The sequence below is a fragment of the Shumkonia mesophila genome (assembly GCF_026163695.1).
Classification (GTDB): domain Bacteria; phylum Pseudomonadota; class Alphaproteobacteria; order Rhodospirillales; family Shumkoniaceae; genus Shumkonia; species Shumkonia mesophila.
Genome location: NZ_JAOTID010000006.1, coordinates 167,171 through 278,819, shown reverse-complemented (window position 1 = coordinate 278,819; position 111,649 = coordinate 167,171). Strand labels below are relative to the sequence as shown.

Sequence of the window (111,649 nt, the reverse complement as noted above, 5' to 3'; positions counted from 1 at the left end):
CCGGCGCCTCGCCGAACGCCCTGGCGACGGCCGCTGCCTGCTGGGTGTCCAGGTGGATGGAGATGCCGTCGCTCACCGGAACCTCCCCCGATGAACGATGCGGTCGTTGCCGCGCGAATCCCCCATGTCGAGGTTGACGACGGCGCCGGCGGGCACCTGGCGCTTGTCGTCGATCCCCAGCTGGTTGAGGTAGGACTGGCGCAGCGTCTTGGCCCGCGCCGCGTAGTCGCGGCTTTTCGACTGCCAGTCGACGGTGTCGGCGGCGATCGTCGGCTGGCGGTTGCCGGCGTAGAGGCTGGACAGCTGTTCCAGCAGGAGCGCCGCCGCCCAGCCGGCCACCGCCTCGCGGTCGGCGACGGGCACGGTGTCGCCGCCGGCGTCGACGGCGTGCTTGACGGTGTACTTGACGATGACGGGGGTGGCGGCCGCCAGGCCCAGCTCCATGCGGATCCGCTCGCCGGCCAGGCCCTGCTCGACGACGCCCGCGAACGGCTGCGGATCCTCGCCGTCGGAAAGGGCCAGCCCGGTCAGGCGGCTGAAGCGTGCCTCCCAGCCGGCGGGAAGGGGAAGGAAAACGCCGCCCGCGGCCGCGACTTCCTCGATGGCGGGCACCGGCCGGTCCGTCGAGTAGCGGACCACCGCCAGCTCGATCGCCGCGTCGCGATCGGCCGTGGCGATTTCGCCGCTGTCGTCGCGGACCAGGTTGTCGACCAGGGTTTGGAAGTCGGCGAGTGCCACGGGCAGCTATCCTTCTCGAAGCTCGGCTTGGCAGCTAGCGTCGGATCAGCGTGATGACGACGTCGATGTCGTCCCACGTCGGGTTGGTACCGGTGATCACCAGGTTGACGGTGATGACGCTTTCATCGGCAATCGTCGGCGCGGCAAGGGTTCCTTCGGCCACCGCTGCGGCCGTCACCGCGATGGGCGCGGCAAGGATCGTGGTGCCGTCGTCCAGAACGTCGACGGTCAACGTTGGCGTGGTGCCGCCGGACGCGCGGGCCGAGGCCGAAACGCCCAGCACCTTCGCCGGGAAGGGAAGCTTGAGGCGAACCACCGCGGTGACGTCGGCGGTGAACTGGCCCTGCAGATGGATGGGCACGATCTGGACGCCGGGCGTGGCGACGGCGATGTTTGGCGTCGCGGCCCGGGCGTCGTCGACCGGCGCCAGCTGGTTGAAAAGAAGGGCGGCGGCGATCGCCACCGCCAGGGAGCACAAGGTAAGCAGCTTCTTCATGGCTGGTCTCCGAAACTCTGCCCGCCGGCGGCGGGATCGGCATCCGCCGGCGGGCTGCATACGAGGGGCCGGGCTCCCGTCCGAGCTGATCCGGCCCCCGCTCGCTGGTGAAATGCCGTTAGCCGGCGACCACCGCCTTGTAGGCGCCGCGGAAGTCGACGACGTTGCCGCCGTAGATGTGGCGGATCTTCCAGGTCAGCTTGTCGTGGCTGAACATGGAGCCGCCGGTCGGGCTGTCCTGGACGAAGATCTCGGGCTCCTCGTTGCCGTCGAGGAAGCCGATTTCGACGATCGGGATGTCGTTCGGATCGCAGGTGACGGCCCAGTCGGTGGCGTCGGTCCAGTACCACACCGGGATCACCCGGATGAGCTGGCTTTGGACGAAGGTCTTGTCCTGCTCGGTGTTGCGCCGGAAGAGGTCGACGCCCGTCTCTTCCAGGGGGTCTCCCACCCAAAGGAAGGCCGGCGGGATGCCGATCTTGTCGCCCGAGTCCTTCTCCGTCTGGTTCAGCATGGCCAGGCGGGCGGCGGCGAAGCTGGTCTTGTCGAGCGCGGCCGAGCCCAGGTTGCCGTGGTCGGCGTGGAAGAAGGCGACGCCGTCGTAGATCGCCGGGTTGAGGCGGATGAAATCGAGCACGAACTTTCCGAGCGTCCGCTTGGCCGCGCGGCTGAGCTTCGTCGGGATCTGGCGGATGACGCCGACGTCGTCGTTCTTGATCATTTCGAGCGTCACGTCCTCGGTGCCGCCCTTCTTGGCGACCGCGTAGGTGGCCTTCTCGTCGGTCGGCGAGGCCAGGGCCACGTAGGGATCGCCCTGGGCGACCGTCGGCAGGTCGCCATAGCCGCCGAAGCGCGTCCGCTCCTGGGTGCGGAAGTCGTTGATCGGCACCGGGGTGCCGGCGAACTGGCGCCATACGTCGTAACGGGTCGGGACGCGATAGTCGGCGACCATCCGCCGGGCGATGGAGCTTCCCAGCACGTCGTCGAAGGAGGCCGAGTCCAGGGACTCGCGCAGTACCGCCTGGTCGCAGTTCTGGCGCAGGCCGGTGACCAGCTTGTCGCCGGTCGCCGAGACGTAGCACTCCTTGAACGACCGGGCGTGGCGATGATCCTTGTGGGCGGGGTCGAAGAAGGCGTCGAACATCGCCGCCACCTTTTCCGGCCGGGTCACTCCGGACTCGATGCGCGACACGTCGCCGAGGTCATGGACCCGTCCGCTTTCGGAGAACGGCGCCAGGTACTCGACCTCGTCCTTGATGGCCTGGTCAACCTCGGCCTCGGTGAAGGTCTCCATCGTCTCGAACTTCTTGGTCAGCCGGGTCTTGGCCTGGGCCGGCAGGGTCGAGCGCTCGATGCGGATGCGCATCTGGGAGCGGGCCTCGACCATGCGGACCGCCTCGCGGAGGTCGCCGCCGGCGGGATCGCCGGTTCCCGGGTCGGCGGCGGCCGGATCGGCCACGGCCTCGCGCAGGATCTGCTTGAGATCGTCGTCGGTAAGCTTGTCGATGGTCTTGCCCTTCAGCAGGCCCTTGGCCTCCAGGAGAGCGATGAGTTCCTGCCGGTCCATGACCGTTTCCTTTCTGCTTTCAACGAGGGAAATGACGGCGCCGCCGGCGCCGGGCTCGACGATCAGGTCCACGGACTTGACCTTGACGATCTTGGTGGCCTCGCGGACCGCCTGGCCGCCGCGCGTCGCCTTCCTGGCGGTGCCGACGGCGTCGATCGAGAAGCCGAAGAGGCCGGTGAGGCCGCGATCCCAGGCCTCGCGCAGCTTGGTGGCGACGTCGCCTTCCGGCTCGATCAAGGTCAGCGTCGCCTGGATCTCGCCGCTGTCGGGCGTGGCGCCCTCGACGAAGGCGGCGCCGCTCAGCTGGCCGATCAGGTTGCGCACGTCCTTGCCGCGGCCGGCCAGGTGCTCCTCGTCGGACTTGACGAAGACGCGCACCCCCTCGACCAGCGGGACGGCCTGGCGCAGCGTCGCGTCGCTGTAGAAGTTGTTGTTGCCCGAAAGCCCGGCGTGCACCACGCGGATCTTCCAGACGCCGCCCGCCTTGCCCGCCTCGACGAAGGCGCCCGAGGCCTCGGCCATGCGGGTGCCCGCCGGCTCGACCGGAACGTAGGTCTTCTTGACCTCGACCGGCGTGCCCAGCGCGACCTTGGTGCCGTCCACCGTGTAGCCGTACTTCAGCAGCCGGCCATCCTTGGCCTCGACCACGAAGTTGTCGTCGAAGACGGCCTGGATGTAGGGATACCAGTCCTCGGTGCCGGCCAGCGCCAGCGCCTGGCGCACGGCGCCCTGCAGCAGGTCGCGCAGCTGCGTGAAGTCGCCCTCGAAAGCCTCGCGGATGGCGTCGGCGCCGATGAGGCCGAGGGCGGGAACGCCCCGCGCCTCGCGGAAGTTGACCAGACGGTCCCGGCGCCTCATCAACCGATCTCCGCCTCGCGCTTCTTGCCGTCGGCGGTGACGGCGACCAGCTTGTTGCCGGCGACGGCGAAGGACAGCACGTCCTCGGCACGCAGCTTGCGCTCGACCGGCTTCATCGTGTCCCGTTCGCCTTCCTTGCCCTTGACCTTCTGCAGCACGACGATCGTGCCGCCGAGAAGCTTGGCGACGTCCGCCTTGCTGGGTGCGGAGGCCTTGGTGGTGGTGTCGGACTTCGTTTCCATGGCGGGATCCTCTCGATGGGAAAAACGAATCGGCCTTGATCGCCGAACCGGTGGGTGCCACCATACCGGCGTCGTTTCCATGGGGCGTCTCCGGAACAGTTCCGGGAGAGACGCCCATCCCCTCCAGATCCGGTCTCCCAAAACGACTTTTCCGGCGCCGGTGAATATCGCGTGTGGGGCGATTAAGAGGCCGTGAGAGGCATTAAGAGGAACGCGGCCCCACAACCCCCCGCATTGCGGCCGCCGCGCGCCCACGCCCCGCTGCCGGGACGAGGTCTCTCAATCCTCGAAGAAGGGCCTGAGGATCCGCTTCGCGGGGTTCCTGGCGATCTCCTCCTTCGACAGCGGCTGGCGGCCCGGCTGCCTCACGTCCCACTCCTCCATGTAGGGGAGAGACGTGCAGCCGCAGTTGATGGTCTCGGACGGCGGCGCCGCCGGGTCGCGCGGGAACATCAGCCGGTGGCCGCCGACGATGAACGGTTGATCCACGTCGACGATCTGGCCGTCGGCCAGGTCGTGGGCGATCCGGCTGTGCACCTTGCCGGAGCGGCGCCATTGCTTCTTCAGGCCCGGCAGGTAGATGGCTGCCTGCTCCTGGCGCTCCTGGGCGGCGACCGAGAAGGCCCGGCCCATCTCGGTCCTGACGATGGTGATGGCCCGTCCCCGCCCGCCCTCGATCATGCCGGCCACCGCCGACACCGCGTCGCCGGGCGTCTGGGCGCCGACCATGGAAAGCCCGATCTGCGAGCGCACCCGGCCCGCCACCTCGGCGGTGACGTTGCGCAGGCGGTCGGTCATGAAGGTGCGAATCGCCATCAGCTGGCGGACGTCGACCTCGGGCAGCACGGCCGACAGGCGGATGCCGCCGGCCCTGACCGATTCGTCGATGAGGTCGACGCCGATGGCGTGCCCCCTGGTGGTACCGGCGCCGCCGGCCTTGGCCAGATCCTCGCCGATCCCGGCCAGCGCCTTGTCGATGTTGCCCTGGATGTTGGGCAGCTGCCAGGCCTGGAACTCGCTGGCCGTGGCCGCCAGCTCGGCGCGCACCAGGTCGCCGGCCGATTGCAGGATCTTCGTCACCTCGCCGGCGGTCGCCCTGAAGGCCTCGTTGTAGCGCTTGACCTGGGCGGCGCGCGCGGCCAGGAAGCGGCGCGTCCTTTCGGCGTCGGTCATGGCGCGGCCGTTTCGTCCCCACCGTCGCCAAGCCCGGGGAACGTGTCGGCCTCGGCCCGGCGGGCGGCATCGGCCCCAGCCGCCTCCAGCTCGGCGGCCGGGTCGATCTCCAGGCCGAGCTGGCCGGCCACCAGGGCGATGAGCGCGATGGCCGTCGCCTCGGAAAGCAGATGGCGATCGACCGCCGCGGCGGCCGCCACCACCACCTGCTGGAGCGCGGTCGCGAACTTGGTGGTGTCCCGCGCGGTCAGCTCGGGGAAGTTGGCGCTGACCTGGTAGACGTCGTCATCCGTCAGGCTCTCGATGTCGCGGCCGATCGCCCTCAACCGCTGGCGGATCTGATAGGCGCCCAGCATCTGCAGGACGTGGCCGAGGAAGGTCTGGCGCATGGTGAAGACCTTGACGGTGGGTTCCCCCATCTCGCCGGCCGTCGCCCGGTTGACGTCGCCGCCGCCGCCGAACCAGTGCTCGGGGACCGTCAGCCCTCCCAGGATGTGGTTGCGGAAGAGACGGGCGTTGTTGCCGCTTTCGTAGCTGCCGAGTTCGGGGGCCACAGCGTCCCATTCCTCGCTGTCGTTGTGGACGCGCACGCTGCCGGGCTTCGGCGGGACGATCTCCTTTGCCCGCTTGGCCACCTCGTCCGGCGTCGCGCCCTTGAGCTTCACGTCGTAGATGAAGGCGCGCAGGAAGTCCCAGCGCTCCAGTTCCCCGAACATCGCCTTGTCGTAGGCGTCGAGCCAGTCCATCTCGGGCAGCAGGTCGGAGTTGCCGCGAGAGGTGTTCGAGAGGTCGTTGACGGCGAAGTAGAAGGCCTCGCCGTCCGTGAAGGTGTCGCGGATCCCGCGCGTGCGGGCGCTGAACACGTCCTCCGGCCCGTTGATGATGACCCGGTAGCGCCGCTGCTGGCCCTTCTTGTTTCGCCGCACCACGACGCCGATCGGCTGCTCGATGTTGTCGGGATCGGTGACCACCGTCTCGATCAGGCCGGGGTCGAGATAGCCCAGCCGGACGTGGCCGTTGACCTCGTTGACGAAGGTCGGCCAGCACTGCTCGCCGTAGAGGGCCAGCTCGCGGACCTTCTTCGGCAGCTTGATCGCCATGGTGTTGATGGGATCGCGCCAGAAGGCGTCGATCCACTTCTGGGCTTCCTCGTCGGGAACGGTCAGCGTCACCCCGTCGGCCAGCAGGTAGGCGACCGGCAGTTCGACCAGGCGGTTGGCCAGCGGGTTGGTGCGCCACAGATAGACGGCCAGTTCCTGCATGCGCTCGCGCGTCATCGGCGACAGCTCGCGGCGCGAATCGCCGCTCAGGCGGCGCCAGCCCTCGTCCTCGTCGTCGATGGTGGTGCCGGCCGCCTCGACGAAACGTCTCTTCGTCTCCCCGGCCGCCGGCTGCGGCTCCGCACCGGCCGGCGCCCCAACGGCAAACGACAGCCAGTTTCCGAGCTTTAGCATCAAACCCATCGCCGCCTCCCTCCGTTCCATTCGGTGCCGCTCGGCCGCGCCAGCATCGGCCCCCTCTCGGCGCCCGGCCGCGCTTCGGGGCGGAAGGTGTCGGCGGTCTTTTCGACGGTGGATCCCGCCGGCGGCTGGGTGCCGTCGCCGATCGCCGCCGCCCACGCCAGGACGCCGGCGACGGCGGAATCCCCGTGCCGGTCCTTGCCGTCCGATCCCTTCACCTTTGCCGCCGACATCGCCGGCTTGCCGTCGCGCAGCACGACCAGGCGGTGGTCCTGGATGGTGTCTTCGGACTTGTTGACGCGGATCTGCTTGTTCTCGAATGCCCGGCGGTATCTGGGGAACCACTCTGCGTACCAGCCGGCCGACAGCATCACGAGTTCGACGAACGAAGGCCCGAGAAGCTGTAGCGCTTTCTCGGCGTGCTCCTGGCCATTGCCGCGGCTGTCGAACTTGGCGTTCTGGAGCAGCGGCAGGTTGGTCAGCAGGAACTCCGTGATCTGCCACTGGACGTCGAAGGGGATGTTGCGCAGCTCAAGCTGAAAGGCCTGGCGCCAAACGCCGGCACCCTCTTCCTGCAGGACGAAGTCCACGGACAGGTCGCCGGATCGGCCGAAGTCGCGCCCGAGCGCCGTGCGCCGGGCGGTGGGCATGGCGCGCACGATGGGCGCCAGGACTTCCTCGATCCAATCCTGTGTCTTGCGCTTTCGGTCCGCATCGAGAACGAACTCGGCCGGACGGGAATGACGGACGATCGGGATCGTATCGTCCTGGCAGGGCTCGATGATCAGGCGCGTGAAGTAGGCGCCGGAGCCGCGCTTCGGCACGCAGTCCAGTTCCTCGGCGGCGTCCTCGGCGTCCGGGTAGTCGGCCCGCACGCCTTCGCGGTATTCGCCCTCGGCCTCCTGGCTCCAGATCCAGTTCTTGATCAGGCAGACCCGGCGGTAGAAGCCCTCGCGCAGGGCGTCGTCGAAGGTGACGCGATGATGCGACCAGGGCAGCTTGCCGGCCAGAACGTCGCGCAGGAACTCGGCGAAGTCGTTGTCCTCGCCGTTGTGGGTCGAGACGATATCGACCCGGCCGCCCCACATGCGGAAGGCCAGCGCGCCCTTGATGACCTCGCGCAGGTTCTCGTGAAAGGCCGCCTCGTCGATCCTGGCGTGGCCCTGCTTGCCGCGCCAGTTGTAGGGGTTGGAGCTGTGCGCCTCGATGCGGAACCCGCTGGACAGCTTGACGACATAGCGCAGGATGTCGCGCCGCTCATCCTCGACGAGGACCGTGTCCCTCCAGACATCGATGGCGCCCATCGCCTGGCCGAAGGCCCGGGCGAAGAAGGCGCAGTCGCCGACATACTCGGCGGCCATCGCCTGGTTGTAGCCCATGTAGTGCTGGTTCATGCCGCCGGCATCCCTGGCCAGCGCGGCCTCGATCACCGACTCGGCCGCCAGGCATCCCCACGAGAAGCCGATGCGCCGCGATTTCTCTCCGATCCGAACGGGCGACGTGTCGGCGTGCCAGCGGGCCTGATAGGTCAACAGGACGTTGGGAACTTCGGAAGGCTTCAGGCGGTGTGAGGCCCGGTCTTCCTGCATCTCCTCGACCAGGTCGAGCGCGCGGGTCTTCTCGTCGCCTTCCAGCGGTGCCGACGAAAGAAGTACAGGCTCCTTTTCCCGGGCGGCGGCCTCATCCATCCTGGCCCTCCACGGGCACGCCGAGAATGCTGCCGCGGATGAAGGCCGCCTGCTCGGCGGTCAGCCCCTGGGACTTGGCCACCTTGTCCACCGTCTCCGCCGCCTTCTGCCGCTCCTCCTTCGCCACCTGCTCGCGGACCTTGGTCTCGAAGTCCTGGTCGAAGCGCAGCGCGCGGCCCAGCTCGGCCAGGCCCTTGCCGAGGAAGGCGACGTCCATCGCGCTCAAGCCCGCTTTGACATCCTGCATCTTCATCATCATGTCGAAGACCAGCGTCCGCGCCATCTCGACCAAAAGCCGGCCCTGCTTGCCCTGGGCCGCGGCGTCTCCCAGTTCCTTCGTCAGCGCCGTGGTGATCTCGCGGCTTTCGCGGAGACGCCGGGCGACCTTGTCGAGGTCCTGCTTGTAGCGGCCGACCGCCGAGCGCGACCGGGGGACTCCCTGCTCGTCGAGCCAGGCCACCACCTGGTCGATGGTCAGCGCGTCCTCGGCCAGCATGAAGTTGAGGCGGGCCAGGACGGCCTCGGGCAGGGTCTTGATCGTGGATTTGACGGGCATCGGACCCCCCTCAATCGTGGGGGCTGGGGCGTTTGACTCCCGGCACCGTGGCGCGGCCGGCCTCGACCTCGGCGCCGCGCTCGGTCAGGCGGGCGACGTGGATGATGGCGTTGACGACGTCGACCCGCACCAGGCCCTGCTCGGCCAGCCACGCGAAGTCCCCGCGGATCACGTCGCGGCTGGCGGTGTGGCCGATGGTCTCGAGCGCCGTCTGCATCACCGAATCGTTGACGGAATACCCGGGGTCGCCCGCCAGGATGTGCAGGATGGCGATGCGGCGGTTCTCGGTGACGACTTGGCGGTAGTCCATCTCACTTCCCTCCGCCGGTCAGGAGGTAGGTCTCCTGCCGGTCCGTGACGGTTTCCAGTCGCTCGACGATCTTCCCCAGCCCGTCGAGGCGGGCCGTCACGGCCTTCAGATCGCCGCCGAATCCGGAGATCGACAGGGCCAACTCGTGCAGGGCCTTGGAGGTCGGCGTCTCTTCGAGCCGCGCCTCGGCCCTCATGATGCGGTCGCGCAGTTCCTTGACCTCATCCTTGTCGGCCTGGCGCTGCTTGACCCGGTAGGCGAACCACGCCGACCCGATGGAGACGATCAGCATCAGGGCGCTGATCAGAAGCCGCGTGGTTTCGAAGTCCATGGTCCGGCCGCCTCAGTCGTCGCTCAGCAGCTGCTCGCCGAAAGCCGCCGTCATGGCGTTGAGCGCGTCCCATTCCGCCGGCGTCGGGTCTCGGTTCTCGGCCGCCATGCCCTTCACCAGGCCGGCGCCCCAGGTCATCGCCTGGCTGGCGCCCTTGACGCCGCTGATGACCGCCGGCAGCAGCTGCAGGACTTGGGAAGCGAAAGCGAGGGCGTTGATCATGGGGGTCACTCCAGCCCGTGGTTGTTGACGACGGCGACGAAGACATCGACGGCGGCCCGTGCCGCCGCCACCGCCAGCGCCACCTTCGATTCGGCGATGCCCGGCGTGCGCACCGCCGTCTGGGCGGCGGCCAGCGCCGCCGCGGCGTCCCGATAGGCGCTGCGCAGGATGTCGACAACGGCGGGGTCGGAGCAGCCGGCCAGTTGGCTCTGCCCTTCCAGGCAGCGCGGCTGGCTCTCGTAGGCGACGGCGACGGCCAGCGGCGCGTTGAAGTCGGCCTGGGCGGCGAACACCCGTTGCGCCGGCGTCTCGGCCTGCATCGAGGCGCAGGCGCCGAGCAGCAGGCCGACAGCGAGTAGGGCCACCATCGCCGCCGTGCCGCCGCCCGGCTTGGCGGTCAGCGCCGTCTTGGCGGTGATGCGGCCCCAAATGACGAGGGCGAGGCCGACCGCTTCGGCCCCCACATCGATGAGGGTTTGCAGGCTGGCGCCCAGCGCCTCGATCTCCGCCTCGGGCGGCGCCTCGACGCCGGCGATGCGCATGATCAGCGGGACGGTGGTCAGCAACCCGCCGATGATGGTCTTGGACCTAAGGACGAACTTCCCGTTCATGTCAGCTCTCCTGCTCGTGGATCTCTGTGGTGACCAGGTCGTCGCCCACCGCCTCGGCGACGGCCTCCATGTCGCGGTCGTGAAGGCGCAGGCACCCGTAGGTGGCCATCAGGTTGTCGTTGCCCCGGCCGCCGTGGGCGGCGAGATCGGTGCGCCCGTTGACCTTGGCCGCCAGCGCCTGTCCGGAGACGCCTTCGAGCAGGATGGCGTAGCGCCCGAAGGTACGGTGCGGCGGGTCGAAGCGGGTGACCAGGGCCGGCGCGTAGGTGCCGGTGGGGGTGTCGCCCCACGGCCGCGCCGGGTCGCGGGTCGGATTGAGGGCCTCGGCGGCCCGCTTGTTGTCGGCCTTGCCGCGACAGGGCATGTTGTCGAGCACCGGCTTGCCGTCGGGGCCGAACAGGTGGGCGGTCCCCGGCATCCAGCGGTTCCGAGGCAGGTTGACGAACAGCGTGAACATCACGTCCTCTCCCCCGGCGCCGGCGGATCGAGCCTTTCCCAGGACTCGCCGGCCGCCACCAGGCAGCTCGTGCCCTGGGCGTCGGTGACGATGAGGGTCCAGGTGTCGCCGCCCGGCGACGTCAGGACCTCGACCAGGCCGCCGGCGTTGGTGAGCCCGATGGCCACCGGCGCCTCGGCGAATTTCCCCTGGAGGTCGCCCAGCAGCTCGGCCCGCGCGGCGCACATCGTTTGCGATGCGGCCGGCATGGCCGCCGCGACCAGGATCAGGATGAGTGCGACGATGGGCATGGCTCGCTCCGTCTCGATGGAGCGAGCATGACGATGCCGGGGGCCCGCCGGCATCCCGGAAGTCTTCCGGTAGTCACGATTTGGGGAGGGACATCGGGAGGATGAGAGCGCGCGTGCGCGCTGTCAATCGTCCTTCGGGGGCGGGTCGAAGAGGCCTGGCTGGCCATCGTCGGTCAGGCTGTTTCGCACCAGGCGGACGTAGCGTTGGGTGGCGCCGACGCCGCGGGCGATCTCGCGGCTGGTGCCGGTCGCCTGGAGGATGCGGGCCTTCTTGAGATCGCGGAAGACGCCGCGCGGGATCTCGATGGTGGTGCCACCCATGGCGGCCGACAGGGCCTCCATGCGGTCGAGCCCGATGACGGCGACGAAGGGATGGTCGACGGCGGCCGTCTTCGGGATGTACCAATCCTCCTCGCCGCCGAAGGCCTCGGCCAGGGCCACGGCCGCAGCCGCCCCGATAATCTCGGCCAGGCGCCGCAACCCGACCGGCCAGGAGCGGACGTCGGTCATGGCTCGCTCCGCTTCATGGGCTCCCACCGCGAACAGGCCGGGTCCTTGGCGCGGATGTCGGTGGCGGCGCCCGACGTCCATTGGATCAGGCCGCACTTGAGGTACGTTTTCGCCAGCCGCCGGCGGACCAGGTGGTCGCACGTGCCGCAGGTTTCCCCCTCCGGCCCGGTGCCGGGAATGGCGGCGTGGCCCTTTCGCGGCGGCCTGGCCGGTCCCGGCGCCCAGCCCGGGAAGAGCCCGTGGGGGAGACGGTCAGACAAGGGGCGTCATTTCCAGCGCGGCGACGGCGACCAGCATGCCGACGGCGACTCCCAGGAAGAAGCTCAACCAACGATCCATGGCATCCTCGTTTTCAGGACACGGCCTTGCGGCCAATGTCAGTGAGATGGATACCGTCGTCGCTGACGCTGATCGCACCTTCGGTGACAAGATGGGCGCGAAGGCCAGGCCCAATCGGCTCCCAGTCATCGTCGAAAAACTCGGTGGGCAACGGGTCGCGTCCCGTGTTGATGATGTATCGGATATATTGTTTCAGACGCTCTTGCATGGTCTTCTCCTTGCCCCGCAGGGCTCCTCAGATCCACACGCTGCGGAAGCGGGCGTAGACCTCGCGCCCGCGGTCGGTGGCGACAAAGCTGTTGAAGGAGATGCCATTCTTGATCAGGCCCTTGCAGAGAAGGGCGCCGACGGTATCCCTGGCAAAGGCCGCCTCGTCCTGCGGGTTGCGCCCCCCCCCCCGAATCCGCCGGCCCGGTAGACCCGTTCGCCCAGCACGGCGCGGGCCAGGCAGCGCTTCTGGGCGGGGGTGATATGGATTTTCCTCATGGTGCTCACCTGTCCGGTTTGGGTGGGGGCGGCGGTCCAACGGGACGGCGTGTGTCGGGCGTCCTGTCGGCGCACGGCGGAAAGTCGCCGGCGTCCTGCAGGATGAAGTCGCGCCGCACCTCCTCGATGCACCGTTGGCGTCCCTTCGGCGCCAGCCACCTCAGCCACCAGGGGGCCTTGTGGATGCGGCACAGGCCCAGGCCGTCGAGGTGGATGCAATCGATCTGCCGATTAATCCTCATGGCTCCTCTCCTCCCGAAGCGGTGCCAAACCGACACCATGCAGCGCAGCTCGACGTCGTAGACCACGCGCATCCGCCGGCCGGCGGCCGACTTGACCGTCAGCAGATAGCGGGCGGCGCCGGGCCGTTCGTAGGCCGGCCTGGCCCGTTCCATCAGGGCCTCGTAGCGGACGATGTCGTCGGCGGTGATGACGATGCCGCGCTGGCTGGCGCGCTTCATCACGTGCATGTGGCAGGCCATGCGCAGGGACGCGGGGTTCATGGCTTTCTCCCGTAGGCGACGGCGCCGGTGGCCAGGAATCCCAGCACCCACAGCAGCGGCAGGACGACGACGACGGGGCCGCCGGCGTAAACGCTGATCGCGGCGACGGCGGCCCACACGGCGGCGATGGCGAGGGCGCGAGGATAGGTCACGGCGCCACCTCGGCGTCCGCCTTGGCCCGGCGCACCATCGCGCCCAGCGCCTCGATGGCGCGGTCCTTCTCGTCGTCCGACAGGTTGGCCGCCGAGATCGGGCCGGTCCGGAAAAACCGGGACAGCCAGTTCGACAGCGCGCCCGGGTCGGCGATCCGCACGGCCCCCAGCGCGGCCAGGCGCCGCCACTGCGCCTCCATCACCCGGGACCGTGGATCCCAGCCATCGACGATCAAGCCATCGGTGCGCACCTTGTAGGGGCTCCAATCGACGCCGGCGCGCACCGCCATCGCCTTCAGCGCCTCGATCGCCTTGAAGGCCGCTTTCCCGTCCAGCCATTGCAGCGCGTCGATGCCCTCGGCGCGGCCGCCGGTGACGCGCTTCACAAAGGCGACGAGAGCCCTCTCGGAGACGTCTGAGACCGCTCCGAGATGGTAGAGCGAGATCCACAGGGCGCGGATCTTGCGCTGGGTATCGCCGTCGGCCATCGGCCGGCCGCCGGCTCGCGCCGGCGCCTTGCGGATCGGCTTGAAGCCCAGCGTCTTGAAGTGCTCGACGAGGTCGACCAGCTGGGGGTTGCGCAGCCCGGTGCGGGAGCGCTTGCCGTAGCGGGCCTCCAGGATGTCGCGATAGGTTTCGTCGTCGAGGCCGAGGGCCTTCTTGGCGATCTCGATCTTGCCGTAGAGCGAGCGGCGGAAGGGGTCGATCTTGCGGGCGGTGGCGGGCATGGCTCAGAACATCCTTCCATCGGCGATAAGCAGACGGCCCTCCCCGGTGATCTCCCACCGGTTTCGTTTCCACCGGATGAGCCCCTTGCGTTCCATGAAGTCGCGTTCGCGGTAGTGCTCCTCCAAGGCTTCGCTGGAACAATCGGGCGGCGGCTGACCAGGCCCTAGATCCGCCAGGTCCATCAACCAACGACGTTCGACGGGACCGAGAACGATCTTGCGGGTGGCGGCGGTCATAACCGTCTCCCTGGCAACAGATAGCCCTTGACGATTTCCATGAGGCCGAGAGCGACGACACGGTCGGGCACGGCGGCGCGGTAACATGCGTCGCCGGCTTCTCCCTTCCGCCTAAACGCGATGACCATCGCGTCGATCTCCAACCCGCCGTCGATTTCCCGCAACAGGCTGATCAGGACATCGCGCGGCGACCACAATGCGGCGTCCCGGGCTTTTCCAGCGCGGACTTCGGCTATCGATTCCGGATGATCCTTGAAGCTTTCCGCCATCGGCATGACCTCCCCTAGTTCCTCGGCCGGTTGGCGGCATCCGCCTGGTCGGCGGCCGACAGCAGGGCGCTGATGAAAGACGGCTCGGCATCGGTGCCGCACAGCTGGCCGGCGATCCGGCGCGCCTCGTCGGCACTGAGATGTTGGCAGGCCCCGTCTACGGCCTCGTAGACGCCCCACCGGCTGGTGTCGGGGTCGAACTCCATGCCGATCTCGACGTGCACCAGGTCCTCGCTCATGGCGTGCCTCGTCCCTTCATGGTGTCCAGCTTTTCCCACAGGCGATCGGCGCGGCGTTGCAACCGGTCGGCCCTGGAATCCAGCTTCCGGCGGGTGGCGTCGGCAGCCTGATAGGCATCACGGGCACGCGACCATTTCCGCATTGCCTTGTCCGCGGCATTCAGGTTCCCGCCAGCCACCGCCTTCTTCCAAGCCCCCCAGGCCGCGTCCATGGCTTCCACCAAGGGTCTGCTATCGTCGTAGGTTGCCGTTTCCTTCCGCCGCGCCGCGATAGCGCGGCTGGACGCCACCTGCCACTGGGCCAACGTCACGACGTGCGACAGCCGTCGGCCGGCTGGAACAAGCTCGTTGTGCACGAGCTGCAGCAGCTCGTCGCGGTCGAGCGTGTCCAACTCGTCGCTCATGACATCCCCATCTCTTCGAGGAAGGTTTCGCGGCAGGAGGGGTTGATGCAGGGGATGCGATCGGCCATGGCCGTCACTCGCTTCCCTTTGCCCGCCGGGCGAATGACTTCTGTCCAGACGTCTCGAATGGCGTCGGTATGCCCCTAACGGCGTGCAGCAGGTCGACCGGATCGTCAACTAGGGCCGTGCCGAGCAGATACATAAGCTCGGGTTCGAACTTGTCGGGATGCAGGTAGAAGATCACCCGCTTGCCCTGGCCGCAGGCGTAGCCCGCTTCGAGGTGGGCCGAGCGTCCGCATGGCAGCACCATGACGCAGGTGTCGCACCAGTCGAGCGCATCCTTGTCGAGCGAGAAGCCGGCGGCGGCGACCGGATGGGAGGTCAGCAACTCGGCGAACCGGAGCGGCTTCCAGCCCAGCCAGTCGGGATCGATCTGAGACCAGGCAAACCCGGTGTTCCCGGGGGCCGGATTACGGAAGTCGTAGACTTGGTGGCCGGCGTGGCGCAGCAACTTCACGACGTCGGGCTGGATGGGATTGCGCCACGAGGACGCGACATAGATCTTGCTCACCTCTCACCTCCTCCGTTTTTCGGCCGGGCGGACACCTGGCGCGCCCGGTGTTCCAACTCCGCCACCGCCATGATCGACGGCTTGACCTCGGCCGGCGCGGCGTCGTAGCCGCGGCCGTATCGCCCGCCCAGCCGCGGCAGCATGGCGCGCGGGATCGGCTTCCAGTTGGACGGATCGGTGTTCTGCCTGTTGCCGTCGAGGCACTTGAGCGCCATGCCGACGGGCACCGGGCCGTTCTTCTTTTCCCACAGCCACCGATGCTTCAGGACGTAGCGCCGCTCGAAGCCGGTGTGGGGGTTCGTCTCCTCGATGGAGATCTCGACGTAGCCGTCCTTCGACACCCGCTCGTGGCCGGCATACCTGGTGTTGCGGGGGAGCTGCCCCTTCTTGAAGCGGGTGCGGGCGGAATTGGGGTTGTAGGGCATCGGCTGGCCCTTGTTGGCCGGCACGTGGCCTTTGGGGAACTGACCCGTCCTGCCGGTCGACCAGCCCTTGCGCGAACAGAGGGCCTTGAAGTTCTGCGGTGAGACGTCGGTCCGCCCGAACGTCTCTACGAAAAGCGCATGCAGCTCGCGGCGAATCATGGCCCGCCTCGCCTCGATGAAATCGAGTTCCGCCGTGCTGTAGGGGATAGGCCGGCCCCGGCCCTTCACTATCCGGGCCTCCTCGGCATAGAAGTCGTCCCAGGTCCAGGCAAAGCGCGTCATTTCTCGGGCTCCTTCGGCCCCCCGAGCATCGGCAGATGCTGGAAGAAGCGGTCGCCGTGATCGGCCACCAGCTTGCAGGCCGAGAGCTGCAGGTGGGCACCGCCGATGATCTGGTCGGCCACCTTCACCAAAGCGTCGGTGCGCTTGACCTCCTGTTCGATCTGCTCGCCCGACAGTTCCTCGTTGGAAAGGCGTTCGAGCTGCATGAACAGGTGGTCGTTGAGGTCGGTCAGTCGGTTTTTCATCGATCATTCTCCATGTCACGTTGATTGGGCGTCGTCTCGGCTACCCACCAGACGATGGCCTTGCGGCCGCTGGTGTTCGCTCGCCGGAAGCCGCTGTCTGAAATCAGTTGCATCCGCGCCAGCTCCGAGAACCGGGGGCGCGTGGTGAAGGGGGTCAGCTCCAGCTGGGCCGCCGCCTCGTCGGGCGTCAGCCCCAGGGCGCCGGCCTCGCGGATCGCCGCCAGCACCCGCTCGCGCAGGCGGGTGGCGCCGTCGGCGATGCTCTCGGCCGCCGCGATCGAGGTGTCCGCCGGCCGCGCGCCCGGGACGTCGGGATAGACGTCGAACAGATCGGGCTGGCGGGCGGCGGCGGGCATCATCTCACCTCGGGGACCGGGTCGGGCTTGGGCGGCGCCGCCGCGGCGAGGACATCGCCGGCCAGCTTCCCGGCCTTGTCCGGGCTGAGCGCCATGACGTTCTCGCCGTTGACGGCCAGCCACCACCAGCCGTCGGCGTCGCGCAGCCAGGTCACCTCGGCAGGCTCCAGGCGCCGCCGGACGATCGGCACCTGGACAGTGACCTCGGTGAACTCCTTCGGCGTGTAGGGGGCGGTGACCATGGCCTCACACCCGCCCGTTGTCGTATTGCGCGAGCGCCAGGAAGGCCTGGCCGGACGTCGTCATCTCGACCGGGCCTTCCGGCGGCAGCACGACGTCGGCCGCCGGAATCAGGGCATGCTTGGCGTTGGGCCGGCGCGGCCGGAGCCACCCCTTGTCGGTGAGGATGGCGACCAGACGGGCGATGCTATCCAACGACCTGTAGTCAAGTTCGTCGCGGAGTTCCCGGAACGTGGGCGCGCGGCGGAGGTCGGCCCAATACTCGGCGATGACGCCCAGGCAGGCGCTCTGGATAGGGGACAGGGGAACGAGCTTCCTCATTCCTCGCACTCCTCTTCCCCGGCGCCCAGCAGCGCGTCGACCAGCTTGTCGATCTCGCTGTCGGTCGGCTGGGCGATGGCGACGTCGCCGGCGTCTGTCACGGTGACGCCGATGCGCTTGAGGTCGGCGGCCGGCAGGTGGTTGAGGGCCGCCTTGATGGGCCTCTCACTCACCTTCACGAGCTGCCTGAAGCGGTCCGGGAAATGCTTGCGGATGAGGGCGACGACGGCGCCGGCGTCGGCGATCGTGATCCTGCCCTTGGCCTTGGCGTAGCCGCAGCGGATGCCATGGAAGATGTGCGTCTTCGGCTTCGCGAACAGGGAGCGGCTCTCCTCGATGGCGACCACCAGGGCCGCCTTGCGGGCGGCGGCCTGGTTGATCAGTTCGCGGATGGCGGGCAGGCGCCGGCGCTTGGCGGCGGCGATCTCCTCCTCCAGCCCCCGCACGTTCTCCTCCAGCTCGCGGCGCGCCTCGCTGAAGCCGCGCGCCAGGCTTTCGATTTCCGAAAGGGTTTTCATCGGTTCCTCCAGGTGTTGGGATTGACGGCCCGGACGACGGCGAAGATGGCCTCGACGGCCAGGCCGATGGCGTAGAACAGGCGGTTGCGGGCGCGGATCGCGCGGTGGCGTCTCATGCCACGATCCCCTCGGCCAGCGGCGAGACGTGCCGGTTCTCGTGGCGGCAGCGGTCGCAGAGGGCGGGATACCGGCTGACGATCGGCTGGCGGCACTTGAGGCAGGCGCGGGCGCGCGGCGACGTTTTCGCCCCCGCCCGCAGCGCCGCGATCTCGGCGTCCTGGGCCGCGATCCTCGCGGTCAGGCGGGAGATGCAGGCGGCGAGCTTGGTGATCTCTGCGTCGCGCTCCGCCAGCGGACCGTCGAGCCGGGGCACCTCAAAATCCTTGAGGCTGGCCGCCTCCCCGGTCGACAAGCCCAACACCTGCTCGCGCGCCCGGGCGACATTGGCCGCCAGATCCGGATCGCTGGACACGAGATCGCCGATCCGCGCGATCGCGTGCATCACCGTGGTGTGGTCGCGGCCGCCGAAGGCGCGGCCGATCTCCGGCAGCGAGCGGGGGGTCAACTCGCGGGCCAGGAACATCGCGACCTGGCGCGGCCGGGTGACCGCCAGGGCACGCCGGGCGGTGGTCATTTCCATGACCGGCACGCCGAAGACGTGCGCGGTCGACTGCTGGATGGCGACGATGGTGATATGGCTCATGATCCACCTCCCGCGGGCAGGCCGAGGGTGACGCCGGCGCGGTCCAGCTTGCGGGCCAGGCGGACGACGTTGGCCGGCGTGTTGGCGTCGTTGAGCTGGGCGGGCAGCGGCAGGGCGAGATCCTCCATAGCCTCGACGCGGTCGGCGTCGAGGTCGAAGTCATCGAGCGCGGTCACCAGCATGGCCAGGGTCAGATGCCCGGTTTCGAGGGCACGGCGCAGGGTGGCGGCGCGGTTGCGGATGTCCTGGCTCAGCATCGTACGGCCCTCCTGTAGGCTTGGTTCTGGGAGCGCATCGAGGAGGAGACGATCCTGTGCGCCTCCTCCTCGCTGACCCCGAACGTGTGCTTGTTGAACGCCCTGGCGATGGCCTCGGCGTCGGCGATCGACAGCGTGACCCGCTCCGGCGGCCGGTCGCGCGGCGGCCATTCGTACGTCGGCACCGGCCAGTATTTCGGCTCTCCGCGCGTCACGAAGCAGAGGTTCTGTTCGTCGGCATGGAGGCACACGTCGCCACGGCGCATCCACCATTCGTCCGGGATGTAGAAGGCCACCTCGCGGCCGTCCGTCCTGGTTCCGATCATCGGCATGGCCGCCTCCTATTCCGTCACCGTCGAGGAGGTGCCGAGGCGCTCGAACGCGGCCTTGATGTGCTTGATGGCGCGCGTCTCGCCGGCGCCGGCCGCCAACATCGAGGCCAGCTTCATCACCTTGGTCATGACGCGCAGCGCCCCGGGCTTGCGGGCGACCGATTTCAGGAACCGGATCTCCTCGGCGTCCTCGACGCCCCACGCCTTGATCAGCGCGCACATGTCCGCCGCCTTCGGGCGCGGCTGCGTCTTCCTCATGTCGATCCGCGAGAACAGCTGGGCGAAGCCGGCGCTGCGGCCCTCGCCCTCCAGCCGGTTGTAGACGGTCTCGTTGCCGACCAGCGCGATGCCGACGCCGTAGAGGTCGTAGAGCGAGCGCAGCTGGTCGAGCGCCTTGGAGTCGAGGTGCTGGGCCTCGTCGACGATCAGCAGCCCCTGGGCGCCGTCCATCTTGCGGCCGATGGCGCGCGACAGCCTGGTCATCACCCGTTCGGTCAGGCCCAGCTTCTCGGCGATCGCCGACAGCATGGGATAGACCGTGCTCGAGCACGGCTCCATGGTGACGATCCAGACGTTGGGATTGGTGGCGGCGTACTGCCGGCAGGTCTCGGTTTTGCCGACGCCGGCACCGCAGGCGACCACGACGATTCCCGGCAGCGTCTGGGCGTACCCCAGCATGTCGAGGATCTCAGCCGAGGTCGGCGTCATCTGGAAGCCGGGCGCCTCGGGGATGCGGGCGGCCTGGCGCTTCTTCTCGACGCGCGCGCCGAGCCAGATCTGCACCTCGCCGGCGACCTTGTCGTTGTTGCCCTGGTATGTGCCGGCCAGCCAGCCGGTGAAGGTGCCGTAGGCGACGCCCGATTCGCGGGCGATGTCGGTCTGCTTCAGCCCCTCGGCCTCCATGATGGCCCGCACCTTGGCGCGGATCTCGGCCATCTCCTCGGCGGTGAAGGTGGTTTCTTCCTTGATCTTCAGCATGTATGATGACTCCTTGCTTTCGGGGTTAAGAGGGCGCGTCCGCTGGCAGGCGGCGCGCCCTCAGTCTTCCCGGCCGCCCTTCACGACCTGGAGGCCGGCGTGGAAAGTGTCGGCAAACCACTTCTCGTTCTGCTGGATGGCGGCCGGGTCCGGCGCCGCTACGGCGACGGCGGCGTTGCCCGCGAACATCCGCACCGTCTTGGTCTCGGGGGCCGGGGTCTCGTCGATCTCGGGCATCAGGGCCGCCACCATGTCGGGGGTCCACTTGCGCTCGATGGCGGCCATCGCCTTGGTGGCCTTGAGCCACGCCTTGCGGTCGCGGTTGTGTTCGCGGCCCTGGTCGACCGAGAGATACCCCACCGCCTCCCAGCACTCGGCGAAGCCCAGGTAGGCGCCGTCGAGCCGATAGGCGTGGACGCCGGCGTGCAGATCGTCGGGGTCGAAGCGGGCCACCACCTTCTGGCCGATCCGCTCGTGCAGGAACTCGCCCCAAAAGCGGTTGCCCAGCAGGTGGATGGAGCCGTCGGGTGTGCGGGCGGTCACCGGCTCGGCCGCCAGCATGGCCATGCGCAGCTGCTCGTCGGTGGCCTTGGTGATGACGGACTGGGCGTAGGAGCGGGCGAAGGCGTCGTCGAAACTCATGGTGCCGCCGCAGACCCGGGTGCGCCGGCCGGGCCGCGCGTTGTACTGGCGCACGCCCTCGGCGAAGACGGCCATGAACTCGTCGAACCCGACGGCGCGGCTGCCGTAGTTCGCCGGCTTCGTGGTCGGGCTCGACCCGGTGTAGGCGCCGGCGAAGGCGGGATGCGTCGAGATGGCCTGGCAGAACTCCTTGAAGGCCCGTTCGATCGGCTTGCTCTGCCCCGAATAGGGCCGGCACCAATGGACCTCGACGCCGAGGCTGGTCAGCACGCCGTCCATCTCGCCGGCCGTGACCTTGAAGCGGTAGCGGGTCGGCTGGCCGCCGGTGATCAACTTGGCGGCGAACTCCCGGCCGTTGTCGAGGAAGGCGAGGCTCATGACGCCGTAGGCGCGGAAAACGTCGTAGAAGGCCAGCCGCGTGCCGGTGGCGGTGGGGTTGAGGTCGACGCGCCAGGCCAGGATCTTGTTCGAATAGAGGTCCTGGACGGCGATGATCGAGGGCCTGTCCACCGTGCCGTCGGGGAACCTGACCATGACGTCGATGGTGTGGTTGTCGGCGTTGACGGCTTCCAGCGCGTGGAAGCAGGTGCGGTCGCGCTCCTGCCAGGGGAACATGCGGCGGGCCGCCTCCTCGCCGTCGCGCAGCAGCGTGACGATCGCCGCCGGGATCTCGCGCTCGATGCGCCGGCGCAGCGTGCGCGCCGCCGGGATCTGCCAGCCGTTCGCGGCGGCGGCCTGGCGCAGGTCCTCGTAGCAGTTCTCGAAGGGGCGCTTCTCGGGGCGCAGGTAGTCGGCCTTGATGAACTCCCAGGCCTCGGGCGAGAGGCCGGCAACGGACGTCCGCCCCTGGTGGCGCGGACACAGGTGGGGCAGCCAGTCGGCCTCCTCGATCCCGGCCACCAGGTTGAACCACGCGTAGAGCGTGCTGGCGCCGATGGCCCGCTGGTGGGCCACCGTGGCCACCGCCAGGTTCACCTGCACGCCGCCCTTCTGCAGGATCTTGACGGCGCGGATCGCCGCCGCCCGCTCGCCGGCCACGGCCTTCCTCTTCTCCGGCTGCCGGGCAAACCAGTCCCACAGCTCGGAGCGGCCGGCCGGCGCGGCGGGCGCGCTCTCCGCCCCCAGCTCCCTGACCAGGGCCATCTGCGCGCGGGTCGGCAGCAGCGTGGAGTGGTATTCCCAGCCGCCGCCGCGTCCCTCGCGCCTGCGGGCCAGCGGCTCGCCGGCCATGTTGAGGCGGGCGCGCCAGCCATCCCTCTCGGCCATCAGGCGGATTCCCCGCTCGGTGTCGGGCATGCCCGGCAGCTTCATCGCCGCCAGATGGGCCGGCGCGAACCATTGGTCGTTCAAGGTTTTCCCCCCTTGCGTGCGATGCGATGGGCCGCGTCCAGCTCCCTCGCGATCTCTTCCTTCTTGATGGCCAGTTGCCCGACCTCGACCCACGGCAGGAAGCGGTCCTCGATGACGGAATGGCCGAACGGCTCGGCGGCCAGCTGCAGGGCGCGGACGTCGCCGGTGACATGGACCAGGGCCAGCAGCCGCAGGAACGGGATCGTGTGTTCCCGGCGGGCTTCCGAGGCGTAGGCGTCGAGCATGTTGCGGGTGACGTTCTCGCCGAGCCAGGCGCCCATCTCGGCCGCCACCTCGTCGCGGTCCCGGCCGCTGTCCCTCAGGGTGGCGGAGACGGCGTGGGCGACGCGGGCGCGCAGCGTCGAGGCCCTGACCGTCTGTTCCTCGTACCGCTTGACCAGCGTCGGCGGCTGCCAGTCCAGCAGGTCCATCGTCTGCCGGTCGTCGCGCGACTTGACCATCACGCGGTCTCCCCGCCGCCGTGCTGGCGGGCGCGCTCGGCGAGCAGGGCCGCGATCTCCTCGGCCTGCGGATCGGGCAGCGCCAGCACCCAGCTGCGGCGCATGCCCTTCGGCATCCTCATCCAGCGGTCGAGCAGGCCGTTGAGCTTCTTGACCTCGGCGTCGAGCCGCGTGCGCCCCTCGATCCGATCGATGGCCTCGGCCACCGAGCGGGCGGGCTGGTCGGGATCGAGGACGAGGGCGAGGATCTTCGCCTGCCGGCTGGGGGACTGGTGGGACAGAAGGTCGAGGTCGGCCCGGCTGTCCTCGATCGGGCTGCCGGGGATGCCCTCCCGCGACGCCGGCGTGAGCCGGCCATACATCGAGGTCAGGCGGGTGACGGTGTCCTTGTGCAGCCCGACCTTCTGGCCGGTCTCCTCGCTGAAGGGCAGGAAATTAAACGACACGATGTCGTTTAATTCCGCCTTGCCCCTGCGGCCGCCCTTGCCGCCCCGCTTGGTCTCGGGGTGGATCTCGATGTAGATGGCCTTGCGCTCGGCCAGGAAGGCGGCGCGCGAGAAGGTGCTGAGGTTGTGGTGCAGCAGCTGGGCGTCGATCTCCAGGAGGCGCCGCTCGCGGGGCTCCATCTCCTTCACCACGGCCCACACGCTCTTCGATCCCGCGCGGGTGAGGGCGGCCAGCCGGTGGCGGCCATCGATCAGATCATGCAGCCCTTCCCCGTCGGCCGTACCGACGTCGATCGGTTTCTCCTGGCCGTGGACCGGCTCCCTGTCCTTCGCCCGTTCCAGGATCGACGCCTCAAGGACGTCGACCCAGGCTTCGTTGACCGGCCGCAGGCGGTTGCCGATGCGGATCTTCGCGATGGAGATGAGGACGGTCTTCATGATCTGGCGCTCGAAAGAAAAAGGGCGGCCGGCTCATGGGGGGGAAGAGCGCCGGCCGCCAGGTGAAGGGGGGCTTCGGGGGATGATGGGGAAATCGCGGGCCGGGTGTTCATGCCGCCACCCGCTTTTGACAGTGACCGGCCTGGGCCGGTCGGATATTCTTGGTGCCGGTTTTTGAGGGAATGCGGTCGCCGCGTTCGTCGAACCACAGGGGCCAAAGCTCGTTGAGGGATTTGCCCAGGTAGTTCGCGATGACGCGGTTCCCCGAAGGCTGGGGACGGTAAAGCGCGGCGCGTGTCGTCGAGTCCGAAAGATCGTGCCGGCGGGCCAGTTCGGCCAGCGTGACGCCGGTCTTGCGGACCATGGCTTTGACGTCCTCGGCGTGGGTGTTCTGGACCTTCATTCTCTCTGACCTGGTACCCGGCCCTGCAGGCCGGCTTTATTCGGACGCGCGGTATCACGTACGTGATGGATTATGGACCATAAAATTGGTCCGAGACAAGCCAGAAAGTTGTTCCGAGTTCAGTTTGTTGGTTCTGCCGTCGGATTTTTTATTTTTTCTTTCTGGATCAAATAGTTATGCCTAAGTCGGAAGCCACGTTCGAAGTCGGAAGCCGAGTTCCGAGTTTCAGGTCGGAAGTCGGAAGCCGACTCAGGGAGGTAGAAAAGTCGTTCAAAAACCGAGCGACGGTGGCGGCCGTTTGCGGCGTCTCAAAGTCGACCTTTCAGAATTGGGTCGAGGGGAGGGCCGATCCGTCCTTCGAGGGCCTGTCCAGGCTATCGGCCGAGACCGGCATTTCCCTGGACTGGCTGGCCACCGGCAGGGGCGAGATGCGCGCCGCGGCCAGGCGCGAGGCGGTGTTGCTGGGCGGCCTGGCGGACGGCGACCAGGCGGCGTTTGAATCGGATGCCGGATTCGTGCTGGTGCCGCGCTACAACGTCGAGGCCTCGGCCGGGCCGGGCGCCCTCAACGGCCACGAGCATGTGGTGGATCACATGGCTTTCCGCGCGGATTTCGTGCGCCGCGTGCTCCGGGCCGATCCCGATCACCTGGCCCTCATCATGGCGGTCGGCGATTCGATGGAGCCGTCGATCCGCGCCGGCGACCTCTTGTTGATCGACCGTTCCGTCGACCGCATCATGGACGACGCGATCTACATCCTCGGCATGGGCGACGAGCTGGTGGTCAAGCGCGTGCAGCGATTCTTCGATGGCGGCCTCGTCGTCAAGAGCGACAACATCGCCTACCGCGAGCAGACTATTACGCCGGAGGCCGCCCCGAACCTGCGCGTCGCCGGGCGCGTCAGGTGGATCGGCAGACTGATTTGAGAGCCCTCTCAGAGACCTTTGAGGCGCCGCCCCGTGACTCCAGATTCAAGTGTCAAAAAGGTCGGGTACGATGCCCACTCCAGAAACGAAGGCGCGAGGCGCGATTTTTTTGGAGCGCCCACGGAGGCCGCGGATTCACTGGCGATCCCACCATATCCCGCCCCGTCCCGCCCAATCCCGCCTGACTCCAGCATCAAGTGTCAACGCACACTTCCCTCCCCCCTTTGTGGGGGAGGGTTGGGAGGGGGGCCTTCAGGCCCATCTCACGTCGAGGTGTGGTCGTCGGCCGGGGGCGTGCGCGTCGGCTCGTCGGGCTTGGGCGCGTCGGGGTTCTTGCGCCGCAGGATGATGTCGCCGTTGTCCAGCACCTTGGGCGGCTCGAACTGGGGGATCGATTGGATCAGGCCGTTGAGCGCCTTGAGCATCTTTTCGGCCCCGTCGCGCAACGCCTTCTCGGCCTGCTCGGCGCGATTGGAGAGCGGCGTGTCCTCGGCGGCACGCGCGGGCGACAGGCCGAGTCCGGCGCAGAGGGCGGCGACGCAGAGAAGGGAAATGATCTTGATCATGATGGCATTTCCTAGCCGATAATTATGGCCTTTCGGTGGCGGAACCTGTAGCAAAGGAAGGCCGTTCCATCAACTGCCGCCGAACCCCCGGAGCCCTTCCATGCAGCGCATCGCCGTCGAACCCCGCGCCGACTGGCAAAGCCAGGCCGAGGCCCAGGGCTTCGTCTTCCACACCATGTACGGGGCCCCCTATTGGGACGAAACGCGGGCCTATTCCTTCACCATGGCCGAGATCGAGGCCGAGATCGAAGATCCCACGGCGGCGCTGGAAGGGATGTCCTACGCCGTGGTCGAGCGCGCGGTCAACGAGCCCGGCCTGCTGGATCGCCTGCGCATCCCGGCCGAGTTCCACGATTTGGTGAGGGCGAGCTGGCGGCGCGGCGACAAGAACCTTTACGGCCGCTTCGATTTCGCCTATGGGGCCGGCGGCCCGGCCAAGCTTCTGGAATACAACGCCGACACCCCCACCGCGCTGTTCGAAAGCGCCGTCTTCCAGTGGATCTGGCTGGAACAGATGATGGAACGGGGCGCCCTGCCCAAGGGGGCCGACCAGTTCAATTCCCTGCACGAGCGCCTCATCGAGGCCTTCAAGCGCTTCGGGATTGCGCCCAACGTGCTGCATCTGGCCGCCATCACGTCGAGCGCCGAGGACCGCGGCACGGTGGAATATCTTGCCGACTGCGCGATCCAGGCCGGGCTCAAGACGGTGCTCATCGACATGGCCGCCATCGGGGTGGACGCCTCCGGCCACTTCACCGACCTCGACGACGCCGTCATCACGCACCTGTTCAAGCTCTATCCGTGGGAGTTCATGGTGACGGAACCCTTCGGCCGCCACCTGCTGGCCGACCGCACCGCCGTCATCGAGCCGGCCTGGAAGATGGTGCTTTCGAACAAGGGGCTGCTTCCCTTGCTGTGGGAGATGTTCCCCGGCCACCCCAACCTGCTGCCGGCCTGGTTCGCCGATCAGCCGGGCGAGCCGTGGCAGGACCTGGAGGCCGTGGTGCGAAAGCCGCTGTTCTCGCGGGAAGGCGCCAACGTCGAAATCCGCAAGGGGGCCGCCATCGTCGCCGCCACCGACGGCGAGTACGGGGCGGAAGGCTTTGTCGTGCAGGCCCATACCCCGCTGCTGAAGGTGGGCGACGACTACGCGGTCCTCGGCGCGTGGGTGGTGGCCGGCCAGCCGGCCGGCCTCGGCATCCGCGAGGACGCCTCGCCGATCACCAAGGATTTGTCGCGTTTCGTTCCCCATTTCATTGCGCCGTAGCGCCGTCCATGGCACTCTCCGGCAGAAGCCAAAGGAAATCCCCGCATGAGAAGATCGCGTTTCGTCAAGCTGCTCTCCATGGGCACCGCCGCCATTGCGCTCACCGCCTGCGAAGATCCGGCCAACACCGCGGTCTTTGAGACGGTGCAGCAGTGCATCGACAGCGGCATGTACGATTCCAATACCTGTCGCTCCCAGTTCGACCAGGCCCAGAAGACCCACGTCGCCGCCGCGCCGGTCTTCACCAGCGCCGAGGAATGCCAGGCCCAGTTCGGCCCCGGCAAGTGCGAGGCGGCGCCGGCCGGGACGCAGCAATCCCAGGCCACAGGCTCGGGTTCGGGTTCGCTCTTCATGCCGCTCATGATGGGCTACATGATGGGCAGCATGTCGCGCGGCGGCGTCGGCGTGCCGCCGCAGCCGCTCTATCGCGGCTGGGAAAACGGCCGCTCGGGGGCCTTCCGGGCCGCCGATTCGACGGTGGTTTCCAACACCACCGGGCGCACCTCCGTCAACGCCGCCGCCTTGCGTAGCCCGACAATGGCGCGCGGCGGCTTTGGCGCCCGGGCCGTCGCCGGCAGCTGATCCAGGGCGGGATCGACCGTGCCGACCCGGCCCGATGACGCCAAGCGGCGGGTCCTCAAGGAGGTTTTCGGTTTCGACGCCTTCCGGCCCGGCCAGGAGGCCGTGGTCGATTCCCTGCTGGCGGGCCGCGACGTGCTGGCCGTCATGCCGACCGGCTCGGGCAAGTCGCTGTGCTTCCAGGTCCCGGCCCTCGTCGCGGGCGGGCTTGCGGTCGTGGTCTCGCCGCTCGTCGCCCTCATGCACGACCAGGTCTCGGCGCTGAAGCTGGCCGGCGTCACCGCCGACACCATCAATTCCTCGAAGGACCGGGCGGCCAACGTCGAGGCCTGGCGGCGCGCCGCCGCCGGCGAGACGCGGCTCTTGTACATGGCGCCCGAGCGGCTGATGACGGAGCGCATGCTGGCGGCGCTCGCCCGCCTGCCGGTCTCCCTCATCGCCGTCGACGAGGCCCATTGCATCTCGCAGTGGGGCCCCGCCTTCCGCCCGGAGTACGAGGCGCTCTCGCGCCTGCGCGGCCTGTTCCCCGGCGTCCCCATGGTGGCCTTGACCGCCACCGCCGACGAGGTGACGCGCGAAGACATCGCGGCGAAGCTGTTCTCCGGCAAGGTCGAGTCCGTGGTGCTCGGCTTCGATCGCCCCAACATCCGCCTGGCCGTCGAGATGAAGCGCGAAGGCAAGCGCCAGCTCCTCGATTTCATGGCCCGCCACGCCGGGGAAAGCGGCATCGTCTATTGCCTGTCGCGCAAGAAGACCGAGGAAACGGCGGCCTTCCTGTGCGAATCCGGCATTCCGGCGCTGCCCTATCACGCCGGCATGGACAAGGGCGCCAGGGACGCCAACCAGAACCGCTTCATGACGGAACCCGGCCTCGTCATGGTGGCGACCATCGCTTTCGGCATGGGCATCGACAAGGCCGACGTGCGCTTCGTCTTCCACGCCGACCTGCCGGGCAGCGTCGAGGCCTATTACCAGGAAATCGGCCGCGCCGGCCGCGACGGCCGGCCCGCCGAGGCGCACATGCTCTATGGGCTGGACGACATCCGCATGCGGCGCACCTTCATCGAGGAGGAGAACGCAGGCGACGATCGCCGCCGGCGCGAGCACAAGCGGCTCGACGCGCTGATCGGCTATTGCGAAAGCCCGGCCTGCCGGCGCCAGGTGCTGCTCGCCTATTTCGGGGAAACCGCCCCGCCCTGCGGCCATTGCGACGTCTGCCAGGACCCCATCGAGCGCGTCGACGGCACGGCCGAGGGCCAGTTGGTGCTGGCGGCGGTGGCCGCCACCGGCCAGCGTTACGGCGCGGCGCACATCGTCGACGTGCTGCGCGGCACCGCCACCGAGAAGGCGACGATGGCCGGCCACCACAATCTTTCCCTGTTCGGGGCCGGCGCCGAGCGGGCGCGGGCCGACTGGCAGTCGTTGATCCGCCAGCTGGTGGCGGCCGGGTTTCTGGGCCTCGACATCGCCGGCTACGGGGGCTTGAGGGTGGCCGAGCGCGGCCGGGCGCTGATGGCCGGCGACGAGGCCTTCCAATACCGCCCCGACACCCTGCGCCGCGCGACCAAGGCCGAGCGCAAGAAGCCTTCCAAGCGCGAAAGCGCCGCCGGCCTGACGGCGTCCCAGTCGGCCCTGTTCGCCGCCCTGAAGGACCTTCGCCTGCGCCTGGCCCGCGAGCGCGGGGTGCCCGCCTATGCCATCTTCCCCGACCGCTCGCTGATCGAGATGGCGCAACTCACCCCCCGCACGCCCGATCAGTTCGCCGCCATCGCCGGCGTCGGCGCCGCCAAGCTCCGCGACTTCGCCGAGGTGTTCCTGGAAGCGGTCGCCGCCCATGGGACGGCGGAGTAGGGGAAGCCGCCCGCCGATGCCGTGCGGCGCCTCCGCGGACCCGAAATGACGATTTTCCGGTTTTGGCCGTTTGCGGCAAGCCCTTGAAACCAAAAGGAAAACGTCGCGCGCACCGAAAAAAACATCGTCATTTCTCGTCATTTTCCCCTTTTGTGGTTTCGTTTCAGGGCCTTAGGGGGTTTCGACGGACCCCGAAAGCGGTCCCTTGAGTCGCGACGAGGCGAACGCGGCCCAAAGGGCGAAGCGCGGCGCCGCCGGTTCGGGGGCCGGGGCTGAAAATTGAAACGATGACTATATACCTATTTAGGGAAATTGTCAATATGCGACCGGCCAGGATCGCCGGCACCGTCAGTGGGAGGCGGCTTCCGCCGGCAGGAAACGGGCCACGATGTCGCGGGCCAGCCGGACCGGTTTGCGGGTCACCGCATCCAGGCAGCACCAGCAACTGTTGACTTCGGCCAGCACGTCGTCGCCGTGGCGGATCATCGTCTTGTAGAAGGCGCGCGCGCCCTGCAGCTTTTCCAGCACGACCTTGACGATGACATGGTCGTTGAGAAACGCCGGGTGCCGATAGCGGATCTCGTGCTTCAGGGCCACCCACAGATGCCCGGCCACCGCCTCCTTGGGCGCGATGCGGTTCCAATGGCGAAGAACCGCCACCTGCACCCACGTCAGATAGACGGCATTGTTGACGTGGCCCATTTCGTCGATGTCGGCGGCGGCGACATCGAGATTGTATTCGTAGGTCTGCGGGGCGTGCTGGGACATGGCTTGTACCTCGACCGGCGTGCCGGTATTATTGTCACCTATGACAATAAGCATTCCCGAGGGGTTTGTTAAGCCCACCCGTCAACGCCGCGCCCCGCAAGAGATGCGGGCCCAGGCCATCCGGGCGGCCCGCCACCTTCTGCGCGACTCGGGGCCGCAGGCGATCACGCTGAAGGCGGTGGCGGTCAGGGCCGGCGTGACGCACGGCAACGTCACCTACCATTTCGGAACGGTCGATGCGCTCCATATGGCGTTGATCGCCACCATCACCGAGGATCTGGCGGCCGCCACGGCCACCGCGGTGGCCCACCTGAGGCGCGGCGAGATCGGCGCGCGCGACGTGGTCGACGTCGTCTTCGATGCGTTTGCCGCCGACGGCGCCGGCCGGCTCGTCGCCTGGCTGGCGGCGACCGGCGCCGGCCATCGCCTGGCACCCCTTTATGCCGCCGTCGCCGATCTGGTCGGCGGCCTGGCCGAAGGCGATGCGGGTTTAAGGGCGGGCGGCGCCACAGCCATCGGCCGGATGGTGTCGGCCGTCGTCGTCCCGGCGCTGGGCGACGCGCTGATCGGCGGCGGTCTTCAGGCGGCGCTGGGTCACGAGCCGAACGCCATGCGCCAAGTCACCGCGGATGCCCTGGAAAACCTGAGAAGGAAATGATTGCGCGAGGCAAGTGGCGCCGTCGCCCAATAACCCTCCTCAGGCCTCGCCACAGTCCGCGGCTGTCATTCCGCCAATAGCGAATTTTTCAACAGCGCGGCCAGCGGAAGACGATAGACACGAGGACAATAGGGCCTTAGTTTGATTAAACGTTTAATCAGATTTGCCTCCCGGGGAGCAATTGGCTCATCCACGTCCTGGACCGAACCTCAACGAGATCGCGGCCGAACTCGGCGTTTCGGCGGCGACGGTGTCGAACGCGCTGTCCGGCAAAGGGCGCGTCTCGGCGGAACTGATCGAGCGTATCCGCGCGAAGGCCAGCGAAGTCGGCTATGTACCGAGCCAGGCGGGCCGCGCGCTTCGGACGGGGCGAACGGGCGTGCTGGGTCTTGTGCTCCCCGACATTTCCAATCCCCTTTTTCCGCAAATCGCCCAGGCCATCGAATACGCGGCGAGCACGCTTGGCTATGGCGTGCTGATCGCCGATTCGCGGGGCGAGACCGCGATGCAGACCGAAGCGGTCAATCGGCTGATCGAACAGGATGTCGACGGCATCGTGATCGTGCCCCGGCGCGGCACGCGCATTGCCGATATCGGTTGTCCGGTCGCCGTGATCGACAGCCCATCGACGCCCGGCAACACCGTCGCCGCCGATCACTGGCAGGGCGGGCAGGCCATCGTCGAGCATCTGGCGGGGCTGGGACACAAGAACCTGCTGCTGATCGGCAACAATCCCGCCTCCAATGTGCAGAATGACCGTATCGGCGGAATGAAGTCTCGAATACCATCGGACGGAAAGGCCGAGGTTCTGTGGATCGAGCGGCGGGAGCGGGAATGGGGCAAGGGGTGTCCTCTGGGTTTGGCGGGTAAGGTCGCGGAAGGCTTTACCGCCTTTGCCGCGGTCTCCGACCTGCATGCCTTGCGGGCGCTCACCGAATTGCATCGAGCCGGCATCGGCGTGCCCGAAGAGGCAAGCGTTACCGGCTTCGACGATCTGCTGTGGGCGTCGGTGGTGACGCCCGGACTGACGACGGTCCGCATGGACATGCCGCGCATCGCCGAGATCGCCATCGGCGCGCTGGCGTGCGCGATCGAAGCCGACGGCCCTGGAATTTCCCGCCCCGCGACCGGCACCGTGGCGGCGGCGGAGACGACAAAAGTGCCCATGCAATTGGTGGTTCGGCAAACAACCGCTCCGGCGGCCGGCCCGACCCCCGAAACGCCAACCCAAATTCCAGGAGGAAAATGCCTATGCTGACCAAGACCCTGCTGGCGTCGGCCGGCGCCCTGATGCTGACGATGGGCATCGCCCATGCCGAGGACAAGACGCTCACCATTTCCGTCTATGCCTTCGCGCAGGACGAATTCAAGGAGATCGTCTACGATCCGTTCGAAGCCAAGTGCGGCTGCAAGCTGGTGGTCGAAACCGGCAACAGCGTCGAGCGCCTGGCCAAGATGGAGGCTAACAAGGCCAATCCGGTCATCGACATGGCGGTGGTATCGATGGCCGATGCGCTTGCGGCCGCGCGTGCCGGCCTGATCGACAAGATCGACACCGCCAAGCTCTCCAACTTCGGCAAGCTCTACGACGTCGCCAAGGACCCGAACGGCGACGGCATGAGCGTCGGCTATACCTTCTACTCGACCTCGATCGTCTATCGCACCGACAAGATGAAGATCGAGTCCTGGGCCGACCTTCTCAAGGATGACATCGTCTCCCATATCGCCTTCCCGAACGTCACCACCAACCAGGGCCCGCCGGTGCTCTATATGCTGGGCCAGGCGCTCGGTACCAACACGCCGGACCTCAAGGGCGCGATCCGGGCGGTGGGCGCCAAGGCGGACAAGATCGTCACTTTCTACGTCAAGTCCTCGCAGCTGGTTCAGCTGATGAAGCAGGAAGAGATCTGGGCGGCGCCGATCGGCCGGTTCTCGTGGTCGCCGTTCACCAAGCTCGGCCTGCCGCTCGCCTGGGCGACGCCCAAGGAAGGCCAGACCGGCGGAATGAACGTGATGGTCCTCGCCAAGGGGGCGAAGCAGCGGGACCTGGCGCTGGAATTCATGAACTTCTGGCTGTCGACCGAAATCCAGACCAAGCTTGCCGAAAAGCTGGTCGACAGTCCGGTCAATGCCGAGGTCAAGGTTTCCGACGACGTCGCCAACAACATCACCTATGGCGAGGAAATGGCCAAGGGTCTGAAGCTCATTCCGTCCGACGTCGCGCTCGACAACCGCGAAGCGTGGCTTTCGGAATGGAACGCCAAGGTGGCGCAGTAGAAAAGGCAGCGGCGCCGCGCCCCTGATAAGCCCGTCATGGCCGGGCGTGTGCCGTCGGGAAAGAAGAAAGACGTGGATGCCCGGGTCAAGCCCGGGCATGACGAGAATGAAGAGCCGTCATGGCCGGACTAGTTCCGGCCATCCACGACTTCAAGAAGCGTAGGTTCATGCAAGAACCGTCCGAGGACTGAGGGCGAAGACAGATGTTCCACAACCGGGCCGAGGCGCTGGCGCTGGCCCTGCCGGCCGCGATTTTCGCCGCGGTGGTCTTTCTCGTGCCGGTCGGCATATTGCTGTCCGAAGGCTTCCGGTCGGCCGACGGCTGGACGCTTTCGGCCTTTTCGGATTTCTTCAGCCTGCCGATCAACCGCACGGTTTTCCTGCGCACGCTCAAGCTCGGCGCCGTCGTGACCATCATCGCGGCGGTGATCGGCTATGCCGCCGCCTATGCGATCGTCAGCCTGCCCGCGGCAAGCAAGGGGCGGATGATCGGGCTGGTGGCGCTGCCGCTGATGATCTCGCCGGTGGCGCGCACCTATGCCTGGATCGTCATCCTGGGGCGCACCGGCATCGTCAACCAGGCGTTGACGGCGGTGGGCTTAAGCGACGCGCCGGTCCGTATTCTCTTCACCGAGACCGCCGTCTTCATCGGCCTGTTGCAGCTCTTCCTGCCGCTGATGATCATCTCGCTGGTGAGCGCGCTGGAAAACCTGCCGCGCGACATGGTCCCGGCCGCCCGCGTGCTGGGCGCCAACTGGTTCCAGGTATTCTGGAAAATCATCCTGCCGCTGACCAAGGAGGGCCTGGTGATCGGCGGCACGCTGGTCTTCACCGGCTCGATGACCGCCTATATCACGCCGGCCATTCTCGGCGGTTCCAAGGTGCTGATGCTGGAAACGCTGCTTTACCAGCGCGTCACCGTCGCCAGCGATTTCGTCTCGGCGAGCGTCATCGCCTTCATCCTGATCGTCATGAGCTTTTCCACCAACCTGCTGTTGAAGCGCCTGGCGACGGCAAGGAGCCGCAAATGACCCAGCGTCTCTTCGCGCCGCTGACCCTCGGCCTCGTGCTGTTCTTCCTGATCGGCCCGTTCGTGATCATCGTGGCGGCCTCGTTCTCGGCCGGCGACACGCTGGCCTTTCCTCCGCAGGGTTTTTCGCTGAAATGGATCGCCAAGGTCTTCACCGTCCAGAGCTTTCGCGAAGGCTTCGCGATGTCGATGTTCCTGGCGATCGGCGGCACGCTGGCGGCGCTCGTGCTTGGGGTTCCGGCATCGTACGCCATGTCGCGCTACAAGCTGCCGTTCGCCGAGACCGTCCGCATGATGGTCTCGGCGCCGATCATCGTGCCCGGCATCATCGTCGGTCTCGCCCTGCTTCGCTATTTCGTCGTGCCGTTCCAGATGAAGATCACACTGGCGTTGTTTCTCGCCCACACGGCGCTGGTGCTGCCCTATGCGGTGCGCGTGGTCTCGGCCAGCCTCAACAACCTGCGCTCCGAGATCGAGGAGGCTGCGGTGCTGCTGGGCTCGTCGCGCCTTGGGGCCTTCTTCCGGGTGGTGCTGCCGAACATCCGCGGCGGCATTCTGTCGGCCTTCATCCTCGGCTTCGTCACCAGCTTCAACCAGGTTCCGGTCTCGCTGTTCCTGTCCGGCCCAGGGGTCAGAACCCTGCCGATCGACATGCTCGGTTACATGGAGATCGTGTTCGATCCGTCCATCGCGGCGCTTTCCTCGCTGCTTGCCTTTCTGTCCGTCGGCATCGTCTTCGCCGCCGAGCGTTTTCTGGGGTTCTCCCGCTATGTCTGATCAAGCCTTTCTGACCCTCGACAAGCTGACGTTGACCTATGGCAAGACGGTCGCGGTCAAGGACCTCGATCTTAACATCCGCAAGGGCGAGCTGCTGGCCCTGCTGGGGCCGTCCGGTTGCGGCAAGACCACGACCATGCGGGCGATCGCCGGCCTGCTGAGGCCGGCCGGCGGCCGCATCCGTCTCGACGGGGTCGATATAACCCGCGTTGCGGCCAACAAGCGCGCCGTCGGGATGGTTTTCCAGTCCTACGCCCTGTTCCCGCATCTGTCGGTGTTCGAGAACGTCGCCTTCGGCCTCAAGCTCAAGGGCATGGGCGGTGCGGAGCTTGTGGCCAAGGTCGAGGCCGGGCTGAAATCGGTCGACCTTTCGAGCTTCGCCAGCCGCAAGCCGCCGGAACTTTCCGGCGGCCAGCAGCAGCGCGTGGCGCTGGTCCGCTCCATGGTGATGGAACCCAAACTGCTGCTGCTCGACGAACCGCTGTCCAACCTCGACGCACGGCTGCGGCTCGAAATGCGCACCGAGCTGCAGCGGGTTCAGAAGCAAAGCGGCGTGACGATGATCTTCGTCACCCACGATCAGGTCGAGGCGCTGGCGCTGGCCGACCGGATCGTGGTGATGAAGGACGGCGCGATCGAGCAGATCGGCACGCCGGAGGAGATCTATAACCATCCGGTCTCGCGCTTCGTCGCCGATTTCGTCGGCTTCGAGAACATTTTCGAGATCCGCGACGGCAAGTTCGTCAGCGATCACGGCGAGATCCCGGTACCATCCCAGTTGCCGGCAACGGCGGGACTGGCCTGGCGACCCCGCATGCTGCGCTTGGGCTCGGGCCCCTTCCGAGGCACCGTGCGCGGCGTTTCATTCGCCGGCGGCACGCGCGAATACGTCCTCGATACGCCGTTCGGCAGCCTGAAGGCCGAGGTCGACGCGACCCTGCCCAGCCATCCGCTCGGCGCCGAGGTCGCCTTCGACCTTCCGGTCGGCAACGCCGCGCACCTCAAGCGCTTCGGGTGACCCATGGGGATCTGGATCGACACCGACATGGGCTTCGACGACATCGCCGCGATCCTGACGGTCGGGCATGCCGGCGTTGCCATCGACGGCGTGTCGCTGGTCTTCGGCAATGTTCCGCTGGAGCAGGTGCGCCGCAACGCGGCGGCGGCAAGGCGGGCGTTCGGCTGGCGCTTTCCCATTTCCATCGGCCGCGAGACGTCGGTGCTGGGGCAAATCGAGACGGCTGAGAGGATCCTCGGTCCCACCGGCATTCCGACCCTTGGCCGCGGCCTTCCCGCCGGCGATCCGGAACCGGGCGGGGACGCCTTCCACGCGCTCGTCCACTGGCTCGAATCGGCCGCCGGGCCGCGCCGCATCCTGGCGCTGGGGCCGCTGACGAATATCGCGGCGCTCGTGCTGGCGCGTCCCGACCTCGCCCGCCGGATCGACGATCTGACCTGGATGGGCGGCGGCGCCGGCGCCGGCAACCATACCGCGTCGGCCGAGTTCAACGCCTATGCCGACCCCGAGGCGGTCGCCATCGTTCTCGCCCACGGCCTGCCGTTGCGCATGGTCGATCTCGATTTTGCCCGCAAGATCCTTTGCCGGCCGGAAGACGCCGAACGCCTGCGGACGCTCGGCGGGGGCAACGCCGACCTGCTGGCCGACCTGTTCGGCGGCTTCATCGCCATCGCCATCAGCCGCGGCCGCCCCGCCATGGCCTTCTACGATCCCGCGGCGGCGGCGGCCTTCGTCCGCCCCGACCTGGTGACCTTCCGGCCGGTCGCCATCGCGATGGAGCTTGCCGGTACGCTGACCCGCGGCCGCACCGTGGTCGAGACGCGGTCGAGCCATGCCGCCTTCAACGCGGACCTTGCCGTCGAGGCCGAGCAGGACCGGCTGAAAGCCGTCATCCTGGATGCGCTTGCGGCGGCGGCGGCGCGATGAAGACGGCGACCGGGAAGCCGCCGGAACACCCCATGCCCGAGATCTTCTAGCCGGCGGCCAGTTCCCGCTCGACGAGGGCCGACCAGAAGGCCACCCCGTAGGGGATCGCGGCATCGTTGAAGTCGTAGGCGGTATTGTGATGGAGCGCACCTTCGACGGCCGGACCATTGCCGAGCCAGACGTAACAGCCCGGCGCCTGCTGCCCGAAAAACGCGAAATCGTCGCCGGCCGTGGAGGGCGGGAAGGCGCTCAGGACCTTGTCTCCGAAGACGCTTGCGGCGGCGTCGCGCGCCCGGCGCGTGGCGGCGGCGTCGTTGATCGTCGGCGGGATGCGGCGTTCGAACCGGTAGTCGGCGCCGATCCCGAACATTTCCGCCGTTCCCCGCGCCAGGCGGCCGATCTCTTCTTCCAGCTGGTCGCGCACGGCGGCCGAATAGGCGCGCGCCGTGCCGCCGATGGCGGCGAAATCGGGAATGACGTTGAGCGCCTCCGGATTGCCCGCCGCCACCGAACAGGCGCTGACGACGGCCGGCTGCAAAGGATCGACCACCCTGCCGACGATCGTCTGCAGGGCGGCAAGGAACGTGGCCATGGCGGTGATCGGATCGCGCCCGAGATGCGGCTTGGCGCCATGCGTGCCCGTGCCGCGAAAGGTGACGCGCCAGCTGTCGGACGAGGCGAGCTGGGGGCCCTCGACGACCGCCATCTCGTCGATGGCGAGCCCCGGCATGTTGTGGAGTCCGTAAACCGCATCGCAGGGGAAAAGGCCGAACAGGCCGTCTTCCATCATCCTGCGCGCCCCGCCGCGCCCCTCCTCGGCCGGCTGGAAGATGAAATGCACGGTGCCGGAAAACGTCCGCGTCCGGGCAAGATGGCGCGCCGCCCCCAGCAGCATCACCGTATGCCCGTCGTGGCCGCAGGCATGCATCCTGCCCGGCACGGTGGACGTGTAGGGCCGCTCTGCCGTTTCCGGCATGGCCAGCGCATCCATATCGGCGCGCAGGCCGATGGAACGCGTGCCGTTGCCGACCCGAAGGGTGCCGACGACGCCGGTCCCGGCAAGGCCGCGATGCACGCTTATCCCCACCTCCTCGAGATGCCGGGCGACGAGTTCGCTGGTCCTGACCTCCTCGAATCCGAGTTCCGGATGGGCGTGCAGATCGCGGCGCAGCGCCGTGAGAAAGGGCAAATCGTCGGAAACCCGGTCGGGGACGTTCATCGGTTTGGCCGCACCTTTCATGACACTCGAGGACGCCGGGGGCGCGTTTATCGCAACAGACCCCGACATACCCGAAAAATCCTATAAAATGAACTGCCTTGGCCGACAACCCGAGAAAAGGACCGGACCCGAATGCAACCCCATGACTTCTGGCAGGAAATCCATTCGCCCGAGACCTTCGGGCCCGTCGACAGCCATACCGGCTTTTTCCCTGTCGAACTCGATGACGGCCGCCAGATCAAGCTTCCCATCCGGCCGCTCCCGGATGGCGAACACGCGCTGGCCTCGCTGATCATCAATCAGGCCAGCTTTGCCGTGCAGGACGCCCTTGCCAAGGTGCTCGCGGCAAAGCTCAAGGCCTTCCGGCCCGAGATCGTCGTCGGTCTGCCGACGCTCGGCCTGACGCTGGCCAGCGCGGTGGCCCGCGAGCTCGGCCACAGCCGGTTCGTCCCCCTCGGGACATCGCGGAAATTCTGGTACCAGGAGGAGATTTCGGTCTCCCTTTCCTCGATCACCACCCCCGATCAGCGCAAGCGGCTTTATGTCGATCCCCGCATGCTGCCGCTTCTCGACGGCCGGCGGGTGGTGCTGGTCGACGACGTGATCTCCAGCGGCTCATCGATGCTTGCCGGCCTCCAACTGCTGTCGACCTGCGGGATCGATCCGGTCGTTCTCGGCGTCGCGATGGTCCAGACGCAACGCTGGCGCAGCCATCTCGAGAACGTGGTTCCCGCCAGTTCCGCCAAGGTCGTCGGCGTTTTCAATACGCCCATGCTGACAAGGACCCCCGAGGGCGACTGGATCGAAATGGATTAGCCGGCCCTCGCCTATCGTTCCTCCGGCGGTTTCAGATGCCGGAACTGCACGAGCAGCAGCAGGTCGTAGAGGATCTTCAGCCCGCCGCACAGGAACAGCGGCCAGGCCTGCAACGACGCCGCGAACAGCGCGGCGGCCAGCGCCGGGCTGGCGGCGGCGGCGAGGCTGCGCGGCACCGCCGTGAAGCTGGCGGCGGCCGGGCGCTCGGCCTCGGTGACGACGGCCATCACGTAGGACGAGCGCGTCGGCACGTCCATCTGCGACAGCGCGGCGCGGGCCAGCAGCAGGGCCAGCGCGACCGCAAGGCTGGGCGCGACGGCGGCCCCGATCAGGCACAGGCTGGACGGGATGTGCGTGAACACCATGGTGTTGATGAGCCCGATGCGCCGGGAGAGCCACGCCGCCACCGGAAACGAGAAGGCCGAGAGAACGCCGGCCCAGAAGAAAAACAGTCCGGCCGCCGTGAGCGACAGATCGAAGCGCTGAAACAGCCACAGCGCCAGCAGCGACTGCACGACGAAGCCGCCGGCGAAGGCGTCGAGGCTGAACAGCGCGGCCAGCTTCACGACGATGGCGCGCGACGGCCCCAGCGGCGCCGGGCGGGGCCCGTGGGGCGCCGGCGGCCGGGGCGGGATGCGGGCGTAGAGCAGACTGCCGGCCAGCCCCAGGGCCGCGTACAGCACGAACATCGCCTTGATGGCGGCGAGCCGGCCGATGCCCAACGTGGCGGCATGGTCGGGGGCGGCGGCGGCGAGCGCGCCCAACGCGGCGGCCAGGGCGCCGATCAGGCTGTAGCGGGCGAAGGTCTTGGTGCGGTCCCGCTCGGCGACGTCGCGGGCCAGCACCGCGTGCTCGAGGGGCACGAAGACGCTGACGCTGCCCGCCGAGGGATTGACGGTGCCGGCGAAGGCCACCACCAGCAGCAGGGCGAAATCGTCGATGACGGCGAAGGCGACGCCGCTGGCGATCATCAGGCCCGCCGCCGCCAGCAGCAGGCGGCGATGGTCGTGGCGGCCGCCGACGAGCCCGATGGCCAGCGTCAGCAGCGCCGAGCCGAGCAGGGCCGTCGTGGCGATGACGCCGACCTCGAAGGCCGACAGCCCGAGGGCCAACAGATAGACCGGCAACAGGACGGCCACGAAGCCGTCGCCGAAATCGCGCAGCGCCCGCCCCCACAACAGCAGGGCGGTGGTCGAACCGGGCCCGATCGGGCTGAACGCACCCATGCTACCTCCGCGCCGGCTCTCGGCAGGGAATTGGTAGCAGAGCTTGGACGCGCGCATCTTGGAAAAGCGGGGAGTCTGCCGCTGTCCCCACCCCGATAATCTACCCGATGCCGCTTCCCCACCGCAACTCTGGCGCGGCCAAAGCCGCTCTACCGGCCCGGGGCCCCGCCCTCCAGAAACCGCGCCGGCATGTCGTCCTTGAAGGGGAACATCGCGAAGTAGGGCCGGGCCTCGGTGAGCACGCGGGCGAAGGAGGGGCGCGCCAGCAGCCGCTCGAAATAGGCGGCAAGAAGGGCGTGGCCGGCGGGGAAGGGGGCGACGATGCCGGCGTAGAAGAGCGCCGGTGCCGCCGCGCAGTCGGCGAGGCTGAAATCCTCGCCCACCGCCCAGGTTCTTTCCGCCATGCGCTTCTCGATCATCCCGTAGGCGGTGGCGAGCGTCGCCCGGGCGGCGGCGATGCCCGTCGGGTCGCGCGCCTCTTCCGGCCGCAGGCGGTCGCCGACGACGGCCTGCATGGGAGCGTGGACGTAGGCATCGAAAAAGCGGTCCCACAGCCGGGTTTCCAGTCGCGCGTCTTCGTCCGCCGGCAGCAGGGGGCGCGGGCCGGGGTAGTGGCGATCCAGGTACTCGATGATGATGGTGGTCTCGGGCACCGTCGCGTCCCGGGCCTCGTCGCGCAGCACCGGGATCTTGCCGACCGGCCACAGGTCGAGGAAGTGGGCCCTGGCGCCTCCGTCCATGAGGTCGACGACATGGGCGGTGAAGGGCGTTTGCGCCTCATAGAGCGCGATCAGCACCTTGTGGCAGAAGGACGCCAGCGGATGATAGTGGAGCGTGAGCGACATGAAACCCATCCTCGCTTGTCGGCGCGATGGCGCGCCCAAAGGCAATACCTGATGCGCGCGGGGCGGCGGGACAAGGGATCCCCTACTCGGCGGCCTTGCCTGCCAACTCGCGAGGGGGTTCGCCCGCCCGCCGGCTCCGCCACCATTTCTCCAGGCCGATGATGGGCAGGATGGCGGCGCCGACCGCGACGCTGGCCAGGATCTCGTCGAGGCCGAGGGGAGCCGAGGAGAAGATGGCGTTCATGAACGGCGCGTAGATGAACACCGCCTGCAGGGCGAGGACGGCGGCGATGCCGACGAACACGAACGTGTTGCTGAAGACGCCGATCCTGAAGACCGAGCCGCCGAGCGAGCGGCAGTTGATCAGGTAGAAGATCTGGAACATGACGACGGTGGTGACGGCCAGCGTCTGCGCCTTGGCCAGCGCTTCTGTGCCGCCTTCCGCCGCGGCGCCGAAGTGATAGAGGAAGAGCCCGACCGCGCCGGCGCTCATCAGCACCGCGACGATGGCGGTGCGCATGAGGACGAAGCGGCTCAGCACCGGCGCCTTCGGGTCGCGGGGCGGCCGGTTCATGACGTTGGGTTCCTTGGCCTCGAAGGCCAGTGGCAGGGCCAACGCCACCGCCGCCACCAAGTTGACCCACAGGAGCTGTGCCGGCCCCATGGGCAGAAGCAGCTCGCGCGCCGCCTGGCCGGCGCCGGGGGCGACGACGTCGAAGGGAAAGAACGCCACCGCCCATATCAGGATCAGCGCGAGGCCCAGGTTGGTCGGCAGCACGAAGGCCAGGGACTTGATGAGGTTGTCATAGAAGCGCCGCCCTTCCTCGACCGCCGCGGCGATGGAGGCGAAGTTGTCGTCGGCAAGCACGATGGCGGCCGATTCCTTCGACACGCTGGTCCCGGTGATGCCCATGGCGACCCCGATGTTGGCCTGCTTCAGGGCCGGGGCGTCGTTGACGCCGTCCCCCGTCATGGCGACGATCTGACCCCGCTTCTGGAGGGCGGAAACCAGCTTCAGCTTGTGCTCGGGCGCCACCCGCGCGAAGACGTTGCAGGCCACCGCCGCGTCCTCGATCTGGCGGTCGGACATTTCGGCGAGCTCCACCCCGGCGATGGCCGCCGGCACGCCTGGGTCATGGCCGAGGATGCCAAGCTCGCCGGCGATGGCCTGCGCCGTCGCCTTGTGATCGCCGGTGATCATCTTGACCGTGATGCCGGCCCGATGGCAGCGGCCGATGGCCTCGATGGCCTCGGGGCGCGGCGGGTCGATCATGCCTTGCAGGCCGAGGAAGGCAAAGCCGTTCTCGAGATCGGCCATGGCGATGGCGCCGAGCCCGGGGGCCGGGCGGGCGGCGAAGGCGAGAACCCGCATCCCCCTGGCCGCCATGGCGTCGACTTGGCGGGCGACGGCGGCGGCATCGAGGGGGCCGCCATCCGCGGCGGCGGCGCAACGCCCGAGGATCGCTTCCGGCGCGCCCTTGAGGAAGATGCGCCCGCCGTCTCCGGCGTTGAGCGTCGCCATGAACTGGTTCTCGGACTCGAAGGGAAGGGCGTCCAGGCGCGCCGAGCTGGCGCGCAGGGCGTCGATGTCGTGGCCCAGCTTGGCGGCCGCGGTCAGCAGCGCCCCCTCGGTCGGGTCGCCGGAAATCCGCCACTGCCCGTCTGCCCGGGCCAGCGAGGAGTCGTTGCAGAGCGCGCCGGCCCGCAGCAGGTCCGCGATGCCCTCCGGCGGTTCGGCGACCGGCGCTCCGTCGCGCGCGAGCCCGCCCGTCGGCTCGTAGCCGACGCCGGTTACCGCGAAGGCGCCCAGCGCCGGCGTCCAGAGCGCCTGCACCGTCATCTCGTTGCGGGTCAGCGTGCCGGTCTTGTCCGAGCAGATGACGGTGGTGGAGCCCAGCGTCTCGACGGCCGGCAGCTTGCGCACGATGGCCCGGCGGGCGGCCATGCGCTGCACGCCGATGGCCAGCGCGATGGTGACGATCGCCGGCAGCCCTTCGGGAATGGCGCCCACCGCCAGCGCCACGGCGAAGATGACGGTTTCGCGCAGCGCGGTCAGCCAGTCGACCCCGGTTTCGATGACCGCCCGCCAGGTCCCGATCGCCAGCATCGCCAGGGCGATGGCGACGATGGCCAGCGTGATGATCCTGCCGATGCCGGCCAGCGCCCGGGTCAGCGGCGTCTCGAGGTCGGTGGTTTCCTTGAGCAGGGTGGAGATGCGGCCAAGCTCGGTCCTGGCTCCCGTTTCGACCACCACGGCGGTTCCGGTGCCATAGGTAACCAGCGTGCCGCCGAAAACCATGCAGGTGCGATCGCCGATGCCGGCCGCGGCCGGCGCCGGCGCCAGCTGCTTTTGCGTCGGTACCGATTCCCCGGTGAGCGCCGCCTCCTCGACCTGCAGGCTGCGCAGTTGCGTCAGGCGCATGTCCGCCGGCACTTTGTCGCCGCTGGCCAGCATGACGACGTCGCCCGGCACCAGGTCGGCGGCCGGGATGGTGCTCTTGCGCCCCTCCCGCAGCACGGTGGCGGTTTCCGGCACCATCTGCGACAGCGCCTCGATGGCCTTGCCGGCCTTGAATTCCTGGATGAAGCCGATCAGCGTGTTGAGCACGACGACGGCCAGGATGACCAAGCCGTTCTTGGTGCCGTCGGTGGGATCGACGGCCATGGCCACCGCCGCCGAGGCGATCAGCACCCAGATCAGCGGGTTGTTGATCTGCCGCCACAGCAGGTCCAGCGCGCTGTCGCCCTTGCCGCGGGGGATGAGGTTGGGGCCGTGGGTCGTAAGGCGCTGCCGGGCCTCCTCCTCGGAAAGCCCCTCGGGCCTGCTTGCCGTTCGCGCCATCGCGTCTTCGGCGGTTGCGGCGTGCCACGGGCGGGAAGCGGAGGGGTCTGCGGTCGGCGAATCGGTGTTCATGCAATAACCATATAAGGGCACCAACCATATAAGGGCACCGGGACGGTCTGTCGAATGACCGACCATCCCGGTGGTTAGGCGAGGCCTAGGGGGATCTCCCAGGAAATCGCAGGTATCTCTTTTTGTTTCACCGCAATGAGGGTCGTTGGGGGGATGCGGCGGGGATCACTCTGCGCTTGCCCGGAAACCGAAAAAAGCAGATTATTTGGCCGCATAAGTTCGAAAAAACCTGCGAATGGCGATGGCCGGCCGTTTGAACTACAAGCAGCTCAACTACTTCTGGCGCGTCGCCAAATCCGGCAGCGTGGCGCGGGCGGCCGAACACCTGCGCCTGGCGCCGCAGACGATCAGCGGCCAGATCGCCACCCTCGAGGAAGCCTTAGGCACCGAGCTTTTCCGCCGCAGCGGCCGGAGGCTGGAACTGACCTCGGCCGGGGAACTGGCGCTCACCTACGCCGAGGATATCTTCCAGATCGGCGGTGAGTTGGAGGAAGTGCTGCGCAACCGGCCGGGCAAGGGCGACGTGCTGTTCCGCGTCGGGGTGGCCGACGTCGTGCCCAAGTCGATCGCCTACCGCCTGCTGGCCCCGGCGCTGGCCCTTCCCGTGCGGGTGCGCGTGGTCTGCCGCGAAGACAAGCTGGAACGGCTGTTCGGCGAACTGGCCATCCACAAGCTCGACTTGGTCATCGCCGACCGGCCGCTTCCCGCCGGCCTGGGGGTCAAAGGCTACAACCACGCGCTGGGGCGCGCCTCCATCGCCTTTTTCGGCGCGCCCGCGCTGGCCGCGCGGTACCGCGAAGGCTTTCCGCAATCCCTGCACGGCGCGCCCCTGCTGATGCCCGGCGACGGCGCGGCGATGCGCGGCGCCATCGTGCGCTGGTTCAGCGAGCACCGGATCGTGCCCCGCGTGGTCGGCGAGTTCGACGACGCCGCCCTGATGGAGGCGTTCGGCAAGGCCGGCGCCGGCATCTTTCCGGCCCCGGCCATCCTGGCCGACGAGATCCGCGCCCAGTTCGACGCCGGCATCATCGGCCTCGCCGAGAACGTGGCGGCGAAGTACTGCGCCATCTCGATCGAGCGGAAGCTGACCCATCCGGCGGTGGTGGCGGTCAGCGAGGCGGCGCGCAAGCACCTGTTCGTCGAGGACGCCGTGCCCGCCCCGCGATAGGGCAGGACCTTCCGGCGCCGATCCGCGCCAACGATTCGAGAAGGGGAACGCTCCTCCGACCTGTCATTGGCCGTGGGCCGGTCCGGCACGGGCCTCGTTCCAGGGGTATTCCAGGGTCAGGGCGACGAAGGCGGCGGTCGGCCGGTCGTAGCGCGACGCGATGCGCGCGAGCTCGCGATCCAGCGTCCGTGAAACGGCCCCGGATGGCGGCGCCGGCAGCATGGCGTCCACCGCGGCCACGCCCGCGGACGTGTCGGGGTAGATGACGAGCCCGCGCCGGGTCTTCACCCCCTCATCGCCCGTGCCCGCCGTCGTCAGCCGGGTCATTTCCGTGCGGAAATAGGTGTCGACCGTCAGCCCCAGCGCGATTTCGTCGACATCGCGCTCGACGGGAAGGCCAAGGGTTTCGTGCCGCCAGAGGGACATCTTGTTGCGCAGAAACGTCTTTTTGTGTTCGCGCGTCAATTGGAACGCCCGCGTCGCGTGGCGCGCGTCCCAGGTGGCCACGCCCAGGGTCTTCGCCACTTTTTCCGCGGCCGCGCGGCCGCCGATCGCCTCGACCAGCGTGATCGCCACGGGGATCGACGCCGATACGCCCGTCGAGGTCAGAATGCCGCGATCCACCACATAACGCCGATCCGGCACCCATTGCAGGGTCGGGTGGGCCTCGCGAAGCCCTTGGACCTCGCTCCAGTGGGCGGTCGCCCGCCGGCCATCCAGCAATCCCGCGGCGGCGAGAGTCAGGGTGCCGTTGCAGATGGACACGATCTTGGCGCCCTTGGCGTGCTGGGCCTTGATCCAGTTCACGACCCGGGCGTCGTCGCGAGGCTGGACGGCGGGAACCACGACGTAGTCGGCGCCTTCCGGATAGCGCTCTTCGAAGGCCCGCAGGGTGGCCTGCGCTTCGACCCGAAGATTGAAGCTGGGGTAGAGCTTGACCGGGCCGGCCTCGGGCGCCACCACGGTCACATCCGCGACGTCGGCTTCGCCGAGGATGCCGTACGCCACCAGAAAGTCCGACACCTCGGTCGCGTCGTTGAGCGTGAGCAGGGCGATGGCGGGCCTGGCGCGCTTTGGCGGTTTCAGCGCGGCGAGCGTCTGGGCATGCTCGCCGGCCGGTATGGCGATGGGCGCCACGGAGGGCGCCGGCTCATCCCCCGCGGCGAGAAGGAAGGGGACGGCGCCGACAGCCACCAGCAATGCGCCGCCGAGACCCAGATACCAGACCCGCTTTCGCATGGTGGCCTCCTTGCTCCGCCCTCAGCGGCCCCCGCTCAGTTGCTCGGCCCAGCTCTTCGCGCCGCTCTTCCCGTCGAGGAAGGGCAGCACCGTGCGGGCCAGCGTGGCAACGACGATAGTGCGTTGCATTCGCATAAGGCGATGGCCTTTCCTGTTGTCAAGAGACCCGCGGGGGCTTCCCCTGAAGGAACTTCCTTCCACCGCTTCCCGCCTTTCCCGTCCCCGCCATCCGGCGGAACCCTTGCCCCGGTCCGGGCGTTACAGGGGACCAACCACCGGTCGAGGATCGAGGCCCATGATTGACGAGAAGGGGGATTGCCCATGCGCCGGGTGAAGGCGACGTCGATGATCGCGGTCCTGGCGGGGCTGCCGTACGCGGCGGCGGCGGAGGACGGGTTTCTTTCGGAAATCAAGCTGGGCGCCCTGGCCCACGACGTGCCGGTTCTGGCGTCGCGGGACGAGCGCGGAATCGACCTCAACGTCGAGGCGCTGTTCACGTCGCCCGCCTTCCTGGCCTCGCTCGGCGCGCCGAGGCCGCACGTCGGGGCCTCGATCAACCCGGGCGGCGACACCAGCCAGGCCTATGCCGGCCTGACCTGGGAGTGGCAGCCGTTCGAGGTGCCGCTGTGGGGCGCCTTCTCGCTGGGCGGCGCGGTGCACGACGGCGAGCGCAGGAATGTCCGCGAAGACCGCAAGGCGCTGGGCTCGCGCGTGCTGTTCCGCCTGGGGGCCGAGGTCGGCTACGACGTCAGCGAAAGCGTTCGCGTCTCGCTGCTGTGGGACCACATCTCCAACGCCGGCTTCGCCGAGGAGAACGAGGGGCTGAACAACATAGGCGTCCGGCTGGGGTATCGCTTCTGAGGCGGCGCCTAGGGGCAAACGCGCGACAGGAAAGCGCGGATGAGGACGGCGACCTCGGCCAGGTTGGTTTCCAGCAGCCAGTGGCCGCCGTCGAGCAGGTGAAGCTCGGCATCCGGCAGGTCGCGGAGGTAGGCGCGTGCGGCGTCGGCCGGCATATAGCCGTCCTGCGGCCCCCACGCGATCAGCGTCGGCGGCCGGTGTTCCCGGAGATAGGCCTGATAGCGCGCAAACCATGCGAGGTTGTCCTTGAGGCCGGCGATGACGTCGATCGCGATGTCGCGCCGCCGCGGCGTCATCAGCGACCAGTGCAGCTTCCACAGGTCGGGCGCGATGCGCTCGGCCAGCTCCGGACGGACATCGTTCAGGAACTCGTCGCGAAAGCCTTCCTCGCTCACCGCCTCGCCCAGCTTGGCCCGGCCTTCCGGCGTCGGGTTGCGGAAATAATCCGTCAGCGGCGCGTACTTGGGGCCAAGCCGGTCTTCGTAGATGTCGCCGTTCTGGACGATCAGGGCGGCGATGCGCCAGGGCTGAGCGATGGCCAGCCTGAGGCCGATCTGCGAGCCGAAATCGTGGAGATAGAGGGCGAAGCGCTCGATCCCCAACCGGTCCATGAACCGGCCGAGAAACGCGGCATAGCCGTCGAAGTCATAGGCGAAACCGTCCGGCGCGCCGCTGTAGCCGCATCCGGGAAAGTCCGGCGCCAGCAGCCGCCAGCGGTCGGCCAGGAGGGGCATGAGGTGGCGGAACTCATAGGATGAGCACGGATAGCCGTGGGGAAGCAGGACGGCCGGCCGGTCTTGCCCGCCGGCGTCGCGATAGAAGGCGGTGACGCCGTCCACCTCGATGAACCGATGCCTGACCGGGGCGGTGGGCTCCATGGCCGGGTCTCCTCGTCGTTGCACCGTGACATGCGGGCAACATCCTCGGGCGGCAATCGTTCCCTTCTTCCGCGATGAAGCGCCGGCTTGTTCGCCGTCCCCACTCGGCGGCGTGCGGGGCCGGTTCGGCGGCGGCCAGCGCGCGGGTGCGGCCGCGGTTTCGGACATGGATAAGGAAACTATTTTTCTATATGCGTCATTGATAGTTATTTCGTGCTAGTCATCTATGAATTTTGGCAAATTTATTCTTTATATCAGCAAATATAGGCATTTATTTGCAATCCATTTCCACGCCGCTGCTGCTATCTTGCGGGCAATGAACAAGTTTCGCGGGAGAGCGGACGTGACACCTCTGACCATCGCCGGACATCCATCATCGGCCATTGCGGCGCCCGGAACCGCGACGGAGAGCCTTCATGCCTGACGGGCAGCCGACCGTTGGCGGTTTCCTGGCCGATCTCCTGCAAAGCGAGATCGGGCCGGCCATGGGGTGCACGGAGATCGGCGCCGCGGCCCTGGCGGCGGCCAAGGCCGCCGAGGTCCTGGGCGCGGTTCCCGAGGCCCTGCGCCTCACCGTCAGCCCGAACGTCTACAAGAACGGCGTCACCGTCGGCATCCCCGGCACCCGTCTCAAGGGCTTGGCCCATGCGGGCGCGCTGGGCGCCCTGATCCGGCGAAGCGAGCTCGGCCTCAACGTCCTGGACGGCGTCACCGACGCCGTGGCGGCGGAGGCCGAAGCCCTGGTGCGCGACGGCAGGGTGTCGGCGGATTACGATCCCGACGCGCCCGATCCCGTCTTCCTCAGGGCCGTGGCCGTCACCCGCGGCCACAGCGCCAGCGTGACGATCCGCCAGCGCCATTCCCGGATCGTCGAAATCCGCCGCGACGGCGTGCCGATGGCTGCCGACGCGGCGCCGGCGGGATGCGGTGACGACGAGGCTTCGCTGGCGCGGCTGGCCACCATCCCGGTCCGCGATCTCATCCGCGACGTCCTGGCCATGGATGCCTCCTCCTTAGGATTCCTGGTGGAGGCCGCCCGCACCAACCGCGACGCCGCGCTCACGGATTTCAAGGACGGCCTGTCGACCTTGGGGCCGGCGCTGCGGCGCTTCTCCGGGGACCTGGCGAATCACAGCGCCACCATCGGCAAGGTCCAGACGATGACGGCGGCGGCGTCCGAGGCGCGGATGCGCGGCCTGCCGGTGCCGGTCTATGCGCTGTCGGGCAGCGGCAACCACGGCATCACCGGCCTGCTCAGCGTTTACGTGGTGGCCGAGGAATTGGGTGCCGACGAGGAGCACCTGTGCCGGGCCCTGGCGCTGGCCGCGCTGCTGGCCGTCTACGTCAAGGCGCAGACCGGCCGCCTGACCTCCTATTGCGGCTGCGCCATCGCGCCGGCGACCGGGGTCGCCGCCGCCACCGTCTATCTCATGAACGGTTCCGTCGAGGCCATGGTCCACGCCATGCAGTCGGTGATCGGCACCTTCTCCGGCATGCTGTGCGACGGCGCCAAGCTGTCCTGCGCCTACAAGGTCAGCACGGTGGCCGCCGCGGCGGTGCAGTTCGCCCATCTCGCGCTCAGCGACGCCTTCGTGCCCGCCGGGGACGGCATCGTCGGGATGGAGATCGAGGACACCATCCGCAACTTAGGCGTCCTCAACGACCCGGGGATGAAGGAGACCGACCGCGTCGTCCTCAGCCTGCTGAGGAGGCCCGGCACGCCCCGGCCCTAGCCCCAGCCGGGACATTCCATGGCGGGCGGCGGGCCAGTCTGGTAAATGACGGAGACGAACATCGTCGCGCGACGGAAAACGGATGCCGAGGTGATCGGAACAAGCGCAGGACCGGCCGCCGCGGCGACATGTAAAAAACATAAAAACGGTCGAGGAAACAGCTCATGAACAGGACAATCGAAATCGGCAGCGCAAAAGCTGCCCCCGGCTCCGTCGGCAAGGGATACCTGAAGCTCGGGTCCATGGCCCTGATCCCCGAGGTGACAACCCCGGTGTTGATCATCAATGGGCGCCAGGACGGGCCGGTGCTGTGGCTTAACGGCGCCGTTCACGGCCAGGAGATCAACGCCTTCGCCGCCATGCGCAACATCTCCCGCGCCCTGTCGCCGGACGACCTGGCCGGCGCGATCGTCATGGTGCCGTTCTGCAACCCGCTGGCCACCCAGCTCCGGCGCCGGGGCAATCCGTTCGACGGTCTGGATCTCGACCAGCAGTTCCCCGGCCGGCCGGACGGTTCCTACTCGGAACGCACCGCCGACATCCTGCTGAACCTTATCAAGGCAAATGCCGACTATATGATCAGCTTCCACGCGGTGTTCCATGGCGGCCGGCCGCCGAACTACACGGTCTACAAGACCCTGCCGGAATTCAGCGGCGAGTTCCGCAAAAAGCTGGAAGGCTTCGTGCTGGCGTTCGGCGCCCACGCCAATTGCCATGTCGATCTTGGCGCCATGTCGGGCGAGCTGCCCGGCGGGTTCGCCAATTCCATCTGCGCCGCCTCGTCGCGGGCGGGCATTCCGGGTTTCATGGCCGAGATCGGCGGCGATTCGGTGTTCATGGACGACGCCATCGACGGCGCCGAGAAGGGAACCTACAACATCCTGCGGCACCTGGGGATGATCGAGGGGGCGCCGGCGCGACCCGGCAGGCAGATCGTCATCACGAAGCGGCGCTTTTTCTTCGCCGATCACGCCGGCTTCCTGCGCTCGAAGCTGCAGGGCGGCGAGATGTTGAAGAAAGGACAGGAGGTTTGCCGCATCGTCGACCTGTTCGACGATCTCGACGTCATCCATTCCCCGGAAGACGCCTACGTGATCCTTATCCGCCAGGAGCCGGTGCTGCATTTCGGCGACCCGTTCGCCTTGCTGGGCCTGGAATGGCACGACGCCTGACCTTCGCGGGGGCAATGGTCCGGGAATTGCAGTTGAGGCGGCATTCCCCGCGGATTTGATTTCCACCTGACGTGACGCGCGTAAAAAAAACAGTGGTCAATAATGAATGGGAGAAAACTAGCCATGAAGCGATTGTTGATCGGCCTGCTTGGCGCCGCAGCCCTCGGTCTGGTTCCGATGGCCGAAGCCCAGGCCCAAACCCAAGCCCCGCAGGTCCTGCGGCTCAGCTCGTCGTTCGCCCCGCAGGGCTATATCGCCGACGCCATGAACTTCTTCGCGGCGGAGGTCCACAAGCGCAGCCAGGGACGGCTCAAGATCGAGATCTACTTCAACAGCTCCCTGGGATTCAAAAACACCGTGACGCTCAGCTCCATGAAGAAGGGGCTGGTCGACCTGAGCGAATGGATGGGCGGCAATGTCGACGGCGAGCTGCCCATGGCCGGCGTCCTCAACCTGCCGTTCCTGCATCCCGATTACGACAAGGGGATCAAATGGCAGATCGAGCGGCTGACGCCGGAACTCAACAAGGAAACCAACAAGCGGTGGGACGTGACGATCCTGGCCGCCGTCGGGTTGCCGGCCCCCACCGAGTTCTTCAGCAACAAGCCGTTCAAGACTCTCAAGGATCTGCAGGACGTCAAGATCCGCAGTTGGGGCGGCATGCTGGGTGACTCGCTCTATTACATCGGGGCCAAGCCCTACACCATCACGACCTCGGAACTGTACACCGCGCTCCAGCGCGGCATGGTCAACGCCTCGATCACCAGCGTGATCAGCGCCACCGAAACGCGGTTCTGGGAAGTGCTGAAGTACGTGAACCACATCACCATGAGCACCAACCAGAACACGCTGGGCATCCGCAACGAGGTTCTGAAGAAGCTTTCCCCCGATCTTCAGGCGGCGGTGATCGACTCGGGCAAGGCGCTGACGCAATGGGGCCTCGACAACTACAAGCCCAACGCCGCCAAGCTGCTCAAGGTGCTGACCGACAACGGCATGCAGGAAGTCTGGCCGGAGCCCGGCGAAGTCGAGAAGATGCGCGACAAGTGCAAGCCGCTCTATGACAAGTTCATCGCGGAGCTGTCGCCGGAATCCCTTCCCTTGCTGAAGGACCTGGGCATCTACTAGAGCCGTATTGGCGTACGGGGCGGACGATGGAACCGCCGCTCCGTACGCCACCCTCCTTCGGGCCGCTGTGCAATCAGAGGGAAGCACTTTCTTCGTCACTCCCGCGTTCGCGAAGCGGGCCGGAACGGCCAACGCGGGAGTCCAGGATTGCCGGTTGGTCTGGATTCCCGCTTGCGCGGGAATGACGAGGAGGAGGATGGTGATTCATTTGATGGCATACCGTTTTAGCCTGCCATCCTCATTCGCGTACGGGGCAAGACGTCGATCCATGAGCAAGCTTATCTCCAAGATCTCCACCTATGCCGCCCATGTCGCCATCGGCGCCAATAGCCTGATCCTCGTTTTCGTCCTTACCGAAATCGTCGCCAGGGCCGCTTTCGGGACCTCGCTTCTGATTACCGTCGAAATGACGTCGTGGCTGTTGCTGGCGTCGTCCTTCCTGGGCACGGCGTGGACCTTGAAGGAAAACGGGCACGTCAAGATCGATATTCTCACCGAATGTGCTCCCGCGCGGGTGAAGGCCGCAGTCGCGCTGCTGGTCCATGTCGCGGCGACGGTCCTCTTCGTGCTCTTCGCCTACTACGTCTGGCAGGACCTGGTGGAGAAGTACGTCACCAAGGCGACGGGGGAAACGATCTTCAGGTTCCCCCTGTGGTGGGCCTATTGCCCCTTCTTCGCCGGCGCGGTGACCTTTGCGCTTCAGTTCGTCGCCCTGACGCTGGATCGGGCCCGGGAAGCGGCGGCCGTCTTTGCCGGCGATCGGCCGGCGGAAGAGGGAAGCGCCGTCCTCGGATGGACGCTGGCGGCGCTTGGCCTGCTTTTCGCGGGCATCGTGCTGGCCGCCCTGTTCGTTCCCTCCTTCGCCACCGCGTCCCCGGTGATTCTTCTGCTGGCAGTCCTCGGCATTCTTTTCGCGCTCATCCTGAGCGGCATGTGGATTTTCATGGCCCTCGGCCTGACCGGCTGCCTGGCGCTGTCGCTCTTCACCACCTATCCCGCCACGGCGTTGGTGACCCAGACGGTCTTTTTCGCGTCGTCCGATTTCGTTCTGGTCTGCCTGCCGCTGTTCGTGTTCATGGGCGAGCTGCTGTTCTGCTCGGGAGCCAGCAACAAGCTCTATGAAGCCGTCGCCCCGTGGGTCGAAAAGGTCCCCGGGGGCCTGCTGCACTCCAACATCCTGTCCTGCACGCTGTTCGCCGCCGTATCGGGCTCAAGCGCGGTGACGACCGCGACCATCGGTTCCGTCGCCGTGCCCGCCCTGAAAAGGATGGGGTACGACGAAGGCCTCACGCTCGGCTCGCTCGCCGGCGCCGGCACGCTGGGGCTGCTTATCCCGCCCAGCATCGTCCTGATCATCTACGGGGCCATCACGACTGAGTCGATCGGCCAGTTGTTCGTCGCCGGGCTGATCCCGGGGCTGCTGCTGTCGTTCATGTTCATGGGATATATCGCCCTGCGCGCGGTGCGCGACCCGTCCGTGGCCCCCCGGCCGGACCGCATGCACACCTGGGCCGAGCGTTTCAGGCTGTCGGTCGGCATGCTGCCCGTCGTTTCTGTCATCGGCCTGGTGTTCGGCCTGATCTACGGCGGCGTGGCGACGCCGACCGAGGCCAGCGCCGTCGGCGCCGCCGCGGCGATCGCCATCACGGTCATCAACGGCCGGATGACCTTCGAGAATTTCATGAACGCATCCTACGCGACGATCCGCACGACCAGCATGATCATTTTGGTCATGGCCTTTGCCGGCGTGCTGTCGACTTCCATCGCCTACCTCAGGATTCCCCAGGAACTCGCCGAAATCCTGGCGGCGGCGAACCTGTCCAAATACCTGGTTCTCGCCATCCTGTGCCTGATCTACCTGGTCCTGGGCTTCCTGTTCGACGGCGCGTCGATGATGGTTCTGACGCTCCCCATCGTCTATCCGCTGATCATCAAGATGGGCTTCGACGGCATCTGGTTCGGCATCATCCTGACGATCCTGATCGAGATCGCCCAGATCACGCCGCCGGTCGGCTTCAATCTTTATGTCCTGCAATCGATATCCGGCCAGAAAATTTCCCTGATCGTCCGCAGCGCCATGCCGTTTTTCTTCGTCATGTGCGCGGCGCTGCTGATCCTGATCGTCTTCCCGGACCTGGTGACGATGCTGCCCAGGGGCATGACGGCGCTTCCCTGATCGCGGACTGGAGGCCGCCTCACTCGGCGGCGTGCGGGGCCGGTTCGGCGGCGGCCAGCGCGCGGGCGTGGGCGCGGTCGCGGGCCATCAGGGTATAGGCGGTCGGCACCACGAAGAGGGTCAGCACGGTGCCCAGCGACATGCCCCCGACGATCACCCAGCCGATCTCCTGGCGGCTTTGGGCGCCGGCGCCGGCCGCGAAGGCCAGCGGGATGGCGCCCGAGATCATGGCGCCCGCCGTCATCAGGATGGGGCGCAGGCGCAGCGCGGCGGCCTCGACCACCGCTTCCCCGATCGGCCGGCCCTCGTCCTGCAGGCGGTTGGCGAACTGCACGATCAGGATGCCGTGCTTGCTGATCAGTCCGATCAGGGTGATCAGCCCGATCTGGCTGTAGATGTTGAGCGTGCCCCCGGAAAGGTTGAGCGCCAGCATGGCCCCGGTCATCGACAGCGGAATGGTGAAGAGGATGATCAGCGGGTCGACGAAGCTTTCGAAATTGGCGGCCAGCACCAGGAAGATGAAGGCCAGCGCCAGCACGAAGATGAAGTAGAGGCTGGCCCCCGAGTCCTTGAATTCGCGCGACGCCCCCGCATAGTCGTAGCGGGCGGCCTCCGGCAGGACCCGTTCGGCGGTCGCCTCGAGGAAGTCCAGCGCCTCGCCCACCGCGTATCCCGGCGCCAGGTTGGCGCTGATGGTGGCCGAGCGGAACTGGTTGAAGCGGTTCAGCTCCTTGGGCGCCACCGTTTCGGTCGCGCGCACGATGTTGGACAGCTGGACCATGGTGCCGGCACGGCCGCGCACGTAGATGTCGTCGAGGTCGCCCGGCGTGCGCCGGTCGTCCGGCGCCACCTGGACGATGACCTCGTACTGCTCGCCGGCGCGGTTGAAGCGCGTCACCTTGCGCCCGGCCAGCAGGGTTTCCAGCGTCTGGCCGACGGTGCGCACGCCGACGCCCAGGTCGGCGACCCGGTCGCGGTCGATGTCCACCGTGATCTGCGGCTTGTTCAGCACCAGGTCGCTTTCGATGTTGATCAGCCCCGGATAGGCGTTGGCCTCCTTGAGCACCAGGTTCACGTACTCTTCGAGCTTGGCGTACTCGTCGGCGGTCTGGATGACGAATTCGACCGGCCGGGCGCGCGGGCTCTGGCCGAAGGAGCCGGGATTGTTGACCGAGGCGCGCACGCCGGCGATGCGCAACAGCTTGGGCTGCAATTCGGCGGCGATCTCCATCTGCGTGCGGTCGCGCTCGTTCCATGGCTTGAGGCTGGAGAAGGACAACAGCTCGGTCACCTCGTTGCCGCCGGTGATGACGAAATAGGCCCTGACCTCGGGGATGTCGCTGAGCAGCGCCTGCAGCTCCTTGCCGTAGCGGTCGGTGAAGTCGATGGTCGATCCCTCGGGCGCCAGGCCGCGGGTGAACAGCACGCCGCGGTCCTCGATCGGCGCCAGCTCGGATTTCAGGTTGGCGAACAGCCAATACCCCGCGCCCCCCGTAACCACCACCAGCAGCAGGATCAGCGGCCGCACGCGAAGGCTGGCCACCAGCGCCCCGCGATAGCCGCGGCTGAGCGCATCCAGCCCCCGTTCCAGCAGGTTGTAGAACCAGCCGTGCCGCTCGTGGGCGCGCAGCATCTTCGAGCACATCATCGGGCTCAGCGTCAGCGCCACCGCGCCCGAGACCAGCACGGCGCCGGCCAGCGTGAGGGCGAACTCGGTGAACAGCTTGCCGGTGCGTCCGGGCGAGAAGACGACCGGGGCATAGACGGCAGCCAGCGTCAGCGTCATCGCCACCACCGCGCTCGAAAGCTCGCCGATGCCGACGATGGCGGCCCGCATCGGGGGCACGCCGTCCTCAATGTGGCGGTGGATGTTTTCCAGCACGACGATGGCGTCGTCGACCACCAGTCCGATGGCCAGCACCATGGCCAGGAGCGTCAGCGTGTTGACCGAGAAGCCCAGGAAGTACATCAGCGCGCACGAGCCGATGAGCGACACCGGGATGGTCACCAGCGGGATGAGGGTGGCGCGCACGGTGCGCAGGAACAGGAAGATGACGATGACGACCAGCACCACCGCTTCGGCGATGGTCGTATAGACTTCCTTGATCGATTCCTCGATGAAGATCGAGCGGTCGTAGCTGACCTGGACGTACATGCCTTCCGGCACGTCCTTGACCAGTTGCGGCAGCACGTCCCTCAGGGCCAGCGAGACGTCGAGCGGGTTGGCGGTGGCCTGCTTGACGATGCCCAGGATGATGGCGGTCTGGCCCTTGAAGGTGCTGGTGCGCCGCTCGTCCTCCGGCCCCAGCTCGACCCGGGCGAGGTCGCCGATCTGCACCGAGAAGCCGTTGACGTCCTTGACCACGATGCGGCGGAACTGCTCGGGCGTGGTCAGCCCGGTGCGCGACAGCACGGTGAATTCGCGGTCCACGCTCTCGATGCGCCCGGAAGGTACCTCGACGTTCTGGTCGCGCAGCGCGCTCTCGACGTCCTGCACCGTGAGCTCGTAGGCGGCCAGCCGAATGCGGTCGATCCAGATGCGCATGGCGTAGCGCCGCTCGCCGAAAATGCGCACCTCCGAAACGCCCGGCAGGTTCTGAAGGCGGTCGCGCATGTAGCGGTCGGCATAGTCGGAAATCTCGACCGGCTTATGGCGGTCGCTGGTCAGCGCGATGTTGATGATGGCCTGGGCGTCGGCCTCGACCTTGGCGATGACCGGCTCGTCGACCTCGTCGGGCAGCCGGCCGCGCACCCGCCCGACGCGGTCGCGCACGTCGCTGGCGGCGACGTCGGGGTCGATGCCCAGCCGGAAGCGCACGGTGATGCGGCTTTCCTCGGCGCGGCTGATCGACGTGATGGTCTCGATGCCCTCGATACCGGCGATCGAGGCTTCGAGAACCTGCGTCACCTGGGATTCGATGATCTCGGCGCTGGCGCCGTCGTAATCGGTGCGCACGGTGACCACCGGCTCGTCGATGTTGGGGTATTCGCGCACGGTCAGCTTGGCGTAGGAAACCAGGCCGCACAGCACGATGAGCAGGCTCATCACCGTCGAGAAGACCGGCCGGCGGATGAAGAAGTCGAACTTCATCTCAGACGTCCGGTTTTCTCGCCGCCACGATCTCGACCAGGGCGCCGGCGCCCAGCCGCTGGTGGCCGGCGGTCACCACGGTATCCTCGCCGCTGAGCCCGTTGCGCACCTCGACGACGCCCGGGCGCCGCTGGCCGAGGGTCACTTCGGCGCGCTCGGCGCGGTTGTCGACGATGCGATAGACGAAGGTCTTGCCGGCCTCGGCAAAGACGGCCGATTCCGGCACCAGCACGGCGCCGGGGCGCCGCTCGACGATGATCTGGAGGCGCACGAACAGGCCGGGCGACAGGCGCCGGTCCGGGTTCGGCACCCGCGCCCGCAGGCGGATGGCCCGCCCGTTGACGTCGACCGTGGGGTCGATGGCGTAAATCGTGCCCTCGAACGCCGCTCCCGGCAGGGCGTCGGCGGCAATCACGATGGTCTGGCCGGGGCGCAGGCTGGCGACGCGCAACTCGGGCACCCGGAAATCGACCTTCAGCGGATCGACGTCGGCGATCTCGACGATCGGGGTCCCCGGCGTCAGGTAGGCGCCGACGCTGACCGAACGCAGCCCCATGACGCCCGACAGCGGCGCCGTGATGGTCGCCTTTTCGAGGCGGGCCTCGGCCAGCGCCAGGTCGGCCTGGGCGGCCTGGAACGCCGCCACCGCCTCGTCGCGGGCGCGCAGCGTGCCGGTGCCCTGCTGGGCCAGCGTCGAGGCACGGTCGTTATTGGCCTTGGCCAGCGCGACGTCGGAGCGGGCCTTGTCGAGCTCGGCGCGCAGGATCACCGGGTCGATCTCGACCAGCACGTCGCCGGCCTTGACCCGGTCGCCCTCGTTGAAGCGGATGCGCGACAGCCGGCCGGCGATTTCGGGCGCGATCACCACCGATTCGTTGGGGCGCAGCGTGCCCACCGCGCGAATATCCTCGACGACGGTCGAAACGGCAACCCGCTCAACCTCGACGACGATGGGCCGCTCCACCCGTGGCGTGGTGGCGGCGTTGGCCGACTGGCCGCTGCGGCCGGAGGGCAGGAAGTCGGGAAAATATTGCTGCGCACCGACCCCGATCACCACGGTGGCCGTCGCCAGGATCAACCAGAAAGTACGGCGCCTCATCGTATTCTTGTCCCCTCCCCGCGGGGTTTGGACGGCTGGGCAGGGCCATCGCACGGCCGCGACAGGCCGGGTCCGTTTCAAGCCGCATCGTACAATATAGCGATGCGGCAGGAAAACAACGACTCCCCCGATGCCTTGGAACCAAGCGTCCCTTCCCAGGTTCTCCGCGGGCGGGCTGGGGCCGACCCGAAGGCGGCGGCCATGGAGGGGCGGGATGGCGAATCAGCAGGGGCAGGACGAGGGGCGGGAGCGGGGCCGCGGGCGCGAAAGCGAGCGGCCGGACGCCATCCCCACGCCGGGCTGGCGCGACATCGGGCTTCGCGCCTGGGAGCAGATCGGCCGTGACAATGTCGGGCTGGTTGCCGCCGGAGTCGCCTTCTATGGCTTGCTTGGCGTTTTTCCCGCCATCGCCGCGCTGGTGTCCGTTTACGGCCTCCTCTCCGATCCCGTCGAGGTGCGGCGGCAATTCGAGGCGGCCGCGGCCGTCATGCCGGCCGAGGTCCAGGCGATCCTGGGCGAGCAGATGGGCAAGGTCGCCGGCAGCGGCACCGGGGCCTTGAGCGTGGCCGCCGCCGGCAGTCTGGTGCTGGCCCTGTGGAGTGCGTCCAAGGGCGCCAAGGCCTTCATGACCGCCATGAACATTGCCTATGGCGAGGAGGAGCGCCGGGGCATCCTCAAGGTCAACCTGGTCGCGCTCGCGCTCACCGCCTTCGTGGTGCTGCTGGGGGTCGTTGCCGTGATGGCCGTCGTCGTCATGCCGGTGGCGCTGGGCCTGCTCGATCTTGGCGGCGCCACCCGCTGGCTGGTGCCGCTCTCGACCTGGGCGGTGATCGTGCTGGTCTTCGTCGTCACGCTGGCCATGCTCTATCGTTTCGCGCCGTCGCGTCAGAACGCCAAGTGGCGGTGGGTGACGCCCGGCAGCCTTGCCGCCGTGGCGCTGTGGCTGGCGGCCTCGGTCGCCTTTTCGCTCTATGTGCGCAACTTCGGCAGCTACAACGAAACCTATGGGTCGCTGGGCGCCGTGGTCGGCATGATGATGTGGTTCTGGCTCAGCGCCTTCATCGTCATCATGGGGGCCGAACTCAACGCCGAGACCGAGCGCCAAACCCGGCGCGACACCACGACGGGAAAGCCGAAGCCAATGGGCCAGCGGGGCGCCTACGCCGCCGACACCGTGGGCGAGAAGCCGTAAGGACGACTTGCCGCGGCGCCCGCGGCTGCCGATATGGCGGGCAGGCTCAGGACCGGGAAAAGGGAGACCGCCATCATGAACGCCGACGATCTGCGCGCGCTGCAGGCGCCGCTCAAGGACGCCTACAGGGCCGATCCGGCCAAGGCGGTGATCACGCTCAGGGCCAAAGGCGCGCTGGACGGCGAGGGCATCGCCTGCAAGGTGGATACCGGCCGTGCCATGGTCGAGGCCGGACTGCATCCCGCCACCGGGGGCAGCGGGGCCGAGGCCTGTTCCGGCGACATGCTGCTGGAGGCGCTCGTCGCCTGCGCCGGCGTCACGCTGAAGGCGGTGGCGACCGCGCTCGCCTTCGATCTCAAGGGCGGAACGGTAATGGCCGAAGGCGACCTCGACTTCGCCGGCACGCTGGGGGTTTCCAAGCAGTCGCCGGTCGGCTTCAAGGCCATCCGGCTGACGTTTTCGCTCGACACCGCCGAGCCGCCGGATCGCGTCGCCACGCTGACCAAACTGACCGAGCGCTACTGCGTGGTCTTCCAGACGCTGGCCGCCCCGCCGCCGCTGACGCTCGACATCACCGCGCCGCCATCGGCGCCCCTTCCATCCGCCAGGGCTTGAGGCCGGTCATCGCCACGACGTAGCTCTTGGTCCCGGCGTCGTAGGCCACGCGATAGCCCCGCGGATACCAGCCGGGGTGGCTGTAGGCCTTGGGCGCCGGCACCGCCAACGTTACATCCGGCTTGGTTTCGAGAAAGGCCTTCGCCACCATCGGTTCGACGAAGACGGCCTCGCCCTTGTGATAGCCATAGATGAAGGTGGCGGTGAACGGCTTGCCCTTGAACTCCGGCCCCGCCGGATTGACGGCATGGATGCCCATCTTCTCGACGGCGGTATCCGGGGGCGCCACGTAGCCGGGCGGCAGCAGGTCGGCGGCCGGCGCCTTGGCCGCCTCGGCGGCGGCCTCGCCCTTGAAGGTGATGGCGTCGCGGGTGGAGCGGTCGATCATGTAGAAGTGGACGTCGAAATGGGGGGGCGTGTAGATGCCGGCCGGCGCGTGGCCGGTGGGGTTCCAATCCAGCGTCGCGTGGTCGTATCCGGTCTTCGGTCCCTTCGCCGGCATCGGCAGTTCGCTGATGAAGGAGTCATGGCCGCCGCTGTGTCCCGCGGGCAGCCCTTCCAGCGCCTTTTCCGAGATGACGACGGCGACCGAGGCCGGCTGGCCTTCCTTGCCCTCGACGACCATGGTGCGGGCCGTCCCTTGGCCGACCTTGACCGCCGGTCCCATGTGGATGGCCGCCGTCCCGGCGGCGTCCGCCGCGCCGGCGGCAAGACATAGTCCGATGGCGGCCGCGAGGCGGCCGGTTCCTGTCAGTGTCATGATCGAAGCGCTCCCATTATTGGGCCGGCCGGGGGCCGGCGAATGGAGCGCACATGGGAATCCCCCTTTTAGGGATCAAGGCGCGAAAAAGGGGTAGGAAGGGGCACCGTCTTCTCCTCCCTTCGTCATGCCCGGACTTGATCCGGGCATCCACGACTTCGGCGGTGCGGGAACGAAAGACGTGGATGGCCGCAACAAGTGCGGCCATGACGATTTTAAAGCGTATTCAGCGCATCAGCAGCAGGGCGATCATCAGGCCGCCGAAGACGATGCGGTACCACGCGAACGGCGCGAAGCCGTGGCGGCCGACGAAGGCGACGAAGGCTTTGACCACGATCAGCGCGGCGAAGAAGGCGGCGACGAATCCCACCGCGATCACGGCACCGCCGTCAAACGACGTCGTCTCCCAGTTCTTGTAGAGCGAATAGACGGTGGCGCCCAGCATGGTGGGAATGGCCAGGAAGAACGAGAACTCGGCGGCGGCCCGGCGCTCGACGCCCAGCACCAGGGCGCCCATGATGGTGGCCCCGGCGCGCGAAACGCCCGGGATCATCGAAACCAGCTGGCAGAGCCCGATGGCCAGCGCCAGGCGGGGCGTGAAGTCCTCGACCTCGGAAACCCTAACCCGCTTGGCCATGCGCTCGATGACGAGGATGGCGACGCCGCCGACGACCAGGGCGACGGCCGCCACCATCGGGGCGCCCAGCATCTGCTGGAAATACTTGTAGAGCAGGGCCCCGGCCACCATCGAGGGCAGGAAAGCCAGGATCACGTTGCGCACGAAGGCGCGGGCCCGGGGGTCGGTCGGGATGCCGACGGTGGCGCCCCACAGCCGGCGCCAGTAGACCAGGCAGACCGCCAGGATGGCGCCCAGCTGGATGACGATCTCGAAGGTCTTGCCGGGGGGGCCTTCGAATCCCAGCATGTCGCCCACCAGCATCAGGTGCGCGGTCGAGGAAACGGGGAGGAATTCGGTCAGGCCCTCGACGACGCCGAGGAGAAGGGCTTCGAGAAAAGTCTGCATGGGGCTCCTGGGACAAGGGGTCGCGCCCGGATGATGCCGGCCCGGCGCCGCCGGCGCAACCCCCGGGGTGATCTCCTTGCCCTCTTTAAGGTCGTCATGGCCGTGCTTGTCACGGCCATCCACGACTCCGGGCCGACGGGAAGAAGAAAGACGTGGATCCCCGGAACAAGTCCGGGGATGACGACTTTTTCACATTTTCTTCCGCCCGGCTATCCCGCCAGCACGATCCACAGCAGCACGATCAGGCTGGTCAGGGCGCCGTTGAGCCCCATGGCGATGCCGGCAAAGGTGCCGGCCAATTCGCTGACCTGAAAGGCCCGGGCGGTGCCGATGCCGTGCGAGGCGACGCCGGCGGCGAAACCGCGCGCCGCGAAGTCGGTGATGCCGAGCCCGTTCATCAGGGGCGTCACCACCACGGCGCCGATGATGCCGGTGAGGATCACCAGCACGGCGGCGAGCGACGCGATGCCGCCCAGGTTGCGGGCCAGTTCCATGGCGATCGGTGCCGTCGCCGATTTCGGGGCCAACGAGGCCAGCACCGCGGGCGGCGCCCCCAAGGCCCAGGCGATGGCGACCGCGCTCACCGCCGCTGTCACCGAACCGGCGAGCAGCGCCGCGGCCATCGGCAGCAGCGATTTCTTGACGGTGCCGATGTTGCGATAGAGCGGCACGGCCAAGGCCACCGTGGCCGGGCCGAGCAGGAAGTGGACGAACTGGGCGCCGTCGAAATAGGCGCCATAGGGGGTTTTGGTGACGACCAGGAGTCCGACCAGCAGGGTGGCGGCGATGATCACCGGGTTGGCCAGCGGGTTGCGCCGGAAGTGCACCGACACCCGCTCGGCGCCGACATAGGCGATCAGCGTCACGGTCAGCCACAGCAGCGGCGATTCGGAAAGATAGACCCAGATTTCGGTGACCTCAGGCCGCATTTTCGCCTCCCGTGCCGGTACGCCTTGCCACCCACACGAAGACGATGACGGTGACGATCAGGGTGGCGACCGTGGAAAGGATCAGCGCGACGATGAGGGCCAGGCCGAAATCGGCGATGACGTTGCCATACTGCACGATGCCCACCGCCGCCGGCACGAACAGCAGCGAGAGGTTACGGAGGATGCCGTTGGAAGCGGCGCCGACAGCGGGATCGATGCGGGCGCGGATGACCAGCCAGCAAAACAGGATGGCCATGCCGGCGACCGGGCCGGGAAAGGCGAAATGCGGCAGCGCGACGCCCAGCGAGCGGACCAGCGTTTCGCCGGCCAGCTGGCAGACCAGGAACAGCGTCACCGCCGCCATGAAGCCCTGCGGGGTGACGGCGGGTTCGGTCTCTGCTCTCGGACGGCCCGCGCCGTCGATGGTTTGCATGGCGTTTTCCTTCCCTTGCTGCCGGCGGCAGACAGCCTATCCGCAAGCGGCCCGGCGCGGAAGCGGGCAAAGGCAGTTTCGCCGCTTGCCAAAAGCATTGGCGCGCGGCAATGGTTGGCGGCGATTTTTGTGCGTGCCCCTGGCGCCAACCGGAAAGCCCATCCTTGACCGAGCTTCTGCAGACCCTGGTCGACTTCCTGAGCGCCCATCCGGAGCTGGCGGGCGTCGTCGCCTTCCTGATCGCCATGGGCGAGGCGCTCTTGATCGTCGGCCTGTTCGTGCCGAGCACGGTGCCGCTGGTGGCGGTGGGCACGCTGGTCGGGCTGGGCAAGCTGTCGTTCTGGCCGATGCTGGCGTGGATCGGCGCCGGGGCCGTCCTGGGCGACCAGGTTTCCTATTGGATCGGCTACATCTGGCGCGACCGCCTGAAACGTTCGTGGCCGCTGGCCCGCTATCCGGCCCTGGTGGCGCGCGGCGAGGATTTCTTCCGCAAATACGGCGGCATGAGCATCTGTTTCGGGCGCTTCGTGCCGGGGGTCAAGGCGGTCATTCCCGGTATCGCCGGCATGGCCGGCATGACGCCGCTGCGCTTCACCGTCATCAACGTCCTTTCCGGCATTGCCTGGGCGCTCGCCCATCTCATACCGGGCATCACCACCGGGGCCTTGCTGGGGCTGCTTGGCGAGGTCAGCGGCCGGCTCGCCGTCGTCATCGGCGGGCTGCTGCTCATCGTTTTCCTGGCGGTGGCGGCGGGGCGCTGGCTGGTTCAGATCTTCCTGCCCTTGTTCGCCGGCCGCCATGCCGCCGTTGTCGCCTGGTGTCGCCGCCGGCCGGGCCGGCTGGCGCAATGGACGGCCCACACCTTCGATCCATCCCATCCGCGCTCGACGGGCATGATGGCCTCCGCGCTGCTGCTGCTCATTGCCGTGCCGGCCTTTTTGTATGTCGCCGGCGAAACGGAAACCGACGCGCCGCTGGCGCTCGCCGACCAGTCGCTGCTGAACCTGTTCGCCGGGCTGCGCACCGCCTGGGTGGATCAGGCCATGGTCTTCGTCACCATGCTGGGCGACGGCGTGGTCATGGTCGCCTGCACCCTGGTCGTTACCGTCTACCTGCTGTGGCGGCGGGCCTGGGGGCCGGCGGTGGGGCTGCTGATCGCGGTCGCCGGCACCGCCCTCTTCGTCACCCTCTTCAAGCTGGTGTTCCAGCACAGCCGTCCGGTCGAACTGCTCTACGCCGGCGCCGATCGCTTCAGCTTTCCCAGCGGTCACGCCGCCATCAACACCGTTCTCATCGGCGTCGTCACCGTGCTCGCCGCCCACGACCGGCCGCGCTGGATCCAGGCCTTGGCGGTTTCATTCTCCGCCGCCTATGTCACGCTGATGGCCTTCTCCCGGGTCTATCTGGGGGCCCACTGGATGTCCGACGTCCTGGCCGGGCTGCTGTTCGGCGCGGCGATGGCGGCCGTTTTCGCCTTCGTTTTCGGCGCCGAGTACACCGAGAAGATCGGCCGCCGCTGGCTGGCCGCCCTGTTCGTCGTCACCCTGGCCGGGGTGGGCGGCGGTCATGTCTTTGTCAATTACCACACCAGCCTCGCCCACTATGCGCCGCGTCCGGCGGCGGTCGTGCTGGCCGAGGCGGAATGGCGGACCCGCGACTGGCGGCGCCTGCCGGCGCGCCGCATCGAGCTGGCCGGCGGCAGCGAGGAGCCTTTGGTCCTGCAATGGGTCGGCCCGCCCGCCCGCCTGGCCCGCGAGCTGGTGGCCGACGGCTGGCAGATGCCGCCATCCTGGAGCATCGCCTCGGCCTCGGGCTTCGTCTACGGTCGAACCCCGGCGGCCTATCTTCCGGCCCTGGCGCGCCTGCACAAGGGACGCGCCCCGGTCCTCACCATGATCCGCACCGACCCGTCCCGTCCCGAGGCGGCGCGCCAGGTGCTGCGCCTGTGGCCGACGATGTTCCGCGTCGAGGCCGGAGGGCGCCTTGCGCGGCTCTATGTCGGGGCCGTCCTGACCGAACGGGTGGTCCGCCCGTTCGGCCAACTGTCGCTGATCCGCCGGGAGGGGGAAAGCGTTCCCGGCGCCGAAGAGTTGCTGGCGGGGCTGCCCGGCGCCATTCTCGTCCGGCGCGGGCGCGCCCATGGCGCCACGGTGCTGGCCGGGGGCACGACCGGGCCGGCGAGCATGGCGAAAACCCCGCCCCCGCACGACTGAGCGCACCGCCCGTCCGGCGGTATCGATGTCATAATGGCGCCATCTTTTGGCGATGGAATGATCGCCTCGATGGAGACGGCGGACGTCCGCCGGGGCTCGCAAGAGGTGGATCATGATGAAATTCGTTCTTGCCGGTGCCGCCGTTCTCGGGTTCGCGCTGGTCGCGGCGGCCCCCGCGCCCGCCCAGGCCGACGGCTGGGGCCACCACCATCGTCATTATCGTCACTGGGACGACGGGCCGCGCTATCGCTCCGGGGTGAGCTTCTATTTCGGCCCGCCCTACGTCTACCATCGGCCGCCGCCCGTGGTGGTCTACCGCTACGCGCCGCCGCCCGTGGTGGTCTACCGCGAGCCGGCGCCGCAGATCGTCTACGCGCCGCCGCCGCAGGTCGCCTATGTGTCGCCGCCGGTTTCCGCGGTGCCGGCCTCGCCCGTCTACACCGATGCCGCCGGCCGCACCTGCCGCGAGTACCAGACGACGGTGAGCGTCGGCGGCGCCGCCCAGCCCGGCTACGGCACCGCCTGCCTGCAGGCCGACGGCTCCTGGCGGATCGTGCGCTGAGGCCAGCCTAGCCGGCCGCCGTCAACGCCCTGTCCAGGTCGGCGATGATGTCCTCGGCCGATTCGAGGCCGATCGAGAGGCGGATGACGTCCGGTCCCGCCCCGGCGGCGACGCGCTGTTCGTCGGTCAACTGGCGGTGCGTGGTGCTGGCCGGATGGAGGATCAGCGAGCGGGTGTCGCCGATGTTGGCCAGATGGCTGAACAGCTCCACCGTCTCGACCACCTTGACGCCCGCCGCGAAGCCGCCCTTGACGCCGAAGGTGAAGACGCTGCCCGGCCCCTTGGGCAGGTACTTGTCGGCCAGCCCGCGGTAGGGCGAGGCGGGGAGCCCGGCATAGGACACCCACGCCACCTGCGGGTGCCCGTCCAGGAATTCGGCGACGCGCCTGGCGTTCTCGACATGGCGCTCCATGCGCAGCGCCAGGGTCTCGATGCCGGTGATCGTCAAAAACGCGTTCATCGGCGCCATCGTCGGGCCGAAGTCGCGCAAGGCCACGGCGCGGGCCTTGGTGGTGAAGGCAAAGTCGCCGAAGGTCTCGTAGAAGGTGAGGCCGTGATAGGCCGGCTCGGGCTGGGCCAGCGACGGGAACTTGTCGTTCTGCGCCCAGTCGAAGCGTCCCGATTCGATGACCGCGCCGCCCAGCGCGTTGCCGTGCCCCGACAGGAACTTGGTGGTCGAATGGACGACGATGTCGGCCCCCCACTCGAAGGGCCGGCAGAGGTACGGCGTGGCCAGCGTGTTGTCGACGATCAGCGGGATGCCGGCCTCGTGCGCGATGGCCGCCACACCCTCGATGTCGACGATGACGCCGCCGGGGTTGGCCAGCACCTCCAGAAAGATGCCCTTGGTCCTGGGCGTGATGGCGCGGCGGAAGTTCTCGGGCTCGGCGGGGTCGACGAAATGGCAGGTCCAGCCCAGTTTCTTGAAGGACAGGCCGAACTGGGTGAGGGTCCCGCCGTAAAGATTGCGGCTGGCCACGAACTCGTCGCCCGGCTCCAGCAGGGTGAAGAAGGTCAGGAACTGCGCGGCGTGGCCCGAGGCGGCGCAGACGGCGGCCCGCCCGCCCTCCAGGCTGGCCAGGCGTTCCTCCAGCACGCTGACGGTCGGATTGTTCAGCCGCGAATAGATGAAGCCGAAGGTGTGCAGGTTGAACAGGCTGGCGGCGTGATCGACATCGTCGAACACATAGGCGGTGTTCTGGAAGATCGGCGTCACGCGCGCCCCGGTGGTGGGGTCGGGGCTGGCGCCGGCGTGGATCGCCCGCGTCTCGAAGCCGTGCAGGGGGGTCTTCCAGCCGGTGCCGGCGCCGGCCGGCCTGCGGGCGCCGCCCTCGCGGCCGGGGGCGTGGCGGGCGCGGGCCGAGACGATGCCGGAATTGACGCCGCCCCACGACAGTTCGCCGCCCAGGCGCCCGTATTCGATCTTGGGGCAGCGGTCCATGACGACGGTGAGCCCGGCGGCCTCGGCCTTCGCCGCCGCCGCGTCGTTGCGCACGGAAAGCTGCATCCACACCACGCGGATGCCCTTGGCGGGAGCAAGGGCGATGGCTTCATCGGTAATCGGCCCGGCGGCCTTCGAATTGCGGAAGATATCGACCATGTCGAAGGGCTCGGGAATGTCGGCCAGGCTGCCGTAGACCGCCTCGCCGTCGACCATCTGGCCGGCCAGCCCGGGGTTGACCGGGATGACCTTGAAACCCTTCTCGCGCAGATAGCGGGCGACGAAATAGCTGGGCCGGTTGGGGTGGGCCGAATAGCCGACCATGGCGATGGTCGAAACGCCGGCCAGCACCTCGCGGATGTGGGCGTCGGAGTAGGTGAGCGGGGCAGGGGTATCGGGCATGGCGGTCATCCGGTGATGCAATGGGCCGGCGCATCATGAATCCGCCCGGCCATCGGGGCAAGGGGGCCATAATGTGGCGACAGATGCTTTTTTCGTCATGCCCGCACTTGATGCGGGCATCCACGTCTTCACAAGCACCGAAAGAAAGGCGTGGATGGCCGGAACAAGTCCGGCCATGACGATTTAAAAGGGCACTATGCCTGTCACCGGAATTGGCCGTCGAGAAAGGTGGCCACCGCGGGGTCGCGCCTCAACGCGGCCAGGTCCTCGGCCGTCGGCAGCTGCGGCTTATCGCGTTTCGCGTTGACCATGCAGAGGAAGCCCATCGGCTCTCCGGCACTTGCCCGGAACTGGTGCCAGGCCATCGGCGGGATGGCCACCAGGTCGTGCGCCTTCACCGCGCGCACCTGGCCGCCGACCAGGCAGGTGCCGTGACCCCTCAGGATCATCACGCCGTGGGCGTGCTCGTGGCGCTCCAGCGTCGAATGGCCGCCGGCCGCCATCTCGAAATAGCGCAGCTCGCAGGCGAGTTCCGGCTCGGCGAACAGCACCTGGCGGGTGATCGCCTTGAAGGGAGCGGCGCCATTCTCCTTGTAGGCCAGCACGTCGACATCCTGCCAGCGGCAGCCGGCCAACGCTTCGCGAACGGCGGTCTTTGAATCCATGGGCGTCCCTATCCTAGGTGCCGGCGTGGCGGGCGACCCGGCGGGTGAAAGCGGTGGCCCCGGCGGCCAGCCCGTCGCCCGCCGCCAGCAGGTTGCCGCCGATCAGCAACATGGTGTCGTTTCCATAGAAATCGAGGATTTCGTCGACCCGGTCCAGCGTCATGCCGCCGGCCGGCACCGGCACGCAGGGCCTGACTCCCGGCCACGGCCGACGGGCGGCCCCGGCCAAATCCCGGCAGGTTTCCGGGGAATAGCCGAAGCGGCCGCCGTGGTTGGGAAAGACGGTGGCGTCGGCCCCCAAGAGGCGAAACAGCGTGCCCAGCAGGAAGGGGGGCGCGATGCCGGCCGCCCCGGCCATCGCCGGATGGGTCATGAAGGCGACCTCGGGAAATTCGCGGGTCAGCGCGTGGAAGGTGGACAGTCCAGCGATCATCGGCGTCACCAGCACGCCGTCCAGTCCCTCGTCCAAGGCCAGGCGGACTTGGGCGCGCATGCTCTCCAGGTGTCCCGACAGGCTGGGCAGATAGCGGGTCGGCCCGCCCACGGCGCGCACGGCGGCGGCCACCGCCGCCACCCGAAGGGGGTAGGGGCTATAGGCCTGGTCGGCCAGGCCGTGGTCGTCCTTGATGAAGTCGATGCCGCCCTCGGCCATGCGGGCGGCAAGCCGGGCCAAGCCCTCGGGCGCCAGGCCCTGGGGCTTCAAGGCCGAGCAGGTCATGGCCCGCGTGGCGGCACCGCAACGCGCCCTGAGGCCGGCCAGCCCGAGGTTCGGCCCGCCGAAGGCGGCGGTGACGTCGGGCGGAAGGATGGCATCTTCCAGCGCGACGTCGTCGTGGATCGAGGTGTTGCCGAACAGCATGTTGATCAACTGGCCGGGCTCCGGCCCGGTGGTGGCGACGGCCAAGCCGATCCGCACCCGGAAGGCGCCGTCGCCGATCTCCTCGATCCCCTCGACGGCGCCGACGATGTCGGCCAGCACGGCCTTGTCGGCGATGGCGGAGAGCGGCATCTCGACGCTCTGCTCGACGGCGATGGCCCGGGCCCGGGCCTCGATGTCCCGGGCGGTGCTGGCGACGCGATAGACGGCGGTGATGCGCGGCATGCTTTCTCCCAAGCGGGCTTGCCCGGTCGTTCGGCATCATATAGGCGGGGGCGGCCGGCAATCCACCCCGCGGGCGCTCCTGGCACGGCGGACTTTTTGAGACCGCTGTGGCGTTGATGTTTGCTTTTGCACGACGGCCTTCTTAAGTTTGAAAAATGCCTATGGATGGGCGTTGATTGATGATGCGCGTCGCAAACCGGCCGGCCGGCGGCTTGGCGCTTCCGGCGGCGAAGGAAATGTCAATCCGTCCGAACTCAGACAGGAGAGACGTATGGCGACGATTGCCATGACTGCCGAGAATTTCGAGAACACCATCCTGGAGAACGACATCGTTCTCATCGATTTCTGGGCGGACTGGTGCCAGCCCTGCCGGACCTTCGGGCCGGTTTTCGAAAAGGTTTCGGAAAAGCACCCCGACGTCATCTTCGCCAAGGTGGATACCGAGGCCGAGCAGGAGATCGCGGCGCAGTTCGGCATCCGCTCGATTCCGACGCTGGCCATCTTCCGCGAGAAGGTGCTGCTGTTCAATCAGGCCGGCGCGCTGCCGGAATCGACGCTGGAACAGGTGATCGCCCGGGTCAAGGACCTCGACATGGACGAGGTCAGGACCGCCATCGCTGAGGAGAACGCCAAGGCCGAAGAGGCCGGCGAGCCTTCCAACGAGCGGTGAGCACCCATTTTCCCTCTCCGCCTTCGGGGGAGAGGGAGGGGCCCGCGCCGCAGGCGCGGGAGGGAGAGGTGGTTCTCGACGCTTCTGGAAATCCCCACCTCACCCCGGCCCTCCGCCCCCAAGGGGCAGAGAGGGAATGCCGAGCGGTTGCTTTGGCGGTCTTCTCGCCTTACATTCCCGGCGCATTCTGACCTGCAAGGAAGTCCACGATGATCGTCTTCAGCCTGCGCTGCGCCAAGGGCCACGTATTCGACGAATGGTTCGCCTCGGGCGGCGAGTACGAGGCCAAGGCGAAAGCCGGAGAGCTTCGCTGCCCGCAATGCGGCAATGGCGACGTGGCCAAGGCCATCATGGCGCCCCGCGTCAGTTCCGGCAACGAAAAGGCCGCCCCGGCGGCGCCCTGCGCGACCTGCGGTCAGGAGGGCGGCTGCCCCTGGGCGGCCTGAGGTTCGGGCCTCTTCTTTCCCGTCAGCCGACCGCTTCGCGGACACTTTCGGTGGCGAACATCGCTTCCCTCACGGTTTCGCCCTTGTTCGACAGGTGCTCCTTGAGAAGGGAAGCCAGCAGCGGGCCGTTGCGGGCCTCCAGCGCCTTCAGGATCTTCTCGTGTTCCTCGACCGCGCGGGTCCAGCGGGCCCGGGACATGTTGGCGCGGAAACGGGCCGGGCTGACCCGTCCCGACAGGCTGCGGAAGATGTTGGACAGCGTCGGGTTGCGCGCCGCCGCCAGCATGGCCTCGTGGATGGCCTGGTTGAGGTGGAAATATTCCGGCAGCTCGCCCTTCTGGAAGTGCACCACCATCTGGTAGTGCAGCGCCCGGATCTCGGCCAGCTCGGCCTCGGTGATGCGCTGGCAGGCCAGTTCGCCGGCCAGGGCCTCCAGCGCCCCCATGACCGGGAACATCTCCTCGACGTCGCTGAGCGTGAACTCGGCCACCGTGGCGCCGCGGTTGGGCGTCAGCTCGACCAGCCCCTCGGAGGCCAGGACCTTCAGGGCCTCGCGCAGCGGCGTGCGGGAAATGGCGAAGCGCTCGCACAGCAGGCGCTCGTTGATGCGCGTGCCGGGGCGGAACTCGCCTTCGACGATGAGGTCGCGCAACCGGCTGACCACTTCGTCGTGCAGGGATCTGCGTGTGATGGGTTCGGGCATGGCGGTCGGCATTCTCTCCTTATCCATTCGGGATTTCCAGCGCGCTTTTGAGCACGCTCGCCACATGATGGGCGTCACGCCGGGTTCCGTCGTGGATCTGGTGTCGGCAGCTGGTACCGTCGGCGACGATGATCACGTCTTCGCCGGCCGCCCGCACGGCGGGCAGCAGGGCCTCCTCGGCCATCTTCATCGAAACGTCGTAGGTCGCGGCGTTATAGCCGAAGGCGCCGGCCATGCCGCAGCAGCTCGTCGACACGGTTTCGACCGTCAGGCCGGGAATGAGTTTCAGCGCCTTCTCGACCGTCGGCATCAGGGCGAAAGCCTTCTGGTGGCAGTGGCCGTGCAGCAGGGCCCGCCGCCCCTCCATGGATTTCAGCGGCAGGCGGAGCCTGCCGGCGGCGCTCTCGGCGGCCAGGAATTCCTCGAAGGTGACGGCCAAGGCGGCCAGGGCGTCGGTGTCGGGGCCGGGGATCATGGCCTTGAACTCGTCGCGCAGCGTCAACAGGCACGAAGGCTCCAAGCCGATCACCGGCATGCCCTTTCCGACGAAGGGCGTGAGCGAATCGATCATCCGCCGGGCTTCGGCCTTGGCCTCGTCGATCAGCCCGGCCGACAGGAAGGTGCGCCCGCAGCACAGCGGCCGGCCGCCGTCGGCGGGTTTCGCCACATGCACGCGATAGCCGCCGGCCACCAGAACGTCCAGCGCGTCCTTCAGGTTCCCCGGCTCGAAGTAGATGTTGAAGGTGTCGCCCAGCAGCACCACCGGGCGGCCGTCGGAGGGCCCGAAGGCGGTTTCCCGGGGCAGGAACGGGCTGCCCTGCCAGGCCGGCAGGGTGCGCTTGCGGCTGAAGCCCAGCGTCTTTTCGCCGAGCCAGGCGGCGCCCGGCAGCCGGTCGCGCAGGTTCATGAAAAAGGCCAGGCGCGAGGCCAGCCCGGCATAGCGCGGCAGGAAGGCGACCAGCCGTTCGCGCAGCTTGAGGCCGTGGCGTTTGGCGTACTGGTACAGGAACTCGATCTTCATGCGGGCCATGTCGACGCCGGTCGGGCATTCCCGCTTGCAGCCCTTGCAGCTGACGCAGAGCTGCATGGTCTCGTACATTTCGTCGGACGTCAGCGCCTCGGGGCCGAGCTGGCCGGTCAGGGCCAGGCGCAAGGTGTTGGCCCGGCCGCGCGTCAGGTGCTTCTCGTCGCGCGTCGCGCGGAACGACGGGCACATGACGTCGACGTCGAGCTTCCGGCAGGCGCCGTTGTTGTTGCACATCTCGGTGGCGCCGGCGAAACCGCCCCATTCCGACCAGTCCAGCCCGGTTTGGATGGGCAATTCGCCGTAGCCGGGCTTGAAGCGGAAAAGGGCGCGGTCGTCCATTTTCGGCGCCCGCACGATCTTGCCGGGATTGAACAGGTTGGAGGGATCGAAGGTGTCCTTGACCGTCTCGAAGGCCTTGACCATGCGCGGGCCGAACATCGCCTCGTGGAATTCCGAGCGCGAGATGCCGTCGCCGTGCTCGCCGGAATGCGAGCCCTTGTATTCGCGGACCAGCGCGAAGGCTTCTTCGGCAATGGCGCGCATGGCCTTGGCGCCCAGGTCCTGCTTCAAGTTGAGCACCGGGCGGACGTGCAGGCAGCCGACCGAGGCGTGGGCATACCAGGTGCCGCGCGTGCCGTGCTTCTCGAACACCCGGGTCAGGCGGTCGGTGTATTCCGCCAAGTCGGTCAGCGGCACCGCGCAGTCCTCGATGAACGAGATCGGTTTGCCGTCCCCCTTCATCGACATCATGATGTTCAGGCCGGCCTTGCGCACCGTCGAGATGGCATTCTGAAAGGCCGGATCGAGGGCTTCCACCACGGCATCCGGGAAGCCGAGATCGCCCATCAACTCGCAGAGTTGGCGCAGCTGACGCAGCGGCGCCTCGGCGTCGTCGGCGGCGAATTCGACCACCAGCACGGCGGCCGGGTCGCCCTTGACGAATTTCTCCACCGTCGGGCGGAACAGCGGGATGTCGCGGGCCAGCCCGATCATCGTGCGATCGATCAACTCCACCGCGTAGGGGTCGAGGGCGACGATGTGACGGGTCGACTCCATCGCCCGATAGAAGGTCGGGAAATGGCAGACCCCCACCACCTTGTGCCTGGGGAGGGGATGCAGCTTGAGCTTGAGCGCCGTCGAGCAGGCCAGCGTGCCTTCCGAGCCGACCAGCAGGCGCGCCGCGCGCGAGGCGAACGGCTTGTCGCCGGGGGTCAGCGCGTCGATGTTGTAGCCGCCGACGCGGCGCTGCACCTTGGGGAACCGGCGCTCGATTTCCTCGGCTTCGTCGTGGGCCAGGCGGCACAGCGGGGCCAGCACGTCGCGCAGGCCGGCCGGCACGCCGGGGGCGTCGAGGTCGGCCGGCAGGTCCTCGAAGTGCAGCTTGCGGCCGTCGGCCAACAGCGCGTCGATGGCCAGCACGTTGTCGGCCATCAGGCCGTAGCGCAGCGAATGGGCGCCCGAGCTGTTGTTGCCGGCCATGCCGCCGATGGTGGCCCGGCTGGAGGTCGAGGGATCGACCGCGAAATGCAGGCCGCCCTTCTTGAGCCGGGCGTTCAGGACATCCAGCACGATGCCCGGCTGGACGGTGACCGTGCGGCCTTCCGGCGAGAAGTCGAGGACGGCGTTGATGTGCTTGGTGAAGTCGACGAGCAGGGCCTGGCCGATGGCCTGGCCGTTTTGCGACGAGCCGCCGCCGCGGGGTACCACCGGCACGCCCTCGTCGGCGGCGATCTGGAGGACGGCAACGACGTCGGCCTCGGTCTTCGGCACGACGACGCCGACCGGCTCGATCTGGTAGATCGAGGCGTCGGTGCTGTAGCGGCCGCGCGAGAAGGCGTCGAACAGCACCTCGCCCTCGATCTCGCGGCGCAACCGCGCCGCCAGCGCGCTGTCTCCAACCCGATTCCTGTTGACGTTCGCTTTCATGGGCGGGGCCACATTAGCGCTGCCGGATCGCCCCAGGCAAACGTCTTGATGAAGAATTTTTTTGCATTCATTATTCGTACACGATTTTCGGGGCCAAGTCGATTCCGGAAATTTTTTGTTAACCCATTGTAACTTCATAATTTCAATTTCAAAACGAGATAAATCTTGAAAATCCTCGCTTGCCATCCCCAGGAAAGTATGCATTCATAATTCATGCTTGGGTCCAAGAAAGAGGGAATGGCGAACATGCCGCCGTATCGCCTCGGCCCTTGGCAACCCGACCGTCTTCATCCTTTGGGGGTTTAACGCATGCTCAACACCTACCAGGCCGGCCGCCACTTCCTGCAGATTCCGGGGCCGACGAACGTTCCGGATCGCATCCTGCACGCGATGGCGAAACCGACGATGGACCACCGTGGCCCGGAATTCGGCCGCATGGCGCGAGACATCCTCGAAGGTCTGAAGCCCATCTTCAAATGCGCCGGACCGGTGATCGTCTATCCGTCGTCGGGCACCGGGGCCTGGGAGGCGGCGCTGAGCAACACCCTGCAGCCGGGCGACAAGGTTCTGATGTTCGAAACCGGCCACTTCGCCACCCTGTGGCACGAGATGGCGACGCGCCTGGGCCTGGACGCGCAGTTCGTTCCCGGCGACTGGCGCCACGGCGTCGATCCCGAGGTCGTCGAGAAGACTCTCGCCGAGGATCGCGCCCACACCATCAAGGCGGTGTGCTGCGTCCACAATGAAACTTCCACCGGCGTGACGTCGCGCATCGGCGAGGTGCGCAAGGCGATGGATCGCGCCAAGCACCCGGCGCTCTTGTTCGTCGACACCATCTCGTCGCTGGCTTCGCTCGATTACCGGCATGACGAATGGGGCGTCGACGTCACCGTCGCCTGTTCGCAGAAGGGCCTGATGCTGCCCCCCGGCCTCGGCTTCAACGCCCTTTCCGAGAAGGCGATCAAAGTGGCGGAGAAGGGCGGTTTCCCGCGCTCCTACTGGCGCTGGGAGGCGATGCTGAACCCGAACAAGACCGGCTACTTCCCCTACACCCCGGCCACCAACCTGCTCTATGGCCTGCGCGAGGCCATCGCCATGCTGACGGAGGAGGGGATGGAGAACGTCTTCGCCCGCCACGCCCGGCACGGCGAGGCGACGCGGCGCGCGGTCAGGGCCTGGGGCCTGGAGATCCAGTGCCTGGACGAGCGCGAATACAGCGGCGTGCTGACCGCCGTGCGTCTGCCCGACGGGCATAACGCCGACGCTTTCCGCAAGGTGGTGCTCGAGAACTTCAACATGTCCCTGGGCAACGGCCTTAGCAAGCTGCAAGGCAAGGTCTTCCGCATCGGGCATCTGGGGGATTTCAACGATCTCTCGCTCTGCGGTACCCTGGCCGGTGTGGAAATGGGTCTCGGCCTGGCCGGCGTCCCCCACAACAAGGGCGGCATCCAGGCCGCCATGGACTATCTGCAGAAGGAATAGCTCGCCCTACGAAACGTCCTTGGGCCGCTGCCGTGCGGAAGAAAAAGGAACGCCCGCCTGGCCGCGGCCCCAATAAAAAAATCCATAACGCCTGAACCCACCGGTTCGAACCGATAACGCAAGGGAGAACTCTTTCATGAAGACCGAAAAAACCTTGAAGGCACTGACGATCCTGGGAGCCGCCGCGCTCTTGGGCGCGTTCACCTCGCAGGCCGTTGCCGCCGAACTCGAAATCAAGCTGGGCCACAACGGCAGCCCGGGCTCGCTGTTCGATGCCAGCGCGGTCGAGTTCGCCAAGATGGTCAACCCGAAACTGGCGGGCAAGGCCAAGGTCGTCGTCTACGGCTCCGAGCAGCTGGGTAAAGACGAGGAAATGCTGAAGAAGCTGCGCCTCGGTACCGCCCACCTCGCGCTGAATTCCACGATCATGGCGCAGATGGTCGATGTCATCGGCTTGTTCGAGCTGCCCTATCTGGTGCGCGACCGCGAGCACATGAAGCGCATCGAGAAGGAAGTTTTCTGGCCGATGATCGCGCCGATCGCCGAGAAGAAGAACTTCAAGATTCTGGCGGTGTGGGAAAACGGGTTCCGCCACATCACCAACAACAAGCAACCGATCGTCAAGCCGGCCGACCTCGCCGGCATCAAGCTGCGCACGCCGTCCTCGAAGTGGCGCGTCGCCATGTTCAAGGCCTATGGCGCCAACCCGTCGCCGCTGCCCTATGGCGAAGTGTTCGTGGCGCTGCAGACCGGCACCTTCGACGGCCAGGAAAACCCGTTCCCGCAAATCGTCGGCGGGCGGTTCCAGGACGTGCAGAAGTACCTGTCCTTGACCGGCCACGTCTACTCGCCGGCCTTCGTCGTCGCCGACGTCCAGCACTGGCCGAAGGTGCCCGCCGACGTCCGCAAGATCATCGAGGACACGGCGAAGGAGGCCCAGGCCTTCGTGTTCAAGACCTCGGCCAAGATGGACGAAGACTACCTCGTCGAAGTGAAGAAGGCCGGCATGCAGGTCAACGAGGCCGACAAGGACGCCTTCGTCGAGGCCAGCAAGTCGGTGTACGCGGACTTCGCCAAGGTCGTCCCCGGCGCCGACGAGATGATCGCGAAGTCTCTCGCGGTAGCCAAAGCCAAGTAAGAACGCTCTTGTTCCGGGAGGGGGGCGTGGCCTCGCGCCCCCCCGTCCCGCGCGAGCGAAGACAAACGGTCGGCAGGGAGTGACGCGCGTGACCGCATACAAGAGTTTCTACAAGTTCTACGGGCGATTGCTCGAGTACATCACCATCATCCTCATGGTGGGTCTTCTGACCGTGGTGGTGCTCGGCTTCACCTATCGTTGGTCCGGCAACTCGCTGTCCTGGTACGACGAGGTGGCCTCCGTCATGTTGTGCTGGCTGACCTACTACAGCGCCGCCCTGGGGGCGCTCAAGCGGGCGCACATCGGCATCCCCTCCATCATCGTCGCCGTCAAGCCGGTCATCCGGGTTCCCCTGGTGATATTCGGCGAGATTATCGTCATCGGCTTCTTCGTCGTGCTGGCCTGGATGGGCATCAGGGTGCTGGGCGCGCTCGAAGGCCAGACGCTGGTCAGCCTGCCCGGCATTTCCCTGCAGATCACCCAGTCCGTCATTCCGATCGGCGCCGTCCTCTTCGTGATCGCCGAACTCCTCAATCTGCCCGAGATCTGGAAAGAAGCGACCGGGCAGGTCGAGATGAAGATCCAGCACTAGGAGGACGCCCCATGACTATTTTCATAATGCTCGTCGCCATGATCCTCCTGTGCCTCTTCAACGTGCCGATCGCCGTCTCGTTGGCGGTCGTGGCATCGGTGACGATGTTCATCACCCAGGGTCCCGACATCCTGCCCAACATCGCGCTGGTGATGTTCGAGGGCGCCACCAACTTCCCGCTGATCGCCATTCCGCTGTTCATCTTCGCCGGCGCCATCATGAATGCCGGCGGCCTGTCGCGCCGCCTGATCGCCTTCGCCTCGGCCTGCCTGGGGTTCATCAAGGGCGGCTTGGCCATGGTGACCATCGCGGCTTCCATGTTCTTCGCCGAGATTTCGGGCTCGGCCGTGGCCGGCGTCGCGGCGCTGGGCACCATCCTGATCCCGGCCATGAAGAGCAAGGGCTATCCCGCCCCCTTCGCGGTGGCCGTCACGTCTTCGGCGGCGACGCTGGCCATCATTATCCCGCCCTCGATCCCGATGATCATCTACGCCGTCATGGCGCAGGTTTCGGTGGTGCAGGTGTTCATCACCGGTTTCGTGCCGGGGGTGATCGGCGGCGTCGGCATGATGATCATGTCCTATTGGTTCGCCCGCCGGAACAACTACCCGGTCGAGGAGGTCTTCAAGCTCGGCCGCGTGTGGCGGACGTTCAAGGATGCGTGGCTCGCGCTGACGCTGCCGCTCATCGTGCTGGGCGGCATCTTCGGCGGCTTCGTGACCGCCACCGAGGGCGCCGGGTTGGCGGTCCTCGCCTCGCTGGCGATCGGAGTTGTCTACCGCGAGCTGAGCTGGGGCCTGTTGCGCAAGGAACTGGTTTCCGGTGGCGTGCAGACCGCGGTGGTGCTGATGCTGGTCGCCGGATCGGCGCTGATCGGCGTCTTCCTCACCGAGGAGAAGATGCCGCAGTTGCTGGCCGCACAAATTCTCGAGATCACACAGAACAAGTATCTCGTCCTCCTGCTGCTCAACGTGTTCTTCCTGGTCATCGGCTTCTTCCTGCATTCGGCCGCCGCCATCATCCTGGTGGTCCCGATCGTCATGCCGCTGATCACCACGGTGGGCATCGATCCCGTGCACTTCGGCCTGATCGTCGCGCTGAACCTGGCGATCGGCCAGCAGACGCCGCCGGTGGCCAGCGTGCTCATCGCCGCCTGCTCGGTCGGCAAGGCCGACATCTGGGAAGTCACGAAGGTCAATGTCTGGTTCATCGGCCTTCTGACCATCCTGTTGTTGTTGCTGACCTATGTGCCGGGGCTTGCATTGCTGCCCGTCGAGATCTTCTATCGGTGAGAACTGAGGCCGCGCGTCCCGGACCTTCGGGTTCGGGGCGCGCGGTTCTTTTTCCGGAAACAGGCACCACGATGCCGGGAGATCGAATGATGACCCTCAAAGCCAAGCCGCTGACGCCGGACGCCTTCAAACCCTATGGCCAGGTCCTGATGGGCCCGGGTCAGGGCCCCGAGCGTTACGAATTCGCCGCCGCCGTCGACAACCGCCGCGGCGACAAGGCCAAGGCCAATTTCACCTTCATGCGCAGCAAGCTGGCCCAGGCGCCCGTGACCGTGCGCGCCATGGAGCGCCACATCCATTCCAACCAGATCTTCGTGCCGATGAACGGCACCGCCTATCTGGTGGCGGCGTGCCCGTCGACGGCCAAGGGCGATCCCGACATCGCCCGCATGGAGGTCTTCGTCGCCACCGGCGGCCAGGCCATCAACCTCGACACCAACGTTTGGCACGCCCCCAACACGCCGCTGGGGGCGCCTGGCGAGTTTGTCATGCTGCGCTTCGACGACGGCAGCCCGGCCGATACCGAGCTGCGCCCGCTGGACACCCCCATCGAGGTCGACGTGTCGGCCTGCCTGCCCTCCTTCGGCGGCGCCGGCGGTCGCACCGACAGCTACTGAACTCATTGGGCCGCCGGGGCGACGGCTCCGGCGCATCATGAAAAAGGGGCGACTCCGCTTTGCTGCGGCGCCGCCCCTTTCCGCTTCCGGCGCCACGCCGGAAGCGTCCCCCTCAGACGACGGTGAAGCGCTCCGTCGATTCGTTGTAGCGAACGAACGCGTACCACAGGCCGAGCAGCCCGGCGGTCAGCGCGTAGGTGCCGCCCCAGCCGCCCAGCAGGACCGGCAGGTATGCCTGTTCGCCAACCATGGTGGCCTCGACCAGATCCAGCGTCATTTCGGCGGTCAGGAGATCGAAGGGCTTGACCAGGGCGTTGAACAGCGACCCCGACCAGGCGAAGAAGAACACCGCCACCCACAGCTTCACCTGACCCTCGCCGGCCCGCCACAAGGCCCCCGACCCGCAGCCGCTGGCGAAGATCATGCCGAACCCGAACAGCCCGCCGCCGATCAGCGAGCCGATCCAGAAACGGGCCGGGTTGGCCAGGTAGGGATCGACGATTTCGCGCTGCAGCAGGATCGAGGCCAGCGGCAGGCCGACGGCCAAGCCGACCAGCAGGGCCTTGGTCATGGTGCCGTCGCCGGTCATGAAGGGCTCGCGGATGGCCCGGGCCACGCAGAACCGCGAGCGGTGCAGCGTGAAGCCCAGGGCGAAGCCGGCCAGCACGACGACGGCCCGGGTGGCCAGTTTCTCGTCGCCCGCCATCAGCCACGCGGCCGCCCAGGCAAGAATGACGAGGCCCATGAGGGCGCCGATCTTGCCGCCGTGCGTCTTGACCCAGGCGGTGTTGACGGGCTTCGGCGGCGTGGTTCCCCACTTGATGTTACCCAGCGTCCACATCAGGACCTTGAGGCCGACGATGGCGCCGATCATCAGGCCGATAAGATTGACCCAGGCGGAGGCCGCGAAGAACAGCGCCGGCGTGAAGAAGCCGCCGACGGTGCAGCCGCCGGCCAGGCTGGCGCCGACCCCCATGAAGGTGCCGCCCACCGCGCCCCACACGTAGTCGAGACGGCGCGCCCGGGCGATCTGGAAGTCGCCCGACATCATCGCCGCCGCGCAGGCTCCGAGGACGAGCGTGATGTTCATCAGCGAGATGCGGTGCATCAGCGGGTTTTCGAGGTGATCGCCGATGCCCAGCAGGCCGCCGAGGCCGATCAGGCTGTTGAACCAGTCCCCCCACAGCTTGAGGCCGCCGAAAACGCCCCAGAACTGGCCGTCCATCATCAGGCCCAAGGAAAGGGCGACCAACACGATGCTGCCGAGGTAGGGCGACCAGCGTTCGACGAACAGCGCCCGGAAATCCTCGCGAAATCCGTCGAGCCACACCGGGCTGGCGGTTTCGGCAATTTCGACGGCCAGATCATTCGATGGGGGGGTCAAGGTCGTATCCCTCGTTGTCTCGTGGTGGAACGTCCCGACATCACTGGCAACTGGCCGGGTTGTCGGAATCCTTGGCGCCGTAGACGACGAAGGCGGAAATCGCCGCCCTCAGTTCGGCTTCCGGCATCTTCAGGAACTTGGCGGCGGCCTTGTTGCTGTCCTTGATGCTTTCGCGATAGGCTTGGCTGGAGAAATGCGAAAGCTTGGGGTTCGATTTGCCGGAGGCGTCGTGCGCGTCGGCGGCGACGTAGGCGGTCCATTCCGCCTTTGTCTTCTCGCTGGGGGCGATGGAATGCCCGGCCTGCTCGCTGTGGCAGGCGGTGCAGACCATGCGGTAATAGACGCGCCCAAGGCGCCAGTCGCCATCGGCCGCCTGGGCGGCGCCCGCCGTTGCCGCCAGGCTTGCGGCCAGGGCGCCGAGCAGAATTCCCATTCTCGTCATTTTGACAACCTTTCTCGGTCGGTCGGTCGAGCGGCGCCGCGACCGGCTTCCACGGCGGGAAGCCGGTCGCGGCATCCGGTCATTTTGCCGCCGTCTTGATGTCGTACGATCCGTCGGCCCGATAGGTGACGGGAGCGTCGACGAAGTACATCTTGAGGTCCTGGCGATCCATCTTGACGATGTCGTAGGCCTCGCCGCTGCGCGCCCCGGTGGCGCAGACGAAGACGATCGGTTTGTCGGCGGGCAGGGTGGCCGCCTTGTCCATCATGTCGCCGACCGGGATGTTGATGGCGCCCTTCATGTGACCCTTGGCGAACTCGCTGGGGTCACGAACGTCGATCAGCGTGATGCTGCCGGGCGCCTGTTCCATGATCTTGGTGAACGAGGCGATGGTGATGGTGTCGCCCTTGGGGCCCGCCTCGATGGCGGCCTGGGCGGGCTTGGCGGCGGGAGCCGCCGTGGCGCCGGCCACCGGGCTGGCGCCGTAGGTCTGCTTCCACGCCGGATAGCCGGCCTGGAACAGCTTGACGTTGGTGTAGCCGAGCGCCTTGGCCTTCTCCGCCGACTTCGGGCTCAACGGGCACTTGTTGCCGCCGCAATAGAAGACCAGCGGCGTGTCCTTGGCGGCCGGCAGCTTGTCCTTCATCTTGTCGAAGAAGGTATCGGGAATGTTGATGGCGGTCGGCACCGCCCCCTCCCCGAAGACGCGGGTCGGGCGGGCGTCGACGATCACGGCCGGGGCCTTGCCGTCGATCAGTTCCTTGACGGCCACTTCGCTGATCGACATCAGTTTGCCGGCCTTCGCCCAAGCCGGGTCGCCTTCGGCGAACACCTTGATGTTGGTGTAACCCAGCTTTTCGGCCTTGAAGGCCGACTTGTGGCTGAGCGGGCAGTCGACGCCGCCGCAATAGAAGATCAGTAACTGGCCCTTGTCCTTGGGCAGCAGGGCGGCGGCCTTCTTGTCGAACTGGGTGTCGGGGATGTTGAGGGCGCCGGGGACGTGGCCATCGTTGTACTTGCGGGCCGGGCGCGAGTCGATGACGGTGACGTCGTCGCGCGTCGGGATGACGGCGTATTCGCTGAACGCCTTCAGGTCGATGATGGTCTTGTACCAGCCTTCCTTCGGGGCGACCGGGGCGTCGGCCGCCGGTGCCGCGGAGGCGCCCGCGAAGGCGAAAAAGACCGCCGCGATCGCCAGGCGAATGGGGAGTGCCGCTTTCATTGGGGGGTCCTCCTAGAGTGGGATGTCTGTCGCGCCATGGGCGCGGAGGCCTGCCTGAACCGGCGACAATCGGGGGCCGATTCGCTGAAACCATGACGCGCCGCCGGCAGGCGGGCCGGCCAGGAAATAGTCATTCCTCGGTCTTTCTCATTTGCCGGGCCGGGGGCCGACGAAGGCGGACGGCGCCGTGCATGAGTTGGCTCTTATTTAGAGGCCCATAATATTAGAATCATCTTTATAAGACAAGTAAAAACCATATGAATTTTATGGGTAATAGTTGACGCGCGCGCACGGATATGGCCCGCCGGCGGGCCACGCGACGGAGGAGGAAACCGACCGGCGGCGACCTTACAGCGGGCCGCCGTCGACCGGGATGACGCAGCCGGTGGAGAACCCAAGCCGGGTCACCGCGGCGACCACGGCGTCGCCCAGCGCCTCGGGCGTAATCGCCCTTTTCATCAGGCTGGCCTGGATGGCGGGTTCCACCCAGGCGGGATCGCGGCTGACGAAGCCGGTATCGACGAAGCCCGGCGCGATGGCGAAGACCCGCACCTTGGGCGCCAGCACGCGGGCGAGCGAGAGGGTCATGGTGTTGACCGCCGCCTTCGAGGAACTGTAGGCGATGTTGCTGCCCTTGCCGGTCGGCGCCGCGCTCGACGAGATGTTGACGACGACGCCGCCGTCGCCGGCTTCCAGCAGGCGGCGAAAGGCGCGCACGCAGGCGAAGGGGCCCCGCCAGTTGACGCGGAAGATCTCGTCGATCAACTCGTCGGTGAGGCCGTCGAGGTCGTCGTGCTTGACCAGCCTAGTGGTGCCGGCGTTATTGACGAGGAGGTCCAGACGCCCGTAGCGCCGTTCCACCTCGCCGGCCAGTCCGGCCAGGGCGGCGCTGTCGATCACGGAAACGGCGGCGCCCCAATGGCCGGCCCCGGGCAGGGCCCGGGCGGCGGCCTCGACCTTGGCGGCGCCGCGGCCGGTCAACACCACCTTCGCCCCGGCTTCCGCGAGCCGGCGGCAGATGCCGCCGCCGATGCCACCGGCGCCGCCGGTGACGAGCGCGACCTGATCGTGCATGGGGTGTTCGGCCATCTGTCCTCTCCTCTGTGAACGCGGCGCAGGGTCGACGATCTTAACGGCTTTCGGCGGCGGCCGGCACCCGGTATGGTCGAGGGACGGCCAAAAGGAGGGACCATGAGGCATTTCGGTCGATCGCTGCGGCTTGCCGCCTTGCTGCTAGCCGGCCTGGGGGTCGCGGCCGGACAAGCGGCGGCCGCCGACCTGGCGCCGCACCGCGCCTTCTACAAGGGCGCCCTGGAGGTGAAGAGGGGCGGCACCGGCGCCGTGGCCGCCAGCGGCAGCATGGCGACGTCGCTGGAGCGGACGTGCGACGGCTGGATCACCAGCGCGCAGAGCATCGTCGACGCCACCCTCGAAAACGGCCAGGTGGCGCGCCAGGACCTGCGCTTCGCCAGTTGGGAATCCCTGGATGGCGCCGCCTACCGCTTCACGTCGCGCCAACGCGTCGGCGAGGTCGAACTGGGCTTCAAGGGGGCGGCGCGGGCGGCCGGCCCGGCCGGCGGCGGCGAGGTCGAGTATACGCAACCGGCGAAGAAGACCATCGCCCTGCCGCCGGCAACGGTCTTTCCGACCCGCTATCTGGCCGCTCTCATCGAGCGGGCCGAGGCCGGCGCCCGCCACGAGGTGGGCACGGTGTTCGAGGGGGCCGGCGGCACAGGGCCGCAGCGGGTGGCCGCCTTCATCGGCCAGCGGCAACCGGCCGCCGCCGATGCCGCCGCCCGCCTGGGGCCGCTGGCGGCCAGGCCCGGCTGGCGCATGCAGATCGGCTTTTACGAACCCGACAGCCGCTCGCCGTCGCCCGACTACGAGATCGAAGTCCTGCAACTGGACAACGGCATCGTCACCGAGATGGTGATGACCATGGGTCCCCTCTCGGTCCGTTTCACGATGCTGAAGGTCGAAGCCGTTCCCGCTCCGCGCTGCCAGCCCTGAAAGAGGTGGCCGGGCGTTCGCTCACTCGGGGATGGACGGCGGATCGGGGTCGAAGTCCCAGCCTTTTTCGGGCTTGGGATAGCGGGCGATCAGCTTGTTGACCAGGTCCACGTGCTCGGCTTCCTCGTAGGCGAATTCCAGGCCCAGCTTGCGGACGTCCTCGTTGGCCGTGTTGTCGGCCACCGAGGTGTAATAGTTCTGCGCCTGGATCTCGGCGTTGCGGGCCAGATCGAGGGCCTGATACGGGGTCATCAGGTAGTGGGTCTTTTCCATCGAGGGCGTTTCCGGCGCGTGGGCGTCGCCCCACTGGAATTCCCACGGCGCGATCTTCGGCAGCGTCTTGCCTTGGGCGCGCTGGCGCATTTCGCCGGCATGCTTGGCGCTGGCGCGCGCCAGCTTGCGGAAAAGCTGGGCGACTTCCTGGTTGTTGTGGACCTCCATCGAGTCGGCGATTTCCTCGTAGCGCTCGGCGACCTCGGATTCGAGGGCGATGGCATGGGCGAGGAATTCCTCGATCGTCTCGATGGCGACGCTTTTTTCTCCGTCCGAACTGCTCACCTGACGTCTCCTAACCGATCGGGCGCGCGGGGCGTACTGGCCTTCATCGGCGCGCTTTGGTTGATCGGTTAGTTATACCAAATCGCCCCCCAAGTCGAGGCGCCAGACGCGCGATTACCCCTTGCGCGCCGTCGCCACCAGTTGGCGCAGCGTGCCGGCGTCGACGGCGCCGGGGACCAGGCGGCCGCCGACGACGAAGGCGGGAGTGCCATTGATGTTGAGCGACTGCGCCAATTCGCGGTTCTTGCCCAGGATGGCGGCAATTTCCGGGTCCCGCATGGCCGTTGCCAGGGTCTTGGACTCGATGCCGGTTTCGGCCGCAATCTCCAGGATGCGGGCTTCGTCCAAACTGCCGCGCGCCGTCATCAGGGCGGTGTGGAAGGCCATGTACTTGGCGGGGGTCGACCGCCACACCGCCAGTGCGGCCCTGGCCGCCACCACCGATTCCGGCCCGAGAATGGGCAGTTCCTTGATGACGTAGCGGATGCGGCCATCTGCCTTGAGCAGGTCGTGCACGGCGGGGAACACCTTTTTGCAGTACCCGCAGCGGTAATCGGTGAACTCGACCAGGGTGACGTCGCCGTCGGGGGCGCCGCCCACCGGCGAGGTCGGGTCGCGCTCCAACTGCTCGCGGCGCTGGGCCAGCGTGGCCTGCTGCTGTTTCTGCTGCTCCTCGGCCATCCTGGCCTCGTAGGCCTGCAAGGCCTCGATAAGGACCTCTGGGTTCTCCATCAGGTATTCGCGCACGACCTCGCGCACCGCGTCCTTCTGGGCCGGGGACAAAGGATCGGCGGCGCTGGCCAGGGAAACCGTTGCGGCAAGCAAAAGAGCGGCAAGGCCGGCGGAACGGGGAAACGTCATCGGCGGTTCTTCTTTCATCGTTTTGCCAAGGCGAAGGGGAATGATGCCCGAGGCGGGGTCCCGCGCACAAGGCGTTCCCGTCCCGCCTCACCGGAAGTTGACGGGCGCCGCCGTCAGCGCGACAGGACGATGCCGGAAATATGGGCGGCGGCCGGGGCGTCCCCGCCCACGGCGGCGACGCCGACGAACATGATCTTGGCCGCGGCCACATCGTCGCCCGGCCACGCCTGCCGGTAGACCTGGGCGAGGTCGACGGTCTCGAACCGCCAAACGCCGGCGTTCTCCTCGCCGCCGCGGACCGTGTAGTGGCGTGGCGCCCGCGGATCCTCGCGGGGCGGGGTCAGGTTGCCCCGCCGCAGCGCCGAGGTGTCCCAGCCGATGGTCAGCAGGCGGTCGTAGGGCGGCAAGTTCGAGCCCACCCACGCCATCGGCCGGCTGCCCCAGCTGTCGCTGGCGGGATCGCCGCCGTAAAAGCCGACGACGAGACGCACCGGATGTTCGGTACCGGCATGGGTTTCGATGGACCACGCCCAGCTCAGATAGGGCGCCACCACCAGGATGGCGTCGACGCGCCGCACCAGAAGCCCGGTCTGGCGGCCGCTGACGACGCGAAGCGAACGGATGCCGCCGGCCTCGGTGGTGGCGAATGCCGGTCCGCCGTCGCCGGGATCGACCCGCGACCATTCGCCCGAAACCGCGGCGGGCGAGAACCCGGGACCCGGCCCCAGGATGTCCAGCCGCCCGGAGGGGTCCACCGTGGCGCGGGGAACCGCGCAGGCGGCGATGCCAAGGACGATGCCGGCGGCCACGCCCGCCCGCGCACTCGCGACCATCCATCGGCGGCACGCCGACATCGCGGCCATGGCGGACCTATTTTTCTTCCTTGTCCGGTTTGCCGTCGCGATTGAGATCGGCGGTGGCCTGCAGGATATCCTGCGCCTGGACCATGGCCGGGGAATCGCCCTGCAAAAGCTTTTCGGCGCGCTTGGCGTATTCGCGGGCCTCGCGCAGGCTGCCGCGAAAATAGGCCTCCTCGGCCAGCGCCAGCGTGCTCAGCCCCTTGTCGCCCTTGCGGCCGTAGGCGATGGCCAGATTGCGCCAGATCCATGAAGAGTCGGGCTCGGCCTGCTGGGCGACGCGCAGGTTTTCGATGGCCGGGTCGAGCATCGCCGGATCGTTCATTTCGAGCTGGATGCGGGCGAGGTCGAGGCGCAGCAGCGGCGAGGCCGGCAGCAGTTTGATCGCCGCCTCGTAGGACGGGATCGCCTCGGCGGCGCGGCGGTTCTCGAACAGCATCTGGCCCTTCATCTCGCGGAAGTAGGGGTCGGACGGATTTTCGGCGATCAGGCCGTCGATCAGCGGCAGCGCCTTCTCCAGGTCGGGCACCTTGTAATAGGCGATGGCCCGCGCATAGCGGGCCGGCAGGCTGGTGTCGCTTTCCGGGAAGCGCTTCAGCGTGCGGGCGGGCGGTTCCAGGAAGGCCTGCAGCTTGGCCTGCATGCGCTCGTGCAGCCTCTTGTATTCGGAAGGCAGTGGGGCGGTGGGCCGCGCCGACTGCTTGATGTGGTTGTCGAGGGCCGAGATTCGCTCGCGGGTGATCGGGTGAGTCCTCAGATAGGGGTCCTGGAAGCGGGTGCTCAGCAATTCCTGATCGGCCAGCGTGCCCAGGAAATCGCGGAGGCCGGTCGCCGGCGTGCCGGTGGCGTCGAGGAAACGCATGGCGGCGGCGTCGGCCGCCGCTTCCTGGCTGCGGCTGTACTGGAAGAAGTTTTCCTGTCCCGCCCGGGCGCCTCCGGCGGCGACGGCGGCGCCAAGGTCGCCGCGCCCGCTGGCGATGCCCGCCGCCGCGCCCAGGACCATGGCCAGGATCTGCTGGGCCGAGCTCTTGCGCATGACGTCGTGGATGCGCGCCAGATCGCCGCCGGCGATGTGGCCGGCCTCGTGGGCGATGACCCCGATGAGCTGGCCGGCGTCGGCGCTCTGCATCAGAAGCCCGGTGTTGAGGAAAAGCTTCTGGCCGCCGGCGACGAAGGCGTTGAGGGTGGAATCGCTGACGATGTATACCTCGATCGCCGAAGGATCGAGGCCGGCCGCCTGGAACACTGGCGTCGAAAAAACCCGGATGGTATTTTCGATCTCGGTATCGCGGATGAACTTGAATTCGCGCGCCGCCGCCGCCGGCTCGACAACCGTGGCCGCGAACAGGACGGCAAGCACAAGAGAGGAAACGCGTTTGGACAAATCCGTCATCCCTTCCGTTGCAATAAAAGGTAGTGGGAGGAATCGCTGGCGTCAAATCGCCGTGGCTGGGTTGATTTTCCTTGCCGGCGGCTGCTCGTCCTCGGGGGAACCCCAGCAGGGGACCGTCGGCTTCGTCGAGGGCTTCCTGGGCGGCGTGGCGGCGGACGAACCCCGGGCCGCGACGATCGGGCGCGACGTGCTGTCGGCCGGCGGCACCGCCGCCGATGCCGCGACCGCCGTCTACTTCGCCCTGTCGGTGACGCTGCCGTCATCGGCCAGCCTGGGCGGCGGTGGCGTGTGCGTCGTCCATGACTGGCGGACCAAGAAGACCGAAACCCTCGATTTCCTGGCCCGGCCGCCCAAGGCCATTCCGGCCGGCGCCGCCCGGCCGATTGCCGTTCCCGGCAATCCGCGCGGCTTTTTTGCCCTGCATTCGCGTTTCGGCCGGCTGCGCTGGGAAAGCCTGGTCGGTTCCGCCGAGAACCTGGCCCGCTTCGGCACCCCGGTGTCGCGGGCCTTCGCCGTCGATCTGGCGCGGGTGGGCGACGCCCTGTTGGCCGACCCCGACCGGCGGCGCATCTTCGGCCAGGCGGGTGGCCAGCGGGTAGCCGGCGAGGGCGAGACCCTGGTCCAGTACGAACTGGCCTCGACGCTGGGCCTGCTCCGCCGGGCCGGACCCGGCGACTTCTACGACGGCCCGACGGCCCATCAATTGGTCGCCGCGGTCAAAGCGGTGGGGGGCTCGCTCGGCATCGACGACCTTCGCGCCTATCGGCCGGTCTGGCGCGAAACCGTTCGCGTTCCCTATGGCAACACCGTCGCCCATTTCAGCTCGCCGCCCGGCGCCGCCGGTGCGCTCGAGGCCGCGATGTGGCGGATGTTGGCCGATGGCGACCGCTTCGAGGACGCTTCGCCGGCGGTTCGCGACCACCTTCTCGCCGAAAGCGCGCTCCGCGCCTTCGCCGACCGCGGCCGCTGGCTCAACGAGGATGGGACGAGCGCCGTGCCGCCGGCCGAATTGGCGGCGCCGGCCCGGGTCGAGCCGCTGATGGCCTCCTATCGCGAGGACCGCCATACGCCGGCGGCCGAGATCGCCCCGCAGCCGGTCGAGCGGCTGGAAAACCCCAGCGCCACCAGTTTCGTGGTCGTCGACCGCGATTCCTCGGCGGTGGCCTGCACGCTCACCATGAACAACCTGTTCGGCACCGGCCGCTTCGCCGGCGGCACCGGCATCCTGCTGGCGGCGCTGCCGGGCCCGGCCGGCCGCGGCCCGACCTCGCTGGGACCGATGATGGTGATCAACGAGAACGTCAACGAGTTTATCTTCGCGGGGGCGGCGTCCGGCGGCGCCGCGGCGCCGACGTCCCTGATCAACGTGGCCGCCCGCGCGGTTCTGGGCCGACAGGGCCTGGTGCCGGCACTGGAGGCGAAGCGCATTCACCACCAGGGAGTCCCCGACACCACCTTCGTCGAGAGCGGAATGGCCGAGGGGGCCGCCGACGAGTTGCGGCGGCGCGGCCATCAGGTGACGGTCTCGCCGATCCTTGGGCGGGTCAATGCCGCCTATTGTCCCGACGGACTGCCCAGCCATCCCAACGCCTGCGCGATCGCCGCCGACCCGCCACCGCGCGGCTACGGGCTGGCCGCGACCGGCGGCTGATCCCGCGTCCCCGATCGAACCCGAGAAAAGAACAGGAACTGGACCGGACCATGGCCATGAAAGTGGCGAAGCGCGGGAACATCCCGCCCTTTATCGTGATGGACGTCATGCGCGCGGCCAACGAGCGCGAGGCGGCCGGCGGCGACGTCCTGCACCTGGAAGTCGGCCAGCCGGGCACCGGGGCGCCGGCGGCGGTCCTCGAGGCGGTGAGGGCGGCGCTCTCGGCCGATCGCATGGGCTATACGGACGCCTTCGGGCTGCCGGCCCTGCGGGCGGGCATCGCCGCCCATTACGCCGACCGTTATGGCGTCGCCGTCGATCCCGGCCGCGTGGTCGTCTGCACCGGTTCCTCGGGGGCGTTCGTGCTGGCCTTCCTTGCCGCCTTCGAGGCGGGGGACAGGGTGGCCCTGGCCAGCCCCGGCTATCCGGCCTACCGCAACATCCTGCGCGCGCTCGACGTCGAGGCCATCGAGGTGCCGGTCGGGCCGGAAACCAACTTCCAGCCGACCCCCGGCCTGCTCGAGAAGATCGAGGGGCGCCTGGATGGCCTGATCGTCGCCAGCCCCTCCAACCCGACCGGCACGATGATCGGCCGGGACGGCCTGAAGGCCATCGTGGATTACTGCGCCGGGCGTGGCGTGCGGCTGATCTCCGACGAGATCTACCATGGCATCACCTATGGCGAGCCGGCCGAGACGGCGCTGGCCTTTTCCGGCCAGGCCGTCGTCGTCAACAGCTTCTCCAAATACTATTCGATGACCGGCTGGCGCCTGGGTTGGATGGTGGTGCCCGGCGAACTGCTGCGCCCCGTCGAATGCCTGGCCCAGAACCTGTTCATCTCGCCGCCGACGGTGTCGCAATACGCCGCCCTGGCGGCGCTGGGCTGCCGGGCCGAGCTGGACGGGCATGTGGCGCGCTACGCCAGCAACCGCGAACTGCTGCTGCGCGAACTGCCGAAGGCCGGCTTCGCGCGCATGGCGTCGGCCGACGGGGCCTTCTATCTGTATGCCGATGTCGCCCACCTGACCAACGACAGCAGCGCCTTCTGCGCGCGCATGCTGGCCGAAACCGGGGTGGCGGCGACGCCGGGCATCGACTTCGACCCCGACCGGGGGAACCGCTACGTGCGGTTCTCCTTCGCCGGACGCACCGAAGACATGGCCGAAGCCGCCCGCCGCCTTATCGCCTGGCGGACCTGAGCCGGCTAGGGGCGCCGCCACCAGCCGCGGCGCGGCTTGATGGAGGCGCGAACCTCCGGCGAGTCGACGTCGATGACCTCGGTCTTGGCGTCCTGCGTTTCCCGTTCCTTGGTGTCTTCCTTCGGGCCTTCGCCGGGCTTTTCCGCCGTCATGACGGCGTCGGCAACTTCGGTCGCCACCGCCACCAGCTCGCGGACCGCCGGAACCCTCTCGGCCTCCGGCGCTTCGGTCGCCACCATCGGGAAAGAGGGTTCCGCGGCCGGTTCGACGGGCGCATCGGCCGACTCGACCGGCGGCGGAACGTCCTCGGTTTCCTTCGGCTTGCGCACCCGGCGGCGCCGTTTCGGCTTCGCTTCGGCGTCGACGGGGGCAGCTTCGCCTTCCGCCGGGGTTTCGTGGATCTCCACCGGCACCACGGCGTCGGGTTCGGCGAAGGCCGGGGCGGCCGGGACCTGCAGCGTCACGGCGTCGGTTTCGACAAAGGCGGGGGCCGTCGAGTCCTGCGGCGTCTCCGCCTCGGGACCCGTGGCTTCGAAGGTGCCACCCGTCTCTCCCCTGTCCTCGGGCCGCAAGCCGCGGCGCCGGCGTCCGCCGCGCTTGCCGCGCCGCCGCCGCTTCGAGGTTCTCTCCTGCTCTTCCTCCGCCGTTTCCGGCCGGGTGGGGGCGCCCGTCTCGCGGACGGCGCCTTCGTCTTCCTCGTCGGCAGCCGCGCCATCGTCGAAGGTGGCCGGAGCCGGCCGCGGGCCGCCGATCACGGCCTCGGCCTCGTCGCCCCGCTTGTGGCGGCGCGACCGCCGCCGCCGCCGCTTTTTGCCGGGCTCCTCGCCCGCCATCGCGGCGGCTTCGCGCTCTTCGTGTTCCTCGTGTTCCTCGCGCTCCTCGCCCTCGTCGGGCTCGTCGTGTTCCGCCGCGGCGACCGGCCGCTCGCCCACCACCGGGGCGCGTTCGTCGGGCCCACGCACCTTGGTCCGCTCGATGCGGAAGTCCGGCGGCACCAGCGTGTCGTCGGCGGCCAACATCACCTTGAACTCGTAGCGGCGCTCGATGGCGCTCAGCATCTCGCGCTTGTGGTTCAGCAGATAAAGCGCGACCTCGGAGGGCACCTGGAAGATGGCTTCCAGTGACCGCTTGCGGATGCCTTCCTCCTCGATGGCGCGCAACAGGTGGAGCGCGGTCGAATCGGTGGAGCGGCGAACGCCGGCGCCGCCGCAGTGGGTGCACACCTCGAAGCTGGTCTCGATGACGCTGGGCCTAAGCCGCTGGCGCGACAGTTCCATCAGGCCGAAGGCGCTGATCCGGCCCAACTGGATGCGGGCGCGATCGACGCGCATGGCTTCCTTCAGGCGACGCTCGACCTGGGCCCGATTGCGCCCGACCTCCATGTCGATGAAGTCGATGACGATGAGCCCGGCCAGGTCGCGCAGGCGCAATTGGCGGGCGATCTCGTCGCAGGCCTCGATGTTGGTGCGCAGCGCCGTTTCCTCGATATTGCGCTCGCGCGTCGAGCGGCCCGAGTTGACGTCGATGGAAACCAGCGCTTCGGTGGGGTTGATGACGATATAGCCGCCCGACTTCAGGCGCACGGTCGGGGTGTGCAGGGAATCCTGCTGGCTTTCCACCTGATAGCGGTGGAACAGCGGCATGCCCTGGTCTTCGTACTTCTTCACCCGTTTCAGATGGCTGGGGATGATCAGCTTCATGAAGTTGCGGGCGGTCTTGTAGCCTTCCTCGCCCTCGACGATGATCTCGTCGATTTCGCGGCTGTACAGATCGCGGATGGCCCGCTTGATGAGGTTCGCTTCCTCGTAGACCAGGACCGGGGCGATGGATTCCAGCGTGATCCGCCGGACATTGTCCCACAGGCGCATCAGGTAGTCGTAGTCGCGGCGGATTTCCGCCTTGCTGCGCTCGGCCCCGGCGGTGCGCACGATCACGCCCATGCCCTCCGGGATGGCGAGGTCGGACAGCATCGACTTCAGCCGCTTGCGGTCGGTGCCGGTGGGGATCTTGCGCGAAATGCCGCCGCCGCGCGCCGTGTTCGGCATCAGCACGCAGTAGCGGCCGGCCAGCGACATGTAGGTGGTGACGGCGGCGCCCTTGTTGCCGCGTTCCTCCTTGACGACCTGCACCAGCATGATCTGGCGGCGCTTGATCACCTCCTGGATCTTGTAGTTCCGCCGGGAGGTGGGCCGCCGAATCTCGACTTCTTCGACGTCGTCGCCGCCGACCACCTCGAGGTCGCCGTGATGGGCGACCGTCGGCTCGGCGTCGGCGTCGGCGTGGGCGTCCGGGTCGGCCAGGCGCCGGGCCTCGAAGGCCCGTTCGTCGGCGTCATGCTCGGCGACCAGGGCTTCGCGGTCGGCGACCGGGATCTGATAGTAGTCCGGATGGATTTCGTTGAAAGCCAGGAAACCGTGACGGTTGCCGCCGTATTCGACAAACGCCGCCTGCAACGAGGGTTCGACCCTCGTGACTTTGGCGAGATAGATGTTTCCTTTTAACTGCTTCCGGGAGGCGACCTCTACATCAATGTCTTCGAGACGGCTTCCATCCAGCACCGCAACCCGGGTCTCCTCCGGATGCAGCGCATCGATCAGCATTTTCTTGGGGGCCATTAAAGATATTTCTCCGCTTCCCCGCGGATCTCTCGGAATGCATGTTCCAGGATTCGCGGGCGCAACTGTGGACATTGCCGGCGGCGCCTGCGATCACTCCCGGCACTGGCCGCGGGAGCGGCATCACTATGGGATTTGGTCGCGCTGCTCTATCCGGCATAAAAACCTCAACTCGATTGGACCACGCCGCTCGTCCCCGAGATGGGGCGACTAGACCGCGGCATTTCCAAGACCCGTTCGACCGGTGGTCACGCAAAGACGATCTTCGAGCGACACCCCGCCGAACATAGGGACTTGATTAACATAACGGCACCAGGGGGGTTCGACAATCATCTTATTAACGATTTTGGGGAGCAATATTAAGAATTGGTTCATCTTCGCGGGGTAAAACCGTAAACGATGAGGGCAATGACCGATACCCGGTAGATATGGGGGCGACGTAATCGGCATTCGCAAGATGTGGCGTTTTGGCATTGGACCTTGGCTGGCCTTGCTTGTGCTGCCGTTCTGCCTGCTGGCGGGCGGCGTGCCGGTGGCCACGTCTGCCGATTCGCGTCCCACCGTCACCGATGTCAGGGTCGGCCAGCATGGCGCGATGACGCGCGTCGTGCTTGATTTCGACCGCGGGGCCAAGGCCGAACTGTTCACGCTTCCCGATCCCTATCGCCTTGTCGTCGACCTGCCCGAGGTCGGCTGGCGGCTGCCGGCCCAGCCGCTGCCCTCGGCCGCCGGCCTGTTCGGCAAGATCCGCTATGGCCTGTTCAAGCCGGGCACCACGCGGGTGGTGGTCGAACTTGCCGCCCCCGCCGACATCGCCGCCGCGCGCTATCTCACCGGCGGCGCCGAAGCGCCATTCCGCCTGGTCATCGACCTGCGCGCCGGCACCCCCGAAGGATTTATGAAGACGGTCCGCGCCGGCCGGCGGGAAGTCCTGCCGGAGGCCGCGGTGGCCGAAGCCGATCCGTTGCCCATGGCCGTGACGGTTGCGGCGCCGTCCGCGAAGGTGGCCGCCGCCGTTCCCTTCGCGCCATCCCCGCGCCGGCCGGAAAAGGCCCGGCCGAAGCCGCTGATCGTGCTCGATCCCGGCCACGGCGGCGCCGATCCCGGCGCCATCAGCCCCAGCGGCACCTACGAAAAGCACATTACCCTGTCGGCCGCCCGCGAGTTCCGCCAGATGCTGGAAAAGACCGGCCGCTACCGGGTCCTGCTGGCGCGCGAACGCGACACCCTGATCCCGTTGCGCGACCGGGTCACCTTCGCGCGCGAGGCGGGGGCCGATCTTTTCATCTCGCTGCACGCCGATTCCATCCAGACGCCGGCCATCCGGGGCCTGTCGGTCTATACGCTGTCGGAAAAGGCCTCCGACCGCGAGGCGGCCGAGCTGGCCGATAGCGAAAACAAGGCCGATCTCATCGCCGGCGTCGACCTCAGCAAGGAAACGCCGGAGGTCAGCAACATCCTGATCGATCTCGCCCAGCGCGAGACGATGAACGAATCGGCCCGCTTCGCCGCCTTCCTGGTCGGCGAACTCGGGCAGCAGACCGAGCTTCTGCGCAACACCCACCGTTTCGCCGGCTTCCGGGTCCTCAAGGGGCCGGACGTTCCCTCGGTCCTGCTGGAAATGGGGTTCCTTTCCAACCGCGAGGACGAGCGGGCCCTGCTCGCGAAAGCCTATCGGGCGAAGCTGGGCGCGGCGATGGTGCGGGCGGTCGACAGGTTCTTCCTCAGGGTCGAGGAGGCCGCGCGGTTGTGAAGGGCCTTCGCGCCGCTGGCACTTCCGGCGTCCCCGGCCATAAGTCGGCCATAATTCCGGTTTAGGGAAAGGCAGCGTGGCTCGGATATCCGGTCACCGGGGGCGCCTCTGGCGCCGGGTCACGCCGACTTCGCGAGCGACAGATTCGGATTCATGAAACGCGCCATCATTTCGATCGTCGGCCTCCTCGTCATCCTCGGCCTCGCCGGGGCCGGCGGCGTGCTGTTCATCTTTCACGAATTCGGCCGCGGCCTGCCCGACTATCGCCAACTGGCCGACTACGAACCGCCGGTGATGACCCGCGTCTATGCCGGCGACGGCCGGTTGCTTGCCGAATACGCCATCGAACGGCGCGTCTTCGTGCCGATCAGGGCCATGCCCAAGCGGATCATCAACGCCTTCCTGTCGGCCGAGGACAAGAACTTCTACGGCCATCCCGGCGTCGACGTCATGGGCGTGGTGCGTGCCGCCGTGACCAACTTCAGGAACATAGGCTCCGATCGCCGCCCGGTCGGCGCTTCGACCATCACCCAGCAGGTCGCCAAGAACTTCCTCCTGAGCAACGAGGTCAGCTGGGAGCGCAAGGTCAAGGAGGCAATCCTGGCCTTCCGTATCGAGCGCGCCTTCTCCAAGCAGCGCATCCTCGAGCTTTACCTCAACGAGATCTACCTGGGTTACGGCTCCTACGGCGTCGCCGCCGCCGCCTTGAACTACTTCAACAAGTCGCTCGACCAACTGTCGATCGCCGAGGCCGCCTATCTGGCGGCAACCCCCAAGGCGCCCAACAACTATCATCCGACCCGCCATCCGGCGGCGGCCCGCGCGCGGCGCGACTGGGTGATCAGCCGCATGCTGGAAGACGGCGCCATCACCCAGGACGAGGCCACGCATGCCACCGCGGAGCCGCTCGTCGTGCGTCCGCGCGCAGACACCGAGGTGGTCTCCGCCGAATTCTTCGCCGAGGAAGTGCGCCGCGAACTGGCCAAGGTCTATGGCGAGGATGGCCTCTATAAAGGCGGCCTGGCGGTCCGTACGACGCTCGATCCCCGCCTTCAGCAACTGGCCGACACCGTGCTGCGCGAGGGGCTGGAAACCTATGACCGCCGCCATGGCTGGCGCGGCCCCCTGACCCGCCTGCCGGCGGGCGCCGACTGGCAGGCCGCCCTGGCCGCCCTGCCGCCGCAACCCGGCCTCGGCCGCTGGGAGCGGGCCGTGATCCTGGGCGTCGACGAGACCGGCGCCAATCTGGGGCTGGCCGACGGCTCGCCCGGCCGCATTCCATTGGCCGAGATGAAGTGGGCCCGCCCGTGGAAGGAAGACCAACGCGTCGGCCCGTCTGTGCGCCATCCGGCCGACGTGCTGGCCGTCGGCGACGTCATCGCCGCCGAGCCCGTTCTCGCCAACAGCGAGGGCAAGGCCTATCCGGCCGCCACCTACGCCCTGCGCCAGATCCCCGAGGTCGAAGGCGGTCTCGTGGCGCTGGACCCGCACACCGGCCGCGTGCTGGCGATGAGCGGCGGCTATGCCTACGGCGAAAGCCAGTATAACCGGGCGACCCAGGCGTTGCGCCAGCCGGGTTCGGCCTTCAAGCCGTTCGTCTACCTGGCGGCGCTGGATTCCGGCTACACGCCGTCCACCCTCATTCTCGACGCCCCCTTCGTCGTCGACCAGGGCCCCGGCCTGCCGAAATGGCGGCCGGCCAACTATTCGCAGGAATTCTATGGCCCCAGCACCATGCGTTTGGGCATCGAGAAGTCGCGCAACCTGATGACGGTCCGCCTGGCCCAGACCATCGGCATGGAGCGGGTCAAGGAATACGCCGAGCGCTTTGGCGTCGTCGACAACCTGCAGCCCCAGATCTCGATGGCGCTGGGGGCCGGCGAAACCACGCTTCTGCGCATGACCGCCGCCTACGCCATGATCGTCAACGGCGGCAAGCGCGTCATCCCGACCCTGATCGACCGCATCCAGGACCGCAACGGCCAGACGGTGTACCGACACGACGACCGCAACTGTCCGGGCTGCCGTGCCACCTTCTGGACCCAGCAGCCGACGCCCGAGGTGCCCGACAATCGCCCGGCCGTCACCTCGGAAGCCACCGCCTATCAGATGGTGTCGATGCTCCAGGGCGTGGTCGAACGTGGGACCGGGCGCATCATCCGCGAGGTCGGCCGTCCGCTGGCCGGCAAGACCGGCACTACCAACGATTCCAACGACGCCTGGTTCCTGGGCTTCTCGCCCGACCTGGCGGTCGGCGTCTACGTCGGCTTCGATCAGCCCAAGACACTGGGCGAGCGCGAACAAGGGGCTACCGTCGCCGCCCCGATCTTCCGCGACTTCATGGCCGAGGCTCTCAAGGGCCAGCCGACCGTGCCGTTCCGCATTCCGCCGGGCATCCGGCTGGTCCGCGTCGACGCGTCGAGTGGGCAGTTGGCGCAGCCGGGCGACCGCAACGTCATCCTCGAGGCCTTCAAGCCGGATTCCCAGCCCACCGGGCGCAGCGACGTGGTCGACGGTGTCGGCGGCGGCGACGACGGCCCGGCGGAAGGCACCGGCGGCCTTTACTGACCCTCTGCCTTCCGGCGACTTGTCCCGTCCGGCGTTCCGGATTAAAACCGCCCCACGAACGCCGGTCAGGAAGGAAGGGCGATGCGCGCTGAAACCGAAACCATGGTCCAGGAAATCAAGCAGTCGCTGGAACTGCTGAGGAGGCATCTTTGACTACGCTTCCGCCATCCGCCGCCTGTCCGAACTGAATTCGCTGGCCGAAGATCCCGCCCTCTGGACCAACCCCGACAACGCGCAGGCGATCATGCGCGAACGGACCCGCCTGGAAGGCGGCATCGGCACCATCGACAAGCTGGAGCGCGAGTTGGCCGATTCGGTGGAACTGATCGAAATGGCCGAGGCGGAAGGGGACGACGGCGTCATCGCCGAGGCCGAGGCGACGTTGCTCGCCCTGCACAGGAACGCGGGGGAGGCCGAGTTCCAGACCCTGCTGTCGGGCGAGGCCGACGCCAACGACTGCTTCCTCGAAGTCCACGCCGGGGCCGGCGGCACCGAGGCCCAGGACTGGGCGCAGATGCTGCTGCGCATGTACGTGCGCTGGGCCGAACACCGCCACTACAAGGTGGAGTGGATCGAGGAAAGCCCCGGCGAGGAGGCCGGGCTGAAGTCGGCCACCGTGCGCATCAAGGGCGAGAATGCCTACGGCTGGATGAAGACCGAGGCCGGCGTCCATCGCCTGGTGCGCATTTCGCCTTACGATTCCAACGCCCGGCGCCACACCAGCTTCGCCTCGGTGTGGGTCTATCCGGTGGTCGACGACAAGATCGACATCCAGGTCGAGGAAAAGGACGTGCGGATCGACACCTATCGCGCCTCCGGGGCCGGCGGCCAGCACATCAACAAGACCGACAGCGCGGTGCGCATCACCCACATCCCCAGCGGCATCGTCGTGCAGTGCCAGAGCGACCGGTCCCAGCACAAGAACCGGGCGTCGGCCTGGAGCATGCTGCGGGCCCGCCTGTACGAGGCCGAATTGCAGAGGCGCGAGGCCGAGGCCCACGCGCTGCACGAGGCCAAGACCGACATCGGCTGGGGCCACCAGATCCGCTCCTACGTGCTGCAACCCTACCAGATGGTCAAGGACCTGCGCACCGGCACCGAGACGTCGAACACCCAGGCGGTGCTCGACGGCGACCTCGACGCCTTCATGCAGGCCTCGCTGGCCGCCCGCGTCAAGGGCGGCGCCGGCGCCGAGATCAAGGACCTCGATTGATCCCGGCCCCATCGGCCGTCACCGACGACCCATCCTTGGCGCTGGCGCGGAAATACTTCGTTACACTTTCGGGCAAAACTGAAATCCTCCGGCAACGTCGCGTGGCTACCCTCGGGCACACGTAAATCCGATGGCTCACGGGCAAGGGGTGCTATCGTTCATCGGATCGGGGCGGCGCCGGGCGGACCTTGGCGGCGCCATGAGGGAGGGCTATCTGCGATGAACCTGATCGAGGCCGCGAACGTCACCAAAACCTATCGCAACGGGGCCGTTGCCGTGGAGGCGATCAAGGACGTGAGTTTCGGCATCCCGACCAAGGCCTTCACCTCGTTCGTCGGTCCGTCGGGCAGCGGCAAGACCACGCTGCTCAACATGGTGGGCTGCCTTGACCGGCCGAGCGGGGGCACGCTCATGGTTGCCGGCACCGACGTCGCCGGGCTCGACAGGCGGGCCAGTGCGGTGTTTCGCGGCCAGACCATCGGCTTCGTGTTCCAGGACTTCAACCTGATCCCGGTGCTGACCGTGTTCGAGAACGTCGAATACCCGCTGCTGCTGGTCCAGCGATGGCCGGCGGCCGAGCGTCGGAAGCGGGTGGGCGAACTGCTGGACGCGGTCGGCATGGCCGACCACGCGGCGAAGCGGCCCGACCAGCTTTCCGGCGGCCAGAAGCAGCGCGTCGCCGTTGCCCGCGCCCTGGTCTCCAGGCCGCGCCTGGTGCTGGCCGACGAGCCGACCGCCAACCTCGACAGCGCGACGGCGACCCTGGTCATCGATTTGATGAAGTCCATGCGCGACCAGTTCCACACCACCTTCGTCTTCTCGACCCACGATCCGCGGGTGGTCGGCGAGGCGGAACAGGTTTTCACGCTGCACGACGGTGTCATCGTGACCGGCGCGTCCAACAAGGAAGACACCCATGTCCGCGCTTGAAACGCCGGCCGCCGCGCCGTCCGGATGCGTCGGGTGCGTCCTTCGCATCGCGGCGCGCAACCTGCTGCGCTATCGCCGCCGCACGCTGCTGACCACAGGCCTCATCGCCATCGGCGTCCTTGCCGTTCTGCTGTTCGTGGCGCTGGCCGGATCGTTCCGCGCGATGATGGTCGGCCAGATCACCGACGCCATGCTGGGCCACTTCCAGGTGCATCGCAAAGGCTACGTAGCCTCCATCGACAACCTGCCGCTGAACCTCAACATGTCGGCGAAAATGGTCGAGCGGCTGAACGGTTCGCTGTCCGCCATCGAAGGCGTCGAGGCCGTCTCGCCCAGGCTCAAGTTCGGGGCGATGTTCAGCAATTTCGCGGAAACCACCAACATCCGCATCGTCGCCGTCGATCCGGCCCGCGAGGTGGCGGTTACGCCGCTGCTTCCCGGGCGTCTGCTCGAGGGAAAGCCGGCCGATGGCCTTGTCGGTCCTCGGGGCATCCTGGTCCCGGAACTGTTGGCCCGCGGCATGAAGGTGAAGGTCGGCGACGAGGTGGTGCTGGTGGCGACCAACCGCGACGGATCGGTCAACGGCATGACCTTCCAGGTCCAGGGCATTCTCGGCAGCGTCACCGGCCCGGGCGGCCGCGACGGCTACGTGCGCATCGAGGACGCGCGCACGCTCTTGCGCATGACCGACGCCGAAGTCAGCGAGATCGCGGTGCGCGTCGGGGATGCCTCGGCTGCGGCCGCCGTTGCCAAAACCCTGGCCGCCGGTCTCGACGTTATCAAGAACCCGCAGGGCAAGCCCGTCTTCGAGGTCCACAGCTGGGAGCAACTGACGCCCTTCTACAACATCGCCAGGATGATCGACCTGATGACGCTGTTCATCCAGGTCATGCTGGTCTCGATCGTGCTGATTAGCGTCATGAACGTCATGATGATGGCCGTCTACGAGCGCATCCGCGAAATCGGCACCATCGCCGCCATCGGCACGCAGCCGAACACCATCCTCGGCCTTTTCCTGAGCGAGGGGCTGCTGCTGGGCGTGGCCGGAGCGGCGGCCGGCACCATCGTCAGCCTGATCGTCGTCGCCGTGCTCAATGTGGTGAAGGTATCCTTCAAGTTCGGCCAGCAGGAAAATCTGGTGCTGGCCCCGGCCATCGGCGCCGGCGCCGTCGCCTGGACTGCCGCGGTGGTCATCGCGGTGGCCGTCCTGGCCAGCCTGCAACCCGCCTGGAAGGCCGCCCGCATGGACCCCAACGCCGCGCTTCGCCACGTCTGATGCCGCCCACCGGAAGGAAACGCGCCATGTTCGCCCGTCTCGCCATCGTTCTTCTCGTCGCGGCCGGCCTCGCCGCTCCGGCCGCCGCGATGGAGCCTCAGGACCTGCTGGCCAGGATCGACCGCAACCTCAACCCGGAATCCTTCGAATCCCTGCGCAAGCTGATCAACATCGAGCCCGACGGGACGAGCAAGGAGTTCGTGTTGTTCACCGCCAAGAAGGGGATCGACAAGCTGGTCGGCCTGTTCCTGGCGCCGGCCAGCGACAAGGGCCGCTCGACGCTCCGGCTCGGCGACAACATGTGGCTGTTCATCCCCGAGGTCGGCAAGCCGCTGCGCATCACCAGCATGCAATCGGTGACGGGCGGCATCTTCAACAACGCCGATATCCTGGCGCTGGACTATGCGGCCGAATACACCGTCGAGGCGGTGGAGGAGAAGGACAAGCTCCTGACCCTTCGCCTCAAGGCCCGCACCGACGCGGTCGCCTATGACCGCCTGGTGATGACGGTGGACAGGGAAACCCTGCTGCCGGTGACCATCGAGGCGCTGGCCGCCAGCGGCATGCTCATCAAGACGCTGCGCTTCAAGGACGTGAAGGATTTCGGCAACGGCATCGTGCGGCCCTCGGTGGTCGAGACCGACAGCCCCCTTCACAAGGGCTACAAGTCGCTGATGATCTTCGGCAAGATCGCGCCGCGCCTGTTCGAAGACGAGGTGTTCACGCTGAACTTCCTGCCCCGCGCCCAAGAACTGCGTTAGGAGGGGGCATGCGCGCTCCCGGCGTCATCGCCGCCCTGACCGCCTGGACGTTCGCCGCGCAGGCGGCGGACCCGGCGACGGACACGACTTTCGACGTCGAGAGCTTCGAGAAGAAGCCGTTCGAGATCGGCGGTTACGTCGAGACCGAATGGCGGCACTTCGACTTCAACCGCGACGGCGCGCTGTTCGGGCTCAACCGCTATCCCGACCTCGACACCGGCGGCAACGACCAGCTCGAAGGCACGCTTCACCTGGACGGCACGCTCAGGTCCGGCATCGCCACCCTGCGGGCGTCGGGCGAGGTGACCGGCACCTGGGACGACATCGGCGAGGATACCCACGACGCCACCCTGTTCGAGGGCCTGCTCGCGCTACAACCCGGTCCCGGCGTCACGGCGGAGATCGGCAAGAAGGCCCTCAAGTGGGGCAAGGGCTATGCCTGGAACCCGGTGGGCTTCGTCGAGCGCGCCAAGGATCCGGACGACCCGACCGAGTCGCGCGAAGGCTTCGCCATGCTGACCGGCGATTTGATCGCCAGTTTCCAGGGTCCCGTGCGCACGGTGGCCTTCACCCCCGTCGTGGTGCCCGTCGAGACGGCGGTCAACGAGGATTTCGGCTCCCGGGAAGGGTTCAACTACGCGGCCAAGCTCTACCTGCTGGCCTGGGACACCGACGTCGATTTCATGGTCCTGACCGGGGCCAGCAGGACCGACCGCTACGGGGTCGATTTCTCGCGCAACATCACCTCCAACTTCGAGATTCACGGCGAGTGGGCCTATATCACCGACAGCGCGCGGACCGTCGTCGACCCCAACGGCGGGCCGAACCGCAAGGTCACCGAGGACGCCCGGAATTGGCTTCTCGGCCTGCGCTACCTCACCGAGCGCGACCTTACCGTCATCGCCGAGGTCTACCACCAGGGCACCGGCTTCACCGAGGGCGAGCTCACCGCCTTCTACGACCTCGCCCACGAGGCGGTGGAGACCGGATCGGCATCCCTGTTGTCCCGTGCCATCGCCACCCGCGACGCCGGCTACGGCCGTCCGACGCCGGGGAGGGATTATCTGTATCTTCGGGTCAGCCAGAAGGAGCCGTTCGACCTGCTTCACTGGACGCCGGCCGCGACCGCCATCGTCAACGCCGATGACGGCAGCTTTTCTTTCACCCCCGAGGTCGAGTACACCGGCATCGACAATCTGGCCCTGCGCTTCCGCTTAGGCTACCTCAACGGTGGCCGCGACGAGGAGTTCGGCGAGAAGCAGAACGCCTGGAAGGCCGAAGTCCGCGCCCAGTACCACTTCTGATCGGGTTCAACTAGGCCGCTGCGGCGGCCTGCAGCACCGCGTCGACGTGCCCCGGCACCTTGACCTTGCGCCAGACCTGGCGGATCACGCCCTGCTCGTCGATCAGGAAGGTGGCGCGCTCGATGCCCATGTACTTGCGGCCGTACATGCTTTTCTCGACCCATACGCCGTAGGCTTCGCACACCGTGCCGTCGCCGTCGGACAGAAGGGCGAACGGCAGGCCGTACTTCGACTTGAACCTGTCGTGGCTGGCCACCCCATCCTTGGAGACGCCGATGACCACGGCGCCGGCGGCGGCGATTTGGGGGGAGGAGTCGCGAAAGGCGCAGGCTTCCGCCGTGCAGCCCGAGGTGTCGTCCTTGGGGTAGAAGTAGAGCACGACCTTCCGCCCGCGCAGGTCCTTGAGCGCCACCGTGCCGCCGCCGTCGGCGGGCAGGGCGAAGTCGGGGGCGGTATCGCCGATATCGAGGGGCATGGCTTTTCCTTTCGCGTGTCGTCGCTATCGAATGTAGGCCGGATTTACTGGCAGACAATACGTTTGCATCCGTCACCTCGCGCAAGCGGGGCCAGTTCGCGCGACGGAACGGTTGCCCTGGATTCCCGCATTCGCGGGAATGACGAGGGGGTAAAGGCGGCCCCCCCTTCCCGTCACTCCCGCGAAAGCGGGAGTCCAGGGCCCGGCTCCGTCTGGATTCCCGCATTCGCGGGAATGACGCCGAAGGGATCGATGGTGGGCCGACCGGCCGTCATTCGTCGTCCTTGGCCGGCAGGTCGCGGGCCGGGTTTTCGACGAGGTCGCGGAAGTGCCCGTGGACGGCGGCGGCGGTGGCCTGGATCTTTTCCTTCAACGCCGTCACGTCGGCGGCGCCGCCCACCGCGGCCAGGGTCTTTTCCAGGCCTTCGGTCACCTCGGCCTCGCGCTCGGCGCCGAAAAAGCCCTCGATGGTCAGGCGGAGCACGCTCTGGACGCCCTGCCACAGGTCCAGCGCCGCAATCAGGCCATCGGCGACCGGGGCCGCCAGCAGCCCGTTGTCGCGCAGGGCGCGCAAGGCGGTCCGCGTGTTGGTCGAGAGGATTCCGGGGTGGGCGTGGGCGTGGCGCAGTTGCAGATACTGGGCGATGAAGTCGATGTCGACCTGGCCGCCGCGCATGTACTTGACCTCCCACACGAAGTTGCTGTGATGCTCGGCGTCCAGGCGGGCCCGCATGTCGGCGACGTCGCGCAGCAGCACGCCGGGATTGCGCTGCCGGGTCAGGGTCTGGCGGATCACCGCCTCGACCCGCCGCCACAGGTCCTCGGGGCCGAAGACGACGCGGGCCCGGGTCAGCGCCATGTGCTCCCACGTCCAGGCGGCTTCCTCGTGGTACTGGATGAAGGCCTTGAGGCTGGAGGCGATGGGGCCCTTGGCGCCCGACGGGCGCAACCGCATGTCGACCTCGAACAGGCGCCCCTCGGCGGTCTGGGCGGTGACGGCGTTGATCAGCCGCTGACTCAGGCGGGCGAAGTACTGGCTGGGTGGCAGCGGCCGCGGCCCGTCGGAGGCCTCAAGCCCGGCCGGCGTGTCGTAGACGAAGATGAGGTCGAGGTCCGAGGTCGGCGTCATCTCGCGGCCGCCCAGCTTGCCCAGCGCGATGCAGGTCATGCCGGCGCCGGCGAAGCGTCCGTGGTTGCGCACGAACTCGGCCTCGACGACGGGGTGAAGCGCCTTGAGAGCGGCGTCGGCGATGTTGCTGAAGGCGATGGCGGCGGCGCGCGGCGGCAGGAACCGGCGAAGCAGCTGGACGCCGACCTGAAACTGGCGGTCGTGGGCCCAGCGCCGCGTGATATCGAGCGCCTCCTCCAGGGCTTCCGCCGGCCCCACGAGGCGTTCGAGTTCGGTCTTAAGGGCCTCGGGCGGCGGCGGCGCGCTGAAGAAGTCGCCCGTGAGCACGCTGTCCAGGATGGTCGGCTTGCGGCTCAGGTGCTGGGCCAGGCGCGGCGCCCCGCCCATGATCTCGGCCACCAACTCCAGAAGTTGCGGGTTGGCGTGAAACATCGAGAACAGCTGCACGCCTGCCGGCAGCGCCGACAGGAAGGAATCGAAATTGCGCAGCGTGGCGTCGGGGTCGGCGGTCTTGGCCAGCGCCGACAGCAGCACCGGCATCAGTTCGGTCAGAAGTTCGCGGGCCCGGGCGCTGCGCATGGCCCGGTAGCGACCGTGGTGCCAGCCGCGCACGGCAGCATCCACGGTGTCGGGCGACTTGAAGCCGAGGCCGGCGAGCGTGCGGATGGTTTCGGGGTCGGCCTCGCTGCCGGTGAACACCAGGTTGCCGGCCACCGTGCCCGTCGCCGCCAGCTGGGGGGAATCCTCGAACAGGCGGGCGTAATGGGTTTCCACTTGGCGCAGGTGGCGCTCGACCTCGGCGCTGAACGCCGCCACATCGTCGAATCCCATGAAGGCGGCCATCTCTTCCAGGCCTTGGGCGTCGTCGGGAAGCGAATGGGTCTGCTCGTCGTCGATCATCTGCAGACGGTGTTCGGTGCGCCGGAGGAAGGCATAGGATTCCGCGAGGTCGCGCAGGGTGGCCTTGGCGACGTGGCCCAGCGCGGTCAGGGCTTGCAGGGCCTCCAGCGTGCCCCGGCGCCGCAACTCGGGCTGCCGTCCGCCCCAGATCAGCTGTTGGGTCTGGGCGAAGAACTCGATCTCGCGGATGCCGCCCCGGCCCAGCTTGACGTTGTGGCCGGCCACCGCGATCTTGCCGCCGCCGCGATGGGCGTTGATCTGGCGCTTGATCGAATGGATATCCTGGATGGCGGCGAAATCCAGCGACTTGCGCCAGACGTAGGGTTGCAGGCGGGCCAGGAACTGGCGGCCGGTCGCGAGGTCGCCGGCCACCGGGCGGGCCTTGATCATCGCCGCCCTCTCCCAGTTCTGGCCGAGGCTTTCGTAATAGATCTCGGCCGCCATCACCGAAAGCGCCACCGGCGTCGAGCCCGGATCGGGGCGCAGCCGAAGGTCGATGCGGAACACGTTGCCCTCGGCGGTCCTTTCCTCGAGCAGCTTCACCAGGTTGCGGGTCAGGCGGACGACGTCGTGGAGCAGCCGGTCGGGCTCGCGGGTGCGCATCCTCTCGGGGTCGAACAGGATGATGAGGTCGACGTCGCTGGAATAGTTAAGCTCGCCCGCCCCCAGTTTGCCCATGCCGAGGATGACCAGGCCGGATTCCCGCTCGGGGTCGTCGGGGTGGGCAAGCTCGATGTGCCCGGCCGCGGCGGCGCCCCGGAGCGCGCTGGCCGCGGCGACCCCGATGGCGGCATCCGCGAAGGACGAAAGCGCCCCGGTGACGCGCTCCAGCGGCCAATCGCCGGCGATGTCGGCCAAAGCCACGGTCAGCGCCATGCGCCGCTTGGCGGTGCGCAAGCCGCGGCCGATGTCGGCGCCGTCGGCCGGAGCGGCGCGCAAGGCGGCGAGCGAGGCCATGATATCGGCCTGGACGGCATCGCCGCCGCGGGTCACGAGGTCGAGCGCGAACCGCGGATCGCGGGTCATGCACAGCGTCAGGTAGGGGCTGTTGCCGAAAACCGCCTCGAACAGCCGGCGGCCGTCGGGGATCGCCATCAATTCGCCCGAAATGGCCGCCAGTGTAGGGTCACCCTCCTGGGCGATGGCGTCGGCCCATTGCTCCATGCCCAACCGGACGCGATCCGGGCTGGCGCCACGCGGTAGAGTATTGGAAAGAAACTGGAAATCGGGCATATCCAACGAAACCTTTATATCGCACACTGCGCGAAGCGGTAGTCGGGGTCAAGATACGCGTCGCGCGACGGGAACGAACCTAAGTGATTCGACGGACTGTTCGGGGACTTGTGCAGGTACTTGGCGCCCTCGGGGCCGGTCTGGCGATCGTGCTGGTGCTGGCCGCGTGGCGTTTGTCGTCGGGACCGATCACGCTCGGCTTCCTGTCCCCCTATATCGAAAAGGCGTTGAGTACCGAGGACGGCTCGATCGCCGTCCGGCTGGACACCACCATCCTCACCTGGGCGGGATGGGAACGCACGCTGGACGTGCGGGTGCTCAACGTGCGGGCGGTGGGGGCGGGCGGCACGGCGGTGGCGGTGGTGCCCGAGCTTTCGCTTTCGCTCAGCGTCAAGGCACTGCTCAAGGGCATCGTCGCGCCCCGTTCGATCGAGCTTTATCGGCCCAGCCTGCAGGTGGCCCGGCGCGAGGACGGGACGCTGGAGGTCGGTTTCGGCCAGGGGGCGGAGGCTTCCGACGTGCTCTCCAGCCGGCTGCTGGAGCGCCTGTCGGCGGAACCCGACGAGGTCGGGCCGATGGGATACCTGTCGCGCGTCGCCATCAGGGACGCCGACGTCCTGATCGTCGATCGCCAACTCGACACCGTATGGCGCGCCCCCCATGCCGAGGTTTCGCTGCGCCGCGACGCCGCCGGCATCGAAGGCGAGGCCTCGCTCGATCTCGAGGGCGACGAGCGCCTGACCCGGGTGGTCCTGCTGGGCGGCTATCGGCGCGGCGAGCACCGGGTCGACTTCGGCGTCAAGTTTTCCGATCTCGTCCCGGCCACCTTCGCCCGCCTGTCGCCCCGGTTGGCCGCTCTCGGCGGGGTCGCCGTGCCGCTGAGCGGAAGGCTGCTGGTCAGCCTGAAGCTGGACGGCGGCGTCGAGGCGGTGGATTTCGAGATCAAGGGCGGGGCCGGGCGGATCGATCTGCCGGCGCCGTTGGCCCAATCGCTTGACGTGACCGGGCTCACGCTCAATGGGCTCTATCGCGGCGCCGACCAGGTGCTGGCTGTGGAGCAACTGACCCTGAACCTGGGAGAGGACGGAAGCCTTCTCCTGCCGTCATCCAACGGCCATCGAGCTCCGCTGCGTTCGCTGACCGCGCGGGCCAACCTGGACGAGGGCGGCGACCACCTGGAGGTGCTGTCGGTGGAGGCCGATCTCGGCGGTCCGACGGCGACGCTGACCGGCGACATCCGGCGCGAAGGCGGGGAGACCCGCATCCGCGCCGAGGGGATGCTGTACGAAGTTCCGGCCGATGACGCCCACCTCTATTGGCCGGCGGCGTGGGGGACCGATGCCCATACCTGGGTCACGGCCAACCTGTCGGCCGGGCGCATCGTCGAGGCCAGGGCCAGCGTCGCGGCCACCGTCGGCGCCGGCGGCGACGTCGCCGTCACCAGCCTGACCGGCGACATGCGCTTGGCCGGCATGACCGTCGACTATCTGTCGCCGATGCCCAAGGCGGTCCGGGTGGACGGAACGGCGACCTTCAACCGGCAGCGCTTCGACATCGCTATCAGCAAGGGCGAAGTCTTCGGCCTGACCACCAACGAGGGCCACCTCACCTTCACCGGGCTCGACGAGTATGACCAGTACCTGGATCTCGACCTGGCCATCCAGGGGCCGGTGAAACGGGCCATCCAACTGATCGACCGCAAGCCGCTGGGGCTCGCCGCGAAGATCAACATCGATCCCAACCAGTCCTCGGGCGAGGCCAATACCCGCCTCAAGCTCTACTTCATCCTGGAAAAGGCCGTGACCATCGATCAGGTCAAGGTCTCGGCGACGTCGAAGATGCGCAAGCTTTCCGTCGCCAACGCCATCCTTGGCCGCGGCATTTCCAACGGCGAGTTGAACCTGAAGATCGACAATCGGGGCATGGTCGTTTCCGGCAAGGCCAACCTGGGCACCATTCCGGGCACACTGGAATGGCGCCGCAACTTCAACGACAAGGCGCCGGTGCGCGCCATCTACGTGCTGAAGGGAACGGTCGGCGACAAGCAGCGCGAGGAGGAGTTCGGACTGACTTTCGCGCCGTTCTCACCCGAGTTCATCAAAGGCCCGATCGGCGCCGAGGTGCGCTGGGAAATCCTGGCTTCGGGCCAGGGGCGCATGAAGGCGAAGCTCGATCTTTCCCAGGCCAGTCTCGCCTTGCCCGAGGCCGGCTGGTCCAAACCGGTGGGCGGCGCCGGTTCGGCGGAAGTCGACCTCGCCCTGCAAGGGGAACGCATCACCGGCATCCCCTCGTTCACCATCGCCGCCCAGGATCTGAAGGTGCGGGGTTCCGTCGCCATCGGCGCGGCGAGCGGTGGGCTCGAACGGGTGGATCTGGCCGAACTGGCCTTCGGGCGGACCGACCTCAAGGGCGCCATGGTGGCCGGCGCCGACGGCGGCTGGACGGTCACGGCGCACGGGGCCAGTTTCGACCTCGAGCCGGTCATGGACGATCTTCTCTCGGACGATTCCGCGCTCACCGAAACCAAAGGCAAGCCGAACCTCAGCGTGGCCGTCGACCTCGACCAGGTATGGGTCGGCCCCGGGCAGGCCATCCGCCAGGTGCGGGGCACCATGGCGCGGGCGGACGGCAAATGGCGGGCGGTGACGCTGGGCGGCGTCCTGGTCGGAGACCGAACGCTCAGCGTGCGCGTGGAACCCGGCAAGGACGGCAACCGCAACCTGATCGTGGCCAGCAACGATGCCGGCGAAACGCTTCGGACCTTCGGCTATTACGAGAACATGATCGGCGGCAACCTGGACATCCGCGGCACTTTCGACGATGCCGCCCGCGGGACGCCGCTGACCGGACGGCTGACGGCCACCGATTTCAGGGTCATCAAGGCGCCGGTTCTGGCCCATCTGGTCAGCTATATGGCGTTGACCGGCATCGTCGACGCGCTGCAGGGCCCGGGGTTGAGCTTTTCCGACCTCGACATTCCGTTCGTCCAGCACGAGGGGGTGATCACGCTGAAGGACGGCCGGGTGCACGGCTCGGCCCTCGGTTTCACGGCGTCGGGCAAGATCTTCACCTACGCCGAGGTGCTGGATGTCGAAGGCACGCTGGTTCCCGCCTACGCCATCAACTCGGCGCTGGGCAACATCCCGTTCATCGGCGGCCTGTTTTCCGGGGGCGAAAAGGGCGGCGGCGTGTTCGCCGCCACCTACAAGATGACCGGACCCGTGGAAAAGCCGAAGGTGACGGTCAACCCGCTGAGTGTGCTGGCGCCCGGCTTCCTGCGCAATCTGTTCGGCATCTTCGACGGGGCCGACACCCCGCCATCCGCCACGCCCGCCGAGCCGGCGCCGAAGCTTTTCGCCCCGCGCTGACCGTTCACACGGCCCGCACGATGGTGTGTTTCTTCTTGCCGGCGGAGAGCTTGATGACGCCGCCGGCGCGGTCGGCCAGCGTCACCGGCTGCATCTCGTTGGCGACCGGCACGTCGTTGATGCGCGCGCCGCCGCCCTTGATCAGGCGTCGCGCCTCGCCGTTGCTGGCGGCCAGGCCGGCCCGCCGGAACAGGTCGAAGGCGGCGACCCCTTGCTCCAGTTCCGCCGCCGGCACGTCGAGCGTCGGCAACCCGTCCCCGATGGCCCCTTCCTCGAACGTGCGCTTGGCCGTCTCGCTGGCCGCCGCCGCCGCCGCCTCGCCATGGCAGAGGCGGGTGATCTCGGTGGCCAGGACCTTCTTGGCCTCGTTGATCTCGGCGCCGGCCAGGGCTTCCAGGCGGGCGATCTCGGCCTCCGGCAGATCGGTGAACAGGCGCAGGAACTTGCCGACGTCGGCATCCTCGGTGTTGCGCCAGTACTGCCAGTAGTCGTAGGCGGGCAGCATGTCCTCGTTGAGCCACACGGCGCCGGCTGCCGACTTGCCCATCTTGGCGCCCGAGGCGGTTTGCAGGAGCGGCGTCGTCAGGCCGTAAAGGGTGGCGCCGTCGACCCGGCGGGCCAGTTCGACGCCGTTGACGATGTTCCCCCACTGATCCGACCCGCCCATCTGCAACGCGCACTTGTGGCGCCGGTTGAGCTCCAGGAAATCGTATCCCTGGAGGATCATGTAATTGAATTCCAGGAAGGTCAGCGGCTGCTCGCGATCGAGCCGGATCTTGACGCTGTCGAAGGAAAGCATGCGGTTGACCGAGAAGTGGCGGCCGTAATCGCGCAGGAACGGGATGTATTCGAGGGTATCCAGCCAATCGGCGTTGTTCACCATGACGGCATCGGTCGGCCCGTCGCCGAAGGTCAGGAACTTGGCGAACACCTTCTGGATGCCGGCCATGTTCTCGGCGATCTTCGCATCGTCCAGGAGCGGACGGGACTCGTCGCGGAACGACGGGTCGCCGATCCGGGTCGTGCCGCCGCCCATCAGGACGATCGGCTTGTGGCCGGCCTGCTGAAGACGGCGCAGCAGCATGATCGAGACCAGGCTGCCGGCATGCAGGCTGGGGGCCGTGCAGTCGAAGCCGATATAGGCGGTGACCCGCTGCTCGGCCGCCAGGCCGTCGAGGCCCTCGAGGTCGGTGCACTGGTGCAGGTAGCCGCGCTCTACGACGGCGCGCACGAAATCCGAGCGAAACGTGGTCATGGGGCGGGTCCTGGTCCG

Annotated in this window: 111 protein-coding genes (1 of these 111 only partly in view); 40 read left to right on the top strand and 71 right to left on the bottom strand. The window is 67.7% G+C overall.

Annotation, left to right across the window (positions count from 1 at the left end):
• The 40 genes from ODR01_RS12740 to ODR01_RS12545 all read right to left on the bottom strand — a co-directional run.
• Positions 1-76, bottom strand: partial view of a hypothetical protein gene (locus ODR01_RS12740; RefSeq protein WP_316978046.1) — the beginning only. It extends 440 nt beyond the left edge of the window; the window shows 76 of its 516 coding nt (coding positions 1-76); it begins with the start codon at positions 74-76; the stop codon falls past the left edge of the window.
• A complete protein-coding gene (locus ODR01_RS12735; protein WP_316978045.1) occupies positions 73-738 on the bottom strand; it encodes a hypothetical protein in 666 nt (221 codons plus the stop codon). Before ODR01_RS12735 ends, ODR01_RS12740 begins: the two co-directional genes overlap by 4 nt.
• Before the next feature lie 34 nt (positions 739-772).
• A complete protein-coding gene (locus tag ODR01_RS12730) occupies positions 773-1,234 on the bottom strand; it encodes a hypothetical protein (protein ID WP_316978044.1) in 462 nt (153 codons plus the stop codon).
• A gap of 118 nt (positions 1,235-1,352) precedes the next feature.
• The gene (locus ODR01_RS12725) at positions 1,353-3,659 is read right to left on the bottom strand and encodes a phage major capsid protein (protein ID WP_316978043.1); all 2,307 of its coding nucleotides are present in this window, start codon (positions 3,657-3,659) and stop codon (positions 1,353-1,355) included.
• Positions 3,659-3,901, bottom strand: a complete 243-nt coding sequence (locus tag ODR01_RS12720) for a hypothetical protein (RefSeq protein ID WP_316978042.1) — start codon at positions 3,899-3,901, stop codon at positions 3,659-3,661. Before ODR01_RS12720 ends, ODR01_RS12725 begins: the two co-directional genes overlap by 1 nt.
• Before the next feature lie 279 nt (positions 3,902-4,180).
• Positions 4,181-5,074: a hypothetical protein gene (locus ODR01_RS12715; RefSeq protein ID WP_316978041.1), complete on the bottom strand. Its 894-nt coding sequence runs from the start codon at positions 5,072-5,074 to the stop codon at positions 4,181-4,183.
• Complete coding sequence (locus ODR01_RS12710) at positions 5,071-6,537, bottom strand: phage portal protein (RefSeq protein WP_316978040.1); 1,467 nt, start codon at positions 6,535-6,537, stop codon at positions 5,071-5,073. Before ODR01_RS12710 ends, ODR01_RS12715 begins: the two co-directional genes overlap by 4 nt.
• Positions 6,528-8,222, bottom strand: a complete 1,695-nt coding sequence (locus ODR01_RS12705; protein ID WP_316978039.1) for a terminase large subunit domain-containing protein — start codon at positions 8,220-8,222, stop codon at positions 6,528-6,530. Before ODR01_RS12705 ends, ODR01_RS12710 begins: the two co-directional genes overlap by 10 nt.
• Positions 8,215-8,778: a DUF3486 family protein gene (locus ODR01_RS12700; protein ID WP_316978038.1), complete on the bottom strand. Its 564-nt coding sequence runs from the start codon at positions 8,776-8,778 to the stop codon at positions 8,215-8,217. Before ODR01_RS12700 ends, ODR01_RS12705 begins: the two co-directional genes overlap by 8 nt.
• A 10-nt stretch (positions 8,779-8,788) precedes the next feature.
• Positions 8,789-9,088 (bottom strand): VpaChn25_0724 family phage protein, encoded by a 300-nt coding sequence (locus tag ODR01_RS12695; protein WP_316978037.1) that lies wholly within the window; start codon positions 9,086-9,088, stop codon positions 8,789-8,791.
• A gap of 1 nt (position 9,089) precedes the next feature.
• Positions 9,090-9,419 (bottom strand): DUF2730 family protein, encoded by a 330-nt coding sequence (locus tag ODR01_RS12690; RefSeq protein ID WP_316978036.1) that lies wholly within the window; start codon positions 9,417-9,419, stop codon positions 9,090-9,092.
• 12 nt (positions 9,420-9,431) lie between these two features.
• On the bottom strand, positions 9,432-9,641 hold the full coding sequence (locus tag ODR01_RS12685; RefSeq protein ID WP_316978035.1) for a hypothetical protein: 210 nt from the start codon (positions 9,639-9,641) through the stop codon (positions 9,432-9,434).
• 5 nt (positions 9,642-9,646) lie between these two features.
• Positions 9,647-10,252 (bottom strand): hypothetical protein, encoded by a 606-nt coding sequence (locus ODR01_RS12680; protein WP_316978034.1) that lies wholly within the window; start codon positions 10,250-10,252, stop codon positions 9,647-9,649.
• A gap of 1 nt (position 10,253) precedes the next feature.
• Entirely contained in the window at positions 10,254-10,709 is a 456-nt protein-coding gene (locus ODR01_RS12675) for a L,D-transpeptidase (RefSeq protein ID WP_316978033.1), read from the bottom strand.
• The gene (locus ODR01_RS12670; protein WP_316978032.1) at positions 10,709-10,999 is read right to left on the bottom strand and encodes a hypothetical protein; all 291 of its coding nucleotides are present in this window, start codon (positions 10,997-10,999) and stop codon (positions 10,709-10,711) included. The genes ODR01_RS12675 and ODR01_RS12670 overlap by 1 nt, the downstream gene beginning before the upstream one ends.
• Before the next feature lie 123 nt (positions 11,000-11,122).
• The gene (locus tag ODR01_RS12665) at positions 11,123-11,509 is read right to left on the bottom strand and encodes a hypothetical protein (protein ID WP_316978031.1); all 387 of its coding nucleotides are present in this window, start codon (positions 11,507-11,509) and stop codon (positions 11,123-11,125) included.
• Positions 11,506-11,769 (bottom strand): hypothetical protein, encoded by a 264-nt coding sequence (locus ODR01_RS12660; RefSeq protein WP_316978030.1) that lies wholly within the window; start codon positions 11,767-11,769, stop codon positions 11,506-11,508. The genes ODR01_RS12665 and ODR01_RS12660 overlap by 4 nt, the downstream gene beginning before the upstream one ends.
• A 92-nt stretch (positions 11,770-11,861) precedes the next feature.
• Positions 11,862-12,056 (bottom strand): hypothetical protein, encoded by a 195-nt coding sequence (locus ODR01_RS12655; protein WP_316978029.1) that lies wholly within the window; start codon positions 12,054-12,056, stop codon positions 11,862-11,864.
• Positions 12,057-12,339: 283 nt separating this feature from the next.
• A complete protein-coding gene (locus ODR01_RS12650) occupies positions 12,340-12,837 on the bottom strand; it encodes a hypothetical protein (protein WP_316978028.1) in 498 nt (165 codons plus the stop codon).
• Entirely contained in the window at positions 12,834-12,989 is a 156-nt protein-coding gene (locus ODR01_RS12645; protein ID WP_316978027.1) for a hypothetical protein, read from the bottom strand. Before ODR01_RS12645 ends, ODR01_RS12650 begins: the two co-directional genes overlap by 4 nt.
• Entirely contained in the window at positions 12,986-13,717 is a 732-nt protein-coding gene (locus ODR01_RS12640) for a regulatory protein GemA (RefSeq protein ID WP_316978026.1), read from the bottom strand. Before ODR01_RS12640 ends, ODR01_RS12645 begins: the two co-directional genes overlap by 4 nt.
• Before the next feature lie 3 nt (positions 13,718-13,720).
• The gene (locus ODR01_RS12635) at positions 13,721-13,954 is read right to left on the bottom strand and encodes a hypothetical protein (RefSeq protein ID WP_316978025.1); all 234 of its coding nucleotides are present in this window, start codon (positions 13,952-13,954) and stop codon (positions 13,721-13,723) included.
• Positions 13,951-14,229: a hypothetical protein gene (locus ODR01_RS12630; protein ID WP_316978024.1), complete on the bottom strand. Its 279-nt coding sequence runs from the start codon at positions 14,227-14,229 to the stop codon at positions 13,951-13,953. Before ODR01_RS12630 ends, ODR01_RS12635 begins: the two co-directional genes overlap by 4 nt.
• Positions 14,230-14,237: 8 nt before the next feature.
• Entirely contained in the window at positions 14,238-14,462 is a 225-nt protein-coding gene (locus ODR01_RS12625; RefSeq protein ID WP_316978023.1) for a hypothetical protein, read from the bottom strand.
• Positions 14,459-14,866, bottom strand: coding sequence for a hypothetical protein (locus ODR01_RS12620; protein WP_316978022.1), 408 nt, complete (start codon positions 14,864-14,866; stop codon positions 14,459-14,461). The genes ODR01_RS12625 and ODR01_RS12620 overlap by 4 nt, the downstream gene beginning before the upstream one ends.
• Positions 14,867-14,939: 73 nt before the next feature.
• Positions 14,940-15,437, bottom strand: coding sequence for a hypothetical protein (locus tag ODR01_RS12615; RefSeq protein WP_316978021.1), 498 nt, complete (start codon positions 15,435-15,437; stop codon positions 14,940-14,942).
• Positions 15,434-16,144, bottom strand: coding sequence for an HNH endonuclease signature motif containing protein (locus ODR01_RS12610; RefSeq protein WP_316978020.1), 711 nt, complete (start codon positions 16,142-16,144; stop codon positions 15,434-15,436). Before ODR01_RS12610 ends, ODR01_RS12615 begins: the two co-directional genes overlap by 4 nt.
• Positions 16,141-16,389 carry a hypothetical protein gene (locus ODR01_RS12605; RefSeq protein ID WP_316978019.1) on the bottom strand — a complete coding sequence of 83 codons (249 nt, stop codon included), beginning with the start codon at positions 16,387-16,389 and terminating at the stop codon, positions 16,141-16,143. The genes ODR01_RS12610 and ODR01_RS12605 overlap by 4 nt, the downstream gene beginning before the upstream one ends.
• Positions 16,386-16,748, bottom strand: coding sequence for a helix-turn-helix domain-containing protein (locus ODR01_RS12600; RefSeq protein WP_316978018.1), 363 nt, complete (start codon positions 16,746-16,748; stop codon positions 16,386-16,388). Before ODR01_RS12600 ends, ODR01_RS12605 begins: the two co-directional genes overlap by 4 nt.
• Entirely contained in the window at positions 16,745-16,987 is a 243-nt protein-coding gene (locus ODR01_RS12595) for a hypothetical protein (protein WP_316978017.1), read from the bottom strand. The genes ODR01_RS12600 and ODR01_RS12595 overlap by 4 nt, the downstream gene beginning before the upstream one ends.
• A gap of 4 nt (positions 16,988-16,991) precedes the next feature.
• Positions 16,992-17,306, bottom strand: a complete 315-nt coding sequence (locus tag ODR01_RS12590) for a LexA family transcriptional regulator (RefSeq protein ID WP_316978016.1) — start codon at positions 17,304-17,306, stop codon at positions 16,992-16,994.
• Entirely contained in the window at positions 17,303-17,824 is a 522-nt protein-coding gene (locus tag ODR01_RS12585) for a host-nuclease inhibitor Gam family protein (RefSeq protein WP_316978015.1), read from the bottom strand. Before ODR01_RS12585 ends, ODR01_RS12590 begins: the two co-directional genes overlap by 4 nt.
• 112 nt (positions 17,825-17,936) lie before the next feature.
• Complete coding sequence (locus ODR01_RS12580) at positions 17,937-18,527, bottom strand: helix-turn-helix domain-containing protein (RefSeq protein ID WP_316978014.1); 591 nt, start codon at positions 18,525-18,527, stop codon at positions 17,937-17,939.
• On the bottom strand, positions 18,524-18,784 hold the full coding sequence (locus tag ODR01_RS12575) for a hypothetical protein (protein WP_316978013.1): 261 nt from the start codon (positions 18,782-18,784) through the stop codon (positions 18,524-18,526). The genes ODR01_RS12580 and ODR01_RS12575 overlap by 4 nt, the downstream gene beginning before the upstream one ends.
• A complete protein-coding gene (locus ODR01_RS12570) occupies positions 18,778-19,116 on the bottom strand; it encodes a hypothetical protein (RefSeq protein ID WP_316978012.1) in 339 nt (112 codons plus the stop codon). The genes ODR01_RS12575 and ODR01_RS12570 overlap by 7 nt, the downstream gene beginning before the upstream one ends.
• Before the next feature lie 9 nt (positions 19,117-19,125).
• Entirely contained in the window at positions 19,126-20,094 is a 969-nt protein-coding gene (locus ODR01_RS12565) for an AAA family ATPase (RefSeq protein WP_316978011.1), read from the bottom strand.
• Positions 20,095-20,154: 60 nt separating this feature from the next.
• Positions 20,155-22,086: a transposase domain-containing protein gene (locus ODR01_RS12560; RefSeq protein ID WP_316978010.1), complete on the bottom strand. Its 1,932-nt coding sequence runs from the start codon at positions 22,084-22,086 to the stop codon at positions 20,155-20,157.
• Positions 22,083-22,547, bottom strand: a complete 465-nt coding sequence (locus tag ODR01_RS12555; protein WP_316978009.1) for a DNA transposition protein — start codon at positions 22,545-22,547, stop codon at positions 22,083-22,085. Before ODR01_RS12555 ends, ODR01_RS12560 begins: the two co-directional genes overlap by 4 nt.
• On the bottom strand, positions 22,547-23,431 hold the full coding sequence (locus ODR01_RS12550) for a ParB N-terminal domain-containing protein (protein WP_316978008.1): 885 nt from the start codon (positions 23,429-23,431) through the stop codon (positions 22,547-22,549). The genes ODR01_RS12555 and ODR01_RS12550 overlap by 1 nt, the downstream gene beginning before the upstream one ends.
• 109 nt (positions 23,432-23,540) lie before the next feature.
• The gene (locus ODR01_RS12545; protein WP_316978007.1) at positions 23,541-23,834 is read right to left on the bottom strand and encodes a helix-turn-helix domain-containing protein; all 294 of its coding nucleotides are present in this window, start codon (positions 23,832-23,834) and stop codon (positions 23,541-23,543) included.
• Positions 23,835-24,010: 176 nt separating this feature from the next.
• Here ODR01_RS12545 and ODR01_RS12540 point away from each other — a divergent pair, with 176 nt between their 5' ends.
• On the top strand, positions 24,011-24,760 hold the full coding sequence (locus tag ODR01_RS12540; RefSeq protein ID WP_316978006.1) for a LexA family transcriptional regulator: 750 nt from the start codon (positions 24,011-24,013) through the stop codon (positions 24,758-24,760).
• Between the two features lie 263 nt (positions 24,761-25,023).
• Here ODR01_RS12540 and ODR01_RS12535 read toward each other — a convergent pair whose 3' ends face one another.
• Positions 25,024-25,326 (bottom strand): hypothetical protein, encoded by a 303-nt coding sequence (locus ODR01_RS12535; RefSeq protein ID WP_316978005.1) that lies wholly within the window; start codon positions 25,324-25,326, stop codon positions 25,024-25,026.
• A 100-nt stretch (positions 25,327-25,426) separates the two neighbouring features.
• Between ODR01_RS12535 and ODR01_RS12530 the strand changes: the two genes are divergently transcribed.
• From ODR01_RS12530 to recQ, 3 genes are read left to right on the top strand one after another with little or no spacing between them, the layout of a single operon-like run.
• Positions 25,427-26,593, top strand: coding sequence for a glutathionylspermidine synthase family protein (locus ODR01_RS12530; protein WP_316978004.1), 1,167 nt, complete (start codon positions 25,427-25,429; stop codon positions 26,591-26,593).
• A gap of 45 nt (positions 26,594-26,638) precedes the next feature.
• Positions 26,639-27,175, top strand: a complete 537-nt coding sequence (locus ODR01_RS12525) for a DUF1190 domain-containing protein (RefSeq protein WP_316978003.1) — start codon at positions 26,639-26,641, stop codon at positions 27,173-27,175.
• Between the two features lie 18 nt (positions 27,176-27,193).
• Positions 27,194-29,023 carry a DNA helicase RecQ gene (gene recQ, locus ODR01_RS12520; RefSeq protein ID WP_316978002.1) on the top strand — a complete coding sequence of 610 codons (1,830 nt, stop codon included), beginning with the start codon at positions 27,194-27,196 and terminating at the stop codon, positions 29,021-29,023.
• A gap of 348 nt (positions 29,024-29,371) precedes the next feature.
• Here the strand turns inward: recQ and ODR01_RS12515 are convergent, their stop codons facing one another.
• A complete protein-coding gene (locus ODR01_RS12515) occupies positions 29,372-29,791 on the bottom strand; it encodes an acyl-CoA thioesterase (RefSeq protein WP_316978001.1) in 420 nt (139 codons plus the stop codon).
• A 40-nt stretch (positions 29,792-29,831) separates the two neighbouring features.
• Here ODR01_RS12515 and ODR01_RS12510 point away from each other — a divergent pair, with 40 nt between their 5' ends.
• From ODR01_RS12510 to ODR01_RS12480, 7 genes are all read left to right on the top strand, one after another.
• The gene (locus tag ODR01_RS12510) at positions 29,832-30,449 is read left to right on the top strand and encodes a TetR/AcrR family transcriptional regulator (protein WP_316978000.1); all 618 of its coding nucleotides are present in this window, start codon (positions 29,832-29,834) and stop codon (positions 30,447-30,449) included.
• A 163-nt stretch (positions 30,450-30,612) separates the two neighbouring features.
• The gene (locus ODR01_RS12505; protein WP_316977999.1) at positions 30,613-31,707 is read left to right on the top strand and encodes a LacI family DNA-binding transcriptional regulator; all 1,095 of its coding nucleotides are present in this window, start codon (positions 30,613-30,615) and stop codon (positions 31,705-31,707) included.
• The gene (locus ODR01_RS12500; RefSeq protein ID WP_316977998.1) at positions 31,701-32,726 is read left to right on the top strand and encodes an ABC transporter substrate-binding protein; all 1,026 of its coding nucleotides are present in this window, start codon (positions 31,701-31,703) and stop codon (positions 32,724-32,726) included. Before ODR01_RS12505 ends, ODR01_RS12500 begins: the two co-directional genes overlap by 7 nt.
• Positions 32,727-32,929: 203 nt before the next feature.
• Positions 32,930-33,757 carry an ABC transporter permease gene (locus ODR01_RS12495; protein WP_316977997.1) on the top strand — a complete coding sequence of 276 codons (828 nt, stop codon included), beginning with the start codon at positions 32,930-32,932 and terminating at the stop codon, positions 33,755-33,757.
• The gene (locus tag ODR01_RS12490) at positions 33,754-34,533 is read left to right on the top strand and encodes an ABC transporter permease (protein WP_316977996.1); all 780 of its coding nucleotides are present in this window, start codon (positions 33,754-33,756) and stop codon (positions 34,531-34,533) included. Before ODR01_RS12495 ends, ODR01_RS12490 begins: the two co-directional genes overlap by 4 nt.
• On the top strand, positions 34,526-35,551 hold the full coding sequence (locus tag ODR01_RS12485; RefSeq protein ID WP_316977995.1) for an ABC transporter ATP-binding protein: 1,026 nt from the start codon (positions 34,526-34,528) through the stop codon (positions 35,549-35,551). The genes ODR01_RS12490 and ODR01_RS12485 overlap by 8 nt, the downstream gene beginning before the upstream one ends.
• Positions 35,552-35,554: 3 nt before the next feature.
• Positions 35,555-36,478, top strand: coding sequence for a nucleoside hydrolase (locus ODR01_RS12480; protein ID WP_316977994.1), 924 nt, complete (start codon positions 35,555-35,557; stop codon positions 36,476-36,478).
• A gap of 46 nt (positions 36,479-36,524) precedes the next feature.
• Here ODR01_RS12480 and ODR01_RS12475 read toward each other — a convergent pair whose 3' ends face one another.
• Entirely contained in the window at positions 36,525-37,697 is a 1,173-nt protein-coding gene (locus ODR01_RS12475) for a M20 aminoacylase family protein (RefSeq protein ID WP_316977993.1), read from the bottom strand.
• Positions 37,698-37,829: 132 nt separating this feature from the next.
• Here ODR01_RS12475 and ODR01_RS12470 point away from each other — a divergent pair, with 132 nt between their 5' ends.
• Positions 37,830-38,513, top strand: coding sequence for a phosphoribosyltransferase (locus tag ODR01_RS12470; protein WP_316977992.1), 684 nt, complete (start codon positions 37,830-37,832; stop codon positions 38,511-38,513).
• 11 nt (positions 38,514-38,524) lie between these two features.
• Here the strand turns inward: ODR01_RS12470 and ODR01_RS12465 are convergent, their stop codons facing one another.
• The 3 genes from ODR01_RS12465 to ODR01_RS12455 form a co-directional block, all read right to left on the bottom strand.
• Positions 38,525-39,739, bottom strand: a complete 1,215-nt coding sequence (locus ODR01_RS12465; RefSeq protein WP_316977991.1) for an MFS transporter — start codon at positions 39,737-39,739, stop codon at positions 38,525-38,527.
• Between the two features lie 149 nt (positions 39,740-39,888).
• Complete coding sequence (locus ODR01_RS12460; protein ID WP_316977990.1) at positions 39,889-40,584, bottom strand: glutathione S-transferase family protein; 696 nt, start codon at positions 40,582-40,584, stop codon at positions 39,889-39,891.
• 82 nt (positions 40,585-40,666) lie between these two features.
• Complete coding sequence (locus ODR01_RS12455) at positions 40,667-43,498, bottom strand: cation-translocating P-type ATPase (protein ID WP_316977989.1); 2,832 nt, start codon at positions 43,496-43,498, stop codon at positions 40,667-40,669.
• 235 nt (positions 43,499-43,733) lie between these two features.
• Between ODR01_RS12455 and nhaR the strand changes: the two genes are divergently transcribed.
• Positions 43,734-44,666, top strand: coding sequence for a transcriptional activator NhaR (nhaR, locus tag ODR01_RS12450; protein ID WP_316977988.1), 933 nt, complete (start codon positions 43,734-43,736; stop codon positions 44,664-44,666).
• Between the two features lie 63 nt (positions 44,667-44,729).
• Here the strand turns inward: nhaR and ODR01_RS12445 are convergent, their stop codons facing one another.
• Positions 44,730-45,905 carry a DJ-1/PfpI family protein gene (locus ODR01_RS12445; RefSeq protein ID WP_316977987.1) on the bottom strand — a complete coding sequence of 392 codons (1,176 nt, stop codon included), beginning with the start codon at positions 45,903-45,905 and terminating at the stop codon, positions 44,730-44,732.
• Positions 45,906-46,226: 321 nt separating this feature from the next.
• Between ODR01_RS12445 and ODR01_RS12440 the strand changes: the two genes are divergently transcribed.
• On the top strand, positions 46,227-46,766 hold the full coding sequence (locus ODR01_RS12440; RefSeq protein ID WP_316977986.1) for an acyloxyacyl hydrolase: 540 nt from the start codon (positions 46,227-46,229) through the stop codon (positions 46,764-46,766).
• Positions 46,767-46,774: 8 nt separating this feature from the next.
• On the opposite strand, the gene ODR01_RS12435 is transcribed toward ODR01_RS12440, so the two are convergent.
• Complete coding sequence (locus tag ODR01_RS12435) at positions 46,775-47,644, bottom strand: alpha/beta fold hydrolase (protein ID WP_316977985.1); 870 nt, start codon at positions 47,642-47,644, stop codon at positions 46,775-46,777.
• A 416-nt stretch (positions 47,645-48,060) separates the two neighbouring features.
• On the opposite strand from ODR01_RS12435, the gene ODR01_RS12430 reads away from it, so the two are divergent.
• From ODR01_RS12430 to ODR01_RS12415, 4 genes are all read left to right on the top strand, one after another.
• Entirely contained in the window at positions 48,061-49,377 is a 1,317-nt protein-coding gene (locus ODR01_RS12430; RefSeq protein WP_316977984.1) for an L-cysteine desulfidase family protein, read from the top strand.
• Positions 49,378-49,541: 164 nt separating this feature from the next.
• Positions 49,542-50,549: a M14 family metallopeptidase gene (locus ODR01_RS12425; protein WP_316977983.1), complete on the top strand. Its 1,008-nt coding sequence runs from the start codon at positions 49,542-49,544 to the stop codon at positions 50,547-50,549.
• 123 nt (positions 50,550-50,672) lie between these two features.
• A complete protein-coding gene (locus ODR01_RS12420) occupies positions 50,673-51,677 on the top strand; it encodes a TRAP transporter substrate-binding protein (RefSeq protein WP_316977982.1) in 1,005 nt (334 codons plus the stop codon).
• A gap of 268 nt (positions 51,678-51,945) precedes the next feature.
• Complete coding sequence (locus ODR01_RS12415) at positions 51,946-53,853, top strand: TRAP transporter large permease (protein WP_316977981.1); 1,908 nt, start codon at positions 51,946-51,948, stop codon at positions 53,851-53,853.
• Positions 53,854-53,872: 19 nt separating this feature from the next.
• On the opposite strand, the gene ODR01_RS12410 is transcribed toward ODR01_RS12415, so the two are convergent.
• Positions 53,873-56,944, bottom strand: a complete 3,072-nt coding sequence (locus ODR01_RS12410; RefSeq protein WP_316977980.1) for an efflux RND transporter permease subunit — start codon at positions 56,942-56,944, stop codon at positions 53,873-53,875.
• 1 nt (position 56,945) lies between these two features.
• Positions 56,946-58,043 carry an efflux RND transporter periplasmic adaptor subunit gene (locus ODR01_RS12405; RefSeq protein ID WP_316977979.1) on the bottom strand — a complete coding sequence of 366 codons (1,098 nt, stop codon included), beginning with the start codon at positions 58,041-58,043 and terminating at the stop codon, positions 56,946-56,948.
• Positions 58,044-58,257: 214 nt separating this feature from the next.
• Here ODR01_RS12405 and ODR01_RS12400 point away from each other — a divergent pair, with 214 nt between their 5' ends.
• Both ODR01_RS12400 and ODR01_RS12395 read left to right on the top strand, forming a co-directional pair.
• Positions 58,258-59,235 (top strand): YihY/virulence factor BrkB family protein, encoded by a 978-nt coding sequence (locus ODR01_RS12400; protein ID WP_316977978.1) that lies wholly within the window; start codon positions 58,258-58,260, stop codon positions 59,233-59,235.
• A 75-nt stretch (positions 59,236-59,310) separates the two neighbouring features.
• Positions 59,311-59,850 (top strand): OsmC family protein, encoded by a 540-nt coding sequence (locus ODR01_RS12395; RefSeq protein ID WP_316977977.1) that lies wholly within the window; start codon positions 59,311-59,313, stop codon positions 59,848-59,850.
• Here ODR01_RS12395 and ODR01_RS12390 read toward each other — a convergent pair.
• The 4 genes from ODR01_RS12390 to ODR01_RS12375 all read right to left on the bottom strand — a co-directional run bounded on the left by ODR01_RS12390 (position 59,807) and on the right by ODR01_RS12375 (position 62,996).
• Positions 59,807-60,610, bottom strand: a complete 804-nt coding sequence (locus tag ODR01_RS12390; protein ID WP_316977976.1) for a DUF5602 domain-containing protein — start codon at positions 60,608-60,610, stop codon at positions 59,807-59,809. The genes ODR01_RS12395 and ODR01_RS12390 overlap by 44 nt on opposite strands.
• Before the next feature lie 226 nt (positions 60,611-60,836).
• Positions 60,837-61,634: an undecaprenyl-diphosphate phosphatase gene (locus ODR01_RS12385; protein WP_316977975.1), complete on the bottom strand. Its 798-nt coding sequence runs from the start codon at positions 61,632-61,634 to the stop codon at positions 60,837-60,839.
• A 209-nt stretch (positions 61,635-61,843) separates the two neighbouring features.
• Positions 61,844-62,563 (bottom strand): LrgB family protein, encoded by a 720-nt coding sequence (locus tag ODR01_RS12380; protein ID WP_316977974.1) that lies wholly within the window; start codon positions 62,561-62,563, stop codon positions 61,844-61,846.
• Positions 62,553-62,996, bottom strand: a complete 444-nt coding sequence (locus ODR01_RS12375) for a CidA/LrgA family protein (protein WP_316977973.1) — start codon at positions 62,994-62,996, stop codon at positions 62,553-62,555. Before ODR01_RS12375 ends, ODR01_RS12380 begins: the two co-directional genes overlap by 11 nt.
• Positions 62,997-63,160: 164 nt before the next feature.
• Here ODR01_RS12375 and ODR01_RS12370 point away from each other — a divergent pair, with 164 nt between their 5' ends.
• Positions 63,161-65,209 carry a bifunctional DedA family/phosphatase PAP2 family protein gene (locus ODR01_RS12370; protein WP_316977972.1) on the top strand — a complete coding sequence of 683 codons (2,049 nt, stop codon included), beginning with the start codon at positions 63,161-63,163 and terminating at the stop codon, positions 65,207-65,209.
• Between the two features lie 112 nt (positions 65,210-65,321).
• A complete protein-coding gene (locus tag ODR01_RS12365) occupies positions 65,322-65,771 on the top strand; it encodes a hypothetical protein (protein WP_316977971.1) in 450 nt (149 codons plus the stop codon).
• Positions 65,772-65,778: 7 nt separating this feature from the next.
• Here ODR01_RS12365 and ODR01_RS12360 read toward each other — a convergent pair whose 3' ends face one another.
• The 3 genes from ODR01_RS12360 to ODR01_RS12350 all read right to left on the bottom strand — a co-directional run bounded on the left by ODR01_RS12360 (position 65,779) and on the right by ODR01_RS12350 (position 69,381).
• Positions 65,779-67,614, bottom strand: coding sequence for an O-acetylhomoserine aminocarboxypropyltransferase (locus ODR01_RS12360; protein WP_316977970.1), 1,836 nt, complete (start codon positions 67,612-67,614; stop codon positions 65,779-65,781).
• A 203-nt stretch (positions 67,615-67,817) separates the two neighbouring features.
• A complete protein-coding gene (locus ODR01_RS12355; protein WP_316977969.1) occupies positions 67,818-68,279 on the bottom strand; it encodes a cupin domain-containing protein in 462 nt (153 codons plus the stop codon).
• A 13-nt stretch (positions 68,280-68,292) separates the two neighbouring features.
• Complete coding sequence (locus tag ODR01_RS12350) at positions 68,293-69,381, bottom strand: RuBisCO large subunit C-terminal-like domain-containing protein (protein WP_316977968.1); 1,089 nt, start codon at positions 69,379-69,381, stop codon at positions 68,293-68,295.
• Positions 69,382-69,652: 271 nt separating this feature from the next.
• Between ODR01_RS12350 and trxA the strand changes: the two genes are divergently transcribed.
• Both trxA and ODR01_RS12340 read left to right on the top strand, forming a co-directional pair.
• On the top strand, positions 69,653-70,051 hold the full coding sequence (trxA, locus tag ODR01_RS12345; RefSeq protein ID WP_316977967.1) for a thioredoxin: 399 nt from the start codon (positions 69,653-69,655) through the stop codon (positions 70,049-70,051).
• A gap of 209 nt (positions 70,052-70,260) precedes the next feature.
• Positions 70,261-70,497, top strand: coding sequence for a DUF1178 family protein (locus ODR01_RS12340; RefSeq protein WP_316977966.1), 237 nt, complete (start codon positions 70,261-70,263; stop codon positions 70,495-70,497).
• A gap of 22 nt (positions 70,498-70,519) precedes the next feature.
• Here the strand turns inward: ODR01_RS12340 and ODR01_RS12335 are convergent, their stop codons facing one another.
• Both ODR01_RS12335 and ODR01_RS12330 read right to left on the bottom strand, forming a co-directional pair.
• Positions 70,520-71,227: a GntR family transcriptional regulator gene (locus ODR01_RS12335; protein ID WP_316977965.1), complete on the bottom strand. Its 708-nt coding sequence runs from the start codon at positions 71,225-71,227 to the stop codon at positions 70,520-70,522.
• Positions 71,220-74,153: an FAD-binding and (Fe-S)-binding domain-containing protein gene (locus ODR01_RS12330; protein WP_316977964.1), complete on the bottom strand. Its 2,934-nt coding sequence runs from the start codon at positions 74,151-74,153 to the stop codon at positions 71,220-71,222. The genes ODR01_RS12335 and ODR01_RS12330 overlap by 8 nt, the downstream gene beginning before the upstream one ends.
• Before the next feature lie 309 nt (positions 74,154-74,462).
• Here ODR01_RS12330 and ODR01_RS12325 point away from each other — a divergent pair, with 309 nt between their 5' ends.
• The 5 genes from ODR01_RS12325 (at position 74,463) to ODR01_RS12305 (ending at position 79,274) form a co-directional block, all read left to right on the top strand.
• On the top strand, positions 74,463-75,635 hold the full coding sequence (locus ODR01_RS12325; protein WP_316977963.1) for a pyridoxal-phosphate-dependent aminotransferase family protein: 1,173 nt from the start codon (positions 74,463-74,465) through the stop codon (positions 75,633-75,635).
• Between the two features lie 136 nt (positions 75,636-75,771).
• The gene (locus ODR01_RS12320; RefSeq protein ID WP_316977962.1) at positions 75,772-76,773 is read left to right on the top strand and encodes a TRAP transporter substrate-binding protein; all 1,002 of its coding nucleotides are present in this window, start codon (positions 75,772-75,774) and stop codon (positions 76,771-76,773) included.
• An 88-nt stretch (positions 76,774-76,861) separates the two neighbouring features.
• Complete coding sequence (locus ODR01_RS12315) at positions 76,862-77,365, top strand: TRAP transporter small permease (RefSeq protein ID WP_316977961.1); 504 nt, start codon at positions 76,862-76,864, stop codon at positions 77,363-77,365.
• An 11-nt stretch (positions 77,366-77,376) separates the two neighbouring features.
• Positions 77,377-78,657, top strand: coding sequence for a TRAP transporter large permease (locus ODR01_RS12310; RefSeq protein WP_316977960.1), 1,281 nt, complete (start codon positions 77,377-77,379; stop codon positions 78,655-78,657).
• 86 nt (positions 78,658-78,743) lie between these two features.
• Positions 78,744-79,274: an ureidoglycolate lyase gene (locus tag ODR01_RS12305; RefSeq protein WP_316977959.1), complete on the top strand. Its 531-nt coding sequence runs from the start codon at positions 78,744-78,746 to the stop codon at positions 79,272-79,274.
• 112 nt (positions 79,275-79,386) lie between these two features.
• Here the strand turns inward: ODR01_RS12305 and ODR01_RS12300 are convergent, their stop codons facing one another.
• The 4 genes from ODR01_RS12300 to ODR01_RS12285 all read right to left on the bottom strand — a co-directional run bounded on the left by ODR01_RS12300 (position 79,387) and on the right by ODR01_RS12285 (position 83,411).
• Complete coding sequence (locus ODR01_RS12300; protein ID WP_316977958.1) at positions 79,387-80,658, bottom strand: YeeE/YedE thiosulfate transporter family protein; 1,272 nt, start codon at positions 80,656-80,658, stop codon at positions 79,387-79,389.
• 40 nt (positions 80,659-80,698) lie between these two features.
• A complete protein-coding gene (locus ODR01_RS12295; RefSeq protein ID WP_316977957.1) occupies positions 80,699-81,100 on the bottom strand; it encodes a hypothetical protein in 402 nt (133 codons plus the stop codon).
• A gap of 79 nt (positions 81,101-81,179) precedes the next feature.
• Complete coding sequence (locus ODR01_RS12290; protein WP_316977956.1) at positions 81,180-82,322, bottom strand: rhodanese-like domain-containing protein; 1,143 nt, start codon at positions 82,320-82,322, stop codon at positions 81,180-81,182.
• A 348-nt stretch (positions 82,323-82,670) separates the two neighbouring features.
• Entirely contained in the window at positions 82,671-83,411 is a 741-nt protein-coding gene (locus tag ODR01_RS12285; RefSeq protein ID WP_316977955.1) for an SDR family NAD(P)-dependent oxidoreductase, read from the bottom strand.
• A 102-nt stretch (positions 83,412-83,513) separates the two neighbouring features.
• Between ODR01_RS12285 and ODR01_RS12280 the strand changes: the two genes are divergently transcribed.
• Positions 83,514-84,332: an EipB family protein gene (locus tag ODR01_RS12280; protein ID WP_316977954.1), complete on the top strand. Its 819-nt coding sequence runs from the start codon at positions 83,514-83,516 to the stop codon at positions 84,330-84,332.
• 21 nt (positions 84,333-84,353) lie between these two features.
• On the opposite strand, the gene ODR01_RS12275 is transcribed toward ODR01_RS12280, so the two are convergent.
• The 4 genes from ODR01_RS12275 to ODR01_RS12260 form a co-directional block, all read right to left on the bottom strand.
• On the bottom strand, positions 84,354-84,890 hold the full coding sequence (locus ODR01_RS12275) for a ferritin-like domain-containing protein (RefSeq protein WP_316977953.1): 537 nt from the start codon (positions 84,888-84,890) through the stop codon (positions 84,354-84,356).
• Between the two features lie 114 nt (positions 84,891-85,004).
• A complete protein-coding gene (locus tag ODR01_RS12270; RefSeq protein WP_316977952.1) occupies positions 85,005-85,751 on the bottom strand; it encodes a DsbA family protein in 747 nt (248 codons plus the stop codon).
• A gap of 113 nt (positions 85,752-85,864) precedes the next feature.
• Positions 85,865-86,614 (bottom strand): DUF3047 domain-containing protein, encoded by a 750-nt coding sequence (locus ODR01_RS12265; protein WP_316977951.1) that lies wholly within the window; start codon positions 86,612-86,614, stop codon positions 85,865-85,867.
• A 7-nt stretch (positions 86,615-86,621) separates the two neighbouring features.
• Positions 86,622-87,992, bottom strand: a complete 1,371-nt coding sequence (locus tag ODR01_RS12260; RefSeq protein WP_316977950.1) for a M48 family metalloprotease — start codon at positions 87,990-87,992, stop codon at positions 86,622-86,624.
• A gap of 61 nt (positions 87,993-88,053) precedes the next feature.
• Between ODR01_RS12260 and ODR01_RS12255 the strand changes: the two genes are divergently transcribed.
• A complete protein-coding gene (locus tag ODR01_RS12255) occupies positions 88,054-89,652 on the top strand; it encodes a gamma-glutamyltransferase (RefSeq protein WP_316977949.1) in 1,599 nt (532 codons plus the stop codon).
• A gap of 50 nt (positions 89,653-89,702) precedes the next feature.
• Positions 89,703-90,851 (top strand): pyridoxal phosphate-dependent aminotransferase, encoded by a 1,149-nt coding sequence (locus tag ODR01_RS12250; RefSeq protein ID WP_316977948.1) that lies wholly within the window; start codon positions 89,703-89,705, stop codon positions 90,849-90,851.
• A gap of 5 nt (positions 90,852-90,856) precedes the next feature.
• On the opposite strand, the gene ODR01_RS12245 is transcribed toward ODR01_RS12250, so the two are convergent.
• On the bottom strand, positions 90,857-93,466 hold the full coding sequence (locus ODR01_RS12245; protein ID WP_316977947.1) for an Rne/Rng family ribonuclease: 2,610 nt from the start codon (positions 93,464-93,466) through the stop codon (positions 90,857-90,859).
• Between the two features lie 457 nt (positions 93,467-93,923).
• Between ODR01_RS12245 and ODR01_RS12240 the strand changes: the two genes are divergently transcribed.
• From ODR01_RS12240 to ODR01_RS12210, 7 genes are all read left to right on the top strand, one after another.
• On the top strand, positions 93,924-95,219 hold the full coding sequence (locus ODR01_RS12240; RefSeq protein ID WP_316977946.1) for an N-acetylmuramoyl-L-alanine amidase: 1,296 nt from the start codon (positions 93,924-93,926) through the stop codon (positions 95,217-95,219).
• A 153-nt stretch (positions 95,220-95,372) separates the two neighbouring features.
• A complete protein-coding gene (locus tag ODR01_RS12235) occupies positions 95,373-97,787 on the top strand; it encodes a penicillin-binding protein 1A (RefSeq protein ID WP_316977945.1) in 2,415 nt (804 codons plus the stop codon).
• A gap of 81 nt (positions 97,788-97,868) precedes the next feature.
• A protein-coding gene (gene prfB, locus ODR01_RS12230) for a peptide chain release factor 2 (RefSeq protein ID WP_316977944.1) occupies positions 97,869-99,000 on the top strand; the annotation gives its coding sequence in 2 pieces (ribosomal slippage) (positions 97,869-97,937 and positions 97,939-99,000; 1,131 coding nt in all).
• Positions 99,001-99,219: 219 nt separating this feature from the next.
• Complete coding sequence (locus tag ODR01_RS12225; protein ID WP_316977943.1) at positions 99,220-99,930, top strand: ABC transporter ATP-binding protein; 711 nt, start codon at positions 99,220-99,222, stop codon at positions 99,928-99,930.
• Positions 99,917-101,206, top strand: coding sequence for an ABC transporter permease (locus tag ODR01_RS12220; protein WP_316977942.1), 1,290 nt, complete (start codon positions 99,917-99,919; stop codon positions 101,204-101,206). The genes ODR01_RS12225 and ODR01_RS12220 overlap by 14 nt, the downstream gene beginning before the upstream one ends.
• Before the next feature lie 26 nt (positions 101,207-101,232).
• On the top strand, positions 101,233-101,967 hold the full coding sequence (locus ODR01_RS12215; protein ID WP_316977941.1) for an outer membrane lipoprotein-sorting protein: 735 nt from the start codon (positions 101,233-101,235) through the stop codon (positions 101,965-101,967).
• Positions 101,968-101,975: 8 nt separating this feature from the next.
• Positions 101,976-103,271: a hypothetical protein gene (locus ODR01_RS12210; RefSeq protein ID WP_316977940.1), complete on the top strand. Its 1,296-nt coding sequence runs from the start codon at positions 101,976-101,978 to the stop codon at positions 103,269-103,271.
• A 10-nt stretch (positions 103,272-103,281) separates the two neighbouring features.
• On the opposite strand, the gene bcp is transcribed toward ODR01_RS12210, so the two are convergent.
• Both bcp and ODR01_RS12200 read right to left on the bottom strand, forming a co-directional pair.
• Positions 103,282-103,746 (bottom strand): thioredoxin-dependent thiol peroxidase, encoded by a 465-nt coding sequence (gene bcp / locus ODR01_RS12205; RefSeq protein WP_316977939.1) that lies wholly within the window; start codon positions 103,744-103,746, stop codon positions 103,282-103,284.
• A gap of 271 nt (positions 103,747-104,017) precedes the next feature.
• The gene (locus ODR01_RS12200; RefSeq protein WP_316977938.1) at positions 104,018-107,008 is read right to left on the bottom strand and encodes a bifunctional [glutamine synthetase] adenylyltransferase/[glutamine synthetase]-adenylyl-L-tyrosine phosphorylase; all 2,991 of its coding nucleotides are present in this window, start codon (positions 107,006-107,008) and stop codon (positions 104,018-104,020) included.
• Positions 107,009-107,091: 83 nt separating this feature from the next.
• Here ODR01_RS12200 and ODR01_RS12195 point away from each other — a divergent pair, with 83 nt between their 5' ends.
• A complete protein-coding gene (locus tag ODR01_RS12195; protein WP_316977937.1) occupies positions 107,092-110,376 on the top strand; it encodes a YhdP family protein in 3,285 nt (1,094 codons plus the stop codon).
• A 4-nt stretch (positions 110,377-110,380) separates the two neighbouring features.
• Here ODR01_RS12195 and tyrS read toward each other — a convergent pair whose 3' ends face one another.
• Positions 110,381-111,631, bottom strand: coding sequence for a tyrosine--tRNA ligase (tyrS, locus tag ODR01_RS12190; RefSeq protein WP_316977936.1), 1,251 nt, complete (start codon positions 111,629-111,631; stop codon positions 110,381-110,383).
• Positions 111,632-111,649: the final 18 nt, after the last annotated feature.

Bases quoted from the DNA above. Each gene is read 5' to 3' on its own strand.
- ODR01_RS12730 (WP_316978044.1), bottom strand. From the start codon at position 1,234: ATGAAGAAGCTGCTTACCTTGTGCTCCCTGGCGGTGGCGATCGCCGCC.
- ODR01_RS12475 (WP_316977993.1), bottom strand. From the start codon at position 37,697: ATGAACGTCCCCGACCGGGTTTCCGACGATTTGCCCTTTCTCACGGCG.
- ODR01_RS12225 (WP_316977943.1), top strand. From the start codon at position 99,220: ATGAACCTGATCGAGGCCGCGAACGTCACCAAAACCTATCGCAACGGG.
- ODR01_RS12485 (WP_316977995.1), top strand. From the start codon at position 34,526: ATGTCTGATCAAGCCTTTCTGACCCTCGACAAGCTGACGTTGACCTAT.
- ODR01_RS12375 (WP_316977973.1), bottom strand. From the start codon at position 62,996: ATGCAAACCATCGACGGCGCGGGCCGTCCGAGAGCAGAGACCGAACCC.
- ODR01_RS12455 (WP_316977989.1), bottom strand. From the start codon at position 43,498: ATGAACACCGATTCGCCGACCGCAGACCCCTCCGCTTCCCGCCCGTGG.
- ODR01_RS12210 (WP_316977940.1), top strand. From the start codon at position 101,976: ATGCGCGCTCCCGGCGTCATCGCCGCCCTGACCGCCTGGACGTTCGCC.
- ODR01_RS12600 (WP_316978018.1), bottom strand. From the start codon at position 16,748: ATGATGCCCGCCGCCGCCCGCCAGCCCGATCTGTTCGACGTCTATCCC.
- ODR01_RS12620 (WP_316978022.1), bottom strand. From the start codon at position 14,866: ATGAGCGACGAGTTGGACACGCTCGACCGCGACGAGCTGCTGCAGCTC.
- ODR01_RS12720 (WP_316978042.1), bottom strand. From the start codon at position 3,901: ATGGAAACGAAGTCCGACACCACCACCAAGGCCTCCGCACCCAGCAAG.
- ODR01_RS12400 (WP_316977978.1), top strand. From the start codon at position 58,258: ATGGCGAATCAGCAGGGGCAGGACGAGGGGCGGGAGCGGGGCCGCGGG.
- ODR01_RS12705 (WP_316978039.1), bottom strand. From the start codon at position 8,222: ATGGATGAGGCCGCCGCCCGGGAAAAGGAGCCTGTACTTCTTTCGTCG.
- ODR01_RS12630 (WP_316978024.1), bottom strand. From the start codon at position 14,229: ATGCCGATGGCGGAAAGCTTCAAGGATCATCCGGAATCGATAGCCGAA.
- ODR01_RS12425 (WP_316977983.1), top strand. From the start codon at position 49,542: ATGAACAGGACAATCGAAATCGGCAGCGCAAAAGCTGCCCCCGGCTCC.
- ODR01_RS12200 (WP_316977938.1), bottom strand. From the start codon at position 107,008: ATGCCCGATTTCCAGTTTCTTTCCAATACTCTACCGCGTGGCGCCAGC.
- ODR01_RS12410 (WP_316977980.1), bottom strand. From the start codon at position 56,944: ATGAAGTTCGACTTCTTCATCCGCCGGCCGGTCTTCTCGACGGTGATG.
- ODR01_RS12245 (WP_316977947.1), bottom strand. From the start codon at position 93,466: ATGGCCCCCAAGAAAATGCTGATCGATGCGCTGCATCCGGAGGAGACC.
- ODR01_RS12340 (WP_316977966.1), top strand. From the start codon at position 70,261: ATGATCGTCTTCAGCCTGCGCTGCGCCAAGGGCCACGTATTCGACGAA.
- ODR01_RS12360 (WP_316977970.1), bottom strand. From the start codon at position 67,614: ATGCCCGATACCCCTGCCCCGCTCACCTACTCCGACGCCCACATCCGC.
- ODR01_RS12695 (WP_316978037.1), bottom strand. From the start codon at position 9,088: ATGGACTACCGCCAAGTCGTCACCGAGAACCGCCGCATCGCCATCCTG.
- ODR01_RS12575 (WP_316978013.1), bottom strand. From the start codon at position 18,784: ATGCTGAGCCAGGACATCCGCAACCGCGCCGCCACCCTGCGCCGTGCC.
- ODR01_RS12570 (WP_316978012.1), bottom strand. From the start codon at position 19,116: ATGCCGATGATCGGAACCAGGACGGACGGCCGCGAGGTGGCCTTCTAC.
- ODR01_RS12510 (WP_316978000.1), top strand. From the start codon at position 29,832: ATGACAATAAGCATTCCCGAGGGGTTTGTTAAGCCCACCCGTCAACGC.
- ODR01_RS12220 (WP_316977942.1), top strand. From the start codon at position 99,917: ATGTCCGCGCTTGAAACGCCGGCCGCCGCGCCGTCCGGATGCGTCGGG.
- ODR01_RS12595 (WP_316978017.1), bottom strand. From the start codon at position 16,987: ATGGTCACCGCCCCCTACACGCCGAAGGAGTTCACCGAGGTCACTGTC.
- ODR01_RS12490 (WP_316977996.1), top strand. From the start codon at position 33,754: ATGACCCAGCGTCTCTTCGCGCCGCTGACCCTCGGCCTCGTGCTGTTC.
- nhaR (WP_316977988.1), top strand. From the start codon at position 43,734: ATGGCGATGGCCGGCCGTTTGAACTACAAGCAGCTCAACTACTTCTGG.
- ODR01_RS12390 (WP_316977976.1), bottom strand. From the start codon at position 60,610: ATGACACTGACAGGAACCGGCCGCCTCGCGGCCGCCATCGGACTATGT.
- ODR01_RS12235 (WP_316977945.1), top strand. From the start codon at position 95,373: ATGAAACGCGCCATCATTTCGATCGTCGGCCTCCTCGTCATCCTCGGC.
- bcp (WP_316977939.1), bottom strand. From the start codon at position 103,746: ATGCCCCTCGATATCGGCGATACCGCCCCCGACTTCGCCCTGCCCGCC.
- ODR01_RS12465 (WP_316977991.1), bottom strand. From the start codon at position 39,739: ATGGGTGCGTTCAGCCCGATCGGGCCCGGTTCGACCACCGCCCTGCTG.
- ODR01_RS12480 (WP_316977994.1), top strand. From the start codon at position 35,555: ATGGGGATCTGGATCGACACCGACATGGGCTTCGACGACATCGCCGCG.
- ODR01_RS12610 (WP_316978020.1), bottom strand. From the start codon at position 16,144: ATGACGCGCTTTGCCTGGACCTGGGACGACTTCTATGCCGAGGAGGCC.
- ODR01_RS12545 (WP_316978007.1), bottom strand. From the start codon at position 23,834: ATGAAGGTCCAGAACACCCACGCCGAGGACGTCAAAGCCATGGTCCGC.
- ODR01_RS12640 (WP_316978026.1), bottom strand. From the start codon at position 13,717: ATGCCCGCCACCGCCCGCAAGATCGACCCCTTCCGCCGCTCGCTCTAC.
- ODR01_RS12460 (WP_316977990.1), bottom strand. From the start codon at position 40,584: ATGTCGCTCACGCTCCACTATCATCCGCTGGCGTCCTTCTGCCACAAG.
- ODR01_RS12385 (WP_316977975.1), bottom strand. From the start codon at position 61,634: ATGCAGACTTTTCTCGAAGCCCTTCTCCTCGGCGTCGTCGAGGGCCTG.
- ODR01_RS12625 (WP_316978023.1), bottom strand. From the start codon at position 14,462: ATGAGCGAGGACCTGGTGCACGTCGAGATCGGCATGGAGTTCGACCCC.
- ODR01_RS12495 (WP_316977997.1), top strand. From the start codon at position 32,930: ATGTTCCACAACCGGGCCGAGGCGCTGGCGCTGGCCCTGCCGGCCGCG.
- ODR01_RS12525 (WP_316978003.1), top strand. From the start codon at position 26,639: ATGAGAAGATCGCGTTTCGTCAAGCTGCTCTCCATGGGCACCGCCGCC.
- ODR01_RS12310 (WP_316977960.1), top strand. From the start codon at position 77,377: ATGACTATTTTCATAATGCTCGTCGCCATGATCCTCCTGTGCCTCTTC.
- trxA (WP_316977967.1), top strand. From the start codon at position 69,653: ATGGCGACGATTGCCATGACTGCCGAGAATTTCGAGAACACCATCCTG.
- ODR01_RS12515 (WP_316978001.1), bottom strand. From the start codon at position 29,791: ATGTCCCAGCACGCCCCGCAGACCTACGAATACAATCTCGATGTCGCC.
- ODR01_RS12280 (WP_316977954.1), top strand. From the start codon at position 83,514: ATGAGGCATTTCGGTCGATCGCTGCGGCTTGCCGCCTTGCTGCTAGCC.
- ODR01_RS12265 (WP_316977951.1), bottom strand. From the start codon at position 86,614: ATGGCCGCGATGTCGGCGTGCCGCCGATGGATGGTCGCGAGTGCGCGG.
- ODR01_RS12325 (WP_316977963.1), top strand. From the start codon at position 74,463: ATGCTCAACACCTACCAGGCCGGCCGCCACTTCCTGCAGATTCCGGGG.
- ODR01_RS12395 (WP_316977977.1), top strand. From the start codon at position 59,311: ATGAACGCCGACGATCTGCGCGCGCTGCAGGCGCCGCTCAAGGACGCC.
- ODR01_RS12700 (WP_316978038.1), bottom strand. From the start codon at position 8,778: ATGCCCGTCAAATCCACGATCAAGACCCTGCCCGAGGCCGTCCTGGCC.
- ODR01_RS12415 (WP_316977981.1), top strand. From the start codon at position 51,946: ATGAGCAAGCTTATCTCCAAGATCTCCACCTATGCCGCCCATGTCGCC.
- ODR01_RS12435 (WP_316977985.1), bottom strand. From the start codon at position 47,644: ATGGAGCCCACCGCCCCGGTCAGGCATCGGTTCATCGAGGTGGACGGC.
- ODR01_RS12365 (WP_316977971.1), top strand. From the start codon at position 65,322: ATGATGAAATTCGTTCTTGCCGGTGCCGCCGTTCTCGGGTTCGCGCTG.
- ODR01_RS12290 (WP_316977956.1), bottom strand. From the start codon at position 82,322: ATGAAAGCGGCACTCCCCATTCGCCTGGCGATCGCGGCGGTCTTTTTC.
- ODR01_RS12335 (WP_316977965.1), bottom strand. From the start codon at position 71,227: ATGGATAAGGAGAGAATGCCGACCGCCATGCCCGAACCCATCACACGC.
- ODR01_RS12530 (WP_316978004.1), top strand. From the start codon at position 25,427: ATGCAGCGCATCGCCGTCGAACCCCGCGCCGACTGGCAAAGCCAGGCC.
- ODR01_RS12605 (WP_316978019.1), bottom strand. From the start codon at position 16,389: ATGAAAAACCGACTGACCGACCTCAACGACCACCTGTTCATGCAGCTC.
- ODR01_RS12685 (WP_316978035.1), bottom strand. From the start codon at position 9,641: ATGATCAACGCCCTCGCTTTCGCTTCCCAAGTCCTGCAGCTGCTGCCG.
- ODR01_RS12680 (WP_316978034.1), bottom strand. From the start codon at position 10,252: ATGAACGGGAAGTTCGTCCTTAGGTCCAAGACCATCATCGGCGGGTTG.
- ODR01_RS12305 (WP_316977959.1), top strand. From the start codon at position 78,744: ATGATGACCCTCAAAGCCAAGCCGCTGACGCCGGACGCCTTCAAACCC.
- ODR01_RS12710 (WP_316978040.1), bottom strand. From the start codon at position 6,537: ATGGGTTTGATGCTAAAGCTCGGAAACTGGCTGTCGTTTGCCGTTGGG.
- ODR01_RS12240 (WP_316977946.1), top strand. From the start codon at position 93,924: ATGTGGCGTTTTGGCATTGGACCTTGGCTGGCCTTGCTTGTGCTGCCG.
- ODR01_RS12715 (WP_316978041.1), bottom strand. From the start codon at position 5,074: ATGACCGACGCCGAAAGGACGCGCCGCTTCCTGGCCGCGCGCGCCGCC.
- ODR01_RS12585 (WP_316978015.1), bottom strand. From the start codon at position 17,824: ATGAAAACCCTTTCGGAAATCGAAAGCCTGGCGCGCGGCTTCAGCGAG.
- ODR01_RS12550 (WP_316978008.1), bottom strand. From the start codon at position 23,431: ATGAAGACCGTCCTCATCTCCATCGCGAAGATCCGCATCGGCAACCGC.
- ODR01_RS12430 (WP_316977984.1), top strand. From the start codon at position 48,061: ATGCCTGACGGGCAGCCGACCGTTGGCGGTTTCCTGGCCGATCTCCTG.
- ODR01_RS12665 (WP_316978031.1), bottom strand. From the start codon at position 11,509: ATGACCGACGTCCGCTCCTGGCCGGTCGGGTTGCGGCGCCTGGCCGAG.
- ODR01_RS12320 (WP_316977962.1), top strand. From the start codon at position 75,772: ATGAAGACCGAAAAAACCTTGAAGGCACTGACGATCCTGGGAGCCGCC.
- ODR01_RS12675 (WP_316978033.1), bottom strand. From the start codon at position 10,709: ATGTTCACGCTGTTCGTCAACCTGCCTCGGAACCGCTGGATGCCGGGG.
- ODR01_RS12270 (WP_316977952.1), bottom strand. From the start codon at position 85,751: ATGACGTTTCCCCGTTCCGCCGGCCTTGCCGCTCTTTTGCTTGCCGCA.
- ODR01_RS12635 (WP_316978025.1), bottom strand. From the start codon at position 13,954: ATGACCGCCGCCACCCGCAAGATCGTTCTCGGTCCCGTCGAACGTCGT.
- ODR01_RS12500 (WP_316977998.1), top strand. From the start codon at position 31,701: ATGCTGACCAAGACCCTGCTGGCGTCGGCCGGCGCCCTGATGCTGACG.
- tyrS (WP_316977936.1), bottom strand. From the start codon at position 111,631: ATGACCACGTTTCGCTCGGATTTCGTGCGCGCCGTCGTAGAGCGCGGC.
- ODR01_RS12420 (WP_316977982.1), top strand. From the start codon at position 50,673: ATGAAGCGATTGTTGATCGGCCTGCTTGGCGCCGCAGCCCTCGGTCTG.
- ODR01_RS12440 (WP_316977986.1), top strand. From the start codon at position 46,227: ATGCGCCGGGTGAAGGCGACGTCGATGATCGCGGTCCTGGCGGGGCTG.
- ODR01_RS12540 (WP_316978006.1), top strand. From the start codon at position 24,011: ATGCCTAAGTCGGAAGCCACGTTCGAAGTCGGAAGCCGAGTTCCGAGT.
- ODR01_RS12725 (WP_316978043.1), bottom strand. From the start codon at position 3,659: ATGAGGCGCCGGGACCGTCTGGTCAACTTCCGCGAGGCGCGGGGCGTT.
- ODR01_RS12285 (WP_316977955.1), bottom strand. From the start codon at position 83,411: ATGGCCGAACACCCCATGCACGATCAGGTCGCGCTCGTCACCGGCGGC.
- ODR01_RS12555 (WP_316978009.1), bottom strand. From the start codon at position 22,547: ATGGTCAAGTCGCGCGACGACCGGCAGACGATGGACCTGCTGGACTGG.
- ODR01_RS12330 (WP_316977964.1), bottom strand. From the start codon at position 74,153: ATGAAAGCGAACGTCAACAGGAATCGGGTTGGAGACAGCGCGCTGGCG.
- ODR01_RS12215 (WP_316977941.1), top strand. From the start codon at position 101,233: ATGTTCGCCCGTCTCGCCATCGTTCTTCTCGTCGCGGCCGGCCTCGCC.
- ODR01_RS12650 (WP_316978028.1), bottom strand. From the start codon at position 12,837: ATGAACCCCGCGTCCCTGCGCATGGCCTGCCACATGCACGTGATGAAG.
- ODR01_RS12590 (WP_316978016.1), bottom strand. From the start codon at position 17,306: ATGAGGAAGCTCGTTCCCCTGTCCCCTATCCAGAGCGCCTGCCTGGGC.
- ODR01_RS12470 (WP_316977992.1), top strand. From the start codon at position 37,830: ATGCAACCCCATGACTTCTGGCAGGAAATCCATTCGCCCGAGACCTTC.
- ODR01_RS12250 (WP_316977948.1), top strand. From the start codon at position 89,703: ATGGCCATGAAAGTGGCGAAGCGCGGGAACATCCCGCCCTTTATCGTG.
- ODR01_RS12535 (WP_316978005.1), bottom strand. From the start codon at position 25,326: ATGATCAAGATCATTTCCCTTCTCTGCGTCGCCGCCCTCTGCGCCGGA.
- ODR01_RS12350 (WP_316977968.1), bottom strand. From the start codon at position 69,381: ATGCCGCGCATCACCGCCGTCTATCGCGTCGCCAGCACCGCCCGGGAC.
- ODR01_RS12565 (WP_316978011.1), bottom strand. From the start codon at position 20,094: ATGCTGAAGATCAAGGAAGAAACCACCTTCACCGCCGAGGAGATGGCC.
- ODR01_RS12295 (WP_316977957.1), bottom strand. From the start codon at position 81,100: ATGACGAGAATGGGAATTCTGCTCGGCGCCCTGGCCGCAAGCCTGGCG.
- ODR01_RS12380 (WP_316977974.1), bottom strand. From the start codon at position 62,563: ATGCGGCCTGAGGTCACCGAAATCTGGGTCTATCTTTCCGAATCGCCG.
- ODR01_RS12405 (WP_316977979.1), bottom strand. From the start codon at position 58,043: ATGAGGCGCCGTACTTTCTGGTTGATCCTGGCGACGGCCACCGTGGTG.
- ODR01_RS12670 (WP_316978032.1), bottom strand. From the start codon at position 10,999: ATGCCCATCGTCGCACTCATCCTGATCCTGGTCGCGGCGGCCATGCCG.
- ODR01_RS12355 (WP_316977969.1), bottom strand. From the start codon at position 68,279: ATGGATTCAAAGACCGCCGTTCGCGAAGCGTTGGCCGGCTGCCGCTGG.
- ODR01_RS12690 (WP_316978036.1), bottom strand. From the start codon at position 9,419: ATGGACTTCGAAACCACGCGGCTTCTGATCAGCGCCCTGATGCTGATC.
- ODR01_RS12580 (WP_316978014.1), bottom strand. From the start codon at position 18,527: ATGAGCCATATCACCATCGTCGCCATCCAGCAGTCGACCGCGCACGTC.
- ODR01_RS12655 (WP_316978029.1), bottom strand. From the start codon at position 12,056: ATGCAAGAGCGTCTGAAACAATATATCCGATACATCATCAACACGGGA.
- ODR01_RS12445 (WP_316977987.1), bottom strand. From the start codon at position 45,905: ATGCGAAAGCGGGTCTGGTATCTGGGTCTCGGCGGCGCATTGCTGGTG.